General features: G+C 71.6%; 106 protein-coding genes, 2 tRNA genes and 4 pseudogenes (2 of these 112 running past the window's edge). 74 read left to right on the top strand and 38 right to left on the bottom strand.

Annotation, left to right across the window (positions count from 1 at the left end; all coding sequences use genetic code 11):
* The 4 genes from ACIA6C_RS06825 to ACIA6C_RS06810 form a co-directional block, all read right to left on the bottom strand.
* A protein-coding gene (locus ACIA6C_RS06825) for a multifunctional oxoglutarate decarboxylase/oxoglutarate dehydrogenase thiamine pyrophosphate-binding subunit/dihydrolipoyllysine-residue succinyltransferase subunit (RefSeq protein WP_399273397.1) crosses the window boundary here: on the bottom strand, window positions 1-1,223 show its start. 2,677 nt of this gene lie to the left of the window's left edge; the window shows 1,223 of its 3,900 coding nt (coding positions 1-1,223); it begins with the start codon at window positions 1,221-1,223; its stop codon lies beyond the left edge, outside the window.
* Window positions 1,224-1,482: 259 nt separating this feature from the next.
* Window positions 1,483-2,535, bottom strand: coding sequence for a HAMP domain-containing sensor histidine kinase (locus tag ACIA6C_RS06820; RefSeq protein ID WP_361129777.1), 1,053 nt, complete (start codon window positions 2,533-2,535; stop codon window positions 1,483-1,485).
* Between the two features lie 101 nt (window positions 2,536-2,636).
* A complete protein-coding gene (locus ACIA6C_RS06815) occupies window positions 2,637-3,377 on the bottom strand; it encodes a response regulator transcription factor (RefSeq protein WP_366080184.1) in 741 nt (246 codons plus the stop codon).
* Between the two features lie 133 nt (window positions 3,378-3,510).
* Window positions 3,511-4,056: a hypothetical protein gene (locus tag ACIA6C_RS06810; protein WP_399273395.1), complete on the bottom strand. Its 546-nt coding sequence runs from the start codon at window positions 4,054-4,056 to the stop codon at window positions 3,511-3,513.
* A 42-nt stretch (window positions 4,057-4,098) separates the two neighbouring features.
* Between ACIA6C_RS06810 and ACIA6C_RS06805 the strand changes: the two genes are divergently transcribed.
* The 5 genes from ACIA6C_RS06805 (at window position 4,099) to ACIA6C_RS06785 (ending at window position 10,436) form a co-directional block, all read left to right on the top strand.
* A complete protein-coding gene (locus tag ACIA6C_RS06805; protein ID WP_399273392.1) occupies window positions 4,099-5,517 on the top strand; it encodes a hypothetical protein in 1,419 nt (472 codons plus the stop codon).
* A 74-nt stretch (window positions 5,518-5,591) separates the two neighbouring features.
* Window positions 5,592-6,452, top strand: a complete 861-nt coding sequence (locus ACIA6C_RS06800; protein ID WP_399273390.1) for a sulfurtransferase — start codon at window positions 5,592-5,594, stop codon at window positions 6,450-6,452.
* Between the two features lie 65 nt (window positions 6,453-6,517).
* Window positions 6,518-7,342: a DUF4097 family beta strand repeat-containing protein gene (locus ACIA6C_RS06795; RefSeq protein ID WP_399273388.1), complete on the top strand. Its 825-nt coding sequence runs from the start codon at window positions 6,518-6,520 to the stop codon at window positions 7,340-7,342.
* Between the two features lie 104 nt (window positions 7,343-7,446).
* Window positions 7,447-9,843, top strand: coding sequence for an endopeptidase La (lon, locus tag ACIA6C_RS06790; protein WP_366080189.1), 2,397 nt, complete (start codon window positions 7,447-7,449; stop codon window positions 9,841-9,843).
* 152 nt (window positions 9,844-9,995) lie between these two features.
* Entirely contained in the window at window positions 9,996-10,436 is a 441-nt protein-coding gene (locus tag ACIA6C_RS06785; RefSeq protein ID WP_329198227.1) for a MarR family transcriptional regulator, read from the top strand.
* A gap of 19 nt (window positions 10,437-10,455) precedes the next feature.
* Here ACIA6C_RS06785 and ACIA6C_RS06780 read toward each other — a convergent pair whose 3' ends face one another.
* Entirely contained in the window at window positions 10,456-11,229 is a 774-nt protein-coding gene (locus ACIA6C_RS06780) for a hypothetical protein (RefSeq protein WP_399273385.1), read from the bottom strand.
* Window positions 11,230-11,682: 453 nt separating this feature from the next.
* Between ACIA6C_RS06780 and ACIA6C_RS06775 the strand changes: the two genes are divergently transcribed.
* From ACIA6C_RS06775 to ACIA6C_RS06755, 5 genes are all read left to right on the top strand, one after another.
* Window positions 11,683-14,691: a nitrate- and nitrite sensing domain-containing protein gene (locus ACIA6C_RS06775; protein ID WP_399273383.1), complete on the top strand. Its 3,009-nt coding sequence runs from the start codon at window positions 11,683-11,685 to the stop codon at window positions 14,689-14,691.
* Window positions 14,688-15,161: a roadblock/LC7 domain-containing protein gene (locus ACIA6C_RS06770; protein ID WP_361128726.1), complete on the top strand. Its 474-nt coding sequence runs from the start codon at window positions 14,688-14,690 to the stop codon at window positions 15,159-15,161. Before ACIA6C_RS06775 ends, ACIA6C_RS06770 begins: the two co-directional genes overlap by 4 nt.
* Window positions 15,158-15,541: a DUF742 domain-containing protein gene (locus ACIA6C_RS06765; RefSeq protein WP_361128723.1), complete on the top strand. Its 384-nt coding sequence runs from the start codon at window positions 15,158-15,160 to the stop codon at window positions 15,539-15,541. Before ACIA6C_RS06770 ends, ACIA6C_RS06765 begins: the two co-directional genes overlap by 4 nt.
* Complete coding sequence (locus tag ACIA6C_RS06760) at window positions 15,522-16,142, top strand: GTP-binding protein (protein WP_399273381.1); 621 nt, start codon at window positions 15,522-15,524, stop codon at window positions 16,140-16,142. The genes ACIA6C_RS06765 and ACIA6C_RS06760 overlap by 20 nt, the downstream gene beginning before the upstream one ends.
* A 103-nt stretch (window positions 16,143-16,245) precedes the next feature.
* On the top strand, window positions 16,246-17,511 hold the full coding sequence (locus tag ACIA6C_RS06755; protein WP_366080195.1) for a styrene monooxygenase/indole monooxygenase family protein: 1,266 nt from the start codon (window positions 16,246-16,248) through the stop codon (window positions 17,509-17,511).
* Here ACIA6C_RS06755 and ACIA6C_RS06750 read toward each other — a convergent pair.
* Entirely contained in the window at window positions 17,457-18,728 is a 1,272-nt protein-coding gene (locus tag ACIA6C_RS06750) for an NlpC/P60 family protein (protein WP_399273379.1), read from the bottom strand. The two genes, ACIA6C_RS06755 and ACIA6C_RS06750, sit on opposite strands and share 55 nt — an antisense overlap.
* 225 nt (window positions 18,729-18,953) lie before the next feature.
* Between ACIA6C_RS06750 and ACIA6C_RS06745 the strand changes: the two genes are divergently transcribed.
* Both ACIA6C_RS06745 and ACIA6C_RS06740 read left to right on the top strand, forming a co-directional pair.
* Entirely contained in the window at window positions 18,954-20,363 is a 1,410-nt protein-coding gene (locus ACIA6C_RS06745) for an FtsW/RodA/SpoVE family cell cycle protein (RefSeq protein WP_399273377.1), read from the top strand.
* Window positions 20,360-21,829, top strand: coding sequence for a penicillin-binding transpeptidase domain-containing protein (locus ACIA6C_RS06740; RefSeq protein WP_399273375.1), 1,470 nt, complete (start codon window positions 20,360-20,362; stop codon window positions 21,827-21,829). Before ACIA6C_RS06745 ends, ACIA6C_RS06740 begins: the two co-directional genes overlap by 4 nt.
* A 12-nt stretch (window positions 21,830-21,841) precedes the next feature.
* On the opposite strand, the gene ACIA6C_RS06735 is transcribed toward ACIA6C_RS06740, so the two are convergent.
* Entirely contained in the window at window positions 21,842-23,023 is a 1,182-nt protein-coding gene (locus tag ACIA6C_RS06735; RefSeq protein ID WP_399273373.1) for a ferritin-like domain-containing protein, read from the bottom strand.
* 178 nt (window positions 23,024-23,201) lie between these two features.
* Here ACIA6C_RS06735 and ACIA6C_RS06730 point away from each other — a divergent pair, with 178 nt between their 5' ends.
* From ACIA6C_RS06730 to ACIA6C_RS06720, 3 genes are read left to right on the top strand one after another with little or no spacing between them, the layout of a single operon-like run.
* Window positions 23,202-24,131 (top strand): diiron oxygenase, encoded by a 930-nt coding sequence (locus ACIA6C_RS06730; protein WP_330261690.1) that lies wholly within the window; start codon window positions 23,202-23,204, stop codon window positions 24,129-24,131.
* A 29-nt stretch (window positions 24,132-24,160) separates the two neighbouring features.
* Entirely contained in the window at window positions 24,161-24,877 is a 717-nt protein-coding gene (locus tag ACIA6C_RS06725; protein WP_399273370.1) for a TetR/AcrR family transcriptional regulator, read from the top strand.
* Window positions 24,878-24,887: 10 nt separating this feature from the next.
* Complete coding sequence (locus ACIA6C_RS06720; protein ID WP_361128699.1) at window positions 24,888-25,160, top strand: hypothetical protein; 273 nt, start codon at window positions 24,888-24,890, stop codon at window positions 25,158-25,160.
* 397 nt (window positions 25,161-25,557) lie between these two features.
* On the opposite strand, the pseudogene ACIA6C_RS06715 reads toward ACIA6C_RS06720, so the two are convergent.
* From ACIA6C_RS06715 to ACIA6C_RS06705, 3 genes and pseudogenes are all read right to left on the bottom strand, one after another.
* Window positions 25,558-26,800, bottom strand: a pseudogene (locus ACIA6C_RS06715) (histidine kinase dimerization/phospho-acceptor domain-containing protein).
* Window positions 26,797-27,486, bottom strand: a complete 690-nt coding sequence (locus ACIA6C_RS06710) for a hypothetical protein (protein WP_399273368.1) — start codon at window positions 27,484-27,486, stop codon at window positions 26,797-26,799. The pseudogene ACIA6C_RS06715 and the gene ACIA6C_RS06710 overlap by 4 nt, the downstream one beginning before the upstream one ends.
* Before the next feature lie 144 nt (window positions 27,487-27,630).
* Window positions 27,631-28,212 (bottom strand): hypothetical protein, encoded by a 582-nt coding sequence (locus tag ACIA6C_RS06705; protein ID WP_399273366.1) that lies wholly within the window; start codon window positions 28,210-28,212, stop codon window positions 27,631-27,633.
* Between the two features lie 250 nt (window positions 28,213-28,462).
* On the opposite strand from ACIA6C_RS06705, the gene ACIA6C_RS06700 reads away from it, so the two are divergent.
* A complete protein-coding gene (locus tag ACIA6C_RS06700) occupies window positions 28,463-29,260 on the top strand; it encodes a nuclease-related domain-containing protein (protein WP_399273364.1) in 798 nt (265 codons plus the stop codon).
* 45 nt (window positions 29,261-29,305) lie between these two features.
* Here the strand turns inward: ACIA6C_RS06700 and ACIA6C_RS06695 are convergent, their stop codons facing one another.
* Complete coding sequence (locus tag ACIA6C_RS06695; RefSeq protein WP_399273362.1) at window positions 29,306-30,367, bottom strand: Ku protein; 1,062 nt, start codon at window positions 30,365-30,367, stop codon at window positions 29,306-29,308.
* 31 nt (window positions 30,368-30,398) lie between these two features.
* On the opposite strand from ACIA6C_RS06695, the gene ligD reads away from it, so the two are divergent.
* Together ligD and ACIA6C_RS06685 are read left to right on the top strand one after the other, a co-directional pair.
* Window positions 30,399-31,283: a non-homologous end-joining DNA ligase gene (gene ligD, locus ACIA6C_RS06690; RefSeq protein WP_399273360.1), complete on the top strand. Its 885-nt coding sequence runs from the start codon at window positions 30,399-30,401 to the stop codon at window positions 31,281-31,283.
* A gap of 5 nt (window positions 31,284-31,288) precedes the next feature.
* Window positions 31,289-32,200: an ATP-dependent DNA ligase gene (locus ACIA6C_RS06685; protein ID WP_399274507.1), complete on the top strand. Its 912-nt coding sequence runs from the start codon at window positions 31,289-31,291 to the stop codon at window positions 32,198-32,200.
* Window positions 32,201-32,252: 52 nt separating this feature from the next.
* Here ACIA6C_RS06685 and ACIA6C_RS06680 read toward each other — a convergent pair whose 3' ends face one another.
* Entirely contained in the window at window positions 32,253-32,693 is a 441-nt protein-coding gene (locus ACIA6C_RS06680) for a DUF6479 family protein (protein ID WP_361128677.1), read from the bottom strand.
* Between the two features lie 99 nt (window positions 32,694-32,792).
* Window positions 32,793-33,776, bottom strand: a complete 984-nt coding sequence (locus ACIA6C_RS06675; RefSeq protein WP_399273358.1) for an XdhC family protein — start codon at window positions 33,774-33,776, stop codon at window positions 32,793-32,795.
* Window positions 33,777-34,072: 296 nt separating this feature from the next.
* On the opposite strand from ACIA6C_RS06675, the pseudogene ACIA6C_RS06670 reads away from it, so the two are divergent.
* Window positions 34,073-34,701 (top strand): annotated as a pseudogene (locus ACIA6C_RS06670) (phosphoribosyltransferase); the annotation flags it as partial.
* A 1,964-nt stretch (window positions 34,702-36,665) separates the two neighbouring features.
* On the opposite strand, the gene ACIA6C_RS06665 reads toward ACIA6C_RS06670, so the two are convergent.
* Both ACIA6C_RS06665 and ACIA6C_RS06660 read right to left on the bottom strand, forming a co-directional pair.
* Window positions 36,666-36,749, bottom strand: a tRNA-Arg gene (locus ACIA6C_RS06665).
* Between the two features lie 187 nt (window positions 36,750-36,936).
* Window positions 36,937-37,803, bottom strand: coding sequence for a DUF4365 domain-containing protein (locus ACIA6C_RS06660; RefSeq protein WP_399273356.1), 867 nt, complete (start codon window positions 37,801-37,803; stop codon window positions 36,937-36,939).
* A gap of 941 nt (window positions 37,804-38,744) precedes the next feature.
* On the opposite strand from ACIA6C_RS06660, the gene ACIA6C_RS06655 reads away from it, so the two are divergent.
* The gene (locus ACIA6C_RS06655) at window positions 38,745-39,521 is read left to right on the top strand and encodes a hypothetical protein (protein WP_399273354.1); all 777 of its coding nucleotides are present in this window, start codon (window positions 38,745-38,747) and stop codon (window positions 39,519-39,521) included.
* Window positions 39,522-39,999: 478 nt separating this feature from the next.
* Here ACIA6C_RS06655 and ACIA6C_RS06650 read toward each other — a convergent pair whose 3' ends face one another.
* The gene (locus ACIA6C_RS06650; protein ID WP_399273352.1) at window positions 40,000-40,476 is read right to left on the bottom strand and encodes a hypothetical protein; all 477 of its coding nucleotides are present in this window, start codon (window positions 40,474-40,476) and stop codon (window positions 40,000-40,002) included.
* Between the two features lie 13 nt (window positions 40,477-40,489).
* Window positions 40,490-40,957: an NUDIX hydrolase gene (locus ACIA6C_RS06645; protein ID WP_399273350.1), complete on the bottom strand. Its 468-nt coding sequence runs from the start codon at window positions 40,955-40,957 to the stop codon at window positions 40,490-40,492.
* Window positions 40,958-40,975: 18 nt separating this feature from the next.
* Between ACIA6C_RS06645 and ACIA6C_RS06640 the strand changes: the two genes are divergently transcribed.
* From ACIA6C_RS06640 to ACIA6C_RS06585, 12 genes are all read left to right on the top strand, one after another.
* The gene (locus tag ACIA6C_RS06640; protein ID WP_399273348.1) at window positions 40,976-41,758 is read left to right on the top strand and encodes a GntR family transcriptional regulator; all 783 of its coding nucleotides are present in this window, start codon (window positions 40,976-40,978) and stop codon (window positions 41,756-41,758) included.
* Window positions 41,759-41,897: 139 nt separating this feature from the next.
* Entirely contained in the window at window positions 41,898-42,239 is a 342-nt protein-coding gene (locus ACIA6C_RS06635; RefSeq protein ID WP_399273346.1) for a hypothetical protein, read from the top strand.
* 2 nt (window positions 42,240-42,241) lie between these two features.
* On the top strand, window positions 42,242-43,600 hold the full coding sequence (locus ACIA6C_RS06630; RefSeq protein ID WP_399273344.1) for an FtsK/SpoIIIE domain-containing protein: 1,359 nt from the start codon (window positions 42,242-42,244) through the stop codon (window positions 43,598-43,600).
* A gap of 78 nt (window positions 43,601-43,678) precedes the next feature.
* Window positions 43,679-44,344, top strand: a complete 666-nt coding sequence (locus tag ACIA6C_RS06625; RefSeq protein ID WP_399273342.1) for a DUF2637 domain-containing protein — start codon at window positions 43,679-43,681, stop codon at window positions 44,342-44,344.
* Between the two features lie 12 nt (window positions 44,345-44,356).
* Entirely contained in the window at window positions 44,357-44,548 is a 192-nt protein-coding gene (locus ACIA6C_RS06620; protein ID WP_399273340.1) for a mobile element transfer protein, read from the top strand.
* An 18-nt stretch (window positions 44,549-44,566) separates the two neighbouring features.
* Window positions 44,567-44,725, top strand: a complete 159-nt coding sequence (locus ACIA6C_RS06615; protein ID WP_107087187.1) for a hypothetical protein — start codon at window positions 44,567-44,569, stop codon at window positions 44,723-44,725.
* A gap of 23 nt (window positions 44,726-44,748) precedes the next feature.
* Window positions 44,749-45,063: a SpdD protein gene (locus ACIA6C_RS06610; protein ID WP_399273338.1), complete on the top strand. Its 315-nt coding sequence runs from the start codon at window positions 44,749-44,751 to the stop codon at window positions 45,061-45,063.
* Window positions 45,064-45,155: 92 nt separating this feature from the next.
* Entirely contained in the window at window positions 45,156-45,704 is a 549-nt protein-coding gene (locus ACIA6C_RS06605; protein ID WP_399273336.1) for a GGDEF domain-containing protein, read from the top strand.
* A gap of 89 nt (window positions 45,705-45,793) precedes the next feature.
* Complete coding sequence (locus tag ACIA6C_RS06600) at window positions 45,794-45,979, top strand: hypothetical protein (RefSeq protein WP_399273334.1); 186 nt, start codon at window positions 45,794-45,796, stop codon at window positions 45,977-45,979.
* A gap of 47 nt (window positions 45,980-46,026) precedes the next feature.
* A complete protein-coding gene (locus ACIA6C_RS06595) occupies window positions 46,027-47,448 on the top strand; it encodes a replication initiator (protein WP_399274505.1) in 1,422 nt (473 codons plus the stop codon).
* Window positions 47,449-47,459: 11 nt separating this feature from the next.
* Window positions 47,460-47,633: an AlpA family transcriptional regulator gene (locus ACIA6C_RS06590; RefSeq protein WP_209523141.1), complete on the top strand. Its 174-nt coding sequence runs from the start codon at window positions 47,460-47,462 to the stop codon at window positions 47,631-47,633.
* Window positions 47,630-49,003: a tyrosine-type recombinase/integrase gene (locus ACIA6C_RS06585; RefSeq protein WP_399273332.1), complete on the top strand. Its 1,374-nt coding sequence runs from the start codon at window positions 47,630-47,632 to the stop codon at window positions 49,001-49,003. Before ACIA6C_RS06590 ends, ACIA6C_RS06585 begins: the two co-directional genes overlap by 4 nt.
* 211 nt (window positions 49,004-49,214) lie before the next feature.
* Here the strand turns inward: ACIA6C_RS06585 and ACIA6C_RS06580 are convergent.
* Window positions 49,215-49,286 (bottom strand) — tRNA-Arg (locus ACIA6C_RS06580).
* Window positions 49,287-49,391: 105 nt separating this feature from the next.
* Here ACIA6C_RS06580 and ACIA6C_RS06575 point away from each other — a divergent pair.
* The 25 genes from ACIA6C_RS06575 (at window position 49,392) to ACIA6C_RS06455 (ending at window position 75,624) form a co-directional block, all read left to right on the top strand.
* On the top strand, window positions 49,392-49,862 hold the full coding sequence (locus ACIA6C_RS06575) for a response regulator (RefSeq protein WP_366082774.1): 471 nt from the start codon (window positions 49,392-49,394) through the stop codon (window positions 49,860-49,862).
* A gap of 78 nt (window positions 49,863-49,940) precedes the next feature.
* The gene (gene nrtL / locus ACIA6C_RS06570; RefSeq protein WP_399273330.1) at window positions 49,941-50,882 is read left to right on the top strand and encodes an ArgS-related anticodon-binding protein NrtL; all 942 of its coding nucleotides are present in this window, start codon (window positions 49,941-49,943) and stop codon (window positions 50,880-50,882) included.
* A 19-nt stretch (window positions 50,883-50,901) separates the two neighbouring features.
* Window positions 50,902-52,293, top strand: a complete 1,392-nt coding sequence (gene lysA / locus ACIA6C_RS06565; RefSeq protein WP_399273328.1) for a diaminopimelate decarboxylase — start codon at window positions 50,902-50,904, stop codon at window positions 52,291-52,293.
* 171 nt (window positions 52,294-52,464) lie between these two features.
* Window positions 52,465-53,769 (top strand): homoserine dehydrogenase, encoded by a 1,305-nt coding sequence (locus ACIA6C_RS06560; protein ID WP_361128596.1) that lies wholly within the window; start codon window positions 52,465-52,467, stop codon window positions 53,767-53,769.
* Between the two features lie 6 nt (window positions 53,770-53,775).
* On the top strand, window positions 53,776-54,846 hold the full coding sequence (gene thrC, locus ACIA6C_RS06555; RefSeq protein ID WP_361128593.1) for a threonine synthase: 1,071 nt from the start codon (window positions 53,776-53,778) through the stop codon (window positions 54,844-54,846).
* A 306-nt stretch (window positions 54,847-55,152) separates the two neighbouring features.
* Window positions 55,153-56,079, top strand: coding sequence for a homoserine kinase (gene thrB, locus ACIA6C_RS06550; RefSeq protein ID WP_399273325.1), 927 nt, complete (start codon window positions 55,153-55,155; stop codon window positions 56,077-56,079).
* A 441-nt stretch (window positions 56,080-56,520) separates the two neighbouring features.
* On the top strand, window positions 56,521-58,656 hold the full coding sequence (rho, locus tag ACIA6C_RS06545; RefSeq protein ID WP_399273323.1) for a transcription termination factor Rho: 2,136 nt from the start codon (window positions 56,521-56,523) through the stop codon (window positions 58,654-58,656).
* A 329-nt stretch (window positions 58,657-58,985) separates the two neighbouring features.
* The gene (locus ACIA6C_RS06540) at window positions 58,986-60,092 is read left to right on the top strand and encodes an LCP family protein (protein ID WP_361128586.1); all 1,107 of its coding nucleotides are present in this window, start codon (window positions 58,986-58,988) and stop codon (window positions 60,090-60,092) included.
* 202 nt (window positions 60,093-60,294) lie between these two features.
* Window positions 60,295-60,513 carry a 50S ribosomal protein L31 gene (gene rpmE, locus ACIA6C_RS06535; RefSeq protein WP_030153765.1) on the top strand — a complete coding sequence of 73 codons (219 nt, stop codon included), beginning with the start codon at window positions 60,295-60,297 and terminating at the stop codon, window positions 60,511-60,513.
* Window positions 60,514-60,622: 109 nt separating this feature from the next.
* On the top strand, window positions 60,623-61,702 hold the full coding sequence (gene prfA, locus ACIA6C_RS06530) for a peptide chain release factor 1 (protein WP_361128583.1): 1,080 nt from the start codon (window positions 60,623-60,625) through the stop codon (window positions 61,700-61,702).
* Between the two features lie 77 nt (window positions 61,703-61,779).
* Window positions 61,780-62,625 (top strand): peptide chain release factor N(5)-glutamine methyltransferase, encoded by an 846-nt coding sequence (gene prmC / locus ACIA6C_RS06525; RefSeq protein WP_329198322.1) that lies wholly within the window; start codon window positions 61,780-61,782, stop codon window positions 62,623-62,625.
* 58 nt (window positions 62,626-62,683) lie between these two features.
* Window positions 62,684-63,331, top strand: coding sequence for an L-threonylcarbamoyladenylate synthase (locus tag ACIA6C_RS06520; protein ID WP_361128579.1), 648 nt, complete (start codon window positions 62,684-62,686; stop codon window positions 63,329-63,331).
* Window positions 63,328-63,984, top strand: a complete 657-nt coding sequence (locus ACIA6C_RS06515) for a protein-tyrosine-phosphatase (RefSeq protein WP_329198326.1) — start codon at window positions 63,328-63,330, stop codon at window positions 63,982-63,984. The genes ACIA6C_RS06520 and ACIA6C_RS06515 overlap by 4 nt, the downstream gene beginning before the upstream one ends.
* 282 nt (window positions 63,985-64,266) lie before the next feature.
* Complete coding sequence (glyA, locus tag ACIA6C_RS06510; RefSeq protein ID WP_399273320.1) at window positions 64,267-65,496, top strand: serine hydroxymethyltransferase; 1,230 nt, start codon at window positions 64,267-64,269, stop codon at window positions 65,494-65,496.
* 104 nt (window positions 65,497-65,600) lie between these two features.
* The gene (locus ACIA6C_RS06505) at window positions 65,601-66,935 is read left to right on the top strand and encodes an MraY family glycosyltransferase (protein WP_399274502.1); all 1,335 of its coding nucleotides are present in this window, start codon (window positions 65,601-65,603) and stop codon (window positions 66,933-66,935) included.
* 285 nt (window positions 66,936-67,220) lie between these two features.
* Window positions 67,221-67,658 carry a hypothetical protein gene (locus ACIA6C_RS06500; protein ID WP_361128573.1) on the top strand — a complete coding sequence of 146 codons (438 nt, stop codon included), beginning with the start codon at window positions 67,221-67,223 and terminating at the stop codon, window positions 67,656-67,658.
* Between the two features lie 210 nt (window positions 67,659-67,868).
* Complete coding sequence (gene atpB, locus ACIA6C_RS06495; RefSeq protein WP_399274500.1) at window positions 67,869-68,708, top strand: F0F1 ATP synthase subunit A; 840 nt, start codon at window positions 67,869-67,871, stop codon at window positions 68,706-68,708.
* Window positions 68,709-68,787: 79 nt separating this feature from the next.
* On the top strand, window positions 68,788-69,021 hold the full coding sequence (gene atpE / locus ACIA6C_RS06490; RefSeq protein WP_355965164.1) for an ATP synthase F0 subunit C: 234 nt from the start codon (window positions 68,788-68,790) through the stop codon (window positions 69,019-69,021).
* A gap of 41 nt (window positions 69,022-69,062) precedes the next feature.
* The gene (locus ACIA6C_RS06485; protein ID WP_329198332.1) at window positions 69,063-69,602 is read left to right on the top strand and encodes a F0F1 ATP synthase subunit B; all 540 of its coding nucleotides are present in this window, start codon (window positions 69,063-69,065) and stop codon (window positions 69,600-69,602) included.
* Window positions 69,599-70,414 (top strand): F0F1 ATP synthase subunit delta, encoded by an 816-nt coding sequence (locus ACIA6C_RS06480; protein WP_366078908.1) that lies wholly within the window; start codon window positions 69,599-69,601, stop codon window positions 70,412-70,414. The genes ACIA6C_RS06485 and ACIA6C_RS06480 overlap by 4 nt, the downstream gene beginning before the upstream one ends.
* Window positions 70,415-70,544: 130 nt before the next feature.
* Window positions 70,545-72,140, top strand: coding sequence for a F0F1 ATP synthase subunit alpha (gene atpA, locus ACIA6C_RS06475; protein WP_361128562.1), 1,596 nt, complete (start codon window positions 70,545-70,547; stop codon window positions 72,138-72,140).
* Window positions 72,141-72,160: 20 nt separating this feature from the next.
* Window positions 72,161-73,090: a F0F1 ATP synthase subunit gamma gene (locus ACIA6C_RS06470; protein WP_361128560.1), complete on the top strand. Its 930-nt coding sequence runs from the start codon at window positions 72,161-72,163 to the stop codon at window positions 73,088-73,090.
* Entirely contained in the window at window positions 73,091-74,542 is a 1,452-nt protein-coding gene (atpD, locus tag ACIA6C_RS06465) for a F0F1 ATP synthase subunit beta (protein ID WP_329198340.1), read from the top strand.
* Between the two features lie 132 nt (window positions 74,543-74,674).
* Window positions 74,675-75,049 (top strand): F0F1 ATP synthase subunit epsilon, encoded by a 375-nt coding sequence (locus tag ACIA6C_RS06460; protein ID WP_361128557.1) that lies wholly within the window; start codon window positions 74,675-74,677, stop codon window positions 75,047-75,049.
* Between the two features lie 128 nt (window positions 75,050-75,177).
* Window positions 75,178-75,624: a DUF2550 domain-containing protein gene (locus ACIA6C_RS06455; RefSeq protein ID WP_361128554.1), complete on the top strand. Its 447-nt coding sequence runs from the start codon at window positions 75,178-75,180 to the stop codon at window positions 75,622-75,624.
* 118 nt (window positions 75,625-75,742) lie between these two features.
* On the opposite strand, the gene ACIA6C_RS06450 is transcribed toward ACIA6C_RS06455, so the two are convergent.
* Together ACIA6C_RS06450 and ACIA6C_RS06445 are read right to left on the bottom strand one after the other, a co-directional pair.
* Window positions 75,743-77,536, bottom strand: a complete 1,794-nt coding sequence (locus tag ACIA6C_RS06450; RefSeq protein WP_399274498.1) for a glycosyl hydrolase family 18 protein — start codon at window positions 77,534-77,536, stop codon at window positions 75,743-75,745.
* A 284-nt stretch (window positions 77,537-77,820) separates the two neighbouring features.
* Complete coding sequence (locus ACIA6C_RS06445) at window positions 77,821-78,393, bottom strand: cob(I)yrinic acid a,c-diamide adenosyltransferase (protein ID WP_361128551.1); 573 nt, start codon at window positions 78,391-78,393, stop codon at window positions 77,821-77,823.
* Window positions 78,394-78,629: 236 nt separating this feature from the next.
* Between ACIA6C_RS06445 and ACIA6C_RS06440 the strand changes: the two genes are divergently transcribed.
* From ACIA6C_RS06440 to ACIA6C_RS06430, 3 genes are all read left to right on the top strand, one after another.
* Window positions 78,630-79,478, top strand: a complete 849-nt coding sequence (locus ACIA6C_RS06440; protein WP_399273315.1) for a 3-hydroxyacyl-CoA dehydrogenase family protein — start codon at window positions 78,630-78,632, stop codon at window positions 79,476-79,478.
* A gap of 166 nt (window positions 79,479-79,644) precedes the next feature.
* Window positions 79,645-79,968: an STAS domain-containing protein gene (locus ACIA6C_RS06435; RefSeq protein ID WP_136215128.1), complete on the top strand. Its 324-nt coding sequence runs from the start codon at window positions 79,645-79,647 to the stop codon at window positions 79,966-79,968.
* Window positions 79,969-80,163: 195 nt separating this feature from the next.
* Window positions 80,164-82,647: an ATP-binding protein gene (locus ACIA6C_RS06430; protein WP_399273312.1), complete on the top strand. Its 2,484-nt coding sequence runs from the start codon at window positions 80,164-80,166 to the stop codon at window positions 82,645-82,647.
* Between the two features lie 16 nt (window positions 82,648-82,663).
* On the opposite strand, the gene nucS is transcribed toward ACIA6C_RS06430, so the two are convergent.
* Window positions 82,664-83,335, bottom strand: coding sequence for an endonuclease NucS (gene nucS / locus ACIA6C_RS06425; protein WP_190183452.1), 672 nt, complete (start codon window positions 83,333-83,335; stop codon window positions 82,664-82,666).
* Window positions 83,336-83,555: 220 nt separating this feature from the next.
* On the opposite strand from nucS, the gene ACIA6C_RS06420 reads away from it, so the two are divergent.
* Complete coding sequence (locus ACIA6C_RS06420; RefSeq protein WP_136215131.1) at window positions 83,556-83,948, top strand: SCO5389 family protein; 393 nt, start codon at window positions 83,556-83,558, stop codon at window positions 83,946-83,948.
* A gap of 95 nt (window positions 83,949-84,043) precedes the next feature.
* On the opposite strand, the gene ACIA6C_RS06415 is transcribed toward ACIA6C_RS06420, so the two are convergent.
* Window positions 84,044-85,063: an LLM class flavin-dependent oxidoreductase gene (locus ACIA6C_RS06415; protein ID WP_399273309.1), complete on the bottom strand. Its 1,020-nt coding sequence runs from the start codon at window positions 85,061-85,063 to the stop codon at window positions 84,044-84,046.
* Window positions 85,064-85,311: 248 nt separating this feature from the next.
* On the opposite strand from ACIA6C_RS06415, the gene ACIA6C_RS06410 reads away from it, so the two are divergent.
* Window positions 85,312-85,665, top strand: coding sequence for an ATP/GTP-binding protein (locus ACIA6C_RS06410; RefSeq protein ID WP_361128540.1), 354 nt, complete (start codon window positions 85,312-85,314; stop codon window positions 85,663-85,665).
* A 23-nt stretch (window positions 85,666-85,688) separates the two neighbouring features.
* On the opposite strand, the gene ACIA6C_RS06405 is transcribed toward ACIA6C_RS06410, so the two are convergent.
* The 7 genes from ACIA6C_RS06405 to mce form a co-directional block, all read right to left on the bottom strand.
* Window positions 85,689-86,543, bottom strand: a complete 855-nt coding sequence (locus tag ACIA6C_RS06405; protein ID WP_399273307.1) for an ABC transporter permease — start codon at window positions 86,541-86,543, stop codon at window positions 85,689-85,691.
* Complete coding sequence (locus tag ACIA6C_RS06400) at window positions 86,540-87,655, bottom strand: ABC transporter ATP-binding protein (protein ID WP_399273305.1); 1,116 nt, start codon at window positions 87,653-87,655, stop codon at window positions 86,540-86,542. Before ACIA6C_RS06400 ends, ACIA6C_RS06405 begins: the two co-directional genes overlap by 4 nt.
* A 216-nt stretch (window positions 87,656-87,871) precedes the next feature.
* The gene (locus ACIA6C_RS06395; protein WP_366078902.1) at window positions 87,872-88,657 is read right to left on the bottom strand and encodes an ABC transporter permease; all 786 of its coding nucleotides are present in this window, start codon (window positions 88,655-88,657) and stop codon (window positions 87,872-87,874) included.
* Window positions 88,650-89,672 carry an ABC transporter ATP-binding protein gene (locus tag ACIA6C_RS06390; protein ID WP_366078901.1) on the bottom strand — a complete coding sequence of 341 codons (1,023 nt, stop codon included), beginning with the start codon at window positions 89,670-89,672 and terminating at the stop codon, window positions 88,650-88,652. The genes ACIA6C_RS06395 and ACIA6C_RS06390 overlap by 8 nt, the downstream gene beginning before the upstream one ends.
* Window positions 89,673-89,804: 132 nt before the next feature.
* Window positions 89,805-90,743: a cellulose-binding protein gene (locus tag ACIA6C_RS06385; protein ID WP_136215138.1), complete on the bottom strand. Its 939-nt coding sequence runs from the start codon at window positions 90,741-90,743 to the stop codon at window positions 89,805-89,807.
* Window positions 90,744-90,937: 194 nt separating this feature from the next.
* Window positions 90,938-95,473 carry a polarized growth protein Scy gene (gene scy, locus ACIA6C_RS06380; protein ID WP_399273302.1) on the bottom strand — a complete coding sequence of 1,512 codons (4,536 nt, stop codon included), beginning with the start codon at window positions 95,471-95,473 and terminating at the stop codon, window positions 90,938-90,940.
* Window positions 95,474-95,654: 181 nt separating this feature from the next.
* Window positions 95,655-96,083: a methylmalonyl-CoA epimerase gene (gene mce, locus ACIA6C_RS06375; RefSeq protein WP_361128523.1), complete on the bottom strand. Its 429-nt coding sequence runs from the start codon at window positions 96,081-96,083 to the stop codon at window positions 95,655-95,657.
* 137 nt (window positions 96,084-96,220) lie between these two features.
* On the opposite strand from mce, the gene ACIA6C_RS06370 reads away from it, so the two are divergent.
* Both ACIA6C_RS06370 and meaB read left to right on the top strand, forming a co-directional pair.
* The gene (locus tag ACIA6C_RS06370) at window positions 96,221-97,435 is read left to right on the top strand and encodes an acetyl-CoA C-acetyltransferase (RefSeq protein WP_399273299.1); all 1,215 of its coding nucleotides are present in this window, start codon (window positions 96,221-96,223) and stop codon (window positions 97,433-97,435) included.
* Window positions 97,436-97,446: 11 nt separating this feature from the next.
* Complete coding sequence (meaB, locus tag ACIA6C_RS06365) at window positions 97,447-98,409, top strand: methylmalonyl Co-A mutase-associated GTPase MeaB (protein WP_361128518.1); 963 nt, start codon at window positions 97,447-97,449, stop codon at window positions 98,407-98,409.
* A 77-nt stretch (window positions 98,410-98,486) separates the two neighbouring features.
* Here the strand turns inward: meaB and ACIA6C_RS06360 are convergent, their stop codons facing one another.
* From ACIA6C_RS06360 to ACIA6C_RS06340, 5 genes are all read right to left on the bottom strand, one after another.
* Window positions 98,487-98,561 carry a 50S ribosomal protein bL37 gene (locus ACIA6C_RS06360; protein ID WP_099895366.1) on the bottom strand — a complete coding sequence of 25 codons (75 nt, stop codon included), beginning with the start codon at window positions 98,559-98,561 and terminating at the stop codon, window positions 98,487-98,489.
* A gap of 171 nt (window positions 98,562-98,732) precedes the next feature.
* Window positions 98,733-99,209 carry a MarR family transcriptional regulator gene (locus ACIA6C_RS06355; protein ID WP_361129768.1) on the bottom strand — a complete coding sequence of 159 codons (477 nt, stop codon included), beginning with the start codon at window positions 99,207-99,209 and terminating at the stop codon, window positions 98,733-98,735.
* Window positions 99,210-99,293: 84 nt separating this feature from the next.
* A complete protein-coding gene (locus tag ACIA6C_RS06350; protein WP_399273297.1) occupies window positions 99,294-100,127 on the bottom strand; it encodes an AIM24 family protein in 834 nt (277 codons plus the stop codon).
* Entirely contained in the window at window positions 100,124-100,774 is a 651-nt protein-coding gene (locus ACIA6C_RS06345; protein ID WP_361128512.1) for an AIM24 family protein, read from the bottom strand. The genes ACIA6C_RS06350 and ACIA6C_RS06345 overlap by 4 nt, the downstream gene beginning before the upstream one ends.
* Window positions 100,774-101,412 (bottom strand): AIM24 family protein, encoded by a 639-nt coding sequence (locus tag ACIA6C_RS06340; RefSeq protein ID WP_361128509.1) that lies wholly within the window; start codon window positions 101,410-101,412, stop codon window positions 100,774-100,776. The genes ACIA6C_RS06345 and ACIA6C_RS06340 overlap by 1 nt, the downstream gene beginning before the upstream one ends.
* Window positions 101,413-101,549: 137 nt before the next feature.
* Between ACIA6C_RS06340 and ACIA6C_RS06335 the strand changes: the two genes are divergently transcribed.
* Complete coding sequence (locus tag ACIA6C_RS06335; protein WP_399273295.1) at window positions 101,550-101,891, top strand: DUF3817 domain-containing protein; 342 nt, start codon at window positions 101,550-101,552, stop codon at window positions 101,889-101,891.
* 54 nt (window positions 101,892-101,945) lie between these two features.
* Here the strand turns inward: ACIA6C_RS06335 and ACIA6C_RS06330 are convergent.
* Window positions 101,946-102,254 (bottom strand): annotated as a pseudogene (locus tag ACIA6C_RS06330) (ArsR/SmtB family transcription factor); the annotation flags it as partial.
* A 2-nt stretch (window positions 102,255-102,256) separates the two neighbouring features.
* Here ACIA6C_RS06330 and ACIA6C_RS06325 point away from each other — a divergent pair.
* The 5 genes and pseudogenes from ACIA6C_RS06325 to ACIA6C_RS06305 form a co-directional block, all read left to right on the top strand.
* Window positions 102,257-102,692: pseudogene (locus ACIA6C_RS06325) on the top strand (MFS transporter); the annotation flags it as partial.
* Between the two features lie 10 nt (window positions 102,693-102,702).
* Window positions 102,703-103,212: a MarR family transcriptional regulator gene (locus tag ACIA6C_RS06320; protein ID WP_361128497.1), complete on the top strand. Its 510-nt coding sequence runs from the start codon at window positions 102,703-102,705 to the stop codon at window positions 103,210-103,212.
* An 82-nt stretch (window positions 103,213-103,294) separates the two neighbouring features.
* The gene (locus tag ACIA6C_RS06315; protein ID WP_366078895.1) at window positions 103,295-103,624 is read left to right on the top strand and encodes a DUF3817 domain-containing protein; all 330 of its coding nucleotides are present in this window, start codon (window positions 103,295-103,297) and stop codon (window positions 103,622-103,624) included.
* 145 nt (window positions 103,625-103,769) lie between these two features.
* Complete coding sequence (locus ACIA6C_RS06310; RefSeq protein ID WP_399273292.1) at window positions 103,770-105,470, top strand: methylmalonyl-CoA mutase; 1,701 nt, start codon at window positions 103,770-103,772, stop codon at window positions 105,468-105,470.
* A gap of 73 nt (window positions 105,471-105,543) precedes the next feature.
* Window positions 105,544-106,062: a hypothetical protein gene (locus tag ACIA6C_RS06305; protein ID WP_399273290.1), complete on the top strand. Its 519-nt coding sequence runs from the start codon at window positions 105,544-105,546 to the stop codon at window positions 106,060-106,062.
* On the opposite strand, the gene ACIA6C_RS06300 is transcribed toward ACIA6C_RS06305, so the two are convergent.
* Entirely contained in the window at window positions 106,016-106,654 is a 639-nt protein-coding gene (locus ACIA6C_RS06300) for a TetR/AcrR family transcriptional regulator (RefSeq protein WP_399273288.1), read from the bottom strand. The genes ACIA6C_RS06305 and ACIA6C_RS06300 overlap by 47 nt on opposite strands.
* Window positions 106,655-106,906: 252 nt before the next feature.
* On the opposite strand from ACIA6C_RS06300, the gene ACIA6C_RS06295 reads away from it, so the two are divergent.
* The 4 genes from ACIA6C_RS06295 (at window position 106,907) to ACIA6C_RS06280 (ending at window position 111,115) form a co-directional block, all read left to right on the top strand.
* The gene (locus ACIA6C_RS06295; protein WP_366078891.1) at window positions 106,907-107,911 is read left to right on the top strand and encodes a tetratricopeptide repeat protein; all 1,005 of its coding nucleotides are present in this window, start codon (window positions 106,907-106,909) and stop codon (window positions 107,909-107,911) included.
* 581 nt (window positions 107,912-108,492) lie between these two features.
* Window positions 108,493-109,146: a DUF6230 family protein gene (locus ACIA6C_RS06290; RefSeq protein ID WP_399273286.1), complete on the top strand. Its 654-nt coding sequence runs from the start codon at window positions 108,493-108,495 to the stop codon at window positions 109,144-109,146.
* 108 nt (window positions 109,147-109,254) lie between these two features.
* Entirely contained in the window at window positions 109,255-109,824 is a 570-nt protein-coding gene (locus ACIA6C_RS06285) for a DUF6114 domain-containing protein (protein ID WP_399273284.1), read from the top strand.
* On the top strand, window positions 109,814-111,115 hold the full coding sequence (locus tag ACIA6C_RS06280; RefSeq protein WP_399273282.1) for a hypothetical protein: 1,302 nt from the start codon (window positions 109,814-109,816) through the stop codon (window positions 111,113-111,115). The genes ACIA6C_RS06285 and ACIA6C_RS06280 overlap by 11 nt, the downstream gene beginning before the upstream one ends.
* A gap of 142 nt (window positions 111,116-111,257) precedes the next feature.
* On the opposite strand, the gene pyk is transcribed toward ACIA6C_RS06280, so the two are convergent.
* Both pyk and ACIA6C_RS06270 read right to left on the bottom strand, forming a co-directional pair.
* Entirely contained in the window at window positions 111,258-112,691 is a 1,434-nt protein-coding gene (pyk, locus tag ACIA6C_RS06275; RefSeq protein ID WP_366078887.1) for a pyruvate kinase, read from the bottom strand.
* A gap of 63 nt (window positions 112,692-112,754) precedes the next feature.
* Window positions 112,755-112,833, bottom strand: partial view of an acetate kinase gene (locus ACIA6C_RS06270; protein WP_399273280.1) — the final stretch only. Its footprint extends 1,136 nt past the window's final position; the window shows 79 of its 1,215 coding nt (coding positions 1,137-1,215); its start codon lies off the right edge, out of view; it ends in the stop codon at window positions 112,755-112,757.

Here is a 112,833-nt window from a genome sequence, read left to right as displayed (position 1 = left end):
ACGATGCGCAGGAACTCGCCGGAGGCCGCGCCCTGGATGACCCGGTGGTCGTAGGTCGAGGTCAGGGTCATGACCTTGGAGATGCCCAGCTTGTTCAGGGTGTCCTGCGAGGTGCCCTGGAACTCGGCGGGGTAGTCCATCGAGCCGACGCCCATGATGACCGACTGACCGGGCATCAGACGCGGCACGGAGTGGACGGTGCCCAGGCCGCCGGGGTTGGTCAGCGAGACGGTGACGCCGGTGAAGTCGTCCATCGTCAGCTTGCCGACGCGGGCGCGGCGGACGATGTCCTCGTACGCCTGCCAGAACTCGAAGAAGTTGAGGGTCTCGGCCTTCTTGATGCCGGCGACGACGAGCTGCCGGTCGCCGTTGGCCTTCACCAGGTCGATCGCGAGGCCGAAGTTCACGTGCTCCGGCTTGACCAGGGTCGGCTTGCCGTCCTTCTCCGCGAAGGAGTAGTTCATGGACGGCATGGCCTTGATGGCCTGCACCATCGCGTAGCCGATGAGGTGGGTGAAGGAGATCTTCCCGCCCCGGGCGCGCTTGAGGTGGTTGTTGATGACGATGCGGTTGTCGAAGAGCAGCTTCACCGGGACGGCGCGGACGGACGTGGCCGTCGGGACGTCGAGGGAGGCGTTCATGTTCTTGGCGACGGCCGCCGCCGGACCGCGGAGCGTCACCAGCTCGGGCCCGGCGGGGGCCTCGGCGGTGGGCGCGGACTTCTGCGGGGCGACCGGAGCGGCGGCCTGGGAGGAGGGCGCGGCCGGTGCGGCGGCCGGAGCCTGGGAGGTGACAGTCACAGCAGGGGCACCAGAGGGGGTGGCAGGAGCAGGGGCAGGAGCTGACACGGGCGCGGCGGCGGCAGGGGCTCCGGTGGAGCCGGTGTCCGCCACGGGAGGTGCGGCGCTCGCCGCCCCCGTGGCGGCTGCGACGCCGGCCCGCGGGACCTCGGCGGGGACGGTGGCGGCGGCCTGTGCGGAGGCGCCGTCCGTCGTCGCGGACTTCTCGGGACCGTCCGCCTTGACGGGAGCGGCAGCGCCCCCCGGCCTGTAGTCGGCGAAGAAGTCCCACCAGGCCCGGTCGACCGAGTGGGGGTCCTGGAGGTACTGCTGATAGATCTCGTCGACGAGCCACTCGTTGGCACCGAAGCCTGAGGCAGGGGTCTTCCCGCCCTCTGCTGCTTCGGTCGTGGTGCTCGGGTTACTGGGGGACTGTGGCGACACGGCGGCAACCGCCCTCTTCCGCTTCACAAGGTATGGACAGCGGGAATAAAGGCTACGCCTCCCGGGAGGGGTGATGCAGGCCGGGCGGGACTTACGTCGCGCAGGTCACATCGAACGGCGGGTTTCACCGCCGGGAATGGCGGGAAACAAGCGTGGTTCGGGTAGGGGGCACCGAGGTTGCGGCCCCCTTGGCTTCGCACCCCTTACGATCCCTGCCTGGTGTGGCCGAGATCATGTCTTCTCCCACTCGAACCCTACGTCAACGCGGCGCCCGGGAACTGCCCGGAAGCGTGACGAGGATGCGGCAGCCCCGTGACGATTCGGCCACGCGGATGTCGCCCCCGTGCAGGCCTACGGCCCAGCGGGCGATGGCGAGGCCCAGCCCCGTACCGCCGTCTCCGCCTCCCGCGCTGCCCCGGTTGAAGCGCTCGAAGACCCTGTGGCGTTCCTCTTCCGGGATTCCAGGGCCTTCGTCCCGGACCTCGACCACCAGGCTGTCGGGCGCGTCGCCGGCCCGCGCGCGGACCGTGACCCGGCCGTGTGGCGGGCTGTGCTTGACCGCGTTGTCGATCAGGTTCGCCACCACCTGGTGCAGCCGCTCCGCGTCCGCGTACGCGGTCAGTTCCGACGGGTGCACGTCCAGGTGGAGGTGGACGTCGTTGCGGGTGTGGCCGCCCGAGCCCGTGGCCAGCCCCGGCCGGCCCGCCGCCGCGAGCCCCGACTCCTTGAGCACCCCGGACAGGTACGGCCACACCTCGAAGCGGCGCGCCCGCAGCGGCACCACCCCGTTGTCCACCCGGGACAGGTCCAGCAGGGTCTCCACCAGCCGGCCCAGCCGCTCGGTCTGCTTGAGCGCCGTCCGCATGGTCTCCGGATCGGCCTGCGAGACACCGTCCACCACGTTCTCCAGCACCGCGCGCAGCGCCGCGATCGGGGTGCGCAGCTCGTGCGAGACGTTGGCGACGAGTTCCTTGCGGTGGCGGTCCACCGCCTCCAGGTCGTCCGCCATCAGGTTGATCGTCGAGGCGAGGTCGCCCAGCTCGTCGCGACGCCCGGCCCCGCGCACCCGGCGCGTGTAGTCCCCGCGGGAGATCGCCCCGGCCACCGTCGTCATGTCGTCCAGCGGCGCCGTCAGGCTGTGCGCCACGAACTGCGTGATCAACATCGAGGCGATCACCGAGAACACGGTGATGAACCGCAGCTCCGTGTCGGTGCGCAGGGCCACCATCAGCAGCCCCGTCGTGATGAACACCGACACCACGACGAGCGAGCCCAGCTTCGTCTTGATCGAGAACGGCGAGAACGGGCGCAGCCCGCCGGCGCGGTCACCGGGCCGGTCACCGCGGTCACCGGGGCGGTCACCCGCCGTGCCGGTGCGGCCGGAGCCGCGCCCCCGGCCGGGGCGGGCGCCGCTCACGGCTGGGCCGGGGTCTCCAGGGCGTACCCGACGCCGTGGACCGTACGGATCCGCTCGGCGCCGATCTTGCGGCGCAGCGCCTTGATGTGGCTGTCGACCGTACGGGTCCCGGAGGCGTCCGCCCAGTCCCACACCTCCGCCAGCAGCTGTTCGCGGGAGAGCACCGCGCGCGGCGTCCCCGCCAGGCACACCAGCAGGTCGAACTCGGTCGGCGTCAGGTGCACGTCCTCGGCCTGCACCCGCACCCTGCGCTGCGCGTGGTCGATCTCCAGGTCACCCAGGCGCAGCGTCGCCCCGCGGGGGGCGGTCGCCGCCTGCGTGGCCCGCTCCACCCGCCGCAGCAGTACGTGGACCCGCGCGGCCAGCTCCCGCATCGAGAACGGCTTCGTCATGTAGTCGTCCGCGCCGACCCCGAGCCCGACCAGCATGTCGGTCTCGTCGTCCCGCGCGGTGAGCATCAGGACCGGGACCGGCCGCTGCGCCTGGACCCGGCGGCAGACCTCCAGCCCGTCGAAGCCGGGCAGCATGACGTCCAGCACCAGCAGTTCGGGCAGCCAGCTCTCGGCGGCCGCGACCGCGGCCGGGCCGTCGTACGCCGTCTGCACCTGGAATCCCTCGGCGCGCAGCCGGGCCGAGATGGCGTCGGCGATGGTGCGGTCGTCCTCGACCACGAGCACGCGCCGCTGGGCACCGGGGGTGGCCGCGGCGCCGCTGTGGGTGGTGTGTGTCTGTTCCATGTCCCGCCCCTGAAGATCCCGCGTGATGGGGTGCAGCGTAGAGGAGGCACCGGCCCGCGGCCATGTGGGGTTCCCACGGACCGGCGCGGGCGTCCGGAACCCGCCCTGCCGGCTCGAAGGGGCTCGGCCCGGCTCAGCCCTCGAAGGGGGGCAGGGCGTCCAGCACCTTCGTCAGGGCGGGCGGCACGGAGCCGTCGTCGGTGACGACCTTGGTCGTGCCGCGCACGAAGGTGTACGTGAACCCGTCGAAGACCGTCCCGCCACTCTTGGTCGGCCGGGGCAGGTGCGCGAAGTCGGCTTCCCGGACCGCCGTGCGCAGCCGGGTGAGCTGGGCCTCGGAGAGGCGGCCCGCGCCCTCTGGCTCGGCGCGGACGCCCTGGCGGGTCCAGGCGCCGTCGGAGGCGACGGTCAGGGTGTGCGTCCGGCCGGCGAAGCCGCCGCTGCGGGTGACTGTGACCAGGGTCTCCGTGGCGGCGGGCGGCCGCGAGGAGGCCCCGGGCGCGGGCTGCGAGGGCGGACCGGCGCCGGGGGAGGGCGGGTCCTGCGCGGAGGGCAGGCTCGCGCCGGCCGACGCCTCCGTGCTGAAGGTCACCAGCGAGTGGTCGGGTCTGGCGAGACCGCATCCGCTCAGGACCACCGCGCCCAGCAGTGCCGCCGCCATCGCCCTGAACGCATCCACAACCCACCTCCGCTGGAACGGGGGCCGACCCGAACCCCGAGTATGGAGTCCGCACCACCCGCACGGAAGCACCCGGAGGCCGACATCAGCCGCACAGCCCTGTGGCGCGGGCTGCCGCCGCTCATCGCCGTCGTCCTCGGCCTCTGGGGCCTGGAACGCGGCCCGGGCGGCGGCAGCATGTGGCGCGACGAATCCGTCACCGTCCAGGTGGCGCACCGCCCGCTCGCCGCCCTCGCGGAGCTCCTCGGGCGTGTCGACGCCGTCCACGGGCTGTACTACCTGCTGATGCACGGGGTCTACGGCCTGTGGGACGGCGGCCTGTGGGCGCTGCGCCTGCCCTCCGTCGCCGCCACCGCCCTGGCCGCCGCCGGAGTGGCCGCGGTGGCGCACCGGCTCGCCGGGCCGCGGGCCGCGGTGATCGCCGGAACCGCCTACGCCCTGCTGCCGCCCGTGCAGATGTACTCCCAGGAGGGGCGCTCGTACGCCCTCGTCGCCTGCGCCGTGGTGTGGGCCACCTACCTGTTGCTGGCCGAGCGGTGGGTGGCGTACGCGGTGGTGCTGCTGCTCGGCTGCTGGCTGCACGAGTTCGCGGTACTGGCCCTGCTCGCGCACGGCTGCGCCGCCGGGCGCTCGCGCGGCTGGCGGTGGAGCGCCGCGGCAGTCCTGGCCGCGCTGGCGCCGCTGGCCGTCGTCAGCGCCCGGCAGGCGCAGCAGCAGCTCGGCTGGCTCGGGCGGCCGGGCTGGCAGGACTGGACGGCCTACGGGGTGCTCGTGCTCGCCGTGGTGCTCCTGGCGCGGGGCGTCCGCGACGAGCGGCGGGCGCTGCGGGTCGCGGTGCCGCTCGCGCTGCTGCCGCCGGGGCTGCTGATGGCGCTCTCGCTGGTGCACCCCTGGTACGTCGACCGGTACGTGCTCTACGCGCTGGCCGGACTCGCCCTGCTGATCGGGCTGCGGCTCGCGCGGGCCGACGCGGCGCGGGCGCGGCGCGCGGTGTGGCCCTGGGTGCTGGCAGGGGCACTGCTGGCGCCCTGGGGGTGGTGGTCGGGGTGGCTGCGGACCCCCGAGAGCCGCAAGGACGACGTCCTGGCGGTCGCCGCGGCCGTACGGGAGCGGGCCCGGCCGGGGGACGCCGTGCTGTTCATGCCGTCGCGGCGGCGCGAGTGGCTGCTGTCCTCACCCGGCACGTACGCGCCCCTGCGGGACCTGGCCCTGGCCCGGACCCCGGCGGCCTCGCGCAGCCTGTGGGGGACCGAACTGCCCGCGCGGGAGATACGCGCCCGGCTGGCCCGGACGCCGAGGGTGGTGGCCCTGCTCGATCCGCGGGGGCAGCCGCTGGACCCGTACCCGGCGGAGGCCGCGAAGCGGGAGGCCCTCGCGGACGGGTTCCGGCTGTGCTCGCTCGCGCAGGTGCGGGGGGCGAGGGTCGCGGTGTACGGCCGTACGGGGGCCGACTGCCCCTGAAAGGGCCGTCCGGAGGCGGTGGTTGGATGGGCGGGTCGATCCCGACGCGGACCCGGACGCCGGAGGAACCCCCGATGAGCGCGCCAGAAGCCCCCTTCGGACCCCTGATCGGGGCCGAGCGACTCGCCGTGCTGCTCCTGGAACCGGACCTGGTGCTGTTCGACGCCTCCGTCGGCGCGCTGCGCGGAGCGGACCGGCGGATCCCGGGGGCCCGCCCCTTCGACCTCGACGGGGCCCTGTCCGACCACCGCGCACCCGTCCCGCACACCATGCCCGCCGCCTCGGCGTTCGAGGAGGAGATGCGCGGCCTCGGGCTCCGCGACGACGACACGGTGGTCGTGTACGACGGCGCCGGGATCTACTCCAGCGCCCGGGCCTGGTGGATGCTGCGCGCGATGGGCTTCGACCGGGCCGCCGTCCTGGACGGCGGGCTGCCCGCGTGGACCGCCGCCGGGCTGCCGCTGGAGAACACCGCCCCGGCGTACGAGGGCCCGCGCGGCTCCTTCACCGCCCGGCCGCGGCCCGGGCTGCTGGTGGACGCCGCCACCGTGGCCGGGGCCCTGGCGGACCCGGCCGCCGCGGTGCTCGACGCCCGCACCCGGGAGCGGTTCGCGGGCACCGCCCCGGAACCCCGGCCGGGCCTGCGCGGCGGCCACGTGCCGGGCGCGGTCAGCCTCCCCTTCGCGGAACTCCAGTCTCCCGGCGGCCTGATGCGGCCCGCGGAGGAACTCCGGGAGGCTTTCCGCGCGGCGGCGGGGGACCGGGAGCGCCTCTACCTCAGCTGCGGCTCGGGGGTGACGGCCTGCGTCCTCGCGCTCGGCGCGGAGCTGGCCGGCTACCGGGAGACGGCCGTGTACGACGGCTCCTGGGGCGAATGGGGCCTCCCGGAGCTCCCGGGCCGGCCCCTGGAGCGCCCGGTGGCGACGGGGGGATAACCCCCGGCCCGTGCGGGTAGCGGCCCCATCGTCGCGAGGGGGCGGGGCCCGTCAGACTTCCGCACATGACGTCCCGCTCCCGCACCTTCCCCGCCCGGCCGGCCCTCGCGTTACCCGCCCTCGCCGTCACGTCGGCACTGCTCCTGACCGGCTGCACCCTCGGCCGCCTCGCCCAGGGAGGCCAGAAGACGGCGACCGACGACGCCACCGTGACCGAGGCCGTCCGCGCCGTCGAGGTGGCGGACGGACGGCACGGCTCCGTCGAGGTCGTCCCGGGCAGCGGCCCGGGCGTCACCGTCCACCGCACGGTCCACTACCGCGGTGGCACCCCGCCCAGGCCGGACCAGCGGGTCACGTCGGGCGTGCTCACCTTCACCGCCGGCTGCTCCGGCAGCTGCTACGTCGACTACCGGCTGGAGGTGCCCGCCTCGGCGACGGTGAAGCTGCGCACCGACAGCGGCCGCCTCACGGTCACCGGCGTCGCGGCCGCCGACCTCACCTCCTCCTCGGGCACCGTCACGGCCGAACGCGTCGCGGGCCCCCTGACGGTCCGTACCTCCTCCGGCGAGGTCGGGGCCGGGCGCATAGCGGGCCCGCTGAGGATCCGTACCTCCTCGGGCGACATCCGGGCGGCGGAGCTTTCCGGCACGCAGGCCGAGGTCCACTCCCGTTCGGGCGACGCCCGCCTGGCCTTCGCCACGCACCCGGCCTCGGTCACGGCCGACACCGGCTCGGGCGACGTGACGCTCCGGGTGCCCCGGGGCGCCTACCGGATCGCGGCCACCTCCTCCTCCGGCACCCGTGACATCAGCCTCCCCGCCGACCCGGCCGCCCCGTCGAGCCTCTCCGTGAAGACCACCTCGGGCGACGTCCACCTCTCGGCAGACTGACCCCGGCGCACGTGTTCGCCGCCGGCGAACTCAGGTGGGGGAACATTGCCGGGCTCCGGGACATTGAGTCGGCATAGCTCAACTTGACTGCCGGAGGGAAGATCATGGCTTCGACGTCCGTAACGCTCACCCTGCCCGTGTTGCCGCTCGATGACGAGGTCGTGCTGCCCGGGATGGTGGTACCGCTGGACCTGTCCGACGCCGAGGTGCGCGGAGCCGTGGAGGCCGCGCAGGCCGCCGCGGGCAGCGGGAAGCCGCGGGTGCTGCTCGTACCGCGCATCGACGGGAAGTACGCCGCGACGGGTGTGCTCGGCACCGTCGAGCAGGTGGGACGGCTCTCCGACGGTGACCCCGGCGCGCTGATCCGCGGCCGCGGCCGCGTCCGCATCGGCGCCGGGACCACCGGCCCGGGGGCCGCGCTGTGGGTGGAGGGGGAGACCGTCGACGAACAGGTGCCCGACCCGCTGCCGGGGGCCGTCGCCGAGCTCGTCAAGGAGTACAAGGCCCTCGCCACCAGCTGGCTCAAGAAGCGCGGCGCCTGGCAGGTCGTGGACCGGGTCCAGCAGATCGAAGGGGTCTCCGCGCTCGCCGACAACTCCGGGTACTCGCCGTTCCTGACGGTGGCCCAGAAGGTGGAGCTGCTGGAGACGGCCGACCCCGTGGCCCGGCTGAGGCTCGCCATCAAGGCGCTCAGCGACCACCTCGCCGAACAGGACGTCGCCGAATCCATCGCCAAGGACGTCCAGGACGGCGTCGACAAGCAGCAGCGCGAGTTCCTGCTCCGCCGCCAGCTGGAGGCCGTCCGCAAGGAACTGCGCGAACTGAACGGGGAGAAGGACGGCGAGGAGTCCGACGACTACCGGGCCCGCGTCGAGGCCGCCGACCTGCCCGAGAAGGTACGGGAGGCCGCGCTCAAGGAAGTCGAGAAGCTGGAGCGGGCCAGCGACCAGTCCCCCGAGGGCTCCTGGATCCGGACCTGGCTCGACACCGTCCTGGAACTGCCTTGGAACGAGCGCACCGAGGACGAGTACGACATCCGCGGCGCCCGCGCGGTGCTCGACGCCGAACACGCCGGGCTGAGCGACGTGAAGGACCGCATCACCGAGTACCTCGCCGTCCGCAAGCGGCGCTCCGAGCGCGGCATGGGTGTCATCGGAGGCCGCCGCGGCGGCGCCGTACTGGCCCTGGTCGGGCCCCCCGGTGTCGGAAAGACCTCCCTCGGCGAATCGGTCGCGCACGCCATGGGCCGCAAGTTCGTCCGGGTCGCGCTGGGCGGCGTACGGGACGAGGCCGAGATCCGCGGCCACCGGCGGACGTACGTGGGCGCGCTGCCCGGCCGCATCGTGCGGGCCATCAAGGAGGCCGGGTCGATGAACCCGGTCGTGCTCCTGGACGAGATCGACAAGGTCGGGTCCGACTTCCGCGGCGACCCGGCGGCCGCGCTGCTGGAGGTGCTGGACCCCGCGCAGAACCACACCTTCCGCGACCACTACCTGGAGGTGGAGCTGGACCTGAGCGACGTGGTGTTCCTGGCCACCGCGAACGTGCTCGAAGCCATCCCCGAGGCGCTCGCCGACCGCATGGAACTGGTCAGGCTCGACGGCTACACCGAGGACGAGAAGATCGTCATCGCCCGTGACCACCTGCTGCCGCGCCAGCTGGAGCGGGCCGGGCTCGCGGCCGACGAGGTGGTCCTGGAGGAGGGCGCGCTGCGCAAGCTGGCCGGGGAGTACACCCGCGAGGCGGGCGTGCGCACCCTGGAACGGTCGCTGGCGCGACTGCTGCGCAAGGTCGCCTCGCAGCACGAGCTGGGGGAGCGGGAGCTGCCGTTCACCATCGGCGCGGACGACCTGCGGGCGCTCATCGGGCGGCCGCACCACGTCCCGGAGTCGGCTCAGGACCCGGCCGAGCGGCGCACCGCCGTACCGGGCGTGGCCACCGGCCTCGCCGTGACGGGAGCCGGCGGCGACGTGCTGTTCGTGGAGGCGTCCCTGGCCGATCCGGAGACCGGGGCGGCCGGGCTGACCCTGACCGGGCAGCTCGGCGATGTCATGAAGGAGTCGGCGCAGATCGCCCTCAGCTTCCTGCGCTCGCACGGCGCGGAGCTGGAGCTCCCGGTGGCCGACCTCAAGGACCGGGGCGTGCACATCCACTTCCCGGCGGGGGCGGTGCCGAAGGACGGTCCGAGCGCGGGCATCACGATGACGACCGCGCTGGCGTCGCTGCTGTCCGGGCGGCAGGTGCGGACGGATGTGGCCATGACCGGCGAGGTCTCGCTGACCGGGCGGGTGCTGCCGATCGGCGGGGTCAAGCAGAAGCTGCTGGCCGCGCACCGGGCAGGGCTGACGACGGTGATCATCCCGAAGCGGAACGAGGCGGACCTCGACGACGTGCCGGCGGAGGTGCTGGAGGGGCTGGAGGTGCACCCGGTCACGGACGTGCGGCAGGTGCTGGAGCTGGCGCTGGCCCAGGCGGCGGTGGCGGCCGTCACCGCCGCCTGACCCGGACCGGTCCCCGCATCTCGATCCGCCCGCGCCGCCGCCGGGAGGCGCAGCCGCGGGCCGCAACCGCGGGGCGTCGTGCCGGGTGGGAGGTGCGCTGCGAAATACTGGGTGTACGCAGCGTGTGACCACACCATCGACGGGAGCCGGACGTGCACGGGAGAGAAGACCAGGAGTTCCTTGCCCTGGAGCGGGAGCTGTCCGTCTTCCTCCGGCGCGCCCGGGCCTCGTCCGGCGAGATGGCCCGCGCCCTCCACCCCGAGCTGGAGCCCGCCGCGTACGGGCTCCTCGTCCGGCTGGAGGCCGCGGGCCGGCAGCGGGCCACCGAGCTCGCCGCCTACTTCGGCGTCGGCAAGGCCACCATGAGCCGCCAGCTGCGCGCCCTGGAGGTGCTCGGCCTGGTGGCCCGCGAGCCGGACCCCGCCGACGGGCGGGCCTTCCTCGTCGGGCTCACCGACGAGGGCCGGGCCCGGTTCCTGCGGGTCCGGGGCGCCCGGCGCGAGCAGTACATGCGCAAGCTGGCCGACTGGGACCGCGGCGAGGTCGCCGAGCTGGCCCGGCTGCTCCACCAGCTCAACCAGGGCGCCGAGTAGGCCGGGTGGGCCGCGCGGGTCACAGCTCCGCGTAGACCGCCGACGCGTCGTCGTGGCGCTTGTGGCGGGCCGGCGGGCGGCCCGGGTCGGACTCGGCCGCGCGGACCCGGCCGATCAGGCCCTCGGCGCCCTCCTTGCGCAGCACGGCCATGCAGTCCGCCCAGTCGCCTTCCCGGAAGGTGTCCGTCCACCGGCTGGCGCCGTCCGTGAGGGCGGCCACCGCCCGCACCTGACCGCGCGGGGTACGCCCGGTCACCGCCCGGGCCGCCACGGCCGGGTCCGCGGCCGCCGTGAAGAAGCCGCCCTCCGCGTTGCGCAGCGCGTCAGCCGTCGCCGCCGAGCGCAGCGCCGCCGGCGGCACCCGGTCCAGCCGGTCGTCCACCACCGCCGTGACCCGACCGCCGGGTGCCTGCAGCAGCAGTACGGAGTCCGACAGCACCAGATGCTCCACGTGCGTCTCGTCCCAGCGGGCCATGACCACCGTCGCCTGCGGTGTGCGCACGTGAGAAAGGTCACAGCCGCTGCCGTGGGCCGCGGCGGTCGACCCGATGGCCTCCGCCAGGATCCGGTCCAGCGGCATGTCCCGCCGCGAGCCCGACAGTTCGGCCAGCCGGCCGCCGAGGCGGGCCGTGAACCACGGCACCCCGTGCACACAGCCGTCGTCGCCGCGCGGGGGCGTGACTCCGTCGAGAAGCACCACAACTCCGCCGCCCAACGCGGGTATCGCAGCTGAGACCCAGTCCTCGTTGGGGCGTTCCGGGCTGCCGGCCACCGAGGCCAAGTCGATGCGCATGCGGACATTCTGCCCCGCCTCGGCGGCCGCGGACGGACCCCCGGCCAGGCCAGGTACGTACCAAGTCGGGAGGGGCGGGACGGCCCCGCGCGAAGCCCGCCGGACGGGAGGGCGGGGCATCTTGCCAAAGCGCGCCGCGTTCTTTCAACCACCCGTCCACGGACGGCACCTGGCACACGCGGCCCGAGTTGGTCGGCCACTCCTCTGTGATGTTCACTCCTTCGAGTGGCGGGGTGGGCGATGTGCGGCTCTGTTCCCATCGCACTGCGAAGGTCTGAGGCGGTACGAGGGGGCAGGGGGCGTTTACTTGTTGACCGGCCGTTACCTCGGCCACACGAGTAGACGAGCACGAGCACACGTACAGGATTGCGAGCACCGGTGCAGAAGAAGCGGTCTCGGAAGAACGGCACCGCCAGCGCAGACGGACCCGCCCCCGCAGGACGTCGCGTCCGCGTGCGCAGCAGGCTGGTGGTCGGCGTGGCCGTCGCGGGCCTCACCGTCCTCGCGGCAGGCGCTCCCGCCGTCGTCTCCGCAACCAGAGAACTCAACGACTCCCAGCGGCTGGTGACCCTCGCCGAGCAGGCGCAGGCGAGCCTCACCCTGGCGCACCTCCTCGGCGACGAGCGGGACGCCGTCGTCGAGTACGCCGCCAAGGGCCGCCCCGCGGGCGCCAAGGCCGCCGTGCAGGAGCGCGTCGCCGGCACCGACCGGCAGCTGTCCGAGGTCCGGCCCGACGCGGACGAACAACTCGCCGGGGTGCTCGGCCGGATCCCGGCCGTGCGCACCGAGGCCGTCGACGGCAAGGGCGGCGCCCTCGCCGCGCACCAGGCCTACAGCGCCGTCATCGCGGAACTGCTCGCTCCGGGCGACCGGCTCGCCGAACTGACCCCGCCGCGCGCGGAGGCCGCCCTGGCCACCACCCGCCCGCTCGCCCCCCTCGGCCAGGCCGTCGAACAGGCCTCGGCCACCCGGGGGCTGCTGCTCGCCGCCCTCGCCGTCCCCCGTGGCGACCAGCCCTCCGGCACCCCCGCCGCCGACGAACTCACCGCCGCCGCCCAGCGCGCCCGGGTCCGGGAACAGGCCGCCCTCGACGACTTCGCCCGGGCCGCACGGCCCGACGTACGGCAGACGCTGACCGTCACCGTCACCGGTCCCGAGGTCAAGTCGGCCGACGACTACCTGCGGCGCCTCACCGAGCGGCCGACGCTGTCCACCGCCGACCGCAAGACCGACGCCGGTTCGGTCGGTTCGGCCCTCACCGCCCGCATCGACCGGATGCGGTCGGTGGAATCCACGCTGGCCGGCCGGCGCTCCACCTCCCTCGCCACCCTGCGCGACGACGACGTCCAGCGGCTGGAGCTGCTCGTCGCCTTCCTCGGCGTGCTGTTCCTGTTCGTCGTCGGCGTCTCCACGGCCGTCGCCCGCTCGCTGACCCGGCCGCTGTCGGTGCTGCGCCGGGGCGCGGCGCGGCTGGCGACGCCCGAGGGCTCGGTGGAGCCCGTCCGGTTCACCGGCCGCAACGACGAGTTCGCCGAGGTCGTGCGCCACCTCAACGCGGTTCGGGACCAGACCGTCGCCCTGCACACCAAGGTCGCCGGGCTCGACGCCGACCGGCGCCGGCTCATCGGCCGCAACGAGGCGCTGTCCTCGGGCCGGGGCGCGCTGGAAGCGGAGCTGGCGCAGGTCCGGGCCCGGCTGGAGGCGGAGCTGGCGGAGGTCCGCACCGGGCTGGAAGCAGAGCTGGTGGAGCTGCGCGCGGGGCTGGAGGAGCACCGGCGCATCATGTCGACGACCTCCGTCTCGCTCTCGCTGCGGACCCTGGGCCTGGTCGAGCGGCAGCTGGCCGTCATCGAGGAGCTGGAGTCCAAGGAGCAGGACCCGGAACGGCTCTCGACCCTGTTCAAGCTGGACCACCTGGCGACCGTGATGCGCCGCCACAACGAGAACCTGCTGGTGCTGGCCGGGCAGGAACACGGCCACGGGCAGGGGCTGCCGGTGCCGCTGATCGACGTCATGCGGGCCGCGGTCAGCGAGATCGAACGCTACGAGCGGGTCGACCTGGCGGCGATGCCGTCGTACACGCAGGTCGCCGGGCACGCCGCCGACGACATCTCGCACGTGCTCGCGGAACTCCTGGAGAACGCGACGACGTTCTCGCCGCCGGACGCCAAGGTGAAGGTGTCCGGACGGCTGCTGGACTCCGGTGAAGTGGTGCTGTCCGTGGTGGACGAGGGCATCGGGGTCACCGCCGACCGGCTGGAGACGCTGAACGCCCGGCTCGCGACGCCGGACGCCTACGACGAGGAGCCGGAGGCGGAACACGGCCTGGGCCTCGGCCTCTACGTGGCCGGCCGCCTGGCGGCACGCCACGGGGTGACCGCGGAGCTCCGGGCCGGCCGGTACGGCGGGACGGAGGCCCTGGTGGTGGTCCCGGCCGCGCTGCTGCCGGTCGCGCCGCCGACCTCGCCCGTGCACACGCTGGCCACGCCCGGACTGCCGGAGTACCGGCTGCCCGGGGTGATCGCGGAGGCGAACGAGAACACGCTGCCCCCGAGGATCCCTCCGGTGGCCGAGGGCGCCGAAGGCACTGAGTCCTCCGCCGAGCCGGGTACGGAGCGCGGGGCGGCGGCCGGCGCGGACGCGGCCCCGGGGGCCGACGCCGACGCCAACGCCGCCGCCGTGGTCGGGACCCCGGCCGATGGCGCCGGCACCGCCGCCGCGGTCGGGACCCCGGCCGATGACGCCGACGCGACGAGCGGGATCTCCGCCGACGCCGACGACGCCGCTGCGGACCGTCTCGCCCCGGGCGCGGACCCGGACGGGCAGGCGGCCCACGGCGAGGAGCCGTCGTCCCGGGACGGGGCCTTCGGGGACTCCGCCGGGCAGTCGCCCCCGCAGGCGCAGGTGTTCACGGTGGGCGCCCCCGCCGGCGGGGAGCCGGGCGGGGTGGACCCCGGGGAGGAGCTCCTCGCGAGGGTCGTGCCCGAGCCGGACCCGGCGGCCTTCGCGGTGCCCGACCCCGAGCCGGGGAGCGCCGAGCCGCCGGCCGGGACCGGGCACGGGGCCGTCGTACAGCAGGGAACGCTGGCCGGGCCCGGGCGGCCCGACGCCGCCCCGGCGGAGCCCGACCCCCACGGCCGGGCAGCCGCCGAGGACAGCTGGCTCCCGCGCCAGGGCAACCACGGGCACCCCGAGGAGGCCGTCACCGACAAGGGCCTGCCGAAGCGGACCCGGCGCCCCGCAGCCAAGACCGCGACGGCCGGGCGGCCCGCCGACGTACGGCCCGAACCCCGCCGGGTGGACGCCGAGGAGCTGCGCCGCAGGCTCGGCGGCTTCTACCAGGGCTCCCAGGACGGGCGGCGCGTCGCCGCGGCCGAACTGGCCCAGGACCCGGGCCCCGACCAGGGCCGTCAGCAAGGGCAGACCGACCGGGGGGATACCGCACAGGAGGCACGCACATGACCGCGCCCAGTACGTACGGACTGAGCACCCAGGCCCGCAACCTGCAATGGCTGCTGACCGACCTGGTCGAGGAGGTACCCGGAGTCAACTCCGTCGCCGTCGTCTCCTCGGACGGGCTCTTGCTGCTCTCCTCCGAGCCGGCGCCCGCCACGGCGGCCGAACGTCCCAAGGGCCCCCGGGGAGCCTCCGCCGACCTCGCCACCATCGTCTCCGGGCTCGGCAGCCTCACCAGCGGCGCCGCCGACCTCATGGAGTTCGGCTCCGTCAAGCAGACCATGGTGGCCATGGAGCACGGCTCCGTCTTCGTCATGGTCATCAGTGACGGCTCGCTGCTGGGCGTGCACGCCACCCCCGACTGCGACATGAGCGTCGTCGCCTACCACATGGCCCTGTTCGTGGGGCGGGCCGGGCACGTCCTGACCCCCGAAGTCCGCAGCGAGCTGCGCCAGTCGATGGAGAACACCCCGTGAGGAGTCCGGCTTCCGACCGGCTGCCCATACGCGGCGCCGACCGCCGCCCCGCCCGGGTCCGCCCGTACTCCCTCACGGGCGGCCGGACCCGCTTCGCGCAGATCCTGCTGGTGGAGACCTTCGTCGCCGCCCTCGACACCGGTCCGGCCGAGACGGCGGACCGGATGCCGGAGATGCCGGCCATAGTCGAGGTGTGCCGCCGCATGCGCACGATCGCCGAGATAGCGGCGCTGCTGAAACTGCCGCTCGGCGTGGTCCGCGTCCTGGTCAGCGACCTCGCCGACCAAGGGCGGATCCGCGTCTACGGCACGGGCCACGGCACCGGCCGTCCCGACCGCGCGCTGCTGGAAAGGGTGCTCGATGGCCTTCGCCGTCTCTGACCGGGCCCTGGCCGAGGACGAACCCGTCCAGCCGTGGCAGTACGACCGCTCGCGCGCGCCCGTCGCCGTCAAGGTGCTGGTCGCGGGGGGTTTCGGCGTCGGCAAAACCACCTTCGTGTCGTCCGTCTCCGAGATCACCCCGCTGCGCACGGAGGCGGTGATGACCCAGGCGAGCCTGCCCACCGACGACCTGTCCGCGACCCCGGACAAGAACACCACCACCGTCGCCATGGACTTCGGCCGGGTCACGCTCGCCGACGACCTCGTCCTGTACGTGTACGGGACGCCGGGCCAGGAGCGCTTCTGGTTCATGTGGGACGACCTGGTGCGGGGCGCGATCGGCGGGCTGGTGCTGGCCGATACGCGCCGGCTGCGCGACTGCTTCCCGGCCCTCGACTACTTCGAGAGCTGCGGGCTGCCGTACGCCGTCGCCGTCAACCACTTCGAGGGCTCGCGTGCGTACGAGAAGCGGGACGTGCGGGAGGCGCTCGGCATCGCACCGACCGTACCCGTCGTGATCATGGACGCCCGCCGCCGGGCGACGGTGGTCGAGTCCCTGCTGGCCCTGGTCTCGCACGCCCTGGACGCGACGCCCGAATAGCGCGCCCGGCGCGGGCCCGCCCGGAACCGCAGCCGGGCGTACGACCGCAGCCCCGCACGACCGAAGCCCCGAACCACCGCAGCCCCCGAATCGAGAACGTGAGATGCGCAAGATACTCGTCGTCGGGGCCGGCCAGTCCGGTCTCCAGCTCGCCCTCGGACTCCAGTCGAAGGGGTACGAGGTCACCCTCATGTCCAACCGGACGGCGGACGAGATCCGCACCGGGCGGGTCATGTCCACCCAGTGCATGTTCGACACGGCGCTCCAGCACGAGCGGGACCTCCAGCTGGCCTTCTGGGAGCGGCAGGCCCCGAGGATCGAGGGCGTCGGCGTCTCGGTCGCCGCCCCGGACGGCGGGCGCGCCGTCGACTGGCTCGGCCGCTTGAAGGGCTTCGCGCAGTCCGTCGACCAGCGCGTGAAGATGGCGGGCTGGATCGACACGTTCGTGCAGCGGGGCGGCCAGCTGGTCATCCACGGCGCGTCCGTCGCCGACCTGGACTTCTTCTCCCGGACGTACGACCTGGTGCTCGTCGCCGCCGGCAAGGGCGAACTGGTGTCGATGTTCGGCCGGGACGCGGCGCGGTCCCCCTACGACGCGCCGCAGCGCGCGCTGGCCGTCTCGTACGTGCACGGGCTCCGGCCGCGCCCGGAGCACCCGGAGACGGAGGCGGTGCGCTGCAACCTGGTGCCGGGAGTCGGCGAGCTGTTCGTCATGCCGACCCTGACCACTTCGGGGCGGGCGGACATCCTGTTCTGGGAGGGCCTGCCGGGCGGTCCGGTGGACGTCTTCAAGGGCGTCAAGGACCCGTCGGAGCACCTGGCGCTGACGCTGGAGCTGATGGAGAAGTTCGCGCCCTGGGAGTACGCGCGCGCCACCAAGGTGGACCTGACGGACGCGGGCGGCACCCTCGCCGGGCGTTACGCGCCGGTCGTGCGCAACCCGATCGGGCGCCTGCCGGGCGGCGGCCTGGTGCTGGGCGTCGCCGACGTGGTCGTGGCGAACGACCCGATCACCGGGCAGGGCTCGAACTCCGCCGCGAAGTGCGCGGCCTCGTACCTCTCCTCGATCCTCATGCACGGCGACAAGCCGTTCGACGAGGCGTGGATGAAGGCGACCTTCGACAAGTACTGGTTCACGACGGGCAAGCCGGTGACCCAGTGGACCAACGCGATGCTGGGCGTGCCGCCGGAGCACGTGCTGAACCTGATCGGGGCGGCCGGGCAGCTGCCGCCGGTGGCGGATCGATTCGCCAACGGCTTCGACAACCCGGCCGACTTCGACGCGTACTTCTACGACCCCGAGGACACGGCGGACTACCTGGCGGAGGTCTCGGCTTCGGTGTCGCCGTCGGGCCCTGCCCCCGAGTAGCCGGTGTCGTCCCCCTCCGTGGCCGATTCGGGCAGCGGCGGGAGGGTGAACGAGGCGAGCGGGGTCCCGCCCGGGTCCGGGCGTACGGCGCCCAGGACCGGGTTCGCGGCGATCGGCGACACCTTGACGCGGGATCCCGGCCGGGGCGCCTGGATGACCTTGCCGCCGCCGATGTACAGGGCGACGTGGGTGGCGGTGGGGAAGTACACCACCAGGTCCCCGGGGCGCAGCCGGTCCAGCGGCACCTTCGGCAGCTGCGCCCACTGCTCCTGGCTCGTCCGGGGGATGGACCGCCCGGCGTGCTCCCAGGCCCGGGAGGTGAGACCGGAGCAGTCGAAGGAGGCCGGGCCCTCGGCGCCCCAGACGTACGGCTTGCCGATCTGGGCCGCCGCGTAGGCGAGGGCCGCGCCGCCCGCGGCGGTGGGGGTGGCGGCCGCCGCGGAGGCGGAGGGGGCGCCCGCCCGGCCCAGGCGGCCGGAGCCGACGAACTCCCGCTGCGCTTCGGCGGTGACCGCGTCCTCACGGGCGCCGAGCTGGGCGAGTTGCTCGGCGGTCAGGGAGGCCAGGAGCCGCTCGACCTCCTTGAGCCGGCCGGTGACCTCGTCCTTGTGCCGTTTCTGCTCGGCGGTCAGGTTCCGCTGCGCGTCCAGGGCCTTGCGGGCGGCGCCGGCGAGGGTCCCGGCGTGCTGTTCGCCGTGTTCGAGGCGGGCGAGGACCCCGGCGGTGCGGGCGCCCTGGAGGGCGGTGAGGCGGCGCTGGTCGGAGGCGTGGCGGAGGTCTCCGGTGAGGAGCATCCGCAGGTAGGGGGAGAGGCCGCCGCGGGCGTGCTGGTACTGCTCGCGGGCCAGCCGGCCGGCGAGGGCCCGCTCGGCGGTGAGGGCGGTACGGGCCTTGCCCAGCTCGGCGGTGAGCCGGCGCTCCTCCTCCTGGCGCGCCTTGAGGGCGACTTCGGTGGCGTTGTACGCCTCGGATGCCTGCTCGGCCTTCCGGTACAGGTCCTGGAGGCGGGTGAGCAGCACTCCTACGGGCTCGGTGGCGGGCGCCGAGCCCGGCTGGGAGGCAGGGGCCTTCCCGGGCACCGGAGCGGGCCGGGGCGCTGCGACGGGTTCCGTCGCGGGGAGGGGTTCGGCGCGGGCGGTGGCGGGCGGGCCGGCGGCCGTGAGGAGGACGGCGGCGGCGATGCAGACGGTGTGGACAAGGCGTGGTCGGTTTGTCATGTAATCACCTCCGGGGCAGGCCGATGCTGCCATGTCCGGTATGACGAATCGTCCACCGGAGGCGGCGGGGTGAGGCTGCGTCACCTGTTCGGAGGCGCGCGGCGGGGGGCTCGGCCACTGCCGCCGCGGCTCGCGATCGCCTCGGGTTCCGACCGTTTGTGGCGACTCTTCGGCGCACTGTGACATAAGCGGACATAGCGTTCCCGTGCTTGCTACGTTCCCCCTATGACCGCTCTGACGGCGAAGGTGACGGAGCCCTCCCCGCCCCCGCCTCCCGACGCCCGCACCCCCGCGGGCCGTGGCGTCGAGCTGACCCTGCTGACCGGGGCGGTCCTGATCTCCGTACTCGGTCACCTCTACGTGGGCTTCGCCGCCACCGGCCGCTTCCCCGACGCCGTCACCCGCCACACCGTCGGGTTCGCCGCCGCCGCGCTGATCGCACACCTCGCCGTACGGCTGCGCGCCCCGTACGCGGACCCGCTCGTGCTGCCCATCGCCGTCCTGCTCAACGGGCTCGGCCTCGTCCTGATCGAGCGGCTCGACCTCACCACCGCCGGCCACCACACCGCCGACGAGCAGTTGCGTTGGTCCGGCATCGGCCTGGCCCTGTTCGTGCTGGTCGTCGTGACACTGCGGGACCACCGCGTCCTCCAGCGGTACGCGTACCTCTGCGTCACCGCCGCGCTCGCGCTGATGCTCGTCCCGGTCTTCTTCCCGGCCGTCAACGGCGCCCACATCTGGATCCGGTTCGCCGGGTACTCCTTCCAGCCGGGGGAGTTCGCCAAGATCCTGCTCGCCGTCTTCTTCGCCTCCTACCTCGCCGCGAACCGCACCGCCCTCGCCCTGACCGGGCGCCGGCTGCTGTGGAAACTGCGCCTGCTGCCCGGCCGGGTCCTCGGTCCGATCCTCACGATCTGGCTGCTCAGCGTCGGCGTACTGGTGCTGGAACGGGACCTCGGCACGTCCCTGCTCTTCTTCGGCCTGTTCGTGATCATGCTGTTCACCGCCACCGGGCGGATCGGCTGGATCGCCATCGGGCTGCTGCTCGCGGCCCTCGGGGCGTACGCCGTAGGGACGTTCGAGCCGCACGTGCACACCCGGGTGGAGGACTGGCTGAATCCTTTCGCCTCCATCGCGCGGGGCGACGGACCCGGCCAGCTCGCCCAGTCCCTCTTCGCCTTCGGCGCCGGCGGCCTCCTCGGCGCCGGCCTCGGCCACGGCCAGTCCTTCCTCATCGGCTTCGCCGCCAAGTCCGACTTCATCCTGGCCACCGCCGGCGAGGAACTCGGGCTCGTCGGCCTCAGCGCGATCCTGCTGCTCTACGGGCTCCTCGTGGACCGGGGGTTCCGTGCCGGACTCGCGCTGCGCGACCCCTTCGGGCGGCTCCTCGCCACCGGGCTCGCCTCGATCCTCGCCCTCCAGGTGTTCGTCATCGCCGGCGGTGTCACCGGACTGATCCCGCTCACCGGCATGGCCATGCCGTTCCTGGCGCAGGGCGGCTCGTCCGTCGTCACCAACTGGATCATCGTCGCCCTGCTGATCAGGCTCGGGGACAGCGCCCGCAGGCCGCTGCCGGCACCACTTCCGGCTCCGTCGCCGTCGCCCTTCGCGGCCGGAGGGGCGGGCCACGCGTGATCCGCTACATCCGCTGGTGCGCGTACTTCTGCGCGGCCCTGCTCGTCGCCCTGCTGGTCAACATGGGCCGCGTGCAGGTCTGGGAGGCCTCCGCCTACGGCGCGAACCCGGCCAACAAGCGCACCGCCGTCGAGCGGTACGCGAAGCCGCGCGGGGACATCCTGGTCGACGGCCGGCCCGTCACCGGCTCCCGCGACAGCGGTCAACTGCTGCGCTACGAGCGCACCTACGGCAACGGCCCGCTCTACGCGCCCGTCACCGGGTTCTCCTCGCAGACGTACGGGACCAGCTTCGTCGAGCGCGCCGAGGACACGGTCCTCGCCGGCACCGACCCGGGCCTGTCCGCCTTCCCGCTCTGGTACGACCTCGCGCGCGGCCACCCGCCCGGCGGGAACGCGGTGACCACGATCCGGGCCGCGATGCAGCAGGCCGCGTACACGGGGCTGGCGGGCAGGCGGGGCGCGGTCGTCGCCCTGGAGCCGGCCACCGGCCGGATCCTGACCCTGGTCAGCAGCCCCTCCTACGACCCGGCGGCGCTCTCGGGGACGGGCGCGCGGGTCAAGGAGGCGTGGACGCGGCTCAACGCGGACCCCGCGAGGCCGATGCTCAACCGGGCGCTGCGCGAGACGTACCCGCCCGGCTCCACCTTCAAGATCGTGACGGCGGCGGCCGCGCTCGACGCCGGGGTGGTCGAGGACGTGGACGCCCCGACCCGCACCCCCGACCCGTACCCGCTGCCCGGGACCAGCACCCTGCTGCCGAACGAGGCCACCGGCTGCGAGGACGCCTCGATGGCGGAGGCGGTGCAGTGGTCCTGCAACACGGTGATGGCCAAGATCGGCGTACAGGTGGGCCTGCGCGGCATGGTCGACGCGGCGCGGCGCTTCGGCTTCAACGACGACGGGCTGCGCGTGCCGTCGTGGGTGACGCCGTCGGCTTTCGACACCGACATGAGTCCGGACCAACTGGCGCTGTCCTCGATCGGGCAGTTCAACACCAAGGCGACCCCGCTCCAGATGGCGATGGTGGCGTCGGCGGTCGCGGGCGGCGGGGAGCTGAGGCGCCCGTACCTGGTGGAGCGCACGACCCGGGACGACGGCAGCCAGGTGCGCCGCGGCGAACCGCACACCATGGGCCGGGCCATGAGCCCGGCGACGGCGCTGCGCATGCAGGAGCTGATGGTCAAGGTGGTGGAGAACGGCACGGGACGCAACGCCGCCATCCCGGGCGCGGTGGTCGGCGGCAAGACCGGTACCGCGCAGCACGGTGTCGGCAACGCGGGCACGCCCTACGCCTGGTTCATCGCCTGGGCCAGGGCGCAGGGCGCGCCGCTGCCGGCGGTCGCGGTCGCGGTGGTCGTCGAGGACGCGGCGGCGGACCGCGGCGGGATCAGCGGCAGCAGCGCGGCGGCCCCGATCGCCCGGGCGGTGATGGCCGCGGCGCTGGCGGCGAAGCCCACGCCGTGACGGCGGCGCTGCTCACGCGTCCGGGTCGGTGCTCTGCTCCGTCCCGGTGACGGTGGATGCGCTCTCCGCCCTCCCGGTGACGGTGGCTGCGACCTGCGCCCCCTCGGCGATCGTGGCCCGGACCTCCGCCACCCGGTCGCGTTCCTCGGCTGCGAACCGCTCGCGGTCCATCGCCTCGGCGATCTCCTCGTCCTCGCTCATCAGCAGATCGAGGTTGGAGTCGCCCATCTCGAAGACGCCCATCTCCAGGTAGGCCCGTTGCAACCGGTCGCCCCACAGCCCGATGTCCTTCACGCAGGGCACGATCCGGCTGAACAGCAGCCTGCGGAACAGGTGCAGGAACTCCGACTGCTCGCTGAACTCCTCCGCCTCCTTCCTCGGGATGCCGAAGTTCTCCAGCACCTCCACCCCGCGCAGCCGGTCCCGCATCAGGTGGCAGCCCTCGATCACGAACTCCTCGCGCTCGCGCAACTCGGCGTCGGTGAGCTGCTTGTAGTAGTCCCGCAGCGCCATCCGCCCGAACGCCACATGCCGGGCCTCGTCCTGCATCACGTACGCGAGGATCTGCTTGGGCAGCGGCTTGTCCGTCGTGTCGCGGATCATCCCGAACGCCGCCAGCGCCAGTCCCTCGATCAGCACCTGCATGCCCAGGTACGGCATGTCCCAGCGGGAGTCGCGCAGGGTGTCGCCGAGCAGCCCCTGGAGGCTGTCGTTGATCGGGTAGAGCATCCCGACCTTCTCGTGGAGGAAGCGCCCGAACACCTCCGCGTGCCGGGCCTCGTCCATGGTCTGGGTGGCCGAGTAGAACTTCGCGTCCAGGTCGGGTACGGATTCCACGATGCGCGCCGCGCACACCATCGCCCCCTGCTCCCCGTGCAGGAACTGGCTGAAATTCCATGCCGCGTAGTGGCGGCGCAGCTCGCCCTTGTCCTCGTCGGTGAGTTTGGCCCAGTAGGGGGTGCCGTAGAGCGTGAGCGCCTCGTCGGGGGTGCCGAGCGGGTCGTACGGGTCCACTTCGAGGTCCCAGGCGATGCGCTTGGCGCCGTCCCACTGCTTGTCCTTGCCCTTCTGGTACAGGGCGAGCAGCCGCTCCCGGCCGCCGTCGTACTCCCAGCTGAAGCGCGCGGCGCCGGAGGCCGGAACCTGCCAGACGCCCTCGCCCGGGTCCTTGGTGTAGAGCTCGTGCGTCGACACTGACGCCCCCTTGCCTCGTGTACTCGCGTACCGGACCGGCCAGTTGGCCACCGCCGCAGCGTCACACGTTGGTAGACGCGGGGTCAACAAGTCGCGCCGGAGGGATTGACGGTCTTGCTGACAAGCAGTCTCATAAGCAGTGACCGCCGGTAACTCCACGAGCGAGGTGTCCGAAGCCATGACGACCGTGACCGATCGAGCAGCGCCGAGGGACGCCCTCGGCCTCCTCAAGGACCGCGAGGAAACGGCCGCGCGACTGCTCGAATCGTCGGCCAAGCACTCCTTCGACCCCGACAGGGAACTCGACTGGGACGCCCCGCCGATCGACGGCAAGTACTACTGGCCGCCCGAGCTGCTCTCGCTCTACGACACCCCGCTGTGGAAGAAGATGGGCGAGGAGCAGCGCATCGACCTGTCCCGCCACGAGGCGGCCGCGCTCGGCTCCCTCGGCATCTGGTTCGAGATCATCCTGATGCAGCTGCTCGTCCGGCACATCTACGACAAGTCGCTGGTCAGCGATCACGTCCGCTACGCACTCACCGAGATAGCCGACGAATGCCGGCACTCCATGATGTTCGCCCGCATGATCCGCAAGGCGGACACCCCCGCCTACCCGGTCTCGCGCACCCACCACAACCTCGCCCGCGTCCTCAAGACGGTCTCCACCACCCCCGGTTCCTTCGCCTGCACCCTGCTCGGCGAGGAGATCCTCGACTGGATGCAGCGCCTGACCTTCCCCGACGAGCGCATCCAGCCGCTGGTGCGCGGAGTCACCCGCATCCACGTCATCGAGGAGGCCCGGCACGTCCGCTACGCCCGCGAGGAACTGCGCCGCCAGATGCTGACGGCCCCGCGCTGGGAGCAGGAACTCACCCGGATCAGCTGCGGCGAGGCCGCCCGGGTCTTCTCGCTGGCCTTCGTCAACCCCCAGGTCTACGAGAACATCGGCCTGGACCGGCGCGAAGCCGTCGCCCAGGTCAAGGCGAGCGGACACCGGCGCGAGGTCATGCAGACCGGAGCCAAGCGGCTGACGGACTTCCTCGACGACATCGGCGTGCTGCGCGGCGTCGGCCGCAGGCTGTGGCGCAGCTCGGGACTCCTCGCCTGACCGGCCTGCCACGGGGTTACCCTGCGGGCATGACGACCGTACGGGCGTACCGCAGGCTGAGCGTCGAGGAGCGGCGGGCCCAACTCCTCGACGCGGCCCTGTCGCTGTTCGCGCACCGGGCGCCGGAGGAGGTCTCGCTCGACGACGTCGCCGAAGCCGCCGGCGTCTCGCGCCCGCTGGTCTACCGCTACTTCCCGGGCGGCAAGCAGCAGCTCTACGAGGCCGCGCTGCGCTCGGCGGCGGAGCTGCTGGAGCAGTGCTTCGCCCAGCCGCAGGCCGGCCCGCTGACCCAGCGGCTGTCCCGGGCCCTGGACCGCTACCTGGCCTTCGTCGACGAACACGACACCGGATTCGCGGCGCTGCTCCAGGGCGGCAGCGTCGTGGAGACCTCCCGCACGACGGCGACGGTGGACGGCATCCGCCGGGCCGCGGCGCAGCAGATCCTCGTCCACCTGGCCGTCCCCGACCCCGGCCCGCGCCTGCGGATGATGGTCCGCACCTGGATCACGGCCGTGGAAGGGGCCTCGCTCATCTGGATCGACGAGGGCAAACAGCCGGACGTGGCCTCGCTGCGGGACTGGCTGGTGGACCAGTTCGTCGCCCTCCTCACCGCCACCGCGGCCACCGACCCCGAGACGGCGGCGGCGGCGCGGGCGGCCCTGGCCCTGGAATCGACGGACGGCCCCGTCGGGGTACTGGCCCGGCGGGTGGTGCCGTTGGTCTCCGGGGCGGCCCACCTGCTGTGACACTGGAGGGGTGAGAAGCCAATCCACGCCGTTCGAGGGCGGCCCCATGGACGGCCGGTCCCTGCCGGTCCTCCTGGGCCCGACCGGCCACCCGCCGAAGTGGTACGAGATCCCGGTCCCGAACGCGGACGGCACCGCCCCGACGGTCCTGCTGTACGAGCGCGTCCCGGCCGGCCAGACCAAACGCCTGGGCCTCCTCAAGGGCTGGAAGTACACGTTCCGCCCCGACGGAGTACGCCCCCGCCCCCGCTGGCCCTGGCGCCGCCCCCGGCCCGGCGCCTGACGGAACCCACAGGGTAGGGCTTCGGGGGCGCCCGGCCGGGGTGCCGAGGGCCGCCGACTCCGCCCGGCCGGGGTGCGTGGCGGTCGGTGCGCGGCGGTCGGTGCGCAAAGGCCGTCCCCGTACCCGGGCGGGGGAGCCCGGGCCCCGCACGAGGCATCCACCCGGGCCGCAGCCCGGCCCCGCACGAGGCATCCACCCGGGCCGCAGCCCGGCCCCGCACGAGGCATCCACCCGGGCCGCAGCCCGGCCCCGCACGAGGCATCCACCGGGCCCGCCCCGGCCACCCGTCCCCGCACCGCAGCGGCGCCTCCCGGCGGTAGCGCGGGAGTTCGGGGCACCCCGCGCGGCCGGGAGCGCCGCGCGGGCGGCGCCGCACCCGCCAACCGCGCGGCCGGGGCTACGGCAGTGTCACCACCGCCTCCGCCCCGCCCCCCCTCGGCCTGCCGGAACTCCAGCCGCGCCCCGATCACCCCGGCCTGCCCGACGGCGATCGTCAGCCCCAGCCCGTGCCCCTTCCCGGAGCCGGCCCCCGCGCCGCTGCGAAACCGCTGAGGCCCCTGCGCCACCAGGTACTCCGGAAACCCGTCCCCGTGGTCCCGCACCGTCACCACCGGCCCGTCCACCGTCAGGACGACCGGCTCCCGCCCGTGCCCGTGGGCGTTCGCCACCAGGTTCCCCAGCACCCGCTCCAGCCGCCGCCGGTCCGTCTCCACCATCGCGTCCCGCACCACGACCACCTCCGTCGGCGTGCCCGACGCCCGCACCACCCGCCGCGCGAGCCGCGCCAGCTGGTGCAGGTCCGTCTCCACCACCTCACGCCCCGAGTCCAGCCGCGAGATCTCCAGCAGGTCCTCCGTCAGCCCGCGCATCGTCCGCACCCGCTCCCGCACCAGCTCCGTCGCCCGCCCCTCCGGCAGGAGCTCCGACGCCGCCTGCAACCCGGTCAGCGGCGTCCGCAGCTCGTGCGCGACGTCCGCGGTGAACCGCTGCTCGCGCTCCAGCTTCCCCTGGAGGGTGGCCGCCATCGTGTCGAGCGCGGCCGCCACCGTCGCCACCTCGTCCTGGTGCCGCGAGGAGCTCCTCGTCCGCGGATCGTCCACCCGGGCGTCGAGGTCGCCCTGCGAGATCCGCCGCGCGACCGCCGCCGTCTGCTGGAGCCGCCGGGTCACCCGCGTCACCGCGAACGCGCCCAGCAGCAGAGTGCCGCCGATCGCCAGCACCGAGGAGCCGATGATCGCGTGGTCCAGCCCGCTGATCGTGCGCGCCGCCTGGCTGTAGTCCACGGCCGTGGCCAGCGCCCGGCCGTCCGCGGGTGCCGCCGCCCACATGACCTGCCGTCCCCGGTACTCGGCCACGACCGTGCCCCGCCGTCCCCCCACGGCCAGCTTCCGCAGGGACACGGGCAGGCCCGCCGGATCGAGCGAGGAGCGCGGCGGCAGCGCCTCGCCCGCCTCGTACGCCCGCGTCGCGTCGCCCAGCTTCTCCAGCGCCCGGTCGCGCGCGTTGTCGACCGTCTGCCGGGTGACCTCCACGTGCACGAGCGCGCCCAGCGCGGCCGCCAGCGCACAGCACATGACCACGATGAAGCACGCCGACTTCCAGGTGAGCGTGGCGGTCCACGCGGGCAGCCGGGCCCTCATGACGTCCGCGGGCGCGTCGGCACCCGTACGATCTGTTCGCGCGTCGCCATCATGCTCCGCTGCTTCTCGTCCCACGACCAAGTGGTGATCAGCTCGTATCCGGGGTGCCCGCTCGGCGCGTGCAGGACCACGTTCTGGCCGGCCAGCTCGACGCGGATGAGGGTCTCGGTGGTCGCCATGACCCGGTTGAGCCGTCCGTCGGGGTCGGCCGTGTAGACGCGTACGGACATCGTGCTGCCCGGCAGTTCGATCCCGACGACGACCTCGTCCTTCCCGTTGGCCGTGAGGTCCCGGTAGTACGGGGTGAGCACCGGGCACTTCTCCGAGGCCTCCGTCCCGCACGCCCGGATCGCGTCGGCGGTCTCCTCCGGCATCCCGTCCGCGCCCGTGACGGCGCCCCGGTGGGCGCGCAGCTCCGCCTGCACCAGGGCCACCGCGTCCACCTCGTGCACGTTCTGGTCGTGCACGAGCGGCAGTCCCTGTACGTACACCGGCGGCACGCCCCCCGGCGGGGCGGGCGGCACCTCGGCGCCCTTGCGCCACGGCCACAGCTCCTCGGGTCCCCGCGCCGTCGGGGCCGTCCCGGCGGAGGCCAGCCCGCCCGGGTCGCCGCACGCCGACGCCAGCGGCAGCAGGCAGGCCACGAGGAAGAGCCCGGCGCCCGCGCGGAAGGGAAGGGTGCGCACAGCGGCGGGCCTCCTCTTCTCGGTGCCGGGACGACGGTCGGTTCCAGCCAACCTTAGGCCGACCCGGCCGCGCTCCGCCCGCACAGGTGCGCGACGCCCGGACGGCGGGGGAGCGACGCCCCCGCTCGGCGACGGCCGTACGGGTCAGCGGTCGGTGCGCCCCCGGCGCAGCATCGCGAAGCCCAGACCGGCGGCGCCGACGGCCGCGATACCGCCGCCCGCGGCGAGCAGCAGCGCGCCGTTGCCCGGTCCGTCGGGCACGGCGTACGAGCGCAGCGCCTCGACGGCAGCGCCCCGCGGAGCGGCGGCCGCCGGGACCGGCCGGCTGCGGGTCGCGGTCTTGTGCCCGTCACCGGCCAGCGCGTGCCCCTGCGGCCCGGGGGCGATGGCGCCGACCCAGGACGAGAGCCGGCCGTCGGCCTGCAGCGCCAGGTGCAGCCCCTGCGCCTCGCCGACGGCGGGGGCGCCGGGGCGGCTCGTCAGCGACGCCACGCGGGAGCCGTCGCGCACCACGTCGGCCTCGTACGTGTTCCCGGCGAGCCGGTACACCCGGGCGGTGGAGCGGCCGTCGGCCAGGGCGAGGCTGCCGACCGGCGTCCGCGCCCCGACCGAGGCGGCCGGCGCCCCTTCGGCGAGCGCGGCGGCGGTGGGCACGGCCAGCAGGGCGCCGGCGCACGCGGTCACGGCGGTGGCGCGGACGAGGGTACGGCGGCTGACGCTGGTCACGGAACTCCTTCTGCGGGTCGGGCTCGGCCTGGGCGTCCCAACGTAGGGTCGCGCCGTTGCAGTAGCGCGATGACTTTGTAACGGTCACCCGACGGCGCCCCGTCGGAGCCGTTACGCCTCGCGTCATACATGGGCGTCGGACACGGGCGTCACACCTCGGCGGCGCACACCGGCGCCCCGCATCGCGCCGCGTACGGGGGATTGCCGGGCGGCGCACCGCCTGCTCCCATGGACGCCGGGGGTGAGGGAGATGCGCGGACTGGACGTGCTGCCGAGCGGCCGGGCCGGCCGGGGCAGGCTGTTCGTCAACCTGCCGGACGGCCGGGCGGTGGCCTGGTACGACCGGCGGACCAACCGGGTCAGCCTGCTGGAGGCGGACCGGCGGGAGGCGGTGCTGGAGGCCCTGCGCCCCTACCTGAGCGGCGAGGTGGCCGTCGGGCCGCCGCCCGTGCCCACGGCCGCCGAACGGCTCCGGCTGGCCCTTCCCCCCGACCGGGACCTGGCCCCGAACCGCCCGGGTGAGCCGCTGCTCGGGGAGCTGGCGTACGGCTCGCCGGGCACCAGGGCCCGTCACCGGCTGCGCCGGGAGGCCGGGGCCCGGGAGCTGATGGGGGCGGAGCTCGACGCCCTCGAAGCGCTGGACTGGCGGGTCCTGCACGCCGTGCCGCTGCCGGGCGGCGGCCTGATCGACCACGTGCTGATCGGCCCCGCCGGGGTGTTCTGCGTCGCGACGGTGCCGGGCCGGCGCCAGCGCGTCCGGGCGGGCGATCTGCTGCTCACGGTGGGCCGGGCCGACCCCCGCCCCGACGTGCGCCGCGTCCGCCGGGCGGCGGCCCACGCCGTGCGCGCCCTGCGGTCTGCGGTCACGCCGGTCGTGGCCGTGGTCGATGCCGCCACCGTCGAGGTGGCCCCGACCCTGCGCGACGTCCGCGTCCTGCAACCCGCCTCGGCGGCGCCCTACTTCACGACCGCCACCGCCACCCTCAAACCGCCGGACGCCGACGCCCTCTTCTCCCTGGCCCGCGACACCAGAACCTGGCTCCCGTGACCGCGCCGCCGGGGCCACGGCCCCCGCCCCGCCACGCCCCGGCCGTCAGGCCGAGCGGCGTTTGCGGGGCGGCGTCGCCTTCTTGGTGGACGCCGTCTTCTTCGCGGACGCCGAAGTGGACTTGGTGCCGCCCGACTTGGCCGACGCGGAGCCCGTCTTCCTGGTCGCCGCCGATGTGGACTTCCGCCCCGACGCCGTCTTCTTCGCCGCCGCCGAGCCCGACGCCGTGGACTTCTTCCCGCCCACCGCCTTCGGCGCGGCCGCAGACTTCCGCCGGATCGGCGTCACGTCCGCCTCTGCCTCAGCGGCGGCGGCCGCGCCGCCCTCCCCCCGCGAGGCCTTCGCCGCCTGCACGCTCCGCTCCAGCGCCGCCATCAGGTCGATCACCTGGCCGCCGGCCGGTTCCGTCACGGCCTCCGCCGGCTCGTACGCCCCGCCCGCCTTCGCCGCGATCATCTCCTCCAGGGCCTCGCGGTAGTCGTCGTGCAGCGAGGAGATGTCCACCTCCCCGAGCGTCGCCATCAGCGCGTCCGCCAGGTCCAGTTCGGCGTCCCGCACCGTCACCGAGGTCTCCGGCGCCACTCCCTCGGGCCTGCGGATCTCGTCCGGCCACAGCAGTCCGTGCATCGCGATGACGTCGTCGACGACCCGCAGCATCCCGAGCCGCTCCCGCCCCCGCAGGGCGAACTTGGCGATCGCCACCTTCCGGCTTCGCTTGAGCGCCTCCCGAAGCAGCGTGTACGGCTTGGCCGCCGTCGCCCCGTTCGCCGCGAGGTAGTACGCCGCGTCCATCTGGAGCGGATCGATCTCGTCGGCCGGTACGAACGACACGATCTCGATCGTCTTCGCCGTGGCGATCGGCAGCTGCCCCAGGTCCTCGTCCGTGATCGGGATGATCGAGCCGTCCGCCTCCTCGTACCCCTTGCCGATCTCGGCCTGCGACACCTCCTCGCCGTCCAGCTCGCACACCTTGCGGTACCGCACGCGCCCGCCGTCGGTCACGTGGATCTGGCGGAACGAGATCGAGTGGCTCTCGGTGGCGTTCACGAGCTTGATCGGGATGCTGACCAAGCCGAAGGAAATCGCCCCATTCCAGATGGATCGCACAGTTCCTCCCGTTTCATGGCAATCTCATCGTATGACGCCGATCACCGTGGTGGAGGGGCGGCGCATCGCTCTCAGCAACCTGCACAAGGTCCTCTATCCGGAGACCGGCTTCACCAAGGGCGAGGTGCTGCACTACTACGCCACCGTCGCGGAACCCCTGCTGGCCCACGTCCACAACCGGCCGGTGTCGTTCCTGCGCTATCCCGACGGCCCCGACGGGCAGCTCTTCTTCACCAAGAACCCGCCGCCCGGTACCCCCGACTGGGTGAGGACCAGTCCCGTGCCGCGCTCGGAGGACCCTTCCGCCGAACAGGTGCTCATCGCCGACCTGCCCACCCTCATGTGGGCCGCCAACCTCGTCGTGGAGTTCCACGTCCACCAGTGGACCGCGGGCAGCCCGGCCGTCGCCGACCGGCTCATCCTGGACCTGGACCCCGGAGCGCCCGCCACCGTCGTGGAGTGCTGCGCCGCCGCCCTCTGGCTGCGCGACCGGCTCGCCGCCGACGGCCTGCACGCCTACCCCAAGACCTCCGGCGCCAAAGGCCTCCACCTCTCCGCGCCCCTGGAGCCGACACCCTCCGCGAAGGTGTCCGCGTACGCCAAGAAGCTCGCCCAGGAAGCCGAACGGGAACTCCCGGAACTCGTCGTGCACCGCATGACCAAGGCGCTGCGGCCCGGCAAGGTGTTCGTCGACCACAGCCAGAACGCCGCCGCCAAGACCACCGCCGCGCCCTACACGTTGCGCGCCCGAGCCCGCCCGACCGTCTCCGCGCCCCTGTCGTGGGCGGAGGTGGAGGCCTGCTCCCGCCCCTCCCAGCTGGTGTTCCTCGCCGACGACATCGCGCCCCGGCTCGCCCGCGACGGCGACCTCTTCGCCCCGCTCACCGACCCCGCGCAGGCCGGGGCGCTGCCGTGAGCCGCATCCGGGTCGCGCTCGCCGCCACCGTACGGACCCTCCCCCTGGCGGCGGGTCTGGCGTACGAGCCGAAGTTCGACGGCCACCGCCTGGTCATCCTGCGCACCGCGGACGCCGTGGTGCTCCAGGCCCGCTCCGGCCGGATCGTGACCAGCGCCTTCCCCGACCTGGCCCTGGCCGCGCAGCGGTTGCCCGCCGGGACCGTCCTGGACGGGGAGGTCGTGGTCTGGCACGAGGGCCGGACCGACTTCGCCCTCGTGCAGCGGCGCGCGGCGGCGACGGCCGCCCGTGCGCCGCTGCTCGCCCAGAGCCTGCCGGCCTCGTACGCCGCGTTCGACGTACTGGAGCTGGCCGGGGTCGACGTACGCGGCCGCCCGTACGAACGGCGCCGGGCCCTGCTCGTGGACCTGCTGGTCCCGCTCGGGCCGCCGCTCCAGCCGGTGCCGATGACGACCGACCCGGAACTCGCCGCGACCTGGTTCGAGACGCTGCCCGCCAGCGGTATCGAGGGCCTGGTCGTCAAACGGCTGGACCAGGCCTACCCGGCGGGCCGGCGGGCCTGGCAGAAGCTGCGCCACACCGACGTCCGGGACGCGGCGGTGATCGGCTACACCGGTACGTCGCGCCGGCCGGCGGCGCTGGTGCTGCTGGTGCCGGGCGACGACGAGGCCCCGCTGGTGTCGAGCCCGCTCTCGGCGCCGCTGCGCAGGGAACTGGCCGAGGCCCTGGCCGCCCGTACGGACGACGCCCCGACGCCGTCGAGCCCGGCCTGGACGGCGCCGAGCCCGACCGTCACGGCGGTCGGGCTCGGGGAAGTGGCCTACCGGCCGCTCGACCCGCCCCTCTCGGCGGAGGTCCGGCACACCTCGCTGCGGCACCCGCCGCCCGAGGTGCTGCGGCTGCGCACGGACCTGTGAGGGGCCCGTCGGGAGCGGTCCGCCGGGAGTGGTCCGCCGAGGAGTGGTCCGTCTAGGAGTGGTCCGTCCCCCCGTGCGGCGGGGCCACCGGCGGCTCCGGCGGGGTCGGCGGGGCGGGCGGCGGTGGCTCGGTCACCTCGGAGGAGGGGCGCTGGCCGGCGTGCGGGTGGGAGCGCTGGTACCCGGATTCCCGGGCCGCGCGGACATCGTCCGGGTGGGCGGAGGTGGTGGAGCCGAAGTTGCCGAAGCCCTGCATCTCGTGCGGGCGCAGACCTCCCTCGGGGAACTCCACGGGGTCCCGCTCCTCGCGCACCTCGTACACCGCGCCGCCCTCCGGCAGGTGCGGATGGCTCTCGGGAGTGGGCGGCGGCGGCTCCTTGGCGCGCACCCGCTGGCCCAGCTTGAAGGCGGCGAGGAGGAACGCGACGATGACAAACCCGACGAAGACGAACCAAACGGAATTCGGCGCGTCTTCCAACGCGATGGTGTTCATACGTACTATTTTCCCGCATTCAGTACGTAATCACCCGATGTGTTCGCCCAACGCGGGGACAGAGCGCCGCGCGGCCCGGCCCACCGGCCGGCCCCTGCGCTACCCGCGCAGCGGCCTGTCCGAGTCCCGCAGCCCCCCGCCGTCCCGCCCGCCGAGCACCCCCAGGATCTCCGCGCAGATGGCCAGCGCCGTCTCCTGCGGGGTCCGCGCGCCGAGGTCGAGGCCGATCGGGCCGTGCACCCGGGCCAGCTCGGCCTCCGTCACCCCGGCCGCCAGCAGCCCCTCGCGCCGCCGGGCGGTGGTGCGGCGGGAGCCGAGCGCGCCGACGTACGGGATGCCCAGCGCGAGCGCCGTCCGCAGGGCCGGAACGTCGAACTCCGGCTCATGGCTGAGCAGCACCAGGCAGGCGGCGTCCCGGTGGGCGCTCAGCACCTTCTCCGCCTCGGCGGCCGACCCGACCGTCACCGCGCCCCACTCCAGCAGTCCGGCCTGCCGCGCGATGATCTCCGCGAGCTCACCACTCCCGCCGATCACCACCTGCGGCGCGGACGGGTACGCCTCCACGAGCACCAGCCCCGAGCCCCCGTACAGGGCGTCCCGCCCCGGCCGCCGCGTGCGCAACAGCTCACCGGCCCGCCGCGCCGCGTCGTCGGCCGGGGTGTCGACGGCCCGTACGACCTCGCTCGCGGCCCGGTCCGCGGCCTCGTTCAGCCGGGTCACCAGAGCCGCCCCCTGCCCGGCGTCCAGCAGCTCCCACCACTCGGCCGGGATCCGCGCCAGGGGCTGGAGCAGCACCTCCGCCCGGCCGCCGCAGGTCAGCTTCGCCTCCACCGCCTCCGCGCCCCCGACGGAGACCTCGCACACCCGCGCGGTGTCCCCGGGCCCCATCGCACCTGCCTCCGCGACGAGTTCGGCGTCGAACACCCCCTGGTACAGGGATCCGACGCATTCCCCCCGGGCGTCCACGAGCACCGCCCCGGCCGGGTCCCTCGGCCCGAACCCCTGCTCGGTGACGGGCCGCGCCAGGTACCCGTTCCGGCCCTCGGCCAGCCACCGCCGCGCCGTACCCACCAGCTCACGCATAGCGTCCGCCCCATCCTCGTCGTCAGAGCCCGCCACCGGCGAGCGCCTGGTCGGGCGGCGCCGGACGGCCTTGTCGGCCAACCTACGCACACCGCTCACGGCTACCCCATCCCCCGAAACCACAGACCCGGCACCACCTCCTTCGTACGAGTCGGGCGTCTCGTCCGCAGGGCCGCGTGTCGTCGTCTCGTTGTCTCGCTCTCGCTGTCTTTTGTTTCGTTCGTACGGTCGCGGGTGGTCCGTAGGGTCCGCGCGTCCGAGTTGCGCCCCGGCGCCCGGGGGCGTTGGTTCGAAGAGTGCTGTTCAACGACCGTGACGACGCCGGCCGCCGCCTGGCCGCGGTCCTGCGCCCCTACGGAGCCCGGCACCCGGTGGTGCTCGGGCTGCCCCGCGGCGGAGTGCCGGTGGCGTTCCAGGTGGCCCGGGAGCTCGACGCCCCCCTCGATGTGATCGTCGTACGGAAGCTGGGCGTCCCGGGCCACCGCGAGCTGGCGTTCGGCGCCCTCGGCGAAGGCGGCGTACGCGTGATCAACGAGGACATCGTCCGCCGCGCCCGGCTCCGCCCCGAGGACATGGCGGAAGTCGAACGGGCGGAGCAGGCCTCACTCGCCGTCCAGGCCCACCGCTTCCGCGAGGGCCGCCCCCGCCTGCCCGTCGCCGGCCGCACGGCGATCGTCGTGGACGACGGCATCGCCACCGGCGCGACCGCGGCCGCGCCTGCGAAGTCGTCCGCGCCCAGGGCGCGACCCGCGTCGTCATGGCCACCCCGGTGGCCCCTCCGGACGCAGCCGCCCGCCTCGCCGCCTCGGCGGACGAACTCGTCTGCCTCTCCACACCGCCGGCCTTCTCCTCCGTGGGCGAGTGGTACCGCGACTTCTCCCAGACCCCGGACGCCCAGGTCGTCACCCTCCTCAGCCCCGGGGCCCGGCAAGACCCGGGCTGACCGCGTGGACGCGCGCACGGCCCTGGCGCACTGGCTCGCCACGCTCGACAGGGAGCGGCTGACCGCCCTGCAGGAGGAGCGGGACCTCCCGCCCGCCCCGCGCCCCGCCCTCGCGGAGCACCTGCTCGCCGACGCCTCCGTCAGCCGCGCCCTCCTGGCGCGCACCGCCGGAAAACTGGACCGCCGCTTTACGGCGCCGGCGGGCTCAAGCGGATCGCCGACGGCCTCTTCGGGCCGGGCCGCCGCAGCTGCGCACCCGCTGCGACAAGATGCAGGCCGCTCAATTACTCGCGCGGTTTCGTCCGTTGGGACGTCGCGGCGGGCCCTGGAGCCGCAAGAAGGGGCGTCGTCTGGCGGCGTTCGACCTCGCTGAACGCCGGGGTTCCCGTCGGCGCATATGAAGATCCAGAGGGGACTTGACCGGCCGGGTGATGAGCCGGCCGACCTGTGATCCGAAAGGAGGCGGCCTGGCAGACTGGGGCTCTGGCATCCAGGTGACGGCTTCGCGCGGCGGACATCGGCCGGCGAGGAAGATCGCAAATGCTTGTGATGTGATGCCCTCAGAACCTCCGGAAGACGACACCGATCGAAGTCACCTGGTGCGGCTGTATCGGTGGGCTGCCGTTCACTTCAAGAAGCTGCTCGGCGTAATCGCCGTGGCAGTGGTCGGCGTGGTGGTTCAGCAAGTTGCCGTGAGGTGCTCCGCCGAGCCGCCCCCTTTGGGCCCCACCAGCGTCCATTACGTGCACCTTGTCACGGACACGGGTGACTTGATTCCCCCCTTCGCGGAGACTCGCCGTCTCACCGGAGGCAATTGCTGGACCAGGGCAAATGGAACCAACGACCCGAGTGCTTGGCGCTGCATCACTCCGGACTCACTCATTCGCGACCCCTGCTGGTTCATGCCCTGGTCGGCACCGAATAGCGAAGATGCGGCATGCATTGACTCGCCCTGGGACAACTCCGTCATCGTCCTGGCGGCCCCGAAACGGGCAAATGTGGCCGATCTTGGCACGCCGCGTTCACGCGAGAGACTTGACCCCTGGGCGCTGGAACTTCGACACCCCATGAAGCGTGATCAAGCGCTGCAGTGCGTATGGCAACAGGGGAACGGGGTCCAAGAAATCCATCAGATGCGTCAAAACTGGGCGTGTTACAGAAAGGGGCACGCAGGGAAGGAGGAGAGCCTTGTCGGATACGCCTGGGGAGATGTTGAAATTTCGCATCCTCTTAACACCGTGGCCTTTACCGAGGCCAGAGACAGCGAGGTGCGTCAAGCGGAGGTGACTGATGTGTGGCCCTGAGAGCCCTGACTGCCAGGTACGGGATCCGGTGCGTTCGCGAGGACAGACAAGGCCGCCGGCCTGAGCTTCAGGGAAAGAGTCCCTCTCCCGGCGCCGACACTCCACGGTGCCCGTTGTCAGTCGTCCTTTTGGGGCTGCTCCTGGCCCTAGGGTGCTGTGTGGGTGAACGGTGCGACGCAGCAAGAGGCGCTGGCGGCTTTGAGCGACGCCATGGTGGACGCTCAGCTGAAGAACAGTAAGGAGTTGGGTACGCGTTCTCGCACGTACCGGGTAGCTGTACGCCTTCTCTTGACCCAGGTTCTGGTGCTCGTCCCGGCGATTGCTCAATCCTCAGCGACATTGAGGCTGGTATCCGGGAGTGATTGGCTCCCGAGGCAGCACTGCGCCAGCCACAGCGCCTCGTGCTGCCATCCCTCAGCCTGAGCGCCCCGCCGCGAGGCATCCGTCCTGACTCGGAGACGACCGATCTGGCTGGTTCATCCATCAAGCCCTGCAGTGTCAGACCCTGCGCCGAAGCCACCGCGACTCACACGGGGAGTTGCGTAGCAACGACAAAGGCCCGGACTCAGTGGGACTGAGTCCGGGCCTTCATGCTTGGCACTTCAGCTGGTCAGCGGCGTGATCGCGCTGTCTCTGCTGGAGTGCCCCCGGCAGGATTCGAACCTGCGCACACGGCTCCGGAGGCCCCGTGAGTCTCGCGTGTAACAGCAGGTCAGGGCTCTAGGCGAGTCCAGCATCTTCGTGCCCGTCCACAAATAGACCGCAGGCACCCTGCCGCCAGCTGCTGTCGCCCGAGAGTGCAGTTGATCCACCCGTAGCCCTCCATCTGAGGCTCGGTGAGGCGCTTCGGGCGTCGGCTTCGTTACGAGTGCTTGGCGCGTGCCGCTTCGACCGGTGCGGAGAGCTGAGCGCGCTAGCTTCTGTGCACAGTCAACTGCCGTGGCCCTTCCGCGGCGAATTGATCTACCAACAGGAACGCTTGGCCTAGATCATTTAGTGTCAGCTCTAGCCGGTAGAAATCTACCTCGCCGGAGGGGTTCATATATGGATGCAAGGCTCCCCAGTCATCGCGTTCATACGGATAATCATCGTATTCTGCGTCGTCGTAGGTTTCGGCGTGCAGGCTTACATTTGCCCAGGCGAAAAGTTTCGGAACTACTTCAACGTAGCTGGACAACCCAAGGTAGACAGTCCAGCTGGCAAGTTGCACGGGATCGTTTCCATCCTCATTGTCTACGCCCAGAGCAATTGTGCCGCGGCCCGATGTTTTGTTGACCCATTCCTCAATGTCGATCACTAGTCGCGTACCATCGATCAACATTTTCATCCATGGCCGGGCAAGCCTTAGTTCGCGAATGCGGAGAGTGTAGGAGTCGCCCTCGGCGGCTTGGCTTAGCGGAGCCCTGGCTTCCCTGTCGAGCACTTGGGTCTCGGGAACCAGCAACTTCCAGCCTCCGCGGGAAGTTTCGATGAGCGTTTCTCGGTTAACTAGCTGCCAGTAGCAGCGCTCTCTGTCTGGGTGGTAAAGCACTATTGCGACAGGCAAGGAGTGATTGGTCCAATACCTGACATGCTCGGCGTCTGGTCGGAACCACCATCCGTCTGGGCTTGGTTCCTTGAACCAGCTGGAGCCGCTCTTGATCTGCAACGCAAGTAGCCGGCCTCTAACCAGATCTGCGTCAACGACCTCGGCATGCGCGTCGATGCCGTAATCCTCTGTCGGCTGCTCACGGAAGAGCCAACCTAGCTTAGCCTCGACCGCGAGCTGTGCCTGCGTCACGCCGATGCTGGCTATTTTAGCGGACGGCTTGCGATGCATCTTTTATCCGTTCTCCCTCGTGGCTTTCACGGTGTGTCGGTCTTGTCGCTTGGCCGGATAGTCGCGTGAGTGTGAGGTCACGCTCGCTCACTGTGCGCGCCGAGGTTCCAGGTGACGGCATCTATCCTTCCGGGTATAGCCACCGGGGACCCCTGTGCTAACAGAATTCCAGAAGGGTTCAGATTCCCGGAAGTGCCCACCCCCTGTATGCCACTCGACTCCCGGATATGCGTAACGTAGAGACTGTAGAGCTGCCGAGGCGAGGCCACACCGCTTATACCCCTCGTAGGCGTATGGCGATTCCACCCAGCCAATCTGACACGGCTCGCAGACCACGTACTCGACCTCGAAAGCGAGATCAGAGTCGTAGTAGGCCGCCCGGATGCGCCAACCCGTTCGCTCGTAGGCACCAGCTGGCCGGTCGACCCAGGGTTTCGGCGGCGTGGCAGCCCTGTCGAGGCGGTAGGACTCGGGGTATGCCCACCGCCGGAGTCGGTCGCGCCAAGTCGGCTTGTCGGGCCACTCCAGTACCCAGTGCACGTTGTCGGCGAGTTGTGCCAGACCGCGGACCGCGGCTGTCTCTGCCATGGATCGCCTCCCGTATCTTCCGAGCGATTGGTTGGCCTGCCCCATGGTCAGCCACTAGGCCGGTGAAGACCAGCGTGCGCTGCGCGCTCCACACGCTTTCCAAGTCTGTTTGCCCAGCTCAGGGACATGTCCGAGCTCGTTCGCCTGCGTTCATGCGCGCTCTAGGGCTGACGGTGCGGAGCCTGGTGGGACTGCCTGAACGGGTGCGGACGAAGCTGAATGAGACGGAAACTGAGACGGTCTACGGGGCGCGGGTGCAGCTCTCGTGGACAAAAGTCTCTCGGTGGTTGAGCGCTCTCAGTATGCTGCCGCGAGTGTCGACTCCTGAAGAAGCACCCGAGCTGCCAGAACCTGACGCCCAGCCCTTGTCTCGCTGGGAGCGCCTGGGTGCATCGTTGTCGGGAGTCTGCCTGGCCGGCGCCGGGATAGCCGCCGTCTTCATGACCAGTAACCAGGCAGGCTCCGTCGCGCTTCTCCTGGTGGGGGCCGTTCTTCTGATCATGGCTATCAATGGGTCACCGCTCACGCGCGCTCGCTACCAGGACTACGAGCTGCTCATGGCACACCGTAGGCGCAGCCTCGCAGCGACGATCGGGCAAGAGGAGCCACAAGACGCGCGTCAAGCCTTGGAGGTTCTGAACGCCATCGATCCGCGGTCGTCTGATGATCCAGTTGTCGCCCAGGTTTCTGCTGCGGTCTATGAGCGAGAGGTCGCCGAACGACTGGTGAGAACCTACCCTAACGCGGTCCTTGTCGGCGGACCCCAAGACCTTGGCATCGACATCCTTGTGCCAACCCCGAGTGCCCGCGTTGGTGTACAGGTCAAAGCTGGTCGGACCGTGTTGACTAACTACCAGCTACGCCATGTGCTGGAGGCGGCTGTGGATGGAAACCGCTCTCGAAGAGATCCGATCGACGGGTTGTTGTTGGTTACGAACCGACCCCTACCGCAGCAGCTCCACCGGAGACTGCGAGAAGTGGAGACGCTGGGACTACCAATTGGCGTCGTTCGGTGGGTGGATGCTCAAGACGATGAGGTCCTCAGCGCAAAGCTTGATGAGCTGGTCTCTCGCATTGAGAGCACCCGATAAGTGCTGTAACCCAGAGCCCCCCTTGCCGTCGCTCACACCCCTTCCCCGCTGTCATCCCGTCTGCCGTCGACCCACACGGAGTGATAGCGGGGCAGGCTTCTGGGGCCCAGGTGGAGCGCCCTGCTGGACGAACGACCTGGGCCCCAGAAGCCTGGTCTGCTATGGCTTGCCTGGGTCGACGGCAGACGGGATGACAGCCCCAACCGAACCCCACTCGGCCGGCACCCGCGCACGGCGCCCCCGCCATCCCGGAGCCTGAGCGCCCCCGCCGGAGGCATGTCGGTGACCGTGGAACCGGTGGTCTGCGGGAGATCGGCTCATGCCCTTGGGCCTATCCCGTCTTGCAGGGGCGGGCGTCGGCGCAGCGGGGGCGGAGCGGGCCGAAGGCAGGAGCGTCGCCCCGAGCGGAGCCGGGGAGCCCGCCCGGCGGAGCGGAGCGCAGCCGGGTGCTTGATGAAGTAGGGAAACTCTTATCGCGCTACGGGCCTGTGGCTACCAAAGCGGCTCGATTCGCCTCGATGCACGCCGTCAGGTCGGTAAGGGAGCAGTCGATGCCAGCACCCTCGATCGGGGCGAAGTCTGTGACTTTGGATGCATCGGCGTAGTCGGATGGCTCTATGCTCCAGCCCTCGATATGGCTCCAGCCAGCCTGAACGATCGCTGCTTGTCCATCCGACGACGAGACGCGCAGCCACGCCGTGCACTGGTCTGAGAAGTCGTAGGGGAGATAGGTAATGCCGCCCGAACCCACGAGCTCGGCGACCTGCTCTTTCCACTGCTCCAGCAGGCGTCCCAGCTTGGTTCCCAGGCCTGCACCCGCCGCCGTTGGCGACTGGTCGATTGCGAAGTAGTAGGAATCGCATAGGTGCCGATGGGCGCCGATGCTCAACCGGAGATCGTTGTGGGCTCCCCGGCTGGAGGTTCGCTCGAAGCGCAGGGCGAGATCCGCAGTCATGAGCCGTCCCCCGTCAGCGAGCGCCGGTGACGGTTCGGCCGTCGTGGCTGCGGACGTGGGGGCCTGCTTCGTCCAGGGCGTCCAGGAGGCGGATCGCGAAGACTTCGGACATCTGGGCCGAGACCTCTTCCGGGGTGAGCCAGGCAATCGCGGTCGATTCCTCCGAGGTGCGCTCGGTGCCGCCGGAGGGCTTGCAGCGGAAGACCAGGGCGACGATCCCGCGGCTCGTGTTCTTGTAGACCCCGGTCAGTTCGTCGACCTCGACTTCGATGCCCGTCTCCTCCAGGACCTCGCGCCGGACGCCGGCCTCCGGGGATTCGGTGAGTTCGAGGACTCCGCCCGGTAGTTCCCAAGTCCCGTTGTCCGCTCGGCGGATCGCCAGGAGGCGGCCGTCCTCGCGGAGCACTGCCCCGGCTACGGACACGGAGTGCAGTGGCGTTGACTTGGCCTGCGGGGAACCCGTACTCATGTACAGGAGCATAGGAGGAAGAGAAGGGCTATGGGAACCGCAGTGGGAGGTGGCCGAGGAGCAGGGCCGCGCTACGTGCAGATCGCCGACGACATCGTTCAGCAGATCCGGGTGGGAGCACTGAAGGCCGGCGACATGGTGCCGAGTGAGTCCGAGCTGGTGGATCGCTACGGCGTCTCCGGCGGGACGATCCGGAAGGCCATGGTGGAGGTACGGGCCAGTGGGCTCGTGGAGACGCGGCACGGCAAGGGCTCGATGGTGAAGGCCCGGCCACCCGTACGGCACCGGTCCTCGGACCGTTTCCGGCGCGCGCACCGGCATGAGGGTCGGGCGGCGTACCTCGCCGAGTCCGCGCAGTCGGGTGCAGAGGCCAAGGTCAGCGTGCTGTTCATCGGGCCCATGGAGGCGCCCGAGGAGACCGCGGGACGGCTCGGGGTCACCGCAGGCACTCAGGTGCTGGCCCGGCGACGGCTGTACTTCAGGAACGGAACGCCGGTGGAGACGGCGACCTCGTACCTGCCGTGGGACGTGGTGAAGGACATCCCGGAGCTGTTCGCGGAGAACCCCGGCCCCGGCGGCATCTACGCACGGCTTGAGGACCACGGCCACGTGTTCGCCGAGTTCGTGGAGACGCTCCAGGCCCGGCCGGCGACCAAGGCCGAAGCCACCGAGCTGTCGCTGAGCCCCGGCGCGCCGGTGGTGCATCTGCTCCGCGACGCCGTCACCGAGGAAGGCCGAGTGGTCGAGGTCTGCGACACCCTCATGGCCGCTGACCAGTTCGTTTTCGAGTACCGGATCCCTGCGCGCGACTGACGTCCACTCAACTCCCCTCAACCCGCTGCGAGTTTCTCTTCGTAGCGGGTTGACTCATGTATAGGAGTCGGGCACTCTTCTTCATGTCACTCATGTACATGAGTGACGGAGTCCCACCCCTATAGAGGAGTGATCTTCCGTGCGTCAGATCCCTGTCGACACCACCGGCGCGACCGTGATGGTCGCCCAGCCCCCGCAGCTCAAGATGCGCGACAAGAAGACCGGTCAGGTCGCCCAGGACAACGAGACCGGCAACAACCTCATGACCATCGACGTGCTGTTCGTGATGAACGGCAACGCCGAGGTCATCCCCGTGACCGTCGCGGAGCCCGACATCTCCGGCGAGCTGGCCATGGGCACCCCGGTCGCGCTGACCGGCCTGGTCGCCCGCCCGTGGGAGAACGAGTTCAACGGCCAGAAGCGCCACGGGATCAGCTTCCGTGCCGTCGCGGTCACCTCGCTCGCCGCCAAGGCGGGCTGAGCATGACCGCCTTATGGGTCACACCGCTGGTGGTCCTGGCCCTCGCGCTCGTCCTGCGCTGGCTGCGGCCCACCTGGTATTGGTTGACCTTCGGGGTCACCTTCGCGACGATCCGCGTCCTGATCCGCTACCGCTCGGTGATGGACGCCTGCGGGCTCACCGTCCCGCCCTCCCGCTGGCGGCTCGCCCTCGCCCGGGTCACCAACCGCCCCGCCCCCGAAGCCCGCTCGCCGCGCATCCTCCGCCTGCGGCCCACTGCGACCGGCCTGGTCCTGCGGCTGAAACTCCGGCCCGGCCAGGACGCGTTCGACTTCTCCGCCTCCTCCGACCGGCTGCGGCACTCCTTCGCCCTCCACAACGTCGTCTCGCGGGAGATCCGCTCCGGCGTGGTCGAGCTGCGGATGACCGGATACGACGTGCTCAAGCGGGTACGCATGCCTGCGGTCTCGCCCCCCGAGGGGCTCCGGGTGCCGGTGGCCCTGCGGGAGGACGGGGAGGTTCACCACCGGGACTATCGGCAGGTCCCTCATGCCCTCAACATCGGCGCGACCCAGTCCGGGAAGTCCGTCTATCAGCGCACCCTCGTCGCTGGACTTGCGCCACAGAACGTCGCCCTCGTCGGCATCGACTGCAAGAACGGGGTGGAACTCGCCCCGCTGGCGGCGCGGTTCACTGCCCTGGCGGACAACCCGGACGCCGCGGCTGAACTACTGACCGCGCTCGTCGCTTACATGGGCCGCGTCTATCAGCTCATCCGAACCGAGCAGCGCATCAGCGTCGGCCTGCCGGACGCGGAGATCACCGCCGACATCTGGGACCTGCCCGCGCACCTGCGCCCCGTACCCGTCGTGGTCCTGGTGGACGAGGTCGCGGAACTGGCTCTCGCCGCGAGCAAGGCCGAAGAGCTCCGACGGGACCAGATCGTCACCAACCTCGTCCGCCTCGCCCAGCTCGGTCGCGCCGCCGGCATCTATCTGGAGGTCTGCGGCCAGCGTTTCGGCTCCGAACTCGGCAAGGGCATCACCATGCTCCGCGCCCAGCTCACCGGCCGCACCGCCCACCGCGTCAACGACGAGACCTCCGCGAACATGGCCTTCGGAGACATCTCCCCGGACGCCGTCCTCGCCGCCGTCCAGATCGACAAGGACCGCCCCGGCACCGCCGTTGCCGGTGACTCCTCCGGCGGTTGGTCCCGTATCCGGGCCCCGCACACCACGCTCCGCCAGGCCGTGGACACCTGCAACACCCACGCCCACCGCACCCCGAGCATCCCGGAGCTGGACCCCTTCCGGCCCGAACTCCCGGCGCGCGTCCTCGTCGGCAAGGTCCAGCCCAAGGCTGCTTCGGCACCTGCGTTCTGATCACCCTCCCCACCCGGTCGGCGCGACCACATCGCGCCAGGTCCCTACCCACCCCATGCCTGAAAGGAGGTGAAGACCATGACCCGCCTGGTCCGCCCAGACGCCGTCCTCGTCCAGGCCGTCATCGCCGGAGCCCTCTCCTTCGCCCACCTGCACGACCTCGCCGAAGCCGCCGGACAGGACGGCTGGAAGGCCTGGGCCTACCCGGTCAGCGTGGACCTGCTCCTCGTCGCCGCCTGGCACCGCCTGCGCACCCTGCGGGACGCAGGGGAGCCCTCGCGCTCAGCCTGGTCCTGGTTCGCCGTCGCCCTCGCGGCCTCGCTCGGCGCAAACGTCGCCACCGCCGGCCTTCTCGACCTCGGCGACGTCCCGGACTGGCTCCGCATCCTCGTCGCCGGATGGCCCGCGCTCGCCTTCCTCGGCGGAACACTCCTGGTCCACCGGCCTACGACGTCCAGCCCGCCGGAACCCGAGCCTGAGCCCGTCGCAGCGCCGCTCCCGGTGGTCGAGCGGGAGCCCCTGCCGGAACCCGAAGCCCCGCCCGTCCAGGTCCCCGCCCTGCCCGCCCCGGCGCCGACAGCCGAGCCGGCGGTCACCGCACCACCCGCCCTCGTCGCGCACGCCCAGAAGATCGCCGCCGACCACCGCACCCGTACCGGCTCGGACATCGACACCGAGACCCTGCGCGCCCGGCTCGGCGTCCCGCCCCCACTCGCCGAGGCCATCGCCGCCCAACTCGCCTGACAGGAGATCGCCATGCCCGCCCGGATCAACTTCCGCTCGCTCATGAAGATCGGCCCCGTCCAGATCGGCACCTACCGCGACCGTCACGGCCGCACCAAGGACGCCGCCGTCTGCACCAACGACGGCTGCGGCTGGTCCTCCGATTACAGCTCCTCGACCGCCGCCCAGCTCGCCGCCCGCGCCCACCGCTGCCGCGTCAGCTGAACCGAAAGGCCATGCGTCATGGACGTCCCGCTCTGGCTCGCTCTGATCGTCGTCGGCGCCCTCGGCATCAAGCTCATCCGCCCGCCCTGGTGGCTCGTCGCCGTGATCCTCCTCGGCGGCTTCCTCCTGGCGGACAGCTTCCTCGCCCCGGCCATCGACACCGCGATCAACAAGTAACCCGCCCCGGAAGGAGAACGGCCGTGTTCAAGCCCCAGTACCCCCGCCCCGACACCTACACCCCGGCGACCATCCGCCCCACCCCGGCCCCCGTCGAGGACCCCGAATCGGCCCCGGCCCTCGCCAAGACCCCGACCGCCCTCGGCGGTCTGGTCCAGAACTCGCCTGGCACCGCGCTCGCCCTCGCCGCCGGCGGAGTCGCCGGAGTCCTCGCCCTGGCCTCCGTCGCTGTCTCGCTGCTCCTGGCCGTCGCCGTCACCGCGGTCGCCCTGTCCCTCAGCGGCGTCGTCTTGCTCTTCCTCGTCCGGGCCCTGCGCCAGGAGTTCAAGAACCACTGACCGTCCGGTCTCCGAGGGGCGCCACAAGCCACCAAGCATCGCCGCCGCCCGGGGCCCACCCGCCGCCACTTCCGACCGCACGAAGGAGCATCGTGGACACCCAATCGCTCGCCTTATGCCTGCCGTTCGTTGGCTGGGCGGCCCATTCCGCCCTGCTGACCCACCGTCTCGCCACCGCCCGCCGCGACCCACTGACCGGCCTGCGGACCCGGGCCGGATGGACCGTACGAGCCGAGCGGTTCATCCGCCGGCACCGGGACTCCGCCGTCCTCCTCCTCGACCTGGACGACTTCAAGGCTCTCAACGACACCCACGGCCACGCCGCCGGAGACGCCGCCCTCACCGCGACCGCGGCCCGCCTCGCCAACTGGTGTCACCGATACGGCTTGGCCGGACGCCTCGGCGGAGACGAATTTGTCGCCGTGCACCGCCACGCGAACCTGGACGGCCTGGCCGCCGCCCTCAACGCCCCGGTGGCGTACGCCGGTCTCTCGCTGCCGGTCTCCGTCTCGATCGGCTCTTGCCGCGTCGCGGACCTGTCGATCCGCAGCCTCCCGGAAGCCCTCTCCGTTGCCGACGCCGCCATGTACGTGGCCAAGGGAACCCCCGGCCGCCGCGGCTTGCGCAACACCACTCGCTGACCGGCCTCCGGGCGGCGCACAAGCCACCAAGCATCGCCGCCGCCCGGACGGACCGGCCCCTCCCGACCGCAATCGAAAGGACGACCATCATGGCCCAGCCCGACCACACCCCGCCCCAGGTCTGCCCGAACTGCGATGGCCACGCCTCCGTCGCCGTCACCCTCGGCGGCCGCGACCACACCGGCGCCCTGCGCACCATCACCGCCCACTGCCCGGCCTGCCACGGCACCGGCCACCGCTCCACCCGCCGACCCCACCGGACGGTGACGGCGTGACCCACCCCGCGACCCTCGCGGACCTGGACCCCGGCCTCCTCGGCGACATGCTGAAGGTGGCCGGGTCCCCCGGTTACGCCCGCTGGGAAGACCAAATCCGCCGAACGGGCGGTTGCTCCGACCCCATCCACATCACCGGCTGGACCGTCGCCAAGGACAAGACATCCGGCGAGATCCTCCACCGCTACTCGACCGAGAGCGAACCCGGCCAGCGCCTGCGCATCGCCTGCGGCAACCGCCGCGCCTCCCGCTGCCCCGCCTGCGCCTGGACCTACTCCGGCGACACCTACCACCTGATCCGGGCCGGACTGGCGGGCGACGACCGCCGCGACATCCCCGCCACCGTGCGCGAGCACCCCCGCGTCTTCGCCACCCTCACCGCCCCCTCGTTCGGCCCGGTCCACAACCGCCCCGCCGGCCGCCCCTGCCGCTGCGGCAAGCACCACCAAGTGGACGCGCCCGAACTCGGCACCGCGCTCGACCCGTCCACCTACGACTACGCCGCGGCCGTCCTCTTCAACAACCACGCCGGACAGCTCTGGCAGCGCTTCACCACACGCCTCCGCCGCGAGATCGCCGCCTACGCCGGACTCACCCAACGTGAACTGAAGGAAGAAGCCCGGATCTCCTACGGCAAGGTCGCCGAGTTTCAGAAGCGTGGCGCCATCCACTTCCACGCGGTCATCCGTATCGACGGCCCCGCCGGCCCTTCGACCTCGCCGCCATCTTGGGCCAGCACCGAACTCCTGGACCGCTCCATCCGGGCGGCTATCGCCCACCCCTATACCTCGGCATCGGTTCCGGCCGCAGCCGACCAGCCCGCCCGTACGTTCCGATGGGGCAACCAGCTTGACGTCCGTCCGATCAAGGCCTTCGGCGATCACTCCGACATCACGGAGCAGGCCGTAGCCTCCTACGTCGCCAAGTACGCGACGAAGGCCGCCGAGGCCACTGGAGCCTCCGACACAGCCGTGTACTGCCGCATGTGCGGGGGATCGGGCCGCTCCAGCCGGTACAGCAGATCCGCTTCCGCCCTGAGTCGCTGCGCCCGCTGCCACGGCACCGGGCTGGGTGAAGACCTCGCCCAGATGTCCGTCTCGGACCACGCCCGCCGTCTCATGGGGGCCTGCGCCGCCCTGCAACCCCTCTACCCGGACCGCCCGCTCACCCGCTGGGCCCACATGCTCGGCTTCCGGGGCCACTTCTCCACCAAGTCCCGCCAGTACTCCACCACCCTCGGCGCCCTCCGGCAGACCCGCGCCGATTACCGCGCCGCCCAGGAACGCGAAGCCCGCGGCCTCGGCGACATCGAGCCGGACACCGTGCTCGTCCTCGCCTCCTGGCAGTACGCCGGCCACGGCCACAGCCCGGGAGAGTCCGTCCTCGCCGCCACCATCGCCCGGGACATCCAGCTCAACCGCCAGACCGCCCGCGAAGCCCTGCATGACATGGAAGGAGCTGCACCGTGAAGGACGAGCTGATGACCGTTCCGGAAGTCCTGTCCGAGTTGAAAGGGATCTCCCGGCGAACCTTCTACCGGTGGCGTGAGCTGGGCCTCGCACCTGAAGCTCTGAAACTCCCGAACGGCGAACTGCGCGTATGGCGGAGCGACTTTCTCACCTGGCTCCGGAGCCGAGAGGGTGCCGCAGCGTGAAGTCGACCGATGTGCGGGTCTGGTCCATTCGCGTAAAGCCCGGAAAGCGACCCTCCTATGAGGTGCGATGGAAAGTCGCCGGGCAGGCATTCTCCGAAACGCGGAAGACGAAAGCGCTCGCCGACAGCTTCAGGTCCAAGCTGCTTCGTGCCGCTCGTGACGGCGAGGAGTTCGACACGGCCTCGGGCCTTCCCGACTCCATGGCTGAGCAAAAGGCATCGCTCAGCTGGTACGCGTTCGCGTTGCAGTACCTCGCGATGAAGTGGCCTCACGCGGCGCCGAACACCCGTGACGGGATCAATGAGTCATTGACCTCGGTGACGAGGGCGCTACTGGAAGACCGGCCCGGCCGACCCGAGGAGAGGCTGTTGCGGCAGGCGCTGCGCAACTGGGCGTTCGTCCTGCCGGGCCCCGATGATCGGAAGCTGCCGGACGAGATCGCCAACGCTCTCCACTGGGTCGCCAAAGCCTCCCGGCCCCTCGCTGATCTCACGGATCCGGTGGTCGGGCGTGCAGTCCTGGACTCGCTCAAGATCAAGCTCGACGGGACTGCTGCAGCGGCGGAGACGGTTCACCGGAAACGACGGACACTGGTCAACTCCATGCACTACGCGGTTGATCTCGGAGAATTCCAAGAGAATCCGCTGACGGCCGTTCGCTGGCAGAAGCCGAAGGTGGCCAACGATGTGGACCCTCGCGTCGTGGCGAACCCCGAGCAGGCGCGGTCGCTGCTGTGTGCCGTGTCATATGTCGGCGGATTCAAGAGGGCCCGCGGCCGGCGCCTGGTCGGGCTCTTTGCCGGGATGTACTTCGGGGGCTTCCGGCCTGCTGAGGTGGTGGGTCTATCCCTGCCCGATCTCACCCTCCCTGACCGCGGCTGGGGAGAGGCCTTGCTGAACCGGTCACGGCCGAGCGTCGGGAAGCAGTGGACCGACTCCGGGCTGAGTCACGATGACCGCGGGCTCAAGAACCGGCCCGTCGAAGAGATCCGTCGCGTGCCGATCCCGCCCCAGCTCGTCACCGTCCTGCAGGAGCACATCGACACCTTCGGCACGGCCTCGGACGGGCGGCTCTTCTGCAGCGAGGGCGGGGGAGTGGTGTCGTCCTCGACGTACTACCGGGCTTGGCAGGAGGCGCGGGTCCTGGCACTGCCGCCGGCCGCCGTCGCCTCCCCGCTCGCCCGGCGGCCGTACGACCTCCGGCACTCCGCTCTCTCCACCTGGCTCAACGCGGGTGTCGACCCCACCGAGGTCGCGGCGCGAGCGGGCAACAGCGTGGAGGTTCTGCTCGGCCGGTACGCCAAGTGCCTCGACGGCCGGCAGGAGGTCGGCAACCGGCGGATCGAGGAGCTGCTCCGCGAGTACGAGTGAGAGGCGAGGCACCACGGCCCGAGGCCCCTGGGGATTCCCGGGGGCCTTCGTGTTTCCCAGGCTGACCTGGGGAGTTGAGGAGGACTCCAGGCCGCGAATAGGCCGCAGGAGCTGTCACAGGGCTGCGCGGGCTGGCATACGGCTGCACATACGCGAAGACCCCGTCTCAGCGTTGCCGCTGATGGCGGGGTCTTGGGCACTTCCTGCGAAGTGCCCCCGGCAGGATTCGAACCTGCGCACACGGCTCCGGAGGCCGTTGCTCTATCCCCTGAGCTACGGGGGCGTGTCGTTCGCGTTGCGGCGACGGGTTGAACCCTACCAGCTCGCGGGCGGTGATCAGAAACGGTTTGCGGGGGTGGCGGGGGGCGGTCGCCCGGAGGGGGTGGAAGTGGGGAAAACCCGGACGCGGGGGCCCGGGCGGACCTACTCTCGAGTTGTGCCAGGCGCCTCGCGCCGGGTGCTTGTTGTCGACGACAACAAGGTCATCCGGCAGCTGATCAAGGTCAATCTCGAACTGGAGGGCTTCGAGGTCGTGACCGCGAACGATGGTGCCGAGTGCCTGGACGTCGTCCACCACGTGTGTCCCGACGTGATCACCCTCGATGTGGTCATGCCCCGCCTCGACGGGTTCGGGACCGCGGCCCGGCTCCGGGCCGATCCCCGGACGTGCCACGTGCCGCTCGCCATGGTCAGCGCCTGCACGCAGCACGAGGTCGAAGCCGGCGTCACCGCCGGGGTCGACGCGTTCCTCGCCAAGCCCTTCGAGCCCGCCGAGCTGGTCCGCGTCGTACGGCGGCTCGTCGAGCGGCGCGACCGGCGTGAGCGGGAAGGGGCCCCCGCCGGGAGCGGCAGGGGGTGAGCCCGACGGCGCGCAGGCGCTGTTCACATGGCGAAACCCTTCGCATGACGCGGAAGGTTCTCCCCTAGGCTGGGTCCCGTGACCCCCGCCGACCTCTCCCGTACCGTCGCGCACGCCGTGCGCGACGCCGTCGAGGACGGGGAGCTGCCCGAGGGGGCGGAGCTGCCGCAGCGGGTGGTCGTCGACCGGACGCGGCCCGGCGGCGTGGGGGAGTACGCCACCGCCGTCGCCTTCCCCCTCGCCAAGAGCGCCGGACGGGCCCCCGCAGAGGTCGCGCGCCTGCTCGCCCGCCGGCTGAAGCGGGCGCCCGGGATCGAGAAGGTCGAGGTCACGGGCGCAGGGTTCCTGAACTTCGTCATGGGGCGCCCGTCCGCCCGAGCCCTCGTACGGGAGGTGCGGGAGCGCGGCGCCCGCTACGGGTTCCCCCCGCAGGGCGAGGCGACGACCCGCGACGCCGTCGTGCGCGACGCCGTCCTGCGCCTCGGCGGGCAGCCGGACGGCACCGGACGGGGCGCGCTGCGCGTGGCGCCGGTGCCCAAGAGGGAAGGGGACGTCTTCGCCGCCTACGGCGCCGACGCCGCCCGCTGGGCCATGCTCGCCGTCGCCCCGCACGAGACCCCCTCGTTCTCCGCTCGGCTCCTCGTCCAGGACGAGTCCGGCGAGTTCTTCCGCGTGCGGTACGCGTACGCCCGCAGCCGGGCCCTGTCGCGCAACGCGGCCGTGCTCGGATTCCACGCCGAGCCGGGCGACGTCGACGGCGCGGACGCGCTGCTGCGCGCCCTCGCCGACCACCCCCTCGCCCTCGAAGCCGCCGCCCACCACCGCGCGCCCGAGCGGCTCGCGCGTCAGCTCGTCCGGCTGGCCGACGCACTGCTCGACTTCCAGTACGACGTGCTCCCCAAGGGAGACGAGAAACCCTCGGCCGCCCACCGCGCCCGGCTGGCACTCGCCGAAGCCGCCGGGACGGTGCTGGCCGGCGGCCTGTCCCTGCTCGGCATAGCAGCCCCCGAACGCCTGTGACCTGCGAAGAGAGATTCCGATGAGCCGTTCCGCGCACCCCGCCGGGCCCCGCCACGCCGACGTCCTGCCTGAGGGCCACTACGCGCCGCCGCCCGCCGACCTCAACGTCCTGGACGAGAAGGTCTGGTCGCGCACCGTCACCCGTGACGCCGACGGCGTGGTGAGCGTGGGCGGGGTCGCGGTCACCAAGCTGGCCGAGGAGTTCGGGACGCCCGCGTACTTCATGGACGAAGAGGACTTCCGGGCCCGCTGCCGCGCCTGGGCGCACGCCTTCGGGGCCGACGCCGACGTGTTCTACGCGGGGAAGGCGTTCCTCTCCAAGGCGGTCGTGAAGTGGCTCAAGGAGGAGGGGCTCAACCTCGACGTCTGCTCCGGCGGGGAGCTGGCCACCGCCCTCGCCGCGGGGATGCCCGCCGAGCGGATCGCCTTCCACGGCAACAACAAGTCGGAGGGCGAGATCCGGCGGGCCGTCACGGCCGGCGTCGGGCGCATCGTGCTCGACTCCTTCCCGGAGATCGCCCGCGTCGCCCACATCGCCCGGGAGCTGGGCGTGCGCCAGCCCGTCCAGATCCGCGTGACCGTCGGCGTGGAAGCGCACACGCACGAGTTCATCGCCACCGCGCACGAGGACCAGAAGTTCGGCATCGCGGTCGCCGACGGCTCCGCCGCCGAGGCCGTGCGCCGCGTTCTCGGGCACGACAGCCTCGACCTGCTCGGCGTCCACTCCCACATCGGCTCGCAGATCTTCGACATGGCCGGCTTCGAGGTGTCCGCGAAGCGGGTCGTGCGGCTGCTCGCCGCCGTCCGCGACGAGCACGGCGTGGAGCTGCCCGAGATCGACCTCGGCGGCGGACTCGGCATCGCCTACACCTCCGCCGACGACCCCCGCGAGCCGCACGAGATCGCCAAGGCCCTGCACGAGATCGTGGCGCGGGAGTGCGAGGCGGCGGGTCTGCGCGCCCCGCGGATCTCCGTCGAGCCGGGCCGGGCGATCGTCGGCCCGACCGCCTTCACCCTCTACGAGGTCGGCACCATCAAGGCGCTCGAAGGGCTGCGGACGTACGTCAGCGTCGACGGCGGCATGTCGGACAACATCCGCACCGCCCTCTACGACGCCGAGTACGCGGTCACGCTCGTCTCCCGCGTCTCCGACGCCGAACCGATGCTGGTCCGCGTCGTCGGCAAGCACTGCGAGAGCGGCGACATCGTGGTCAAGGACGCCTTCCTCCCGGCGGACCTCGCCCCGGGCGACCTGATCGCGGTCCCGGCGACCGGCGCGTACTGCCGCTCCATGGCGAGCAACTACAACCACGCGCTCCGGCCGCCCGTCGTCGCCGTGCGCGACGGACGGGCGAGGGAGATCGTCCGGCGCGAGACGGAGGAAGATCTCCTGCGTCTGGACCTCGGATGAGGCCCCTATTTCTGGGGGAGGCCCCCGAGCCCCCAAAATGGACGTCTCACCCAATGGACCGAGGATGGAAACTACTGTCCATTGCATGAGACTGGTCAGCGTGGGACTGGTCGGGCCTGGCGCGCAAACCGCGTGCCGGGTGGCGTAGGAAGATCGAAAGGCGTAGGTCGAATGATGCGTACGCGTCCGCTGAAGGTGGCGCTGCTGGGCTGTGGTGTGGTCGGCTCAGAGGTGGCGCGCATCATGACGACGCACGCCGACGACCTGACGGCCAGGATCGGCGCGCCCGTCGAACTGGCCGGCGTCGCCGTGCGCCGCCCCTCCAAGGTCCGCGAGGGCATCGACCCCGCCCTGATCACCACCGATGCGACCGCCCTCCTCAAACGCGGCGACATCGACGTCGCGATCGAGGTCATCGGCGGCATCGAGCCCGCCCGCGGCCTGATCACCACCGCTTTCCGGCACGGCATCTCGGTCGTCTCCGCGAACAAGGCGCTGCTCGCCCAGGACGGCGCCGCGCTGCACGCCGCGGCCGACGAGGCCGGCCTCGACCTGTACTACGAGGCCGCCGTCGCCGGCGCGATCCCGCTGGTCCGCCCGATGCGCGAGTCCCTCGCGGGTGACAAGATCAACCGGGTCATGGGCATCGTCAACGGCACGACCAACTTCATCCTCGACAAGATGGACTCGACGGGCGCCGGGTACCAGGAGGCGCTCGACGAGGCCACCGCCCTCGGGTACGCCGAAGCGGACCCCACCGCCGATGTCGAGGGCTACGACGCCGCCGCCAAGGCGGCGATCCTGGCCGGCATCGCCTTCCACACCCGGGTCCGGCTCGACGACGTCTACCGCGAGGGCATGACCGAGGTCAGCTCCGCCGACTTCGCCTCCGCCAAGCGCATGGGCTGCACCATCAAGCTCCTCGCCATCCTGGAGCGCGCCGCCGACGGCCAGTCGGTGACGGCCCGCGTGCACCCGGCGATGATCCCGCTCAGCCACCCGCTGGCCTCGGTCCGCGAGGCGTACAACGCCGTCTTCGTCGAGGCGGAGGCCGCCGGACGGCTGATGTTCTACGGCCCGGGCGCGGGCGGCTCGCCGACCGCCTCCGCGGTCCTCGGCGACCTCGTCGCCGTCTGCCGCAACAAGCTCGCCGAGGCAACGGGGCCCGGCGAGTCGGCGTACACCCAGCTGCCGGTCAGCCCCATGGGGGACGTCGTCACGCGCTACCACATCAGCCTCGATGTGGCCGACAAGCCGGGCGTCCTCGCCCAGGTCGCGACGACCTTCGCGGAGCACGGAGTGTCGATCGACACGGTCCGCCAGCAGGGGCATCCAGAAAGCGTCGGCGAAGGGGCCTCCCTCGTCGTCGTCACCCACCGCGCGCCCGACGCCGCCCTCTCCGGGACCGTCGAGGCGCTGCGGAAGCTGGACACCGTGCGCGGTGTCGCCAGCATCATGCGTGTTGAAGGGGAGTAAGGACCCATGAGCAGCAATCGCACCCACCAGTGGCGCGGCATCATCGAGGAGTACCGGGACCGCCTGCCGGTGACGGACGCGACGCCCGTGGTCACGCTCCGCGAGGGCGGCACTCCCCTCGTACCGGCCCAGGTGCTCTCGGAGCGCACCGGCTGTGAGGTGCACCTCAAGGTCGAGGGCGCGAACCCCACGGGGTCCTTCAAGGACCGCGGCATGACGATGGCGATCACCCGGGCCAAGGAGGAGGGCGCCAAGGCGGTCATCTGCGCCTCCACGGGCAACACCTCGGCCTCCGCCGCCGCGTACGCGGTGCGTGCCGGGATGGTCTCGGCGGTCCTCGTGCCCCGCGGCAAGATCGCGCTCGGCAAGATGGGCCAGGCCCTGGTGCACGGCGCCAAGATCCTCCAGGTGGACGGCAACTTCGACGACTGCCTGAACCTGGCCCGCGCGCTCTCGGACAACTACCCGGTCGCGCTGGTCAATTCCGTCAACCCGGTCCGTATCGAGGGTCAGAAGACGGCCGCGTTCGAGATCGTCGACGCGCTGGGCGACGCCCCCGACATCCACGTGCTGCCGGTCGGCAACGCGGGCAACATCACCGCGTACTGGAAGGGCTTCAAGGAGTACAAGGCCGACGGCCTGGCCTCCCGTACGCCCCGCGTGTGGGGTTTCCAGGCCTCCGGGTCCGCGCCCATCGTGCGCGGCGAGGTCGTCAAGGAGCCGCACACCATCGCGACGGCGATCCGCATCGGCAACCCGGCCTCCTGGGAGTACGCCCTCGCGGCCCGCGAGGAGTCCGGTGGCTTCATCGATGAGGTGACGGACCGCCAGATCCTGGCCGCGTACCGGCTGTTGGCCGCGCAGGAGGGCGTCTTCGTGGAGCCCGCCTCCGCCGCGTCGGTGGCCGGTCTGCTCAAGGCCGCCGAGGCCGGACTGGTCGACCCCGGCCAGAAGATCGTGTGCACCGTCACCGGAAACGGCCTCAAGGACCCCGACTGGGCGGTCGCCGGGGCCCCGCAGCCGGTCACCGTCCCCGTGGACGCCGAGGCCGCGGCCGTCCGGCTCGGCCTGGTCTGACCCGGAGCCCGCCCCGCGCGGGCTCCACGCCGCGTCGCCGGACTCCGGGAGCCCCCGGGATCCGGCGGCCCGGCCCGTACGGCAACCGGAGCCGGCGGAAGACCGCGACACGCATCGTGCGCCTCCTGTGCGCCCTATGTCGCGGGAGAACCTTCCTTCGATAGGCTGTCCTTACATCCGCCACCGCGCATATGACCGCGGTGCTGCCCCAAGGGCCTTCGGGTGTCGTACGTTCTCCAGTACATTCGCAGCGAAGATCCCGCTCAGCACCAGATCTCGCACAGTCACAAGGAGTGTCATCGACCGATGGCAGGTCCAGCGTTCCGCGCCGCCGCCGTACGAGTGCGCGTCCCCGCCAGCAGTGCCAACCTCGGCCCCGGCTTCGACGCCCTCGGCCTGGCCCTGGGGCTCTACGACGACGTGGTCGTCCGTGTCGCCGACTCCGGCCTGAACATCGACATCGCAGGTGAGGGCGCCGACAACCTCCCGCGCGACGAGAGCCACCTCCTCGTACGCTCCATGCGCACCGCGTTCGACCTCCTGGGCGGCCAGCCGCGCGGCCTGGAGGTCGTGTGCGCCAACCGCATCCCGCACGGCCGCGGGCTCGGTTCGTCCTCCGCGGCGATCTGCGCCGGCATCGTCGCCGCCCGCGCCGTGACCATAGGCGCGGAGGCCCGGCTCGACGACGCGGCGCTGCTGGAGCTCGCCACCGAGATCGAGGGCCACCCCGACAACGTGGCCGCCTGCCTGCTCGGCGGCTTCACCCTCGCCTGGATGGACGGCGGCAGCGCCAAGGCGATCCGGATGGACCCCGTCGATTCCATCGTTCCGGTGGTCTTCGTACCTTCCAAGCCGGTCCTCACGGAGACGGCGCGCGGCCTGCTGCCGCGCACCGTCCCGCATGTGGACGCGGCCGTCAACGCGGGTCGCGCGGCCCTGCTCGTCGAAGCCCTGACCAGGCGTCCCGAGTTGCTGCTGCCCGCCACCGAGGACCGGCTCCACCAGGAGTACAGGTCCCCGGCGATGCCCGAGAGCGTGGCTCTCGTGGCCCGGCTGCGGGCGGACGGTATCCCCGCGGTCATCTCCGGCGCGGGCCCCACGGTCCTCGCGCTGGTCGACAACGGTGCGGCCGACAAGGTCGCGCAGCTCGCGGGCGAGGGGTGGGCGGCCAACCGGCTGGCCCTCGACGTCCCGGGCGCGAGCGTTCTTCCGCTGGGCACCCAGGGCGGCTAGGGCCCACGGGCCCGGCCGGCCAGGGGGCCGGTGCGGCGGCTGGGCAGGCCGACCGCGCGGAAGGGCGTGATTGCCGGTGATTGAGAGGGGGAATGTCTGTTGGATCCGGTAGTGTTAATCTCAAGTGCGCATCCGAAGCCGCCATGGCTCGGTGCTCAGTGTCCCCATTCGGGACCACATTTCTTCCGGGAGCCTCCCCGACTGCTCTGATCGCTTCCAGCAGTTTCGAGCACGCTCCGGAATCGGCGTGACATTCCCACGCTTCCAGCTCGGGGGCTTCTCGCCGGAACAAGCACGCACGTTTTCTCTCCGCCGTATCTCTACCGGCGGACCACCGCCCCGGCTGCGGTCCATGACCCCACAGGTAATGGACTGTCGTCGGACAGCACAACCGGTCGCCGAGCCAGACAGGCCGACGTCCGCTCCAGGGAAGGACCCTTCGTGAGCGACACCACCGATCTGATGGGCGCTGCCGACACCAACGTCGACACCAGTGCCCCCGCCGCGGGCGCCGCGGCTGCCACTGCCGGCCGGCGGCGCCGCTCCGGCACCGGCCTTGACGGCATGGTCCTGGCCGAGCTCCAGCAGGTCGCGTCGGGCCTCGGCATCAGGGGCACCGCGCGGATGCGCAAGAGCCAGCTGATCGAGGTCATCAAGGAGGCGCAGGCGGGCGCAGGCGCCCCCAAGGCCGCCGCCTCCGCCGCGGACACCGCCGAGGCCAAGCCGAAGCGCCGCGCCACCAGCAAGGCCCGCACGGGTGAGGCCGCCGCCGAGGCGCCCGCCGAGAAGCCTGCCACGCAGGCCCAGATCGAGATCCCCGGCCAGCCCTCCCCCAAGCTCTCCGAGCAGGGAGGGGCCCCCACCGAGGACGCCCCGGCCGGCGAGCGCCGCCGCCGTCGGGCCACCGCCCCCTCCGGCAGCCCGGAGTCCACGGCGCCCGTCGCCGTACAGGTCGAGCAGAAGACCGAGACCGCCGCCCCCGCGGCGCAGGCCGACGTCAAGGTGGAGGCCGCGACCGCAGTCTCCGCGCAGGGCCAGGGCCAGACGCAGCTCCAGGAGGCCGGCGAGGGCCGCGGCCGCCGCGACCGCCGCGACCGTGACCGGGGTGAGCGGGGCGAGCGCCAGCGCGACCGTCGCGACCGCGGTGCCAAGACCGACGACCAGGCCGGTCAGGGCGGCCAGGCCCAGCAGGGTCAGGGCCAGGCACAGGGCGGCCAGGGCGGTGGCCGTCAGGACCGTCAGGACCGCGGCGACCGTCAGCAGCAGGGCGGCCGCGGCCAGGGCCAGCAGGGCCGTCAGGACCGTCAGGACAACGGCCCCCAGGACGACTTCGACTCCGAGGACGGCCGTCGCGGCCGTCGCGGACGCTACCGCGACCGCCGTGGCCGCCGTGGCCGCGACGAGTTCGCGCCGAGCGAGCCGCAGGTCGCCGACGACGACGTCCTGATCCCCGTCGCGGGCATCCTCGACATCCTCGACAACTACGCGTTCATCCGGACCTCCGGCTACCTGCCCGGCCCGAACGACGTGTACGTCTCCCTCGCCCAGGTCCGCAAGGCGGGGCTGCGCAAGGGCGACCACACCACCGGTGCCGTGCGCCAGCCCAAGGACGGCGAGCGCCGCGAGAAGTTCAATGCCCTCGTGCGCCTGGACTCGGTGAACGGCATGGCGCCCGAATCGGGCCGCGGCCGCCCGGAGTTCCAGAAGCTGACCCCGCTCTACCCGCAGGACCGGCTCCGCCTGGAGACCGACCCGGGCGTGCTGACCACCCGCATCATCGACCTCGTGTCGCCGATCGGAAAGGGTCAGCGCGGCCTGATCGTGGCCCCGCCGAAGACCGGCAAGACCATGATCATGCAGGCGATCGCCAACGCGATCACCACCAACAACCCCGAGTGCCACCTGATGGTCGTCCTGGTCGACGAGCGTCCGGAAGAGGTCACCGACATGCAGCGGTCGGTCAAGGGCGAGGTCATCTCCTCGACCTTCGACCGCCCGGCCGAGGACCACACCACCGTCGCCGAGCTGGCCATCGAGCGCGCCAAGCGCCTCGTCGAGCTGGGCCACGACGTGGTCGTCCTGCTGGACTCCATCACCCGTCTGGGCCGCGCGTACAACCTCGCGGCGCCCGCCTCCGGCCGCATCCTGTCCGGTGGTGTCGACTCGACCGCGCTGTACCCGCCGAAGCGCTTCTTCGGTGCCGCGCGCAACATCGAGGACGGCGGCTCGCTGACCATCCTGGCCACCGCGCTGGTCGACACCGGCTCGCGCATGGACGAGGTGATCTTCGAGGAGTTCAAGGGCACCGGCAACATGGAGCTCAAGCTCGACCGCAAGCTCGCCGACAAGCGCATCTTCCCGGCCGTCGACGTCGACCCGTCGGGTACGCGCAAGGAGGAGATCCTCCTCAACGCGGAGGAGCTCGCCATCGTCTGGAAGCTGCGCCGGGTGCTGCACGCGCTCGACTCGCAGCAGGCGATCGAACTGCTCCTCGACAAGATGAAGCAGACGAAGTCGAACGCCGAGTTCCTGATGCAGATCGCCAAGACGACCCCGGCGGGCAAGAACGACGACTGACCGTCGCCGTAGCCGGACCGTCCCAGGGGACCGCCCCCGTCGCAGCCGCGACGGGGGCGGTCCCTTTTCCGGCGGGCCTGCGACCTTCGCCACAGCCGCGACCCGTCGGCGGGGACGCACCCCGTCGCTTTCGTCCCGGTTCCGGCACGCGTGGGTAGGGGCCTCGTCACAGCGTGTCCGCCCTCGTGCAGGCGGTCCGGGGGGCGCCGTACGACGCCCGCCCGGGGCCGTGGAACCCTGGAAGACGTTCCTCCGTCTGTGTCAGAGAACAGCGGAGGCCGCAGACAGGCCGAACGGGTCGCGGGAGCGGGCCGGGGACCGAGGAGAGCATGAGCGAGGACACGAGGGCCGGCCGCCGGGCCGCGGGCGCCCGGCGCCGACGGAAGGCGCCCAAGCGCCGCAAGGGCCTCAGAGTCGTCGCGTGGACGGCCGCCGGCGTGGTGGTGCTGGGCGGCGCGGGCGTGGGCTACTTCTACTTCAAGTTCAACGGCAACCTGAAGACGGTCGACATCGACGCGGCGCTCGGCAAGGACCGCCCGCAGAACGTGGACAACGGCTCGATGGACATCCTCGTCCTCGGCTCGGACTCCCGCGGCGGGGCGAACAGCGAGTACGGCCGGGACGACGGCGGGTCCGCCCGCTCCGACACGGCGATGATCGTCCACCTCTACGAGGGCCACCACAAGGCCAGCGTCGTATCCATACCGCGCGACACCATGGTCAACCGGCCCGCCTGCCAGACGGCGAACGGGAAGACGGACCGCGGCAGCTCCCGCTCCCAGTTCAACGAGTCGTTCACCATCGGCGGGGCCGCCTGCGCGGTCAAGACCGTCGAGAAGATGTCGGGGATCCGCATGGACCACTACATCGAGGTCGACTTCACGGGCTTCAAGAAGATCATCGACAACCTCGGCGGCGTCCAGGTCACCACCACGAAGCCGATCAAGGACGGTTCCAGCCACCTCGACCTGCCCGCGGGCCCCAACAAGCTCAACGGCGAGCAGGCCCTCGGTCTCGTCCGCACCCGCAAGAGCGTCGGCGACGGCAGCGACCTCGGCCGAATACAGCTCCAGCAGGCCTTCATGAAGGCGCTGATCAAGCAGGTCAAGGGCATCGGCGTCTTCGACAACCCCAAGCGGCTGCTCGACCTCGCCGACACCGGCACCAAGGCGCTCACCACGGACAAGCAGCTCGGCGACGTGAAGTCGCTGCTGGGCTTCGCCGAGAGCCTGCGCGGGATCGACGCCCAGAACCTCCAGATGATCACCATGCCGGTGACCGCGGACGCCCGCGACCCCGACCGCGTCGCCCCGCTCGCCAAGGAGACCAAGATGGTCTGGGACGCCCTCCTCGCGGACCAGCCGATCCCCGCCGAGGCGACCGCCGATTCCATGGGCGACAAGGGCACCGCCGGAGGCATCGTCCAGCAGCCGTGACCGGGCGGCCAGGACCGGGAACGCCAGGTCGGCGGGGTTTCCCGGCGGGGTGGAATAGATGCCCGCCCCTCCCCGTTGAGGAGGGTGTCCTCAGAATTTTGACAGGCGGCCCGGTCCTGGCAGACTGGTCTGTCGGCCCCGGTTCACGCAGCGCGCAATTCGGCCCCTGCGACCCGGCGCCCTCCCGAATCTAGGAGACACCTTGAAGCGCGATGTTCACCCCGAGTACGTCGAGACCCAGGTCAGCTGCACCTGTGGCGCGTCGTTCACCACCCGTAGCACCCTGACCGAGGGCACCATCCGTGCCGAGGTCTGCTCCGAGTGCCACCCGTTCTACACGGGCAAGCAGAAGATCCTCGACACCGGTGGCCGTGTGGCCCGCTTCGAGGCCCGCTTCGGCAAGGCTGCCGGCTCGAAGTAGCGAGCCTCCGGCGCCGGACCCCGGCTGCACCGCGTCACGCGCGGGCAGCCGGGCCGGCGCCTTTCTCGTCCCGCAGCCCTTATCTTCACTTTCACCACAGGAGCCCCCGATGTTCGAGGCGGTCGAGGAACTGGTCGGCGAGCACGCCGACCTTGAGAAGAAGCTCGCCGACCCTTCGGTCCACTCGGATCAGGCCAACGCGCGCAAGCTCAACAAGCGCTACGCGGAGCTGACCCCGATCGTGGCGACCTTCCGCGCCTGGAAGCAGACCGCCGAGGACATCGAGACGGCCAAGGAGCTCGCGGCCGACGACCCCGACTTCGCCGCCGAGGTCAAGGAGCTGGCCGCCCAGCGCGAAGAGCTCACCGAGAAGCTCCGCCTGCTGCTCGTCCCGCGCGACCCCAGCGACGACAAGGACGTGCTCCTGGAGGTCAAGGCCGGAGCGGGCGGCGACGAGTCCGCCCTGTTCGCCGGCGACCTGCTGCGCATGTACCTGCGCTACGCCGAGCGCGTGGGCTGGAAGACCGAGATTATCGACGCCACCGAGTCCGAACTCGGCGGCTACAAGGACGTCCAGGTCTCCGTCCGCACCAAGGGCGGCAACGGCGCCACCGAGCCCGGCCAGGGCGTCTGGGCCCGCCTCAAGTACGAGGGCGGCGTGCACCGCGTCCAGCGGGTTCCGGCCACCGAGTCCCAGGGCCGCATCCACACCTCCGCCGCGGGCGTGCTCGTCACCCCCGAGGCCGAGGAGGTCGAGGTCGAGATCAACATGAACGACCTCCGCATCGACGTGTACCGCTCCTCCGGCCCCGGCGGCCAGTCCGTCAACACCACCGACTCGGCCGTGCGCATCACGCACATCCCGACCGGTGTGGTGGCCTCCTGCCAGAACGAGAAGAGCCAGCTCCAGAACAAGGAGCAGGCGATGCGTATCCTGCGGTCCAGGCTGCTCGCCGCGGCCCAGGAAGCCGCCGAGCAGGAGGCCTCCGACGTGCGCCGCAGCCAGGTGCGCTCCGTGGACCGCTCCGAGAAGATCCGCACGTACAACTACCCGGAAAACCGGATCTCGGACCACCGGACCGGCTTCAAGGCGTACAACTTGGACCAGGTGCTCGACGGGGACCTCGACGCGGTCATCCAGGCCTGCGTGGACACGGACTCCGCCGCCAAGCTCGCCGCCGCGCACTGAGCCGTCCGACCACGTGACCGTGACGTCTGCCTGACCCCCCGCTCCACCCCCGTACGACAGCAGCCCGGAGGACCAGCGTGAACTTGCTGCTTGCCGAGGTGGCCCAGGCCACCCAGCGGCTGGCCGCCGCCGGCGTGCCCTCACCGCGCTTCGACGCGGAGGAGCTCGCGGCCTTCGTGCACGGCGTCAAGCGGGGGGAACTGCACCACGTCAAGGACGCGGACTTCGACGCCCGCTACTGGGAGGCCGTCGCCCGCCGCGAGGCCCGCGAGCCGCTCCAGCACATCACCGGGCGCGCCTTCTTCCGTTACCTGGAGCTCCAGGTAGGACCCGGGGTCTTCGTACCCCGGCCCGAGACCGAGTCGGTCGTGGACTGGGCCATACACGCCGTCCGGGCGATGGACGTGGTCGAGCCGCTGATCGTAGACCTGTGCACGGGCTCCGGTGCCATCGCGCTGGCCATGGCGCAGGAGGTGCCGCGCTCGCGCGTCCACGCGGTCGAGCTGTCCGAGGAAGCCCTGCGGTGGACCCGTAAGAACGCCGAGGGCTCCCGGGTCACCGTCCACCAGGGCGACGCGCTCAGCGCGCTGCCCGAGCTGGACGGCCAGGTCGACCTCGTGATCTCCAACCCGCCGTACATCCCGCTCACCGAGTGGGAGTACGTCGCCCCCGAGGCCCGCGACCACGACCCCGAGATGGCGCTGTTCTCCGGCGAGGACGGCCTGGACACCATCCGGGGCATCGAGCGCACCGCCCACCGGCTGCTGCGGCCCGGCGGCATCGTCGTCATCGAGCACGCCGACACCCAGGGCGGCCAGGTCCCGTGGATCTTCGCCGAGGAACGGGGCTGGGCCGACGCCGCCGACCACCCCGACCTGAACAACCGCCCGCGCTTCGCGACCGCCCGCAAGGCCATGCCGTGATCCGCGCGACCCCGCTCCCGGACGACGTCACCACCCCGCTGCTTGAGGAGGCCCGCTGATGGCCCGGCGATACGACTGCAACGACGCTACGGACCGCAAGACGGGTCTGCGTGAAGCCGCGTCCGCCGTGCGCCGCGGCGAACTCGTCGTGCTGCCCACCGACACCCTGTACGGGATCGGCGCGGACGCCTTCAGCGCGGAGGCCGTCGGTGACCTGCTCGCCGCCAAGGGGCGCGGCCGCAACATGCCCACCCCCGTCCTCATCGGCTCCCCGAACACCCTGCACGGCCTGGTCACGGACTTCTCCGAGCAGGCGTGGGAGCTGGTCGACGCGTTCTGGCCGGGCGCGCTGACGATCGTCGCCAAGCACCAGCCGTCGCTGGCCTGGGACCTGGGCGAGACGCGCGGGACCGTCGCCGTGCGCATGCCGCTGCACCCCGTGGCGATCGAGCTGCTGACCGAGGTCGGCCCGATGGCCGTGTCTTCGGCGAACCTGACCGGGCACCCGGCGCCGGAGGACTGCGACGCGGCGCGCGCGATGTTGGGCGACGCGGTGTCGGTGTACCTGGACGGCGGCCCCACCCCGGGGATCCAGCCCTCCTCGATCGTCGACGTCACGGGGAAGGTTCCCGTCCTGCTGCGCGAGGGGGCGCTGACCGCCGAGCAGCTGCGGGAGGTCGTACCCGACCTCGAGGTGGCCCCGTGAGCCCTCAGGGGCGTGGCATAGCAACGGGGCGTCTTCCGGCGGAGGCTGGGGGAGACTGCTTCCGCATCCTCCACGTCAGCACCGGCAACGTGTGCCGCTCGCCCATCACCGAGCGGCTGACGCGGCACGCCCTGGCGCACCGGCTGGGCGGCCTGGTCAGCGGCGACCTCATCGTGGAGAGCGCCGGCACGTGGGGCCACGAGGGCGCCCCGATGGAGGCCAACGCGGCGGCCGTACTCGCCGACTTCGGGGCCGACGCGTCCGGCTTCACGGGGCGGGAGCTGCTGGACGAGCACGTCATCCGGGCCGACCTGGTGCTGACCGCCACCCGGGACCACCGTGCGCAGGTCATCTCCATGGGCCACTCGGCGGGGCTGCGGACGTTCACGTTGAAGGAGTTCACCCGGCTGGTCCGGGCGATAGACCCGGCCACGCTGCCGCCGCTGGACGACGGCATGGCGCAGCGCGCGCGGGCCCTGGTGCGGGCGGCCGCGGCGCTGCGCGGCTGGCTGCTGGCGCCGTCCGCCGACGCGGACGAGGTGTACGACCCGTACGGGGCGCCGATCACGTTCTTCCGGTCGATCGGCGACGAGATCAACCAGGCGCTGGACCCGGTGGTCACCGCCCTGACGGGCGTCACCGCCTCCCGCTGACGGCCCGACCCGCCGACGGCGCCCGAGCGGGCCCGACCACGCCCGATCCTGCCCGGCACAGCCCGGCCACGCCCGATACCGCCCGGCCACGCCCGCACAGTCCGACCTCGCCCGGCCGAGCCCGGCACAGCCCGGCCCCCTGTCCGCCGAGGCGGCGCGAGGCCCGGAAGGCGCCCCCCGGGCCGAGCAGCGCGAGCGGCCGCACCTGGAGAAGCGCGAGGGGCGCGATCGCGGGGGCGGGCCTACAGTGGCCCTATCCGGGACAGCACTGGGAGCCGCGCCATGAGCGTCATCACCCCGCCCACGGACCTGCTGCGGCAGCAGGATCCGAAGATGGCCGACGTGCTCGCGGGGGAGGCCCAGCGCCAGGCCGGTTCCCTGCAACTGATCGCCGCCGAGAACTTCTGCTCATCCGCCGTACTGGCCGCGCTTGGCTCGGCGCTCGCCAACAAGTACGCCGAGGGCTACCCCGGCGCCCGCCACCACGGCGGCTGCGAGTACGCCGACCTCGCCGAACGCATCGCCGTGGAACGGGCCATGGCGCTGTTCGGCGCCGAGCACGCCAACGTCCAGCCGCACTCCGGGTCCTCGGCCGTGCTCGCCGCCTACGCCGCGCTGCTGCGCCCGGGCGACACCGTCCTCGCGATGGGGCTGCCCTACGGCGGGCACCTGACCCACGGCTCTCCCGCCAACTTCTCCGGCCGCTGGTTCTCCTTCGTCGGCTACGGCGTCGACGCCGAGACCGGCCTGATCGACTACCAGCAGGTGCAGGAACTCGCCCGGACCCACCGCCCCAAGGCCATCGTCTGCGGCTCGATCTGCTACCCCCGCCACCCCGAGTACTCCGTCTTCCGGGAGATCGCCGACGAGGTCGGGGCGTACCTGATCGCCGACGCCGCGCACCCGATCGGACTCGTCGCGGGCGGCGCGGCCCCCAGCCCCGTCCCGTACGCGGACATCGTCTGCGCGACCACGCACAAGGTCCTGCGCGGCCCCCGCGGCGGCATGCTCCTGTGCACCGCCGAGCTGGCCGAGCGCGTCGACCGGGCGGTGTTCCCCTTCACCCAGGGCGGCGCCCAGATGCACACGATCGCCGCCAAGGCGGTGGCGTTCGGCGAGGCCGCCACCCCCGCGTTCACCACGTACGCCCACCGGGTCGTCGCCAACGCCCGGACCCTCGCGCAGGCGCTGGAGGCGGCGGGTCTCACCGTGGTGACGGGCGGCACCGACACGCACCTGATCTGCGCCGACCCCGCCCCGCTCGGCATCGACGGCCCCACCGCCCGCGGCCGACTCGCGGCCGCCGGGATGGTGCTGGACACCTGCGCCCTGCCGTACGGGGACCAGCGCGGGATCCGCTTCGGTACCGCGGCGGTGACCACCCAGGGCATGGGGGAGAGCGAGATGGTCCGCATCGCGGCGCTGTTTGCGGCGGCGCTTCGCGGGGAATCCGCGCAGACCCGTACGGAGGTCGGCGAGCTGGCCAGTGGATTTCCTCCTTATGGGGCCTAACGCGGACGAGCGGGGCGTACCGCAACCGGCATAGGGACCCCTCGCGTCCTCGATAGCGGTGACATCGCGGCTAATGTGTGGGGCTGAGATGGCCGGCGATACATCTGGGGCTGCCAGTGCGTGAATATCTGCTGACGCTTTGCGTCACGGTCGCGGTGACCTACCTGCTGACCGGGCCCGTGCGGAAGTTCGCGATCGCGGTCGGGGCCATGCCGGAGATCCGCGCCCGCGACGTGCACCGGGAGCCGACCCCGCGGCTCGGCGGGATCGCCATGTTCGGCGGCCTGTGCGCGGGGCTGCTGGTCGCCGACCACCTGCAGAACCTCAACGGTGTGTTCACGGGGTCGAACGAGCCCCGGGCGCTGCTGTCGGGCGCGGCGCTGATCTGGCTGATCGGCGTACTGGACGACAAGTTCGAGATCGACGCCCTGATCAAGCTCGGCGCCCAGATGATCGCCGCCGGTGTGATGGTCATCCAGGGTCTGACGATCCTGTGGATCCCGGTGCCGTTCATCGGCACGGTCTCGGTCACCCCCTGGCAGGGCAACCTGCTGACGGTGGCCCTCGTGGTGCTCACCATCAACGCGGTGAACTTCGTGGACGGCCTCGACGGCCTGGCGGCCGGCACGGTCTGCATCGCCGCCACCGCGTTCTTCCTGTACGCGTACCGCATCTGGTTCGGCTACGGGATCGAGTCGGCGGCGCCGGCGACGCTGTTCGCCGCCATCCTGATGGGCATGTGCCTGGGCTTCCTGCCGCACAACATGCACCCCGCCCGCATCTTCATGGGCGACTCGGGCTCGATGCTGATCGGCCTGGTCCTGGCCGCCGGCGCGATCTCCATCACCGGTCAGGTGGACCCGGACACGCTGAAGCTCTTCGCGGGCGGTGAGCGCAACGCGACGCACGCGATGCTGCCGGTCTTCATCCCGCTGGTGCTGCCGCTGACGATCATCGCGATCCCGATGGCGGACCTGTTCCTGGCGATCGTCCGGCGCACCTGGAACGGCCAGTCGCCGTTCGCGGCCGACCGCGGTCACCTGCACCACCGGCTGCTGGAACTCGGGCACTCCCACAGCCGCGCTGTACTGATCATGTACTTCTGGTCGGGCCTGATCGCCTTCGGGGCGGTGGCCTACTCGGTGCACTCGACCTCGATGTGGATCGTGCTCGGCATCGCCGGACTGAGCGCCCTGGGCCTCGTCCTGCTCCTGCTCCCGCGCTTCACCCCGCGCGCCCCGCGTTGGGCCGAGGCCCTGGTCCCGCCGCGCTACCGGCACGCGGACCGGGCGGCGGAAGCGGCACTGCTGGACGCCTCGGGCGCGGAGCCGGAACCGGCCAGGCCGATCGCCGCGGGCGTCTCCGGCGTCAACGGGGCGACTGCCATTGGCCCCCGTTCGCGCTTCCCCGACCGGCGTAAGGCCGGATCGTCCCGCTGACGCCCCGAGCGCATGTCCGACATCAACGCCCTTTACCAGACAAGGTGGTCCGCTGTCTTGCACACACGGGCGCGTTAGCCCTCATGTGTGACAGTCAGCACACTCCCCGGGTAAAGCTCTCATCAAATACTTTGTGATACCGTTCACTAAACCCGGCGACAGAGCCGAAGGACCGTAGTGCGACGGTCCAACGGCCCGAGGCGCTGCCTCGGACCGGGCTTACGCTCGTCCCCGTACGAGTCCCGTACGAGTCCGTGCCCCCACCACCACGCGGAGCAAACCGCCATGCGGTCAGATGACGTCCGATCCCTCCTGCAAACCGCCGTACCCACGGCTGTCGCCGGCGCTGTAGCCGCCGCGATCAGTGGTGCGGTCGTCGGTGGCAAGGGCGCGGTCGGAGCCGTCGTCGCGACGCTGGTCGTCATCGTGTTCATGGGTCTCGGATTCCTGGTTCTCCAGCGCACGGCGAAATCACTGCCGCACCTGTTCCAGGCGATGGGCCTCATGCTCTACGCGGCCCAAATCCTGTTGCTCTTCGTCTTTCTCGCCGTGTTCAAGCACACGACGCTGTTCCACCCCCGGGCGTTCGCGATCACGCTTGTGGCCACCACCCTCGTGTGGATCGGCGCACAGACGCGCGCTCACATGAAAGCCAAGATTCTGTACGTCGAACCCGAGTCCACGAAGGGCGACAAGCCCGGAAGTCCGGGGTCGAAGCCGTGAGGGGTAGGGCCGGGATAAGTGTGCGTTCGAGATGCTGCTATCGTCCGGTTCAAACTGCGGCACTGCGGGCGCGGGCATCTGAGCTGACGCCTGTTCCATCGCGAGGCTCGATGCCTGATCGCCGCCCCCACATCCGTTACACCAGTCCAGTGCCGAACCGCGGCTGCGCGCCGCGCCGACACAACGAGGTTGCCGTACCCATGCGCCACGCTGAAGGAGCCCGCGGTGAGTCCTGACCCGACGCAGGTGCTCGCTTTCGAGACCGACTGTCACATCTTCTCCGGATGTGGCTTCCCCGGCCCGGGCCTGCACTCGTTCCTCTTCGAGCCGCTGTGGGGCGAAGCCGGCCTTACCAACGCCTACTTCAACAAGCCGATGCTGCTGGCCCTCCTGGGTTCGCTGATCATCGTCGGCTTCTTCTGGGCCGCGTTCCGCAAGCCGAAGGTCGTCCCGGGCAAGCTGCAGATGGTCGCCGAGGCCGGATACGACTTCGTGCGCCGCGGCATCGTCTACGAGACGCTGGGCAAGAAGGAGGGCGAGAAGTACGTCCCCTTCATGGTCTCGCTGTTCTTCTTCGTCTGGATCCTGAACGTCTGGTCGATCGTTCCCGTGGCGCAGTTCCCGGTGACCTCGATCATCGCGTACCCGGCAGTCCTGGCGGCGATCGTCTACTTCATCTGGATGTCGGTGACGTTCAAGCGTCACGGCTTCGTCGGCGGTTTCAAGAACCTCACCGGCTACGACAAGTCGCTCGGTGCGGTGCTCCCGCTCGTCATGGTCATCGAGTTCTTCTCGAACGTCCTGGTGCGCCCCTTCACCCACGCGGTCCGACTGTTCGCGAACATGTTCGCCGGTCACACCCTGCTGCTGCTGTTCACCATCGCCAGCTGGTACCTGCTGAACGGGATCGGGATCGCCTACTCGGGCGTCTCGTTCATCATGGTCATCGTGATGACCGCCTTCGAGCTCTTCATCCAGGCTGTCCAGGCGTACGTCTTCGTCCTCCTGGCCTGCAGCTTCATCCAGGGCGCGCTCGCCGAGCACCACTGAGTCCGGCCCACCCCCCGAATCCCCCTTGTCGTCCGGTGGCCAACCCCCACCGGTTCGTGAAAGAGAAGGAAGAACTGGCATGTCCCAGATCCTTGCTGCCGCCGAAGGCGTCACCGGTTCCCTCAGCTCCATCGGTTACGGCCTCGCGGCCATCGGCCCGGGCGTCGGCGTCGGCATCATCTTCGGTAACGGCACGCAGGCTCTCGCCCGTCAGCCCGAGGCTGCCGGTCTGATCCGCGCCAACCAGATCCTCGGCTTCGCCTTCTGTGAGGCGCTCGCCCTCATCGGCCTGGTCATGCCGTTCGTCTACTAAGACGAGCCGATCACTAGTCCGATTAGACGAAAGGCACTGATGTGAACCTCCTGGTTCTCGCGGCCGAGACGGAAAACCCTCTCGTTCCGCCGATCCCCGAGCTCGTCATCGGTCTGATCGCCTTCGTCATCGTCTTCGGCTTCCTCGCGAAGAAGCTCCTCCCGAACATCAACAAGGTTCTGGACGAGCGTCGCGAGGCCATCGAGGGCGGTATCGAGAAGGCTGAGGCCGCTCAGACCGAGGCCCAGAGCGTGCTGGAGCAGTACAAGGCCCAGCTCGCCGAAGCCCGGCACGAGGCCGCGCGCCTGCGCCAGGAAGCGCTGGAGCAGGGCACTGCGCTCAAGGAAGAACTGCGCGCAGAGGGCCAGCGGCAGCGTGAGGAGATCATCGCTGCCGGCCACGCCCAGATCGCGGCCGACCGCAAGGCTGCCTCGCAGTCGCTGCGTCAGGACGTGGGCAAGCTCGCCACCGACCTGGCCGGAAAGCTCGTCGGCGAGTCCCTTGAGGACCACGCCCGGCAGAGCCGCACGATCGACCGTTTCCTCAGCGAGCTTGAGGAGAAGGCCGAGGCCGCGCGATGAACGGAGCGAGCCGCGAGGCGCTGGCCTCCGCGCGTGAGCGTCTCGACGCGCTGACGGACAACACGTCCGTCGACGCGGCGGAGCTCGCCGGCGAGCTGGCCTCCGTCACCGCGCTGCTCGACCGTGAGGTCTCGCTGCGTCGGGTCATCACGGACCCGGCGCAGGCCGGCGAGGCCAAGGCCGAGCTGGTGGGCCGCCTGCTGGGAGGCCAGGTGAGCGGGGAAACCCTCGACCTGGTGTCCGGCATGGCCCGGTCCCGCTGGTCGCAGTCGCGTGACCTGGTCGACTCGCTGGAGGAGCTGGCGGCCACCGCCGACCTCACGGCGGCCCAGCGTGCGGGTGCGCTCGACGACGTCGAGGACGAGGTGTTCCGGTTCGGCCGGATCGTCTCCTCGAACACCGAGCTGCGCTCCGCGCTGACCGACCGGGCGGCCACCGCCGCCGCCAAGAGCGAGCTGCTGCACCGTCTGCTCGGCGGCAAGGTGAACCCCACCACCGAGCGTCTGGTCATCCGTCTCGCCACCCACCCGCGTGGACGTAGCCTGGAAGCGGGACTGGAGTCCCTTTCCACGCTCGCCGCCGAGCGCCGCAACCGCATGGTCGCCACCGTGACCAGCGCGGTTCCGCTCAGCGACGTGCAGAAGCAGCGTCTCGGCGCGGTGCTGGCCAAGCTGTACGGCCGCCAGATGCACCTGAACCTCGACGTGGACCCCTCGGTCCTCGGCGGGATCTCGGTGCGGGTCGGCGACGAGGTCATCGACGGCACCATCGCGGAACGCCTCGAAGAGGCGTCCCGCCGCATGGCCGGCTGACCAGCCACCAACTAGAACAACGCATTCCTAGCGGCCCGGTTGGGCCGTGCAGAACTTGCAGAAGATTCCTGGGGGTCGCCCCCAGACCCCTAAGAAGCTTCAGGCCCAACAAGGAGAGCAGGGAACCCAGATGGCGGAGCTCACGATCCGGCCGGAGGAGATCCGGGACGCACTGGAGAACTTTGTCCAGTCGTACCAGCCGGACGCGGCCTCGCGCGAGGAGGTCGGAACGGTCAGCGTTGCCGGCGACGGCATCGCGAAGGTGGAGGGTCTGCCCTCCGCCATGGCGAACGAGCTGCTGAAGTTCGAGGACGGCACCCTCGGTCTCGCCCTCAACCTCGAGGAGCGCGAGATCGGTGCGATCGTCCTCGGCGAATTCAACGGCATCGAAGAGGGCCAGCCGGTGCAGCGCACCGGTGAGGTTCTCTCCGTAGGTGTCGGCGAGGGCTACCTCGGCCGCGTTGTCGACCCGCTCGGCAACCCGATCGACGGCCTCGGCGAGATCGCGACCGAGGGCCGCCGCGCCCTTGAGCTGCAGGCCCCGGGCGTCATGGTCCGTAAGTCGGTGCACGAGCCCATGCAGACCGGCTACAAGGCCGTCGACGCGATGGTGCCGATCGGCCGTGGCCAGCGTCAGCTGATCATCGGTGACCGTCAGACCGGCAAGACCGCTCTTGCCGTCGACACGATCATCAACCAGCGCGACAACTGGCGCTCGGGCGACGTGAACAAGCAGGTCCGCTGCATCTACGTCGCCATCGGCCAGAAGGGCTCGACCATCGCGTCCGTTCGCGGCGCCCTGGAAGAGGCCGGCGCGCTCGAATACACGACGATCGTCGCCGCCCCGGCGTCCGACCCGGCCGGCTTCAAGTACCTGGCGCCGTACACCGGCTCCGCCATCGGCCAGCACTGGATGTACGCCGGCAAGCACGTCCTGATCATCTTCGACGACCTGTCGAAGCAGGCCGACGCCTACCGCGCCGTCTCGCTGCTGCTGCGCCGCCCGCCGGGCCGTGAGGCCTACCCGGGTGACGTCTTCTACCTGCACTCGCGTCTGCTGGAGCGCTGCGCCAAGCTCTCCGACGAGATGGGTGCCGGTTCGATGACCGGTCTGCCGATCGTCGAGACCAAGGCGAACGACGTGTCGGCGTTCATCCCGACCAACGTCATCTCCATCACCGACGGCCAGTGCTTCCTGGAGTCCGACCTGTTCAACGCGGGCCAGCGCCCGGCGCTGAACGTCGGTATCTCGGTCTCCCGCGTCGGTGGTTCCGCGCAGCACAAGGCCATGAAGCAGGTCTCCGGCCGTCTGCGCGTCGACCTCGCCCAGTACCGCGAGCTGGAGGCGTTCGCCGCCTTCGGTTCCGACCTGGACGCCGCGTCGAAGGCTTCGCTGGAGCGCGGCAAGCGCATGGTCGAGCTGCTCAAGCAGGGCCAGTACCAGCCGATGCCCGTCGAGGAGCAGGTCGTCTCCGTCTGGGCCGGCACCACCGGCAAGATGGACGACGTCCCGGTCGCCGACATCCGCCGCTTCGAGTCCGAGCTGCTGGAGCACCTGCGCCGCGAGCGCAAGGACCTCCTCACCTCGATCGCCGAGGGCGGCAAGATGTCGGATGACACCCTGACGTCGATCGCGGACGCCATCGCTGCCTTCAAGCAGCAGTTCGAGACGTCTGACGGCAAGCTCCTGGGCGAGGACGCTCCGGCCGTCAACGTCTCCAAGTGACGACGGAAGGGACCTGACTCATGGGAGCGCAGCTCCGGGTCTACAAGCGTCGCATCCGTGCCGTCACGGCGACCAAGAAGATCACCAAGGCGATGGAGATGATCGCCGCCTCGCGCATCGTCAAGGCGCAGCGCAAGGTGGCGGCATCGATGCCGTACGCGACCGAGCTCACCCGTGCGGTGACCGCGGTGGCGACCGGTTCGAACACCAAGCACGCCCTGACCACCGAGGTCGAGGCGCCGACCCGTGCCGCGGTCCTGCTCATCACGAGCGACCGCGGTCTGGCCGGCGGCTACTCCTCGAACGCCATCAAGCAGGCGGAGCGGCTCACCGAGCGGCTGCGCGCTGAGGGCAAGGACGTCGATGCCTACATCGTCGGCCGCAAGGGTGTCGCCTACTACGGCTTCCGCGAGCGCAAGATTGCGGACTCGTGGACCGGCTTCACCGACAGCCCGGCCTACGCGGACGCCAAGCGCGTCGCCGCGCCGCTGATCGAGGCCATCCAGACGGAGACGGCCGAGGGCGGCGTGGACGAGCTGCACATCGTCTTCACGGAATTCGTGTCGATGATGACGCAGAACGCCGTGGACGGCCGGATGCTGCCGCTCAGCCTCGCGGAGACCTCCGCCGGGGCGCAGGACGAGGCCGGTGCGAAGGGCGAGATCCTTCCGCTGTTCGAGTTCGAGCCGTCGGCGGAGGACGTCCTCGACGCCCTGCTGCCGCGCTACGTCGAGAGCCGCATCTACAACGCACTGCTGCAGTCGGCCGCTTCCGAGCACGCCGCCCGCCGTCGTGCGATGAAGTCGGCCACCGACAACGCCGGGGACCTCATCAAGAGCCTCTCCCGGCTTGCCAACGCGGCCCGCCAGGCCGAAATCACCCAGGAAATCAGCGAGATCGTCGGTGGCGCGAGCGCCATGGCTGACGCGACCGCGGGGAGTGACAAGTAAGTGACGACGACTACCGAGAACGCTGTGACGGCCGCTGCCACGGGCCGCGTCGCCCGGGTCATCGGCCCGGTCGTCGACGTGGAGTTCCCCGTCGACGCCATGCCCGAGATCTACAACGCCCTCAAGGTCCAGGTCGCCGACCCGGCCGAGGACGGCAAGCTCAAGACGCTGACCCTGGAAGTCGCCCAGCACCTGGGTGACGGCCTGGTCCGCACCATCTCCATGCAGCCCACCGACGGTCTGGTCCGCCAGGCCCCGGTGACCGACACGGGCGAGGGCATCACCGTCCCCGTCGGCGACTTCACCAAGGGCAAGGTGTTCAACACCCTCGGTGAGGTGCTCAACTACCCGGAGGCCAACTCCGAGGTGACCGAGCGCTGGCCGATCCACCGCAAGGCGCCGAGCTTCGACGAGCTCGAGTCGAAGACCGAGATGTTCGAGACCGGCGTCAAGGTCATCGACCTCCTCACCCCGTACGTCAAGGGTGGAAAGATCGGTCTGTTCGGTGGTGCCGGTGTCGGCAAGACCGTTCTGATCCAGGAAATGATCTACCGCGTCGCCAACAACCACGACGGTGTGTCGGTCTTCGCGGGCGTCGGTGAGCGTACCCGTGAGGGCAACGACCTCATCGAGGAGATGGGCGACTCGGGCGTCATCGACAAGACGGCGCTCGTCTTCGGCCAGATGGACGAGCCCCCGGGCACCCGTCTGCGCGTCGCGCTCGCCGGTCTGACCATGGCGGAGTACTTCCGCGATGTTCAGAAGCAGGACGTGCTCTTCTTCATCGACAACATCTTCCGTTACACCCAGGCCGGTTCGGAGGTGTCGACCCTTCTGGGCCGCATGCCGTCCGCCGTGGGTTACCAGCCGAACCTGGCTGACGAGATGGGTCTGCTGCAGGAGCGCATCACCTCGACCCGCGGTCACTCGATCACCTCGATGCAGGCGATCTACGTCCCCGCGGACGACCTGACCGACCCGGCGCCGGCCACCACCTTCGCCCACCTCGACGCGACGACGGTTCTCTCCCGTCCGATCTCCGAGAAGGGCATCTACCCGGCCGTGGACCCGCTGGACTCGACGTCCCGCATCCTCGACCCGCGGTACATCGCGGCGGACCACTACGCGGCCGCCATGCGTGTCAAGGGGATCCTGCAGAAGTACAAGGACCTCCAGGACATCATCGCGATCCTCGGTATCGACGAGCTGGGCGAGGAGGACAAGCTCGTTGTCCACCGTGCCCGTCGCGTCGAGCGCTTCCTGTCGCAGAACACCCACGTCGCCAAGCAGTTCACCGGCGTGGACGGTTCGGACGTTCCGCTCGACGAGTCGATCACCGCGTTCAACGCGATCTGCGACGGCGACTACGACCACTTCCCCGAGCAGGCGTTCTTCATGTGCGGTGGCATCGAGGACCTCAAGGCCAACGCCAAGGAGCTGGGCGTCTCCTGAGGCCCCGCTCCTCGTGAGCAGAGCCGATGATTGACCGGAGAGGGGCGGGTGCGTCCCGTCCCTCTCCCCACGCCCATTAGAATTTGACCCAACACCCGGCCGACCCGCCGGGTGGTGACCCGAGGAGCCACCTTGGCTGCTGAGCTGCACGTCGAGCTGGTCGCGGCGGACCGCAACGTCTGGTCCGGCGAGGCCACCCTTGTTGTCGCACGCACCACGTCCGGCGACATCGGCGTCATGCCCGGTCACCAGCCGCTTCTCGGTGTGCTGGAATCGGGCCCGGTGACCATCCGCACCAGCGACGGCAGCACTGTCGTCGTAGCGGTGCACGGCGGATTCATCTCGTTCGCGGACAACAAGCTGTCCCTGCTGGCCGAGATCGCCGAGCTCGCGGACGAGATCGACGTCCAGCGGGCGGAGCGGGCACTGGAGCGCGCGAAGGCGGAGGCCGATGCGGCCGCCGAGCGTCGCGCCGATGTCCGGCTGCGCGCGGTGACGGGGCACTGAGCCCCTTACCGAATAGTGTGCGTCCTCAGCCGCGGTCCGGTCTGGAATCTTCCAGAGCGGGTCGCGGCTGAGGCGATGCGGATCAGTTTTTCGTGTGCTGTATTCGATGAGCGAGGAGGTCGGTGAAGATGCTCCTCGCTCTGCTTGTGAGCGGCCTGGTCGTAGCCCTGGTGGTGATCGGGCTGTTCGTCTTCGGGCTGCGCCGCAGACTCATCCAGCGGTCCGGGGGGACCTTCGACTGCAGCCTGCGCTGGGACGTGGCCGACGAGCCCGACGTCTCGGGCAAGGGCTGGGTGTACGGGGTCGCCCGCTACAGCGGTGACCGGATCGAATGGTTCCGGGTGTTCAGCTACTCGCCGCGGCCCCGCCGGCTGCTGGAGCGTTCCTCCATCGAGGTGCTGGCCCGTCGCGCCCCCGAGGGCGAGGAGGAGCTGGCGCTGCTGTCCGACGCCGTCGTGCTCGGCTGTTCCCACCGGGGGACGCGCCTTGAGCTGGCGATGAGCGAGGACGCGCTGACCGGTTTCCTCGCCTGGCTGGAGGCGGCGCCTCCGGGACAGAGGGTGAACGTGGCCTGAGGGCCGGGCGCGCGGGCGTCAAGAAGGAGAACGCACGGGCGTCAAGAAGGAGAAGCCGGGGAGCAGGGGGCGGACCCTGCTCCCCGGCTTCGTCGTTCACCGGCCCCGTGCGCGGGGGTTACTGGAGACCGGTGTGGATCGCGTTCGCGAGCTCGCCGTTCGCGGTGTCGCCGCTGAATTCCCAGAAGAAGGCGCCCCGCAGGCCCTGCTGCTTGGTCCAGGTCATCTTTCCGGCGATGGTGGCGGGGGTGTCGTAGCTCCACCAGTTGCTGCCGCACTTCGCGTAGGCCGTGCCGGCGATCGTGCCGATGACCGGGCAGCTGCCCTTGAGCACCTTGTAGTCCTCGATGCCCTGCTCGTACGTGCCGGGGGCGGGTCCGGTGGCGGCGCCGCCGGGGGCGTCCTGGGTGACGCCGGTCCAGCCGCGCCCGTAGAAGCCGATGCCCAGGTTCAGCTTGGAGCCCGCGATGCCCTTGCCCTTGAGCTTGGTGATGGCGGCCTCGGAGTTGAAGCCGGCGATGGGGATGCCCGCGTAGGACGTGAGCGGGGAGTGCGGGGCGGTCGGGCCCTTGGCGTCCCAGGCGCCGAAGAAGTCGTACGTCATGACGTTGTAGAAGTCGACGTACTGGGCCGCGCCCGCGTAGTCGGCGAGGTCGAGCTTGCCTCCGTTGGAGCCGTCGGCGGAGATGGCGGCGGTGACCAGGTTGCTGCCGCCGAACTTGGCGCGGAGCGCGGAGAGCAGGTTCTTGAGGGAGGCGGCGCCGCTGGTGTCGCAGGACAGACCGCAGGCGTTCGGGTACTCCCAGTCGATGTCGATGCCGTCGAAGACGTCCGCCCAGCGCGGGTCCTCGACCAGGCTGTAGCAGGAGTCGGCGAAGGCGGCCGGGTTGGCGGCGGCCTGGCCGAAGCCGCCGGACCAGGTCCAGCCGCCGAACGACCACAGCACCTTGATGCCCGGGTACTTCTTCTTCAGCTCGCGCAGCTGGTTGATGTTGCCGGCGACGGGCTGGTCCCAGGTGTCGGCGGTGCCGTCGACGCTCGATGCGGCGTCGTACGTCTTCTGGTAGTCGGCGTAGGCGTCACCTATCGCGCACTTGCCGCCGGTGACGTTGCCGAAGGCGTAGTTGATGTGCGTGATCTTCGCGGCGGTGCCGGAGGTGACCAGGTTCTTCACGTGGTAGTTGCGCTGGTAGACGCCCCAGTCGGTGAAGTAGCCCAGCTTGACCGTGCTGCCGGTGGGCGGGGGCGTGGTGCCGCCGCCGGTCGTGGTGACGGAGAGGGCACCCGAGGAGGGGCCGGTCTGGTCGGCGGTGTCCCGGGCGGTGACGGTGTAGCTGTACGAGGTGCCCTTCGTCAGGCCCGAGTCGGTGTAGCTGGTGCCGGTGACCGTCGCGATCTTGGTCCCGCCGCGGAAGACGTCGTAGTTCTTGACGCCCTTGTCGTCGGTGGCGGCGCTCCAGCCGAGGGTCAGGGAGGTGTCGGTGACGCCGGTGGCGGTGGGGGTGCCGGGGGCCGACGGCGGGGAGTCGGTGGGGGTCGTGCCGCCGTCGCAGGAGGCGCCGTTGATCTTGCAACCGGAGGGGGCTCCGGGGCCGGCGCCGTTGAACCCGAAGCTGACGGTCGCGCCGGGGGAGAGGGTGCCGTTCCAGCCGACGTTCTTGCCGGTCCAGTGGGTGTCGGAGCCGGTGACGGTGGCGTCCCAGGCGGAGGTGACCGTGGTGCCGGAGGGGTAGTCCCACTCCACGGTCCAGCTGGTCAAGGTGGTGGTGCCGGTGTTCTTCACCGTCCACTTGCCCTCGAAGCCGGAGCCCCAGTCGGAGACCTTCGTGTACGTCGCGGTCGCGGAGCCGGCGGCCTGCGCGGGGCCGGCCAGGGCCACGAGTCCCGCGGCCGGCAGGGCGAAGGCGGCCACCGCGGCGGCGAGCCTCCGGAAGAGTCGGGTGGGGGGTGGGGGTGCTGTGCTCAAGGTCGTCCTCCGTAGGTCCGCCGAAGTCGCGGGGCCGACTTCGGCATGGGGGTGGGACCTGCGCCGCCCGTGAGCCTGCCTGTTTGTCATGACACGCTCACCACAGTTCCGGTGAGCGTAGAAAGGTCTGGACCAACCGTCAAGAGGTCCAGACCTCCACTGCCGCGGTCCGCCGCCGACCCGGCTGCCGCGCCGGGGGCGCCTCCTCGGGGCCGGCTGCGGGGCTTCGCCTAGCGCTCCCCGCCCGGGACCCACAGGACGTCGCCGACCTCCTTGTTGGCCGTGCGGGCCAGGATGAAGAGGAGGTCCGAGAGGCGGTTGAGGTAGGTCGCCGTCAGGGGGTTCATCACCTCGCCGTGCGCCTCCAGGGCCGCCCACGTCGAACGCTCGGCGCGCCGGACCACCGTGCACGCCTGGTGCAGGAGGGCGGCGCCGGGGGTGCCGCCCGGGAGGATGAAGCTGCGCAGCTTCTCCAGCTCCTCGTTGAAGCGGTCGCAGTCCGCCTCCAGCTTGTCGATGTAGAACTGCTCGACGCGCAGTGGAGGGTACTGCGGGTTCTCGACGACCGGGGTGCACAGGTCGGCGCCGACGTCGAACAGGTCGTTCTGCACCCGGACCAGGACCTTCACCACGTCCTCGGGCAGACCCCCGAGCGCGATCGCCGTCCCGATGGCCGCGTTGGCCTCGTTGGCGTCGGCGTACGCGGAGATCCGCAGGTCCGTCTTGTGCGTGCGGCTCATGTCCCCGAGGGCGGTCGTGCCCTTGTCGCCGGTGCGGGTGTAGATGCGCGTGAGGTTCACCATGGGTCCAGCGTAGTGACACGGCGAAGTGCGGGGCCGGGGAGAGGGAGGCGCGATCCCGGACAAACGCGCCCAAGCGTCAACTGCGGTTCCCCGCCCCGCTGCTGGGCCGTACCAGTGTGATGTCCGTCATCTGAGACGTGACGCGTGTTACTTCGCGGTCACACCGTCCCTCACGGACGCTAGTCTCCGCCGGAGAGGCTACGAGACTGGGCCGTAGCGAGAACGAGGGGTGTGCAGTGGCTGGGAAGCTCGCCGTCATCGGTGCCGGACTCATGGGTTCCGGGATCGCTCAGGTCTCCGCTCAGGCGGGATGGGACGTCGTCTTGCGCGATGTCACCGATGCCGCGCTGACCCGCGGCACGGACGGGATCAAGGCCTCGTACGACAAGTTCGTCTCCAAGGGCAAGCTGACGGCGCAGGACGCCGAGGCGGCGCTCGCCCGGATCGCCACGACCACCGACCTCGACGCGGTCGCGGACGCGGACATCGTCGTCGAGGCCGTCTTCGAGAAGCTCGAAGTCAAGCACGAGATCTTCCGCGCCCTCGACAAGCTGGTGCGCGACGACGCGATCCTGGCGTCCAACACCTCCGCCATCCCGATCACCAAGATCGCAGCGGTGACGGAGCGCCCAGAGCGGGTCGTCGGCGCGCACTTCTTCTCGCCCGTCCCGATGATGCAGCTGTGCGAACTCGTCCGCGGCTACAAGACGAGCGACGAGACCCTCGCCACCACCCGCGCGTTCGCCGAGTCCGTCGGCAAGACCTGCATCGTCGTCAACCGCGACGTGGCCGGCTTCGTGACGACCCGTCTGATCTCCGCGCTGGTGGTCGAGGCCGCCAAGCTCTACGAATCGGGCGTGGCCACCGCCGAGGACATCGACATCGCCTGCAAGCTGGGCTTCGGGCACGCGATGGGGCCGCTGGCCACCGCCGACCTCACGGGCGTCGACATCCTGCTGCACGCCACCAGCAACATCTACACCGAGTCGCAGGACGAGAAGTTCGCGCCGCCGGAGCTGATGCGCCGCATGGTGGACGCGGGCGACTTCGGCCGCAAGAGCGGGCAGGGCTTCTACAAGCACTGAGCGCATCGTTCGAACGCCTTCACCCGTTGGTGTGAATGAGAGTATCGGTTCGCTCACAGTCGGCAACTTCCCTGCCCCCGGGGCAGTCAGTTCCAGTGAGAGTTGCCGACCACGGACCAGTCGGACCATACGTACGCGGCACGTACGCGGGACTGCGGGAGCACATATGCACATCAGGGGCGACCACGCCGAACTCGTTGTCGGGGGTCGCCTCGACGTGCGCAGCGCGGCGGACGCCCGTACGGCCCTCCACACGGCTCTCGATCGCGGCCACGGCGACCTCGTGCTCGACCTCACCGGGCTCGACTCCTGGGACGCGACCGGACTCGGCGTCATCATGGGCGCCCACCGGCGGGCGGGCCGCTCCGGGCGCCGTCTCGTCCTGCGCGGGGTGCCCGCGCAGATGCAGCGGCTGCTCGTGGCGACCCGGCTCCACCGGATCCTCGCCATCGAGGGCGGACTGGAAGCGGAATCCCTGCCGCGGGTGTGATGCCGGGGCCGCTCTTTCCTGCGGAAACGTAACGTTCCGGTGGTGAAGGCCCTCTGACGGTTCCCCGCGCGCCCGGCCACGGTCTAGGCTCCGGGCGGAAACCGGACCAGTAGCGACAGCGGCGAGTGCGTGCGAAGGCCGGGCGGTAAGACGGCGGCAGCGGCGCGGCACGCGACGCGATCGGGGGACTTGGTCATGGACCGTACTCAGGGGCAGCCCGGCGGGGACTCGGTACTTCGGGCCGCGGGATCCGCGGGCACGGGAACCGGCTCCGCGGGCTCCGCGGGAGCGGCCGCGCCCGCCGCGCCCGCCGGCGGTGTCACGCGCGTCGTCACGCTGACCACGGGGGACTTCACCCTCACCGTCAACCCCGTCGACGGCAGCGAGATAGAACCCCTGCGCCCCGGCACCGGGACGCAGCGCCCCGCCAAGCGGGACCCGGAATCCCGCGCCGCCTGGGAGGCCGCCGCCCGCCCGCCCGCACTCCCCGGCTCCACCACCCCCGCCCGCCCCCTGCTCCAGCGCGAGGAGGAGCGGGAGCGCCTGGAGCGGCTGCTGGGCCGCGGGCGCTCCGTACGGCTGACCGGACCGGCCGGATCGGGCCGTTCCGCGCTGCTCCACTCCGTTGCCGCCGTGTGCACGGGCCTCGCGCCGGACGGGGTCGTCCGGCTCAGCGGATACGGGCGCCAGCAGCCGCAGGAGCTGCTGTACGCCCTCCACGCGGCCGTGTACGAGGCCGCCGGCGAACGGCCCGACCGGGCGGAACTCCTCAGGCGGGTCCGGGACATCGGCGCGATCGTCCTCGTGGACGACCTGGAGCTGGGCGGAGCTGCCCTCGACGAACTCCTGCGCGCCACCCCCGAGTGCGCGTACCTGCTGGCCGCCACCCCCGACACCACCGCGCCTTCCGAGTACTCGCACCTGGAGGAGGTCTTCCTCGGGGGCCTCGGCCGGGCCGAATGCGTCCAGCTCCTGGAGACGCTCACCGGACGGCCCCTGACGGAGGAGGAAACGGCCTGGGCGGGGGACCTGCGGTTCGCCTCCGAGGGGCTCCCCCTGCGCTTCGTACAGGCGGCCGCGTTGCTGCGCCGCCGCGACGAGCTGAACCACCGCGACGCGCCCGACGAGGAGGACGAGCCCGGCGTCTTCGAGGGCCGGCCGCGCGAAGCCGCCCACATACCGCTGCCGACGCTGGCCGAAGGCGCGGCGCCGGCGGAGCTGCTGGCCTCGCGGGTGAGCGAGTCGGCCCGGGCCGCCCTGCGGATCGCCTGCGCGCTCGGCGGGGAGATGCCGCACCACGCGCACCTGCCGGCGCTGGTCGGGGACACCCACGCCGACGCGGCGGTCGCGGAACTGCTGGACTGCGGGCTGCTGACCCCCGTGGGCCCGCGCTACCGGCTGTCCTCGGGGGTCGCGCGGCAGCTGGAGGAGGCCGGCTACGGGGACAGCGCGGCCGAGGAGGCCCGTACCGCCGCCCGGCACTACGCCTGGTGGACCGGGCACGCCTCGGTGACGCCCGAGCGGGTCGCGGCCGAGGCCGACGCGGTCCTGGCGGCGCTCGCGGGCGCCGACGTGGTGGCCGCCGTCATGCTGGCCCGGACGGCGGCACCGGCCCTGGCGGCTTCCTTGCACTGGGAGGCGTGGGAGCGGGTGCTGCGCTCGGGCGCGGAGGCCGCCCGCAAGGCGGGGGAGGTGGCGGAACAGGCCTACTTCCACCACGAGCTGGGCGTGCTCGCCCTGTGCGAGGGGCGGCTGGAGCGGTCGCGCGCCGAGCTGGAGGCTTCGATCGGGCTGCGGGGCGCGCTCGCGGACAAGCGCGGGACCGTCGCGGGCCGGCGGGCACTGGCCCTGGTCACGGACCGCGAGGCGGCGGAGGTGGAAGTGTCGCCGCCGCTGCGGCTGGCGGCCCCGGCGGCTTCACCCGCGCCCGCGGCCCCGGCCGTCCCCGCGGTGGCGGCCGCGCCCGTGCCCAACCCGCTCGCCCGCCCCGCCGCTCCCCCCGCACCGCCCGTCGGGGCGGACGCGGTGACCCAGGTGGTGCCCGCCATCCGCCGGCCCGGGACCGCGGCGACGCCGCCGGCCTTCTCGAAGGTGTTCGAGGACGCCTTCCCGCCGGTGGCGAAGCAGGAGCCGGTCACCGTCCCCGTGCCGGGCGTGGCGCGGCCGCCCGCGGGGGAGCCCGACTCCCGGCGCAGGACGGCGCTCCTCGCCGCGGCCGGAGCCCTGGCCGTGGCCGTGATAGGGACCGTGGTGGGTCTGGCGGTGTCCGGGCCGGACGAGCGGACGCCGAGCGACCCGGCGGTGTCCTCGACCCCGGACACCGACCTCAGCGCCGACACCGGCACGAGCGACCCCGCCACCACGCCGGAGCAGGGCACCGACGGCCCGACGGCGGCCACGTCCGACCCGGCGGCGCCCCAGGAGGGTGAACCGGCGGCGGAGCCCCGGCCGGGCACCACCCCGGGCCCGCGGACCACGGCGAAGGGCCGGACCCCGACCCGCAACGCCTCACCGCCGGCGCCGGGCACCACGGCACCGACCTCGCCGGCACCGGGCGGCGAGCCGGACCACCCGCCGGCCACCTCGTCCTCGCCGACGACGACCCCGCCGACGGATTCCCCGACGGGGCCGCCCACGACCGAGTCCGCCTCCGAGGCGGCCCCGTCGTCCTCGGGGTGAGGCCGGGGCCCGCGGATCAGAAGAGGCGGAGCTTGTCGTCCTCGATGCCGCGCATCGCGTTGTAGTCCAGCACCACGCAGTCCATGCCGCGGTCCGTCGCCAGTACGCGGGCCTGCGGCTTGATCTCCTGCGCGGCGAAGACACCGCGGACCGGCGCGAGGTGCGGGTCGCGGTTGAGGAGTTCGAGGTAACGGGTGAGCTGCTCCACGCCGTCGATCTCGCCGCGCCGCTTGATCTCCACGGCTACCGTCGCACCGGAGGCGTCACGGCACAGGATGTCCACGGGGCCGATCGCCGTCATGTACTCGCGGCGGATCAGCGTGTAGCCGTCGCCCAGCGTGTCGATGCGGTCGGCGAGCAGCTCCTGGAGGTGCGCTTCCACGCCGTCCTTGATCAGGCCCGGGTCGACGCCCAGCTCGTGGGAGGAGTCGTGCAGCACTTCCTCCATGGTGATGATGAGCTTCTCGCCCGCCTTGTTGACGACGGTCCAGACGCCCTCTTCGGCGCCGGTCCCCTCCTTGAGGGTGCACGGAGGAGACATCCAGTTGAGCGGTTTGTACGCCCGGTCGTCCGCGTGGATCGAGACACTGCCGTCGGCCTTCACGAGGATCAGACGGGGTGCGGAGGGCAGATGGGCGGTGAGCCGGCCCGCGTAGTCGACGGAGCAGCGGGCAATGACGAGACGCATGGTCGGCAACGCTACTCGACCGACGGCCCTCCACGCGATTCGCCCGTGAAAGCCCCCTTCGTCGATGGCGCGTTGTATGCGCATTCTCCTGGTGCGGCAACCCGGGGGCGCCTACCGTGGTGAGCGGGTGGTTGTCGAACGTGCACGCTGCGTCGCGGCCGCCTTCCCTGCCCGTAGGACTCCGGACACCCAGACGGCCGGGGTCACGAGAGGAGAACCCATGTCGCTCGACGTCTCACCGGCCCTACTCGAACAGGCCGAGCGAGGCGAGGTCGACGAAGCCGCTTTCGTCGACTGCGTCCGGACCTCCCTGCCTTACGCATGGGAGATGGTCAGCTCGCTGGTGGCCCAGCTGGAGGTTGAGGGCGGAGAGTTCGCCGACAACCAGACGCCGCCGCCGGACGAGCAGGCGCGCGGGCAGCTGCTGCGCGCGCTCGCGAGTGACGCGATACGCGGTGCCCTGCAGCGCCACTTCGGGGTGCGCCTGGCCTTCCAGAACTGCCACCGGGTAGCGGTGTTCCCGCTGGACCCGGCGGTGGACGACCGGCTTGCCAAGTTCACCTCGATCCGCGGTCAGCTGCTCAACCAGTCGCCGGAACTGCGGGACTGCTAGGTCCTGTCGAACCGGACAGGGCCCGGGGCTTTCAGCTGCCGCTCCGATCGCGGAAGGTGCGACTGGCAACCGGGGCGGCAGCCCGGTCTCAGCTCTCAGCCGAGGCGGGGCAGGACCTCGGCGCCGATGCGCCGTACGTTCTCCTCCGTCGCGGCGAGGTCGCCGGAACCCTCCGTGAGCAGGGCGAAGCGGGTGATGCCCGTGCGTTCGGAGGTCGCGGCGAGCCGGTCCGCCGCGACCTTGGGGGTCCCGACGGGGTGCAGCCGGCACAGCAGCTCCGTGTACGCCACCGGGTCCCGCATCGCACGCTGCCGGCCGTCCACCGTCACGTGCGCGTCCAGGCCCTGGCGCAGCCAGCCGGGCATCGCCTTCACCAGCGTCTCCCGCGCGTCCGCCGTGCGGTCGGCGAGCTGGCAGACCCCGGCCGACACGTGGGCGGCCTGCGGCTCGTGGCCGGCCGCCCGGGCCGTGCGCCGCCACAGGTCGACCATGTCCGCCTTGTCCTCGTCCCCGCAGTGCATGCCCAGCAGCATCGGCAGACCCCGCTCCGCGGCCAGCCGTACCGACGCCGGGGAGGTGCAGGCGACGATCACTTCCGGCCCCTTCCCGTCGCCGTCCAGCGCGTCCGCGGGGCGCGGTACGACGGCCACCTCGCGGAAGCCGTACCGTTCGCCGGCCGCTCCCACGCGCGCCTCGGTCAGCCAGCGCCGCAGCAGGTCCAGGGCTTCCGGGAAACCGGTCTCGTAGGCGTCCAGGCCCCCGCCGAACACCTCCAGGTCGACCCAGGGACCGCCCCGGCCCACCCCGAGCATGAAGCGGCCGCCCGAGGTCAGGTGCAGCAGGGCCGCCTGCTCGCCCAGGGCCACCGGGTGCGAGCTCGGCAGCACGCTCACCGCGGTGCCCACGCGCAGCCGCCGGGTCCGCCCGAGCAGCAGGGCCGCCAGGGTCACCGCCGAGGGGCACACCCCGTACGGCACGAAATGGTGCTCGGCGAGCCAGACCGCGTCCAGCCCGGCCTCTTCGGCGACCTCCGCGGTCCGCACCGCCCGGTGCAGCGCCTCCCCCGGCCCCTGGCCCGGGAACTGGGCCGCCACTACAAACGCTCCTACGCGCATCGCGCTCAACCTCCTCGCGGCTGACGCGGCCTCCCCAGGTGGACCGGCTCTCCGCCGTTCATGACATCAACGTCTGATGGCAACAACGCCCGACACGTGCCAAAGGCACGGCCCGGCGCCAAAGTTATTGGGATTGTCAGGCCAGCGCCCGTGAACGGACCCCGTCCTCGGACACACTGCGGGTACCCGGGCTCGCTGCGCGTAGTCTGGGAGAAAGTCACTGCCGTCCGCCCATCCGTGAGGTATACGTGTCACCGCGCCACAACCGCCCCAGGGGCGGCGGGAATCCAGCCGGCCGTTCGGGTACGGGGTCCGGTTCCGGGTCCGGTTCGGGAGGGCTGGACCGGTTCGGTCTGGAGCAGACCGAGGAGTACCTCGGCGAGGAGTGGAAGGTCCGGCACGTGGCGGGCGCGAGCGCGGCGGGCAAGCGCTACCGCTGCCCCGGCTGCGACCAGGAGATCCCCTCCGGCACCCCGCACCTGGTGGCCTGGCCCGAGTACGGCGGCGTGGACGACCGCCGGCACTGGCACAAGGCCTGCTGGAACGCGAAGGACCGCCGCACCTCACGGGTGCAGCGGTCCAGGAACGCGCCGAAGTACTAGGTCCCCCTTGCCCGCCCGGGCCCTCACACGTCCCGGCGGCCGACCACCACGTACGAGGCCGCCATCGCGGCGCCCGTCACCAGCAGCATCAGCGCCACCTGCGTCAGGTCGGCGGGCATCGTCTGCGGGGAGCCGGTGGGCGTGGTGCCCGACGGCATCCCGAACAGCTGCATCAGCGCGACCGGCGCGTTGTGCTGGAGCACCAGCCGCCCCAGCGGCGCCGAGGCCTCCCAGATGCTGAGCATGGCCCCGGCCACCGGCGGCAGCGTCACCACGCCGATCATGACGGCGATCGCTCCCGCCGAGTGCCGCACCAGTGCCCCGACGGCCAGCGCGAGCAGCCCGAGCAGGGTCACGTAGAAGCTCCCCGCCAGAGCCCCGCCCCATTCGCCCGCCGAGTGGCTCCCCGCGGCGGGGCCGTTGTGGGCGATGGCCGCCGCCGTGCCGACCGCGAAGACGGAACCGGCGCTGGTGAGGAAGGCGGTGAGGCCGAAGACCAGGTACTTGGCGGTGAGGATCCGGTGCCGGTCGGGCGCGGCGGTGAAGGTGGTGCGCACCAGGCCCGTGCCGTGCTCGGAGGTGATCGTGAGCACGCCGAGCACCATCACCGCGAGCTGCCCGACGAGCATGCCGATGAGGGCCGGCGTGGTGAAGGGGATGTCGGTGTAGTCGCGGGAGGTGGTCTGGGCGATGAAGAGCATGCCGATGCCGACGACGACCACCACCAGGGAGCCGAGCGTCCACAGGGTGGAGCGGACCGAGACGAGCTTGGTCCACTCCGAGGCCAGCGCGTGTCCCAGGTGCGGACGCCGGCTCTCCAGGGGCGAGCTGTAGGCCGTCGCGGCGGGAGCCGTCGTAGGGGTCTGTGCGCTGCTCATCGGGAGGCCTCGGGGTTGTTCCGGGTGGAGGCGGCGAGCTCGCCGGGCTCGCTGGGCATGAGGAACCCCGGACCACCCGCCGAGGGTGGTGGGGGTGCGAAGAAGCCCGTCTGCGGGACGTCGGGCGCCTGCGGGCCCTCCTCCCACTCCGGCAGGGCCAGCGGGTCCGTCTCCCACAGCTGGGCCCGGGGGTCTTCGGTGGAGGTGTACTCGACGGAGGACCGGGTCATCCGCATGTACGCCTCCTCCAGCGAGGCCCGGTGCGGGGACAGCTCCCACAACCGCAGGCCGCCCTCGTGGGCCAGGTCGGAGATCCGGGGCAGCTCCAGGCCGGTCACCCGCAGGGCGCCGTCCGGCTCCTGGAGGACGCGGGCCCCGTCCTTGCGGAGGATCTCCGAGAACGCGTCCCGGCCACCGGGGCCGGTCCCGGCCACGCGCACCCGAGCGAATCCGGCCGAGTTGTGGGCGATGAACTCCTGGGTGCTCATGTCGGCCAGCAGCCGGCCCCGCCCGATCACTATCAGGTGGTCCGCGGTCAGGGCCATCTCGCTCATCAGGTGCGAGGAGACGAAGACGGTGCGGCCCTCGGCGGCGAGCCGGCGCATGAGGTTGCGGACCCAGAGGATGCCCTCCGGGTCGAGACCGTTGACGGGTTCGTCGAAGAGCAGGACCTGGGGGTCGCCGAGGAGGGCGGTGGCGATGCCGAGCCGCTGGCCCATGCCGAGGGAGAACCCCTTCGTGCGCTGCCGGGCGGCGTCCTGGAGACCGACGACCGCCAGCACCTCGTCCACCCGCTTCTCGGGGATGCCCGAGAGCTGGGCGATGGACAGCAGGTGGGTGCGGGCCCGGCGGCCGCCGTGCATGGCCTTCGCGTCGAGCAGGGCGCCGACGTGCCGCTGGGCGTTCACCAGCTCCCGGAAGGGCTGCCCGTTGATCGTCACACGGCCGGCGGTGGGCCGGTCGAGCCCGAGGATCATGCGCATGGTGGTGGACTTCCCCGACCCGTTGGGTCCGAGGAATCCGGTGACGTGACCAGGCCTGACCTGGAAGGACAGCTGGTCGACGGCGGTCTTGGCGCCGAAGCGCTTGGTCAGGCCGACTGCCTCGATCATGGTTGTGCCCCTCGACAGGCCGGCAGGCCCGGGACGGCTCTCGCCCCTGTAAGGGTTAAGAGGATATCGAGTGGCCTACGGTTCCGTCCCCGGCCGGATCCCTGAGCTGCCCCTGAGACCGACCCGGGCTTTCCCCTAAGACCCGGGCCTCTCGCACGGACCCTTTCCCGGAGACCCGCGCTTTCCCCTAAGACCCGGGCCTTCGCCGGGGACGTGTCAGGCGTCCCTGTTCCGCAGGACGAAGTAGCCGCCGAGCACCGAGGCGGCCACCCACACCAGCATGATGGCGAGGCCGCCCCAGGGGCCGTAGGGGGTCTCGCCGCGGCCCATGGCGTCCGGCACGATCTGCATGATCTTGGAACCCGCCTTGTCGGGCAGGTACTGGCCGTACTTCCTGGTCGCTTCGAAGCCGCTGAGCAGGTTCGAGACGATCAGGAAGAACGGGATCAGGATGCTGATCGAGGCGACCGAGCTGCGCAGCATGGTGGCCACGCCCATCGAGAACAGGGCCAGGAGCGCCATGTACACACCGGCGCCGATCACCGCCCGCAGAACGTGGTCCTGCCCGATGCCGATGCCGTGCTCACCCAGGATCGCCTGGCCGACGAAGAAGGCCACGAAGCTGGTCAGCAGCCCGACCAGCAGGGCCAGCACCGTGGCCACGGTGAGCTTGCCCAGCAGGAAGCCCCCGCGGCCGGGCACGGCGGCCAGGGAGGAGCGGATCATGCCTGTGCTGTATTCGGTGCTGACCACCAGCACTCCGAAGACGATCATCGCCAGCTGGCCGAACTGCATCCCGCTGAAGCTCATCAGGGTCGGGTCGAAGGTGGCCCGTTCGATCGCGGGCATGCTGTCGAAGGCCGAGCTGATCAGGGCGCAGAACCCGGCGCCGAAGCCCACGGTGGCGATGACGGCGATGGCCAGGGTCCAGACCGTGGAGGAGACCGTACGGATCTTCGTCCACTCGGAGTTGAGGACGGCGGGGAAGGCCACGTCACTCACCGCCCTTGCGGGTCGCGTCGAAACCGGCGCCCCACGCGGGGACCTCGGCCGGACGCGCCGGGTTGTCGACCGCCATGCCGGGAGCGGGAGGGACGCCGGGACGCCCCGGCGCGTGGGCGTGGTACTCGACGGAGTCCGCCGTCATACGCATGAACGCTTCTTCCAGTGAAGCCCGTTGGGGGCTGAGTTCGTGCAGCACGATCTGGTGCTGTGCGGCCAGTTCGCCGAGCCGCTCCGGTCCCACGCCGTCGATCTCCAGCGTTCCGGTGGCGGGGACGCTGACGGCGTTGATGCCGGCCTCGTGCAGGACGTCCTTGAGCCGCTCCTGCTGCGGCGAGCGCAGGCGTACGTAGCTGCGCGAGTTCTGGTGGATGAAATCGGCCATCGACAAGTCGGCGAGGAGGCGGCCCTGCCCGATCACGATCAAATGGTCTGCCGTCAGCGCCATTTCACTCATCAAGTGCGAGGAAACGAAGATCGTCCTGCCTTCTGACGCCAGCCTCTTCATCAGATTGCGGATCCAGTGAATTCCCTCCGGGTCCAGACCATTGACGGGTTCGTCGAACATCAGGATCTCCGGATCGCCGAGCAGGGCGGCGGCGATTCCCAGCCGCTGCCCCATGCCGAGCGAAAATCCTTTCGACTTCTTCCTCGCCACCGGTGTCAGCCCCACGAGATCCAGCACCTCGGTCACCCGGCGTTCGGGGATCCGGTTCGACTGGGCCAGGCAGAGCAGGTTGTTGTAGGCGCTGCGTCCGCCGTGCATGGACTTCGCGTCCAGCAGGGCTCCGATGTGCTTCAGCGGTTCCGGCAGGTCCCGGTAGTGCTTGCCGTCGATCCTGACCGTGCCGCTGGTCGGGTTGTCGAGGTCGAGCATCATGCGCATGGTGGTGGACTTCCCCGCCCCGTTGGGGCCGAGGAAGCCCGTCACCACCCCCGGTCTGACCTGGAAGCTGAGGTTGTCCACCGCGGTCTTGGCGCCGAATCGTTTGGTAAGGCCCTCAAGCTCGATCATGCGGCCACGCTAGAACGCCCGAGGGCCCTGCGCCACCTCTAAAGGTGACACAGGGCCCTCGTCGTGCGCGTGCTGCGGCAACGGTCCTACCGGCGAGTATCGGGGGTGTACGCGCCGGACGCCGTGACCGGGTCAGCGGGTCTGCTGCGCCGGGACGCCGCGGGTGACCGGCTCGTCGTCGATCGGGGAGCCGGCGGCGGCCACGGCCGCACCGGTCAGCGTCGCCAGCATCTCGCGGACGTTGGTCAGCTGGGCGTTGATGGAGTCGCGGCGGTTGGTCAGCGCCGCCAGCTCGCGCTCGGACTCGCTGCGGATCCGGTCGGCCTTGGCGTTGGCGTCGGCGACGATGTCCTCGGCCTGGCGCTGCGCGGTCTCCACGGTCTGGCGGGCGCGGCGCTCGGCGTCCGTACGGAGCTTCTCGGCCTCCAGGCGCAGCTGCTCCGCGCGGTGCTCAATCTCGGCGAGCCGCTTCTCGGCCTTGGCCTGACGGGAGGCCAGGTCCCGCTCGGACTGCTCGCGGCGCTTGGCGAGGTTGGTCTCGAAGTCGGCGGCGGCCTGGGCGGCCTTGGCGCGGGTCTCCTCGAAGAGCGCGTCGGCCTCCTCGCGCTTGGAGGCCGCGTCCTTCTGGGCCTCGGCGCGCAGGGTCGACGCGTCGCCCTTGGCCTTCTCGACGATGCGGACGCCCTCGTCCTCCGCCTTCGCCTTGCGGTCGGCGGCGAACGACTCGGCGTCATTGCGCACCTGCTGGGCGGCCGACTCCGCCAGCTCACGGTGCTGCTCGGCCGCGCGACGGGCCTCCTCGCGCAGGTCCTTCGCCTCCTCCTCGGCCAGGCGCAGGATCTTCTCGACCCGGGCGCCGAGACCCGCGTACGACGGCTCCGCGTCGCTCACCTGGGCCTGGGCGTTCTGCGTTTCGAGGTGCAGCTCCTCGATCCGCTTTTCCAGAGAGTTGATACGTCCAAGTGCGCTGTCGCGGTCGGAGACCAGCTTGGTGATGCGGTCGTCCACCTGACCGCGGTCGTAACCACGCCGCACGAGCTCGAAGCCGAAGGGGGAGGAAGTGTCGCTCATGGGGTTCCTGTCGAATGAGACCGATGAGGTGCTACGTGAGGTGTTAGGGGAATCCTAGGCGCCCGAGCGGCGTGTCATCGAGTCAATCCACGTTTGATCTGGACAATGACACCCCTTTTGAGTGGCAAGGCGACAGAATGCTTGTCACTCGTTCGGATGAACCTTCATCAGGTGCACACATTCCCTCACACTGACTAGCCCTCTGACGACTTACCACCCGAACGAGTGGAACCCGCTGCCGCTCCGGCCTTCACACCCCCCGCGCCCTGACCGCCGACCGTCGGCTTTCCGCCACCCGAAGGCGCCTCGAATGATTCCAACGCCTCAAGAACGTCCTGGACACGGGAGATCTCCGCCTGAATGTCCTCCCGCCTGCGCACGAGTACTTCCAGCTCACGGCGGCCCTCATCGACCAGCTGCTCCGCCTCGGCCTTCGCCTCCGCGAGCGCCTGCTCCGCCCGGCGCGCCAGATCGGCCTTCTTCTGCTCGGCCTCCTTGAGCAGCGCCTCCGCCTTGCGGACGGCGGCGATACGGACCTTGCTCGCCTCGCTGCTCGCGTCGGACAGCATCTCCTTGGCCTTCGCCTCCGCCTCGACGCTCTGCTCCGTCGCCGCGCGCACCAGCTTGTCCACGCGTTCCCCGGCCGACTTCATCTGCTCGGCCGACTCCCGGCGGGCCCGCTCGTGCAGCTCCTCCACCTCGGACTCCACGCGGGCGCGCAGCTCCTCCGCCCGCTCCCTTATGGCGGCGGCGTCGCTGCGCGCCCCGACGAGCAGCTCGTCCGCGTCCGTACGGGCCTTCTCCACCATGGAGTTGCCCTCGACGGTCGCCTCCGAGGTGATCCGCGCGGCCTCCTTGCGGGCCGCGTCGACCATCGCGTCGGCCTGTTCCTCGGCGGCCGTGGTCGCCGCCAGGGCCTGCTGCCGCGCGTCGGCGGTGAGCTTGTCGGCTTCCGCCGCGGCCTCCGTGATGAGCCGGTCCACCTGCTCCGCGGCCTCGCTGCGGCGCTTGTTGGCCTCCTCGCGGGCCTCGTCGAGCAGCCGCTCCGACTCCGCCCGTGCCTCGGTGCGCATGCGCTCCGCCTCGGTCGCCGCCTGCGCCTTGACGCGCTCGGCCTCCGAGCGGGTGCGGGCCGCGTGCTCCTGTGCCGAGGACAGCGCCTCGGTGGCCTCGGCGCGCAGCCGCTCCGCCTCGGTCTGGGCCTCGCCGACCGTGCGCTCGTTGTCCTTGCGGGTCTGCTCGGTGAGCTTGTCGGCTTCCGCCGCCGCCTCGGTGATGAGCCGGTCCACCTGCTCCGCGGCCTCGGTGCGGCGCCGGCCCGCCTCCTCGCGGGCCTCGTCCAGCATCCGCTCGGACTCCCGCTCGGCGCTCGCCAGCGTCTCCGCCGCCGCGGCCGTGACCCGCTCGGCCTCCGCGGTGGCCTCGCCGATGACCCGGCCGCCCTCCGCGCGCGCCTCCTCCAGCGCCAGCGCCGCCTCGGTACGCAGCCGCTCGGCCTCCGCCGCGGCCTCGCCGACCGTGGCCTCGTTGGCCGCGCGGGTCTCCTCGACCAGCCGGTCGCCCTCGGTGCGGGCGTCGACCAGCACGCGCGCCGCGTCCCGTTCGGCCGCGGCCAGGGTGTCCGCGGCCTGCTTCGTGAGCCGCTCGGACTTCGCCGTCGCCGCGGCCAGCGCGGCCTCGCTCGCCGTGCGCGTCTCCTCGGTGAGCCGCTCCGCCTCGGAGATCGCCTCCGTGACCAGCCGGTCCGCCTGCTCCGCGGCCTCGGTGCGCAGCCGGCCGGCCTCCACCCGTGCCTCGTCCAGCGTGCCCGCCGCCTCGGCGCGGGTCGCCTCGGCCTCGGCCTCGGCGTCGGCGCGCAGCCGCTCCGCCTCCGCGGTGGCCTCCGCGACCGTCGCCGAGTTGGCCGCGAGGGTCTCCTCGGTGAGCCGCTCGGCCTCCTGCGTCGCCTCCGCGACGATGCGGGCGCCCTCGGCGCGCGAGGACTCCAGGGACTCCGCCGCCTCGCCACGGATCCGGTTCGCGTCGTCCCGGGCGTCCGCCCGGGTCCGGGACGCGTCGCGTTCGGCGGCGGCCAGCGCGTCCGTCGCCTCCGTACGCACCCGTTGCGCGTACTCGGCGGTGTCGGCGCGCAACTGCTCGGCCTCGGCGATCGCGTCGCCGACCGTGCGCTCCGCCAGCGCCTTCGCCGCGTCCGTCTCCTGCCGGGCTTCACTGCGGATGCGGGCGGCGTCCTCGGCGGCCCGCTCCCGCTCCGCGTGGGCGTCGGCGCGGACCCGGCCGGCCTCGGCCTCCGACTCCGTCCTGGTGCGCTCCGCCGCGTGCTCGGCCGCGCTGCGCAGCCCGGCGATCTCCTCCTCGGCCTGCTCGTGCAGCCCGGCCACGGCGTCGCGGACCTGCTGGGCGGTGGCCTCCGCCGCCGCCACCAGCTCCGACGCGCGCCGCTCCGCCTCCTCGGTGAGCCGGGCCGCCTCGGCCTGCGCCTCCTCCGAGCGCTTGCGGGCCTGCGCCAGCAACTCCTCGCTCTGCTCACGGGCCTGGGCCCGCTCGTTGTCGGCGTCGGTACGGGCCGACGCGAGGGTCTCCTCGGCCTCCCTGCGGCGCCGGGCGGCTTCCTCCGCGGCGGCGGACAGCGCCTCCGCGGCCTCCGCGGAGACCCGCTCGGCGGCGGCCTTCGCCTCCGCGCGCAGCCGGTCCGCGGTCTCCTGCGCCTCGGAGCGCACCCGCTCCGCCTCGGCCTCGGCATCGCCGCGCAGCCGTACCGCGACCTGCTCGGCTTCCGCCCGGACCCGGCCGGCGTCCTGCGCCGCCTCCGTGCGCAGCTGCTCGGCCTCCGCCTGCGACTGCTCCTGCAGGGTACGGATCCGCTCCGCCGACTCGGCGCGCAGCCGGTCGGTCTCCTCCGCGGTCTCCCGGCGCACGTTCTCCGCGGCCGTACGGGCGTCGCGCAGCGTCACCTCGGCCGTGGACAGCCGCTTCTCCGCCTCCGAGTGCAGCCGGGCCAGTTCCTCGTCGGCCTCCGCCCGCTTCGCGGCGACGGCTTGTTCGGTCTCCTCGCGCCGGGCCGCCGCCGCGGCCTCCGCCTCGGCGCGCACCGCCTCGGCCTGTTCCTCGGCCTCCGCACGCAGCCGTTCGGCCTCCGCGCGGGTCCGCTCCAGGGTCTCCTCGGCCTGCTTGCGCAGCGTGGTGGCCCGCTCCACGGCCTCCGCGCGGACCCGCTCGCTCTCGGCGGCGGCCCCGCCGCGCAGTTCGTCGGCGTCGGCCTTGGCCTTGCCGAGCAACCCCTCGGCGGTGCGGGCCGCCTCCTCGATCTGCTGGACCGCCTCGCGGCGCGCCTCGCCGCGGATCCGCTCGCCCTCGGCGACGGCCTCCGCGCGCAGCTGCTCGGCCTCGCCGCGCAGCCGCCGCGCCTCCTCCTGGAGTTCGACCGTACGGGCCCGGTACTCCTCGGTGTCGTCCTTCGCGGCGCCCTTGAGCTCATCGGCCGTGGCCGCGGCCTGGGCACGCAGCCGCTCGGCCTCCGCCTCGGCCTCGCGACGGATCCGCTCGGCCTCCTCGGACGCGGCGCGGGTCGTGGCCTGGGCGTCCTGCGAAGCCTTGTTCAGCACGTCCTCGGCGGTGCGGGCCGCCTTCGCCAGCTGCGCCGCCATCTCCTCGGCGGCGGCCGTACGGGCCTGCGCGGCGGCCTCGGTGCGCAGCCGCTCCGCCTCCGCGCGGGCGTCGGCCAGCGACTGCTCGGCCTCGGCCTTGAGGACCTCGGCCTCCTTGGACGCCTCGCCGACCAGCCGGGCGACCTGCTCCTTGGCGGTGCGGGTGCGCTGCTCGTTGATGGACTCCGCCGAGGCGAGCTGGCGGGCGGCGCTCTCCTTGGCCTCCGCGAGCACCTTCTCGGCTTCGGCGCGCGCGGTGCGCAGCGCGCTTTCGGCCTCCTGGACCCGGGACTCGGCGACCCGGCCCAGGTCGAGGGTCTGCCGGCGGGTCTGCTCGGCCTCGGCGGTGGTGCTCGTACGCAGCCGCTCCGCGTGCTCGGTGGCCTCCTGCGCCTGTGCGGAGGCGGCGGCCAGCAGCCGCTCGGCCTCCTTGCGGGCGCGCAGCAGCGTCGCCTCGGCCTCGGCGCGGGTGGCCTCGGCCTCGGAGGCGAGCCGGCGGGTGGCCTCGGCGGCGTGCCGGGCGGCTTCGGCGCGCGCGGCGTTCAGGGTCTGCTCGGCCTCGGCGCGGGACTCGTCCATGAGCCGGCGGGCCTGGGACTCGGTGCGCGCGCGCAGCTGTTCGGCCCAGGCCACGTTCTCGTTGACGTGCGCCTCGACGGTCTGGCGGCGCTCGTTGAGTTCCTGGTCCAGCCGCTGGCGCCGGTTGACGGCCTCGGCGTGCAGCTCGGCCTGCAGGCGCGCCTGGTGCTCGGCGTGCTCCTGGAGGATGCGCTGGGTCTGCGCCCGGGCGTCGCGCAGTTCGCGCTCGGCGTCGGAGCGCATCTGGTCGGCCTGGATCTGGGCATTGCGGAGCAGCTGCTCCGCCTGGTATCCCATGTCCGCACCGTCGTAAGCGGGGCGGGACGCGAGATTGCGGCGTACCTCATGGAGCTTGGCGCGCAGCACCTCGACCTGGTACCCCAGGTCTTCGGCGTGCTGGACGGCCTTCCCGCGCTCCTTCTTCAGCCGCTCCATCTCGGCCTCGAAGCGCGAGAGATGGTCGGCCCCGGCCTGATGGCTCTCCTGGCTTTCGTAGCCCCGCACAGCGCGGTCCCATCCGTCCCCTGGTCGCAAGCTCACTCCCAATTGAGCATCGCTCGCCCGCTGAACGACGCCCCCGGGGAATGGTGTCAGATACCGGGGCAGGGGTCACAGGCCCCGACCCCGTCTCCGCACCGAACCCCGGCCGAGCCATGGCCACTCTACCGGCCGGGGAATCGGGCTATCAGTGGTCAGGGTTCGAGGTGACCAGTTCGGTGAGTACGCCGTGGCAGTCCTTGGGGTGCAGGAAGGTGATCCGGGAGCCCATCGAGCCGGTGCGGGGCTCGTCGTAGAGGACGCGGACGCCCTTGCCGCGGATGGCCTCGGCGTCGCCGTCGACGTCGGCGGTGCCGAAGGCGATGTGGTGGACGCCCTCGCCGTTCTTGGCCAGCCACTTGCCCACCGCCGAGTCCTCGCGGGTGGGTTCCAGGAGCTGGAGGTAGGAGGCCCCGCCGTCGGAGGTCCCGTTGATCTTGAGCATGGCCTCGCGCACACCCTGCTCCTCGTTGACCTCGGTGTGGAACACCTCGAAGCCGTACGTGGCACGGTAGAACTCGACGGTCTTGTCGAGGTCGAAGCAGGCGATCCCGATGTGGTCGATTCTTGTCAGCATGGGAACAGTGCACAGCTGAGGAGGGTGGTCACGCAACGTGCCAGCGATCACACCGACAGCCCGGTGACTGGGCGGGTACCGCTCAGTACATTCGGGTAAACCCTCGTTCACTCCTCTCATCCAAGGGGCTGTGCCTCATGTCCGGAACGAACAACACCACTTCCGTGATCGTCGCCGGGGCCCGCACGCCCATGGGGCGTCTGCTCGGCTCGCTGAAATCCTTCTCGGGCGCCGACCTCGGCGGCTTCGCCATCAAGTCCGCGCTGGAGCGGGCCGGGATCTCCGGCGACCAGGTCCAGTACGTGATCATGGGGCAGGTGCTCCAGGCCGGTGCGGGCCAGATCCCCGCCCGCCAGGCCGCGGTCAAGGCCGGCATCCCCATGAACGTGCCCGCGCTCACCATCAACAAGGTGTGCCTCTCGGGCCTCGACGCGATCGCCCTCGCGGACCAGCTGATCCGCGCCGGGGAGTTCGACATCGTGGTCGCCGGCGGGCAGGAGTCCATGACCAACGCCCCGCACCTGCTGCCGAAGTCCCGCGAGGGCTTCAAGTACGGCGCCATCGAGATGCTCGACGCGATGGCCTACGACGGCCTCACCGACGCGTTCGAGAACATCGCGATGGGCGAGTCCACCGAGAAGCACAACACGCGCCTGGGCATCGAGCGCGCCCCGCAGGACGAGTTCGCCGCCGCCTCCCACCAGCGGGCCGCGGCCGCCCAGAAGAACGGCGTCTTCGAGGCGGAGATCACCCCCGTCGAGATCCCGCAGCGCAAGGGCGACCCGGTGATCTTCGCGCACGACGAGGGCATCCGCCCGGAGACCACCGTCGAGTCCCTCGGCAAGCTGCGCCCCGCCTTCGCGAAGGACGGCACGATCACCGCCGGCACCTCCTCGCAGATCAGCGACGGCGCCGCCGCCGTGGTCGTGATGAGCAAGGCCAAGGCCGAGGAGCTGGGCCTGGAGTGGATCGCCGAGATCGGCGCGCACGGCAACGTGGCCGGACCGGACAACTCGCTCCAGTCGCAGCCCTCCAACGCCATCCTGCACGCCCTCAAGAAGGAGAGCCTGGAGGTCGCCGACCTCGACCTGATCGAGATCAACGAGGCGTTCGCGGCGGTCGCCGTGCAGTCAATGAAGGACCTCGGCGTGACCCCGGAAAAGGTGAACGTCAACGGCGGTGCCATCGCCCTGGGCCACCCGATCGGCATGTCCGGCGCCCGCGTGGTGCTGCACCTGGCCCTGGAGCTGGCCCGGCGCGGCGGCGGGGTCGGCGCGGCCGCCCTGTGCGGCGGCGGCGGTCAGGGTGACGCCCTGATCGTCCGCGTGCCCGGCAACGGCGCGAAGGCGTAGGTACCGCGAGAATGACGACGGTGGACGTCCCCACGCTGGTGGCCCAGGCCCGAGAAGGCCGCCCGCGGGCCGTGGCCCGGCTGATCTCCCTGGTCGAGGGGGCGTCCCCGCAGTTGCGCGAGGTGATGGCCGCCCTGGCCCCGCTGACCGGCGGGGCGTACGTGGTGGGCCTCACGGGCTCCCCGGGCGTGGGCAAGTCCACGTCCACGTCGGCCCTGGTGTCGGCGTACCGCAAGGCCGGCAAGCGCGTCGGCGTGCTCGCGGTGGACCCGTCCTCGCCGTTCAGCGGGGGCGCACTGCTCGGCGACCGGGTGCGCATGTCGGACCACGCCTCCGACCCGGGGGTCTACATCCGGTCCATGGCCACGCGCGGGCACCTGGGCGGTCTCGCCTGGGCGGCGCCGCAGGCGATCCGGGTGCTGGACGCGGCCGGCTGCGAGGTGATCCTCGTCGAGACCGTCGGGGTCGGGCAGTCGGAGGTGGAGATCGCCTCGCAGGCCGACACCTCGGTGGTGCTGCTGGCGCCGGGCATGGGCGACGGGATCCAGGCGGCGAAGGCGGGCATCCTGGAGATCGGCGACGTGTACGTGGTCAACAAGGCCGACCGGGACGGCGCCGACGCCACCGCCCGGGAGCTGAACCACATGCTCGGCCTCGGGGAGTCCCGCGGGCCGGGCGACTGGCGACCGCCGATCGTCAAGACGGTCGCCGCCCGCGGCCAGGGCATCGACGAGCTGGTCGAGGCGCTGGAGAAGCACCGGGCGTGGATGGACGAGCGGGGGGTGCTGGCCGAGCGCCGGACCGCCCGCGCCGCCCGCGAGGTGGAGACCATCGCGGTGACCGCCCTGCGGGCCCGCATGGCGGACCTGCGCGGCGACGCGCACCTGGGGACCCTGGCCGCCAAGGTCGCGAGCGGCGAGCTGGACCCGTACGCCGCCTCCGACGCGCTGCTGGACACGCTCACGGAGGGCTGAACGGGCCCGACGCACGAGAACGCCGCGCCCCCGTCGTTGCGGGGGCGCGGCGCTGTCACATCGGTGGGGCTCCGCGGTCAGGCGTTGGGACGCTTGCCGTGGTTCGCCTTCTTCTTCTTGCGTGCTCGCTTCTTGTTGCCGCGCTTGGCCATGAGCCGCTCCCTCGAAGATCGGGTAATCCGGGCGTCCGCCAGTCTAGGGCCGCCCGGTCCGCCGCGCAGTCGCACTCGCCGGTCCGGCGTCCGGCGCGCAGTCACTCGCCGGGCCGGCCGGTTCCCCGGTCCGGCCCGTCCTGCGGCGGGACCCGCGCGGGCGGTGCGCCGTCAGGCCTTGCCGCGCTGGTCGCGCAGGTGGTCGGCCACCGGCGCGAGGGAGGCGCGCAGCGCCGCCAGGTCCTGCGGGCTGAGCAGGTCGATGAAGTGCTGCCGTACGGACGCCACGTGGTGCGGGGCGACCTTGCGCATGGTTTCCATGCCCTCGTCGGTGAGCACCGCGTACAGGCCGCGGCGGTCGGACTCGCAGTTCACCCGGGTGACCAGTCCGGCCGCCTCCATCCGGGTGATCTGGTGGGAGAGGCGGCTCTTGGACTGGAGGGTGGCGGTCGCGAGGTCGCTCATCCGCATCCGGTGGTGCTCCGACTCCGAGAGGTTCACGAGGATCTCGTAGTCGTTGTTGGTGAGTCCGAAGGGCTGGAGATCCTTTTCCAGCTGGTGCATCAGCAGTCGGCTGACGTCCAGGTGAGTGCGCCAGGCGCACTGCTCCGCGTCGGTAAGCCAGCGCGTGGCCGTCTCGGTCTCCATGGTCTCCATGACTGAAAGTCTACCTAAGAAGTTGAATTACGTACAAAAATGGGACGATCGCGGAACGTTGATCACGGTACGCGCTCACAGCCCGAAGCGCCGTTGCAGATCACCCAGCTGCCCCGGCATCCTCGGGACGCCGAGCTGTCCCAGCGGTCCCTGGCCCGCTCCCGGCACCCCCTGGTTCTGGCCGCCGACGGCGCCGGTGCCCACCGCCCCGACCGCCTGCTCCGCCATCAGCGTCTCCGAGGACTGCAGCAGCACCGTCCCCGCGCCCACGAACTCGAACTGGTGCTCCTCGCCCGAGGAGCCCCCGAGGCCCGTCAACGAACGCAGGCCGCCGATCACCCCGGACATGTACCCGTGGTCGTAGTGGTGGCACGGCGAGGGGCAGTCCGCCCACCCCACCAGCGCCTGCGGGTCCACGCGCAGCGGCGGCTCCATGAACACCACCGGTCCGTTGGACGCCGCGACGAACTTGCCGGTCCCGATCAGCGTCAGGAAGCCGGGAACGATCGACTGCTTGAGCGCGAGAGTGGGCTGGTAGGCCAGCAGGTTCCCCGACCGGATCGTCAGGTTCCCGTCGTCCAGGTCGTAGGAGTTGACGTCGAAGGCCCGGTCGGCCAGCAGCATCTTGCCGTGGCCCTCGGCGACCACCCAGTCGCTCGCGTGCATCGGCGAGTGGAAGCTCGTGCGCAGCAGCCGGTCGAAGCGGCCGTTGCCGACGCCGTTGAACTCGATGTTCCCGTAGTACGAGATCATCTTGCCCTTCTGCAGGAACCACTGGCTGCCCTTGAGCTCCACGCAGAAGGTGTACGCGTTCACGTTGTCGTCGGAGGGCAGGGTGTGCGGGTCGAAGACCGTCGGGCCGCCGGGGCCACCGCCCGCGGGACCGTTCGTGCCGGGGTAATGGGTCACAGCTTCTCCTCCGAGGCCTGTACGTACACGGCGCCCTGGCCGGACAGCTCCAGCTGGAACGCCTCGCCCGAACCCCGTCCGACCATGTCGCGCCAGCCGAGCGCCGTGGAGAGCTTGTTGCGCACGTCCCCGTGGTGGGCGACGTACGCCTGCGGGTCCACGTGGACCGGCCGCTGGGGCGTGATGGGCAGTTCGATGACCCCGCCGTGGGCCATCACGGCGACCGAACCGTGTCCCTTGAGGGTGGTGGTGAACAGGCCCTGGCCGGTCACCTGGCCGCGCACCATGCCCATGACGCCGCCCTGCGAGCCCATGAACATCGTGCCCTGCTGGAGGGTCCCGTCGAAGGCCAGCAGCCGGTCCGCCTCCACGTACAGGGTCTCGCCGGACAGGTTGATCACCTGGATGTGGTGGCCGCCGTGGCCGAACATGACGGTGCCGCTGCCCTCCACCGTCATCAGCGGGGTCTGCTCGTTCGCCACCCGGCGCCCAATCATGCCCATGACCCCGCCCTGGCCGCCGGTCAGGCTCGGGGTGAAGGACACCTCGCCGCGGTAGGCGAGCATCGCCCCGCGCTGGCTGTACATCTTCTGGCCCGGCACCACCTGCGCCTCGACCATCTTCGAGTTGATCTCGCGGAACGGCATCAGATGTCGCCCCCGATGGTGTTGCGCTCGCTGGGCTGCACGTACACCAGACCCTCGCCCTCGAAGCGGATCTGGAAGGACTCGCCCGAGCCCTCGCCGATCAGCGTGCGGAAGTTGATCCCCGACTGGAACGACTGCCGGAGGTTGCCGGTGTGCGCGATGTACGCCCCCGGGTCCACGGACAGCGGGTACTGGGCGCTGACGCGCAGCACCACCGCCGGGCCGTCCGACATGATCGCCGCCTGGCCCGAACCCTCGACGGTGGTGGTGAACAGGCCGTTGCCCGTCGCCCCGCCGCGCAGGCCGGTGAAGGTGGTGCCGGTGCGCAGCCCGGCGTCGGTGCACAGCAGGTTGCTGGCCTCGACGTGGAGCTTCTCGCCGTGCAGGTTGACCAGGTTGATCTCGCTCGCGCGGTCGGCGAAGAAGCAGGTGCCGTGCCCCTGCACCTCCATCACGGTCATCTGTTCGCCGGTCAGCCGGCGGGTCACCATGCCGCGCAGGCCTTCGCCGCCGCCGGTCATCTTCTTGAAGGCCATCTGGCCGTCGTACGCGACCATGGAGCCGTTCTTCGCTTTCACGGCGTCCCCGGTCAGGTCGACGGCGAGCACCTTGCTGCCTTGGAGTCGGAACTGAGCCACGGGGAGACGGTATCGGCAGCGGGCCGGGCCGAACAGGGCCCCCTGACCGTTATCCGCCACACGGGGCCCCGGTCAAGATCTCCACGGGCTGCTGAGAGACTGGTTCGGACCATCGCCTCGACCCCCGAAGGTTCCCCGTGGACATCAAGACCGCCTCCGCCCTGCACCGGCTGCGCCTCGTCTCCGTACCGGAGGCGCTGTCGTTCCCGGCCCTGCTGATCTTCGGCTCGCTGCTCAGCCGGATCTCGGACGTCAACCTGGTGATGCCGCTGGGCGCGCTGCACGGCATCCTCTTCGTCCTGTACGTGCTGTTCCTGCTGGACGTGTGGAACCGGGCGAAGTGGCCGGCCAGGAAGGTCGCGCTGTTCTTCCTGCTGGCCCTGGTGCCCTTCGGCGGTCTCTACGGCGACCGGGTGCTCAAGCGCGACGAGGCCGACAGCGTGGCGGCGGCCCGCGCCCGCGAGACCGCCGCGGCCTGACCGGCTACGAAGGCGCGCCGCCCGAAGGCCCGCCGGTGCAAGGCCCGCCGCCCGTCAGGGCGATCGCCAGGGGGTGCGTTCGTACAGCACCTGGTGGCCGTGCCGGGCCGTGAGCAGCAGCCCCGCCGCCCCCATGGTCCCCAGCTGGGCGGAGACGGTGGAGGGGGCCAGCCCCAGCCGGTGGGCGAGGACGGTCGTCCAGGCGGGTTCGGCCAGGGCGCACAGGATGTCGGCCCGTGCCCGGCCCAGCAGGGCGGCCAGGGCCCGTGGCGTGGCCTCGGCCTGGGCCGCCCACAGTGCGCCGATCCCGTGGGCCGGGTAGACCAGCGTCGGCTGCCACGGCGGGTCGTAGCCCCCCACCACCACTCTGGGCGGGTTCCGTGGTCACCGCCCGAACGCGTTCGCGGATCGTGGCGCCGCTCGCCTCCGTCGGGCTGCTGCCGCTGCTGGTGTACGCGCTGCGGCCGGGCGTGGCCGGCGTCCTGGTGGCGCTGTCGGCGGCAGGGCTGGCGCACGCGTACACCCTCGGCCTCGACCGGATGTACCTCGACGCCGTTCCCGAGGAGCTGCGCGGCCGGGCGATGACCCTGCTCAGCACGGGGCTGATGACCCTCCAGGGCGTGGGCATGGCGCTGGCCGGGGTCGCCGCCGAGTTCTGGCCGGTGCACCTCGTCGTGGCGGCTCGGGGGTACTCGGCACGGCCGTCGTCCTGTTGCTCCTCGCGGAGCTGCGGGCCGCGGCGGAGCCCGTGCGCGGGCCGAAGCGTGAGACGGGGCTGACCGCCAAATGACCGCCCGGTAGGGTCTGGCGGGTGTCCAAGCCGCTCAGCCTTCCCTTCGACCCGATCGCCCGCGCCGACGAGCTCTGGCAGCAGCGCTGGGGACCGGTGCCCTCGATGTCCGCCATCACCTCGATCATGCGGGCGCACCAGATCCTGCTCGGCGAGGTCGACGCCGTCGTGAAGCCGTACGGGCTGACCTTCGCCCGCTACGAGGCGCTGGTGCTGCTCACCTTCTCGCAGGCCGGGGAACTGCCGATGTCGAAGATCGGCGAGCGGCTGATGGTCCACCCGACCTCGGTGACCAACACCGTCGACCGCCTGGTGCGCTCGGGGCTGGTGGACAAGCGCCCGAACCCGAACGACGGCCGCGGCACGCTCGCCTCCATCACCGACAAGGGCCGCGAGGTCGTCGAGGCCGCCACCAGGGACCTGATGGAGATCGACTTCGGGCTCGGCGCGTACGACGCCGAGGAGTGCGGCGAGATCTTCGCGCTGCTGCGGCCGCTGCGGGTGGCGGCCGGGGACTTCGAGGAGAAGTGACGCCGGCGGGGTGCCCGGCGTCACAGCGCGGGCGCGGGGCCCCCGTCAAGATCGCGCATATCGGACAGCTAGTCTCGGTGGCATGAAAAAGAGCGTGCTGACCCGGTACCGGGTGATGGCCTTCGCCACTGCCGTGATGCTGCTGGTGCTCTGCACCTGCATGATCTTCAAGTACGGATTCGACAAGGGCGCGGACCTGACCCTCGTGGTCTCCCAGATCCACGGCGTGCTCTTCATGATCTACCTGGTCTTCGCCTTCGACCTGAGCTCCAAGGCGAAGTGGCCCTTCGGCAAGATGATCTGGGTCCTGGTGAGCGGCACCATCCCGCTGGCCGCGTTCTTCGTCGAGCGCAAGGTCCGCGCGGAGATCGAGCCCCTGGTCACCGACGGCCTGGCCACCGCCCGCGCCTAGCGTCCGCCGGGCCGCCGCGCCTGGCGGACGGCTCGCGCAGGGCCTGGCGTCCGGCTCGCGCAGGACCTGGATCCCGCTACCCCCGGGACGACTCCCGGGGGTTTGCCATCGACATTTACTAGGACGTCCTAGTAAATTCATGGGTATGGACGCTGACGCCATCGAGGAGGGCCGCCGACGCTGGCAGGCCCGGTATGACAAGGCCCGCAAGCGCGAGGCCGATTTCACGACGCTCTCCGGAGATGACGTCGACCCCGTCTACGGGCCGCGCCCCGGCGACTCGTACGAGGGATTCGAGCGCATCGGCTGGCCGGGGGAGTACCCCTTCACCCGCGGCCTGCACGCCACGGGCTACCGCGGCCGCACCTGGACCATCCGGCAGTTCGCCGGGTTCGGGAACGCCGAGCAGACCAACGAGCGCTACAAGATGATCCTGGCCGCCGGCGGCGGCGGGCTCTCGGTCGCCTTCGACATGCCGACCCTCATGGGCCGCGACTCCGACGACCCCCGCGCGCTCGGCGAGGTCGGCCACTGCGGGGTCGCCATAGACTCCGCCGCCGACATGGAGGTCCTGTTCAAGGACATCCCGCTGGGCGACGTCACCACCTCCATGACCATCAGCGGGCCCGCCGTGCCCGCGTTCTGCATGTACCTCGTCGCCGCCGAGCGGCAGGGCGTCGACCCCGCCGTGCTCAACGGCACGCTCCAGACGGACATCTTCAAGGAGTACATCGCCCAGAAGGAGTGGCTCTTCGAGCCGGAGCCGCACCTGCGCCTGATCGGCGACCTCATGGAGTACTGCGCGAACGGCATCCCGGCCTACAAGCCGCTGTCGGTCTCCGGCTACCACATCCGCGAGGCCGGGGCGACGGCCGCGCAGGAGCTCGCGTACACCCTCGCCGACGGCTTCGGGTACGTGGAGCTCGGCCTCTCCCGGGGGCTGGACGTCGACCACTTCGCGTCCGGGCTCTCCTTCTTCTTCGACGCGCACCTCGACTTCTTCGAGGAGATCGCCAAGTTCCGCGCCGCCCGCCGGATCTGGGCCCGCTGGATGAAGGAGGTGTACGGGGCGAAGTCGGACAAGGCGATGTGGCTGCGTTTCCACACCCAGACCGCCGGTGTCTCCCTGACCGCCCAGCAGCCGTACAACAACGTCGTACGGACCGCCGTCGAAGCCCTCGCGGCGGTCCTCGGCGGCACCAACTCGCTGCACACCAACGCCCTGGACGAGACCCTCGCGCTGCCGAGCGAACAGGCCGCCGAGATCGCCCTGCGCACGCAGCAGGTGCTGATGGAGGAGACCGGCGTCGCCAACGTGGCGGACCCGCTGGGCGGCTCCTGGTACGTCGAGCAGCTCACCGACCGCATCGAGGCCGACGCGGAGAAGATTTTCGAGCAGATCAAGGAGCGCGGCCTGCGCGCCCACCCCGACGGGCAGCACCCGATCGGGCCGATCACCTCCGGCATCCTGCGCGGCATCGAGGACGGCTGGTTCACCGGCGAGATCGCCGAGTCGGCGTTCCAGTACCAGCGGGCCCTGGAGAAGGGCGACAAGCGGGTCGTCGGCGTCAACGTCCACCACGGCTCGGTCACCGGCGACCTGGAGATCCTCCGCGTCAGCCACGAGGTGGAGCGCGTCCAGGTCCGCGAGCTCGCGGAGCGCAAGGAGCGGCGGGACGCGGCGAAGGTCGAGGAGTCGCTGCAGGCCATGCTGGCCGCCGCGCGGGACGGCTCGAACATGATCCCGGCGATGCTGGACGCGGTACGCGCCGAGGCCACGATGGGCGAGATCTGCAACGCCCTGAGGGACGAGTGGGGCACCTACACGGAGCCGCCCGGCTTCTGAGGCGAGTGGCCCGGTCCGGGTCGGCGCGTACAGGTGTGGAACGGCCGGTCGTGATCGCCCTACGGTGGCGGACATGACCGGCCTTCCTGTTCCCGTACGGGGTGTCAGCGCGCGCGTGGTGATGAACAAGGGCGGCTGCGGGGGGTATGACGCCTACTTCCGAGCCGACTTCGAGCCGCCCGGCCCGGACGGCCGGACGGAGGTCCTGAACCTGGTCCCGGAGAAACGGCTGCCCGCGGAGTTCCTCCCGGCAGTCCGGGCGGGCATCGAGCTGGGGCTGGATGGGATCGCGGCGGCGGTGCTGCTCACGGACGGCGGCGTGTACGAGGTGGGCGCCTGGGACATCGGCTACCGGACGGCTGGCGCGGAAGCGGCCCGCGGCGCCCTGATCGCGGCCGGGCTGCGGCCCGCCGCGGAGGCGGACGCCCTGCGCTGGGCGACCTGGCCCGGCCGGCGACGGCCTTGGCCCGGACACAACCCCCGGTCGGAGGAGCTGTCCGAGCGGATCCGCCGGGCGGGGCCCCGCTGCGGGTACGGCGGGGCGGTCAGCCGCCGGACGGACCCCGGAGGCCGTGCATCAGGAGTGCCGTGAAGGTGGCCACCCACAGCTCGTCCACCGGTTCGCAGCTCACCAGGGCCCGGTGCACCACCGTCCCCGCGATCACGTCGAATATCAGGTCGGTGGTGTGCCCGGTGAGGGACTCGTCCTCCTCGTACGGCAGTTCGCCGCGGGCCTGGGCGCGTTCGCGACCCAGTACGACGAGACGTTTCTGCCGGTCCACGATCGCCGACCGGATCCGGTCGCGCAGCGCCGCGTCCCGGGTGGACTCGGCGACCACCGCCATCAGGGCGGTACGGGCCTCCGGGCGCCGCAGCAGCTGCGCGAACTGGAGCACCACGTCCTCGATGTCGGCTTCGAGCGAACCCCGGTCGGGAAGTTCCAGCGCGTCGAAGAGTTCCGCGACCGCGTCCACCACCAGCTCGTTCTTGCCCGCCCAGCGCCGGTAGAGGGTGGTCTTCGCGACCCCCGCCCGGGCCGACACGTCACCCATCGTCAGCTTCGACCAGCCCAGCTCCACCAGCGCCTCCCGGGTCGCCGCCAGGATCGCCGCGTCCGCCGCCGCGCTACGGGGGCGGCCGGTGCGGCCGGGCGGGGAGCTGGTGCCGGGGCTGGGGTTGCGCATGGCCGAGACCATACCCGTCAGTAGCGGAACCTCCCGGGCCCCGAACCCTGTGGTTCAGATCACTGCCCCCGGGCGCCCGGAGCGGACGGCGGGGAGTTACGCTACGGCTCGTAGCGTAAGAGCGACAACCACGCGAAGCTACAGGCGCCAGGTGGGGACCCGGCGCCGCACGGGGGACACCGGCACGGGAATTTCCCGGCCGGCTTGCCCGATCCTTTTCGTCGGCGCGCGCACACGGGGGAGGATGTACGCATGCAGCCCAGAAACATGTCCATGAGCGGCGTCGTAGACCTCGCCGCGGTGAAGGCGGCCGCCGACGCCAAGGCGAAGGCCGAGCAGGCGCGCGCCGAGGCGGCCCGGCAGGGCGGCGGCGCGTCCGGCCCGTCCGCCGGCGCCGTACCGCCGTCCGCACTCGTCATCGACGTAGACGAGGCCGCCTTCGACAGCACCGTCATCCGCCTCTCCGACCAGGTTCCGGTCGTCCTCGACTTCTGGGCCGAGTGGTGCGAGCCGTGCAAGCAGCTCGGCCCGCTGCTGGAGCGGCTGACCGTCGAGGCGAACGGCCGGCTCGTGCTGGCGAAGATCGACGTCGACGCCAACCAGATGCTGATGCAGCAGTTCGGCATCCAGGGCATCCCGGCGGTCTTCGCCGTGGTGGCCGGCCAGGTGCTGCCGCTGTTCCAGGGCGCGGCCCCGGAGCAGGAGATCCGCGCGACGCTGGCCCAGCTGGTCCAGGTCGCCGAGGAGCGCTTCGGCCTGCTCGGGCTCCAGGTCGACCCGGCCGCCGAGGGTGCCCAGGCGCCGGCCGCGGCTTCCGCAGCAGCCGGTCCCGCCGCCGGTCCGTACGACGCGCTGCTGGAGGCGGCGGTCGTGGCGCTGGACGCGGGCGACCTGGCCGGAGCGGTGCAGGCGTACAAGAACGTACTGGTCGACGACCCGGGCAACACCGAGGCGAAGCTGGGTCTGGCCCAGGCCGAGCTCCTCTCCCGGGTCCAGCACATGGACCCGCAGGCGGTGCGCGCGGCGGCGGCCGAGAAGCCGAAGGACCCGCAGGCGCAGATCGCCGCCGCCGATCTCGACCTGGTCGGGGGCCACGTGGAGGACGCCTTCGGGCGCCTGGTGGACACCGTGCGCGTGACGTTCGGTGAGGACCGGGACGCCGTGCGGCTGCGGCTGCTGGAGCTGTTCGAGGTCATCGGGGCGGATGACCCGCGCGTGTCCGCGGCCCGGACGGCACTGGCCCGGGTGCTGTTCTAGGCGGTGCGTCGCGGGTGGCGCGCCACCGGCGATTTGTTGACACGGAGATAAACAGCGGCCGCGCTTTGCCAAAACTTGGTAATCGCGGCTGCTGTTACTCCCAGTAAATCGAACCCCGTGTTCTGTCCGGTTGGTTCGTATTCCTCCTCGTTGTCGTGGCCCTGGGTAACACCCTGTGTTGCTGCCCGACGACGGCGCGCCGCACCGTGGTTATGCAGCCGTTACCCGCCAGTAACGAACCCCCTTGTGTACCGGCCTGGAATGGACCACGATCGGCGACGCTCGGTCCTTCCCGCAGAGCCGCTCATCCGGAGCCGCGGCGAGGGTCCCCACCGAGCCGGCCGGTGGCGGTATCGCCGGCCGTAGGACAGGGGGGTCTTCGCCGCACCGGCGGAGCCTGTCCTCCTGGTTGCGCGAACGCGTGGCCCAGTGGTTGTCGCTCGGGGGTGAACGCCGGTGTACGCGACGCGGCTCTGCTGCGGCTCGGCCGCTTGCGCTCCTTCCCGAGGACGTAGCACTTCTCCCATCCCAGGACGGGCACGGCCCGGACCGGAGATGTACGTCCGAGAAGGAGGAACAAGATGAGTTCTCAGGTTCGTGGCGGGACCAGATGGAAGCGCTTCGCGCTCGTCATGGTGCCGAGCATCGCGGCCACGGCCGCGGTCGGTGTGGGTCTGGCGCAGGGTGCCCTCGCGGCGTCCTTCAGCGTCTCCGGCCAGGACTTCAAGGTCTCGGCCGACAAGCTGGACGGTGACGACCTGCTGCAGTACGGCAGCGTCGCCAAGGGCAAGGGCCTCGACGGCAAGGACGTGGCGCACCCGGTCACCATCTCCGGGTTCCGCCACGCCGAGATCACCAACATGTGCCAGTCGCTGGTGACGCCGATCCCCGGCCTCGGCGCGATCACGATGAAGCTCCAGACCGGCAACAAGGGCAAGCCCGCGGTCGCGGAGAACATCTACCTGGACGTCGCCGAGCTCGACACGGACGCCACTTTCACCGACCTCGACATCGGTGTCGCGGTGGACGCTGCGGGCGGTACCAAGGACCACCCCACCGCGCCTCAGGCCGGAACGGTGGCCAACGGTGCGCTGTTCTCGCAGCGCGCCAAGAAGGCCGTGCTGACGAACGTGCGCCAGAAGGCGTGGGCGACGACGGCGGGCACCTTCACGCTGCCCGACCTCAAGCTGCGTCTGCTCAGCGGTGACCAGCCGTGCTACCAGGACGAGAAGTAGTCGTTCCTGGCAGGTGAGCGGTAGAGGCGGGCGGTGGCGGCCGTCGCCGCCCGTCCCTCCGAGCACCACAGAGTTCTCCGTACCACCGTTTCCAGGGAGCTGTTGTCCATGAACCCCCAGGCCCCGGTTCGCGCCGCAGACGACGCTTGGCTCACCGTGGTGTACTACCGCTTCCGCGCCTGGAGGGGCGGCCGGCCATTCTGGGCGGGCCTGTTCACTCTCATCGGCGGTTTTCCCATCGCGTACTTCCCCTACGCGGACCTCCGCCTGGGCAACATCACCATCGCCATGGCGACCACCGCGGGCGCGGGCTCGCTGATCATCGGCATCCTGCTGATGACCCTCGGCGTGGCCCTGTGGTTCCAGCAGGGCATCCGGGTCTTCGCCGGCGTGGCGTCGATCCTCCTGGCCCTGGTGTCCCTGCCGGTGTCCAACCTCGGCGGTTTCTTCATCGGCTTCCTGTTCTCGCTGCTCGGCGGCGCGCTCGCCCTGTCGTGGGCGCCGGGCAAGCCGGCCGGGCCCGAGGAGCACACCGACGCGCGCGACGCGGCGGTGGACAAGGCACAGGCGTACGCGGAGGCCCCCGCGGGCGGCGTCCCCGGACCCCGCGGCATGGAAACGGCTTACCCGAGCGAGACGACTGCCCACGCCGATGGCGGGAGGAACAGTGCGGGGTGACGAGACGCAGCAGGGCGTGGCCCCTGGCGCGGAGTCCCGCGAAAGAAGGGGTCCGCGGCACGCGGCGCCCCGGAAGTCGCTGCTGAACAAGATCCAGATACCCGTCGGCAAGACGATGGCGCTCGCGGCGATGCCGACGGCCGTGTTCGTCGGGATGGGCCTCGCCCCGAAGCTGGCCCTGGCCGACGACAAGGACATCCCCTTCGCGCCCGGCCCGTGCGTGACCCGCTCCGACGAGCCCACGCAATCGGCGTCCCCCACGCCGTCCGGCTCGCCCTCCACCTCCGCCTCGCCCTCTCCCGGCGCGTCCGCGTCACCCGGCGCGAGCGCGGCGCCGAAGCCCGGGCCGACCCCCTCGGCGTCCAAGCCCGCCGCCGAGACTCCGAAGTCCGTGCCGAAGCAGAGCACCCCGCAGTCCGCCTCTCCCTCGCCCACGGCCTCCTCGCCGGCGACGAAGCCCAAGAACCCCCTGGACCCGCTGGGTGTCGGCGACGCCCTCTCGGGCCTGGTCGGAGGGCTCACCAAGCCCCTCCAGGACGCGACGAAGCCGGCCACCCCGACGACCCCCGCGCCCGCCAAGACCGCCACGCCCACCCCCGACCCCTCCGCGGACGCGATCCGCGAGGCGGCGAAGAAGGCGGGCGCCTCGGTCCAGGAGCTGCCGCAGGACGTCAAGGACACGGCCAAGACCCCGAAGGACGAGACGGGCAAGACGGGCAAGAAGGCCGACGACGAGCCGACGGCCTCGCCCTCCCCGTCCGGTTCCCCCTCGGCTTCGACCGACCCGGACGGGAAGCAGCCCTTCCCCTGCCCGACCTACGACGCCAAGGCCCTCGCGGACGCCTCCATGGAGCAGGGCATCCCGCTGCTGCCGGACGAGCCCTGGTACCTCGACAGCTCCCTGCTGACCCTCTACGGCCTGGACTACGCGGGCATCGTGGAGGTCAAGACGGCGGGCGGCAAGACCAAGAAGGTCCTCAAGTTCACGGCGGACTCCCTGGACATCAAGGACCTCTACCAGACGGTCGGCAAGACGGGGAACGTCGCCCACCTCAAGTCCCGCCCGGGCTCCACGTCCACCATCCGCGGCGGCAAGGTGACGATGTACACCGAGAGCCTCAAGGGGAACCTGTTCGGGCTGATCCCGATCGAGTTCACCCCGAACTCCCCGCCGCCCCTGAACGTGCCCTTCGCCTTCTTCACCAACGTCAAGGTCGTCCAGGCCGGCCAGTTCGGCGGCAACCTCACGGTCCCGGGCCTCCACAACTACGTCGGCCCCCCGGAGGGGTAGCCCGGAGCGACGAACGGAGCTCCCGGCAGCGAACGCGCTGCCGGGAGCTCCGTCGTTCCCGACGCACCGAGGGCGGCACCCGGGCCCCGGTGGGGGTGGGTGCCGCCCTCGGTCTCTGTGCGGCAGAGGTGGAGCGGGTGGCTCAGGCGGTGGGCGCGGTGCCACCGAGGTGGTGGACGCGGACCATGTTGGTCGTGCCCGGGACGCCGGGGGGAGAGCCGGCCGTGATGACCATGGTGTCGCCGGTGTTGTGGCGGCCGAGCTTGAGCAGCTCGCCGTCCACCAGGTCGACCATCGCGTCCGTGGTGTCCACGTGCGGGACGATGTAGGACTCGACGCCCCAGCTCAGCGTGAGCTGGTTGCGGGTGTTCTGGTCCGTGGTGAAGGCCAGGATCGGCTGCTGCACGCGGTAGCGCGAGAGCCGCCGGGCCGTGTCGCCGGACTGGGTGAAGGCGATCAGCGCCTTGCCGCCGAGGAAGTCGGCGATCTCGCAGGCCGCGCGGGCGACGGAGCCGCCCTGCGTACGGGGCTTCTTGCCCGGGACCAGCGGCTGGAGGCCCTTGGACAGGAGCTCCTCCTCGGCCGCCGCGACGATCTTCGACATCGTCTTGACGGTCTCGATCGGGTAGGCGCCCACCGAGGACTCCGCCGACAGCATGACCGCGTCCGCGCCGTCCAGGATCGCGTTGGCGACGTCGGACGCCTCCGCGCGGGTGGGACGGGAGTTCGTGATCATCGACTCCATCATCTGGGTCGCGACGATCACCGGCTTGGCGTTGCGGCGGCACATCTCGATGAGCCGCTTCTGCACCATCGGGACCTTTTCGAGCGGGTACTCGACGGCCAGGTCGCCACGGGCCACCATGACCGCGTCGAAGGCGTCCACCACCGCGGCCATGTTCTCCACGGCCTGCGGCTTCTCCACCTTGGCGATGACGGGGACCCGGCGGCCGACCTCGTCCATCACCTTGTGGACGTCCTTGACGTCGTTCGCGTCGCGCACGAAGGACAGGGCGACCATGTCGCAGCCCATCCGCAGCGCGAAGCGCAGGTCGTCGATGTCCTTCTCCGACAGGGCCGGCACGTTCACGGCCGCGCCGGGCAGGTTGATGCCCTTGTGGTCGGAGATGACACCGCCCTCGATGACGATGGTCTTGACGCGGACGGCGTCGACCTCGGTCACCCGCAGCTCGACGTTGCCGTCGTTGATCAGGATCGGGTCGCCCTTGGCGACGTCGCCCGGCAGGCCCTTGTAGGTGGTGCCGCAGATGGACTTGTCACCGGGGACGTCCTCGATGGTGATGGTGAACTCGTCACCGCGCACCAGCTCGACGGGACCCTCGGCGAAGGTCTCCAGACGGATCTTCGGGCCCTGGAGGTCGGCGAGGACGCCGACCGCGCGCCCGGTGTCCTCGGAGACCTTCCGGACGCGGTCGTACCGCTCCTGGTGTTCTGCCTGGGATCCGTGGCTGAAGTTGAATCGGGCCACGTTCATGCCTGCCTCGATGAGTGCTTTCAGCTGCTCATACGAGTCGACGGCGGGGCCCAGCGTGCAGACGATTTTGGAACGGCGCATGGAGCGGATCCTATCGGTTTGTTTCGTAGCGGAATATTCCGTCTGGTGGAAAGTCCAAAGTGACTACTGGGTAACCAGCGCGTAGGCCTGAGCGGCGATCTCCAGCTCCTCATCCGTCGGTACCACGGCCACGGCCACCCGG

The sequence above is a fragment of the Streptomyces sp. NPDC051578 genome (assembly GCF_044454045.1).
Taxonomy (GTDB): Bacteria; Actinomycetota; Actinomycetes; order Streptomycetales; family Streptomycetaceae; genus Streptomyces.
This window is presented reverse-complemented; position numbering and strand designations above follow the sequence as displayed.

Coding starts and splice junctions, on each gene's coding strand:
- lon (WP_366080189.1), top strand. CDS start 7,447: ATGGCTTCGACGTCCGTAACGCTCACCCTGCCCGTGTTGCCGCTCGAT.
- ACIA6C_RS06760 (WP_399273381.1), top strand. CDS start 15,522: ATGGCCTTCGCCGTCTCTGACCGGGCCCTGGCCGAGGACGAACCCGTC.
- atpE (WP_355965164.1), top strand. CDS start 68,788: ATGTCCCAGATCCTTGCTGCCGCCGAAGGCGTCACCGGTTCCCTCAGC.
- ACIA6C_RS06430 (WP_399273312.1), top strand. CDS start 80,164: ATGGACCGTACTCAGGGGCAGCCCGGCGGGGACTCGGTACTTCGGGCC.
- ACIA6C_RS06385 (WP_136215138.1), bottom strand. CDS start 90,743: ATGAGCGACACTTCCTCCCCCTTCGGCTTCGAGCTCGTGCGGCGTGGT.
- ACIA6C_RS06500 (WP_361128573.1), top strand. CDS start 67,221: ATGCGGTCAGATGACGTCCGATCCCTCCTGCAAACCGCCGTACCCACG.
- ACIA6C_RS06730 (WP_330261690.1), top strand. CDS start 23,202: ATGACGACCGTGACCGATCGAGCAGCGCCGAGGGACGCCCTCGGCCTC.
- ACIA6C_RS06400 (WP_399273305.1), bottom strand. CDS start 87,655: ATGATCGAGGCAGTCGGCCTGACCAAGCGCTTCGGCGCCAAGACCGCC.
- ACIA6C_RS06795 (WP_399273388.1), top strand. CDS start 6,518: ATGACGTCCCGCTCCCGCACCTTCCCCGCCCGGCCGGCCCTCGCGTTA.
- ACIA6C_RS06815 (WP_366080184.1), bottom strand. CDS start 3,377: ATGGAACAGACACACACCACCCACAGCGGCGCCGCGGCCACCCCCGGT.
- ACIA6C_RS06480 (WP_366078908.1), top strand. CDS start 69,599: ATGAACGGAGCGAGCCGCGAGGCGCTGGCCTCCGCGCGTGAGCGTCTC.
- ACIA6C_RS06630 (WP_399273344.1), top strand. CDS start 42,242: ATGACCGCCTTATGGGTCACACCGCTGGTGGTCCTGGCCCTCGCGCTC.
- ligD (WP_399273360.1), top strand. CDS start 30,399: ATGACGCCGATCACCGTGGTGGAGGGGCGGCGCATCGCTCTCAGCAAC.
- ACIA6C_RS06755 (WP_366080195.1), top strand. CDS start 16,246: ATGCGCAAGATACTCGTCGTCGGGGCCGGCCAGTCCGGTCTCCAGCTC.
- ACIA6C_RS06415 (WP_399273309.1), bottom strand. CDS start 85,063: ATGCGCGTAGGAGCGTTTGTAGTGGCGGCCCAGTTCCCGGGCCAGGGG.
- ACIA6C_RS06745 (WP_399273377.1), top strand. CDS start 18,954: ATGACCGCTCTGACGGCGAAGGTGACGGAGCCCTCCCCGCCCCCGCCT.
- ACIA6C_RS06680 (WP_361128677.1), bottom strand. CDS start 32,693: ATGAACACCATCGCGTTGGAAGACGCGCCGAATTCCGTTTGGTTCGTC.
- thrC (WP_361128593.1), top strand. CDS start 53,776: ATGAGCAGCAATCGCACCCACCAGTGGCGCGGCATCATCGAGGAGTAC.
- ACIA6C_RS06305 (WP_399273290.1), top strand. CDS start 105,544: ATGACCGGCCTTCCTGTTCCCGTACGGGGTGTCAGCGCGCGCGTGGTG.
- ACIA6C_RS06780 (WP_399273385.1), bottom strand. CDS start 11,229: ATGCGCATCGACTTGGCCTCGGTGGCCGGCAGCCCGGAACGCCCCAAC.
- ACIA6C_RS06700 (WP_399273364.1), top strand. CDS start 28,463: ATGCGCGGACTGGACGTGCTGCCGAGCGGCCGGGCCGGCCGGGGCAGG.
- ACIA6C_RS06675 (WP_399273358.1), bottom strand. CDS start 33,776: ATGCGTGAGCTGGTGGGTACGGCGCGGCGGTGGCTGGCCGAGGGCCGG.
- ACIA6C_RS06615 (WP_107087187.1), top strand. CDS start 44,567: ATGGACGTCCCGCTCTGGCTCGCTCTGATCGTCGTCGGCGCCCTCGGC.
- ACIA6C_RS06370 (WP_399273299.1), top strand. CDS start 96,221: ATGTCCGGAACGAACAACACCACTTCCGTGATCGTCGCCGGGGCCCGC.
- meaB (WP_361128518.1), top strand. CDS start 97,447: ATGACGACGGTGGACGTCCCCACGCTGGTGGCCCAGGCCCGAGAAGGC.
- ACIA6C_RS06650 (WP_399273352.1), bottom strand. CDS start 40,476: ATGACTGCGGATCTCGCCCTGCGCTTCGAGCGAACCTCCAGCCGGGGA.
- ACIA6C_RS06420 (WP_136215131.1), top strand. CDS start 83,556: ATGTCGCTCGACGTCTCACCGGCCCTACTCGAACAGGCCGAGCGAGGC.
- ACIA6C_RS06645 (WP_399273350.1), bottom strand. CDS start 40,957: ATGCTCCTGTACATGAGTACGGGTTCCCCGCAGGCCAAGTCAACGCCA.
- glyA (WP_399273320.1), top strand. CDS start 64,267: ATGAGCGTCATCACCCCGCCCACGGACCTGCTGCGGCAGCAGGATCCG.
- atpA (WP_361128562.1), top strand. CDS start 70,545: ATGGCGGAGCTCACGATCCGGCCGGAGGAGATCCGGGACGCACTGGAG.
- mce (WP_361128523.1), bottom strand. CDS start 96,083: ATGCTGACAAGAATCGACCACATCGGGATCGCCTGCTTCGACCTCGAC.
- ACIA6C_RS06725 (WP_399273370.1), top strand. CDS start 24,161: ATGACGACCGTACGGGCGTACCGCAGGCTGAGCGTCGAGGAGCGGCGG.
- ACIA6C_RS06290 (WP_399273286.1), top strand. CDS start 108,493: ATGAGTTCTCAGGTTCGTGGCGGGACCAGATGGAAGCGCTTCGCGCTC.
- ACIA6C_RS06770 (WP_361128726.1), top strand. CDS start 14,688: ATGACCGCGCCCAGTACGTACGGACTGAGCACCCAGGCCCGCAACCTG.
- nucS (WP_190183452.1), bottom strand. CDS start 83,335: ATGCGTCTCGTCATTGCCCGCTGCTCCGTCGACTACGCGGGCCGGCTC.
- ACIA6C_RS06435 (WP_136215128.1), top strand. CDS start 79,645: ATGCACATCAGGGGCGACCACGCCGAACTCGTTGTCGGGGGTCGCCTC.
- ACIA6C_RS06540 (WP_361128586.1), top strand. CDS start 58,986: ATGAGCGAGGACACGAGGGCCGGCCGCCGGGCCGCGGGCGCCCGGCGC.
- ACIA6C_RS06800 (WP_399273390.1), top strand. CDS start 5,592: ATGAGCGCGCCAGAAGCCCCCTTCGGACCCCTGATCGGGGCCGAGCGA.
- ACIA6C_RS06595 (WP_399274505.1), top strand. CDS start 46,027: ATGCTGAAGGTGGCCGGGTCCCCCGGTTACGCCCGCTGGGAAGACCAA.
- ACIA6C_RS06315 (WP_366078895.1), top strand. CDS start 103,295: ATGAAAAAGAGCGTGCTGACCCGGTACCGGGTGATGGCCTTCGCCACT.
- ACIA6C_RS06295 (WP_366078891.1), top strand. CDS start 106,907: ATGCAGCCCAGAAACATGTCCATGAGCGGCGTCGTAGACCTCGCCGCG.
- ACIA6C_RS06560 (WP_361128596.1), top strand. CDS start 52,465: ATGATGCGTACGCGTCCGCTGAAGGTGGCGCTGCTGGGCTGTGGTGTG.
- thrB (WP_399273325.1), top strand. CDS start 55,153: ATGGCAGGTCCAGCGTTCCGCGCCGCCGCCGTACGAGTGCGCGTCCCC.
- ACIA6C_RS06805 (WP_399273392.1), top strand. CDS start 4,099: ATGGAGTCCGCACCACCCGCACGGAAGCACCCGGAGGCCGACATCAGC.
- lysA (WP_399273328.1), top strand. CDS start 50,902: ATGAGCCGTTCCGCGCACCCCGCCGGGCCCCGCCACGCCGACGTCCTG.
- ACIA6C_RS06520 (WP_361128579.1), top strand. CDS start 62,684: ATGGCCCGGCGATACGACTGCAACGACGCTACGGACCGCAAGACGGGT.
- ACIA6C_RS06405 (WP_399273307.1), bottom strand. CDS start 86,543: ATGAGCAGCGCACAGACCCCTACGACGGCTCCCGCCGCGACGGCCTAC.
- ACIA6C_RS06620 (WP_399273340.1), top strand. CDS start 44,357: ATGCCCGCCCGGATCAACTTCCGCTCGCTCATGAAGATCGGCCCCGTC.
- ACIA6C_RS06390 (WP_366078901.1), bottom strand. CDS start 89,672: ATGATCGAGCTTGAGGGCCTTACCAAACGATTCGGCGCCAAGACCGCG.
- ACIA6C_RS06625 (WP_399273342.1), top strand. CDS start 43,679: ATGACCCGCCTGGTCCGCCCAGACGCCGTCCTCGTCCAGGCCGTCATC.
- ACIA6C_RS06470 (WP_361128560.1), top strand. CDS start 72,161: ATGGGAGCGCAGCTCCGGGTCTACAAGCGTCGCATCCGTGCCGTCACG.
- prfA (WP_361128583.1), top strand. CDS start 60,623: ATGTTCGAGGCGGTCGAGGAACTGGTCGGCGAGCACGCCGACCTTGAG.
- ACIA6C_RS06750 (WP_399273379.1), bottom strand. CDS start 18,728: ATGACAAACCGACCACGCCTTGTCCACACCGTCTGCATCGCCGCCGCC.
- ACIA6C_RS06600 (WP_399273334.1), top strand. CDS start 45,794: ATGGCCCAGCCCGACCACACCCCGCCCCAGGTCTGCCCGAACTGCGAT.
- ACIA6C_RS06445 (WP_361128551.1), bottom strand. CDS start 78,393: ATGGTGAACCTCACGCGCATCTACACCCGCACCGGCGACAAGGGCACG.
- ACIA6C_RS06310 (WP_399273292.1), top strand. CDS start 103,770: ATGGACGCTGACGCCATCGAGGAGGGCCGCCGACGCTGGCAGGCCCGG.
- ACIA6C_RS06640 (WP_399273348.1), top strand. CDS start 40,976: ATGGGAACCGCAGTGGGAGGTGGCCGAGGAGCAGGGCCGCGCTACGTG.
- pyk (WP_366078887.1), bottom strand. CDS start 112,691: ATGCGCCGTTCCAAAATCGTCTGCACGCTGGGCCCCGCCGTCGACTCG.
- ACIA6C_RS06345 (WP_361128512.1), bottom strand. CDS start 100,774: ATGCCGTTCCGCGAGATCAACTCGAAGATGGTCGAGGCGCAGGTGGTG.
- ACIA6C_RS06300 (WP_399273288.1), bottom strand. CDS start 106,654: ATGCGCAACCCCAGCCCCGGCACCAGCTCCCCGCCCGGCCGCACCGGC.
- ACIA6C_RS06355 (WP_361129768.1), bottom strand. CDS start 99,209: ATGGAGACCGAGACGGCCACGCGCTGGCTTACCGACGCGGAGCAGTGC.
- ACIA6C_RS06285 (WP_399273284.1), top strand. CDS start 109,255: ATGAACCCCCAGGCCCCGGTTCGCGCCGCAGACGACGCTTGGCTCACC.
- ACIA6C_RS06455 (WP_361128554.1), top strand. CDS start 75,178: ATGCTCCTCGCTCTGCTTGTGAGCGGCCTGGTCGTAGCCCTGGTGGTG.
- ACIA6C_RS06590 (WP_209523141.1), top strand. CDS start 47,460: ATGACCGTTCCGGAAGTCCTGTCCGAGTTGAAAGGGATCTCCCGGCGA.